The sequence below is a fragment of the Psychromicrobium lacuslunae genome, assembly GCF_000950575.1.
Classification (GTDB): Bacteria; Actinomycetota; Actinomycetes; order Actinomycetales; family Micrococcaceae; genus Renibacterium; species Renibacterium lacuslunae.
Genome location: NZ_CP011005.1, coordinates 1,949,362 through 2,062,975, shown reverse-complemented (window position 1 = coordinate 2,062,975; position 113,614 = coordinate 1,949,362). Strand labels below are relative to the sequence as shown.

General features: G+C 59.4%; 112 protein-coding genes, 1 pseudogene and 1 riboswitch (2 of these 114 running past the window's edge). Of the genes and pseudogenes, 80 read left to right on the top strand and 33 right to left on the bottom strand.

All coding sequences use genetic code 11. The annotated features are described in order from the left end of the window. Positions 1–466, bottom strand: partial view of an SDR family NAD(P)-dependent oxidoreductase gene (locus tag UM93_RS09650; RefSeq protein ID WP_045075245.1) — the 5' portion only. 338 nt of this gene lie to the left of the window's left edge; only the first 466 of its 804 coding nucleotides appear in the window; it begins with the start codon at positions 464–466; its stop codon lies beyond the left edge, outside the window. Between the two features lie 210 nt (positions 467–676). Here UM93_RS09650 and UM93_RS09645 point away from each other — a divergent pair, with 210 nt between their 5' ends. The 15 genes from UM93_RS09645 to UM93_RS09575 all read left to right on the top strand — a co-directional run bounded on the left by UM93_RS09645 (position 677) and on the right by UM93_RS09575 (position 12,137). Continuing rightward, positions 677–1,303, top strand: a complete 627-nt coding sequence (locus tag UM93_RS09645) for a TetR/AcrR family transcriptional regulator (protein WP_045075244.1) — start codon at positions 677–679, stop codon at positions 1,301–1,303. Positions 1,304–1,433: 130 nt separating this feature from the next. Continuing rightward, complete coding sequence (locus UM93_RS09640) at positions 1,434–2,945, top strand: molybdopterin-dependent oxidoreductase (RefSeq protein ID WP_045075243.1); 1,512 nt, start codon at positions 1,434–1,436, stop codon at positions 2,943–2,945. 336 nt (positions 2,946–3,281) lie between these two features. After that, positions 3,282–3,650, top strand: a complete 369-nt coding sequence (gene rplN, locus UM93_RS09635; protein ID WP_045075241.1) for a 50S ribosomal protein L14 — start codon at positions 3,282–3,284, stop codon at positions 3,648–3,650. Positions 3,651–3,653: 3 nt separating this feature from the next. Then, positions 3,654–4,022: a 50S ribosomal protein L24 gene (rplX, locus tag UM93_RS09630; RefSeq protein ID WP_045075240.1), complete on the top strand. Its 369-nt coding sequence runs from the start codon at positions 3,654–3,656 to the stop codon at positions 4,020–4,022. Further along, the gene (rplE, locus tag UM93_RS09625) at positions 4,019–4,627 is read left to right on the top strand and encodes a 50S ribosomal protein L5 (protein ID WP_052663724.1); all 609 of its coding nucleotides are present in this window, start codon (positions 4,019–4,021) and stop codon (positions 4,625–4,627) included. The genes rplX and rplE overlap by 4 nt, the downstream gene beginning before the upstream one ends. Positions 4,628–4,693: 66 nt before the next feature. Beyond that, a complete protein-coding gene (rpsH, locus tag UM93_RS09620) occupies positions 4,694–5,092 on the top strand; it encodes a 30S ribosomal protein S8 (protein ID WP_045075239.1) in 399 nt (132 codons plus the stop codon). A 20-nt stretch (positions 5,093–5,112) separates the two neighbouring features. Further along, entirely contained in the window at positions 5,113–5,649 is a 537-nt protein-coding gene (gene rplF / locus UM93_RS09615; RefSeq protein WP_045075237.1) for a 50S ribosomal protein L6, read from the top strand. Between the two features lie 2 nt (positions 5,650–5,651). Beyond that, positions 5,652–6,035 carry a 50S ribosomal protein L18 gene (gene rplR / locus UM93_RS09610; RefSeq protein ID WP_045075236.1) on the top strand — a complete coding sequence of 128 codons (384 nt, stop codon included), beginning with the start codon at positions 5,652–5,654 and terminating at the stop codon, positions 6,033–6,035. Then, on the top strand, positions 6,032–6,784 hold the full coding sequence (rpsE, locus tag UM93_RS09605; RefSeq protein ID WP_082057088.1) for a 30S ribosomal protein S5: 753 nt from the start codon (positions 6,032–6,034) through the stop codon (positions 6,782–6,784). The genes rplR and rpsE overlap by 4 nt, the downstream gene beginning before the upstream one ends. Beyond that, on the top strand, positions 6,784–6,996 hold the full coding sequence (gene rpmD / locus UM93_RS09600; protein WP_045075234.1) for a 50S ribosomal protein L30: 213 nt from the start codon (positions 6,784–6,786) through the stop codon (positions 6,994–6,996). The genes rpsE and rpmD overlap by 1 nt, the downstream gene beginning before the upstream one ends. A gap of 2 nt (positions 6,997–6,998) precedes the next feature. Then, on the top strand, positions 6,999–7,523 hold the full coding sequence (gene rplO, locus UM93_RS09595) for a 50S ribosomal protein L15 (RefSeq protein WP_082057087.1): 525 nt from the start codon (positions 6,999–7,001) through the stop codon (positions 7,521–7,523). A 154-nt stretch (positions 7,524–7,677) separates the two neighbouring features. Continuing rightward, positions 7,678–9,006 carry a preprotein translocase subunit SecY gene (gene secY / locus UM93_RS09590; protein ID WP_045075232.1) on the top strand — a complete coding sequence of 443 codons (1,329 nt, stop codon included), beginning with the start codon at positions 7,678–7,680 and terminating at the stop codon, positions 9,004–9,006. After that, the gene (locus UM93_RS09585) at positions 9,003–9,581 is read left to right on the top strand and encodes an adenylate kinase (protein ID WP_045075231.1); all 579 of its coding nucleotides are present in this window, start codon (positions 9,003–9,005) and stop codon (positions 9,579–9,581) included. The genes secY and UM93_RS09585 overlap by 4 nt, the downstream gene beginning before the upstream one ends. 228 nt (positions 9,582–9,809) lie before the next feature. Continuing rightward, entirely contained in the window at positions 9,810–10,994 is a 1,185-nt protein-coding gene (locus UM93_RS09580) for a TetR/AcrR family transcriptional regulator (RefSeq protein ID WP_052663723.1), read from the top strand. A 120-nt stretch (positions 10,995–11,114) separates the two neighbouring features. Further along, positions 11,115–12,137 carry a CaiB/BaiF CoA transferase family protein gene (locus UM93_RS09575; protein ID WP_052663722.1) on the top strand — a complete coding sequence of 341 codons (1,023 nt, stop codon included), beginning with the start codon at positions 11,115–11,117 and terminating at the stop codon, positions 12,135–12,137. Between the two features lie 9 nt (positions 12,138–12,146). Here the strand turns inward: UM93_RS09575 and UM93_RS09570 are convergent, their stop codons facing one another. Together UM93_RS09570 and UM93_RS09565 are read right to left on the bottom strand one after the other, a co-directional pair. Next, positions 12,147–13,421: an MFS transporter gene (locus UM93_RS09570; protein ID WP_082057085.1), complete on the bottom strand. Its 1,275-nt coding sequence runs from the start codon at positions 13,419–13,421 to the stop codon at positions 12,147–12,149. A gap of 10 nt (positions 13,422–13,431) precedes the next feature. Next, complete coding sequence (locus UM93_RS09565; protein WP_045075229.1) at positions 13,432–14,922, bottom strand: carboxylesterase/lipase family protein; 1,491 nt, start codon at positions 14,920–14,922, stop codon at positions 13,432–13,434. 69 nt (positions 14,923–14,991) lie between these two features. Between UM93_RS09565 and UM93_RS09560 the strand changes: the two genes are divergently transcribed. The 8 genes from UM93_RS09560 to map all read left to right on the top strand — a co-directional run bounded on the left by UM93_RS09560 (position 14,992) and on the right by map (position 23,216). Next, positions 14,992–16,575: a long-chain-fatty-acid--CoA ligase gene (locus UM93_RS09560; protein WP_199921738.1), complete on the top strand. Its 1,584-nt coding sequence runs from the start codon at positions 14,992–14,994 to the stop codon at positions 16,573–16,575. 128 nt (positions 16,576–16,703) lie between these two features. Beyond that, the gene (locus tag UM93_RS09555) at positions 16,704–17,912 is read left to right on the top strand and encodes a TetR/AcrR family transcriptional regulator (protein WP_045075227.1); all 1,209 of its coding nucleotides are present in this window, start codon (positions 16,704–16,706) and stop codon (positions 17,910–17,912) included. Positions 17,913–17,997: 85 nt separating this feature from the next. Next, positions 17,998–19,182: a lipid-transfer protein gene (locus tag UM93_RS09550; RefSeq protein ID WP_045075226.1), complete on the top strand. Its 1,185-nt coding sequence runs from the start codon at positions 17,998–18,000 to the stop codon at positions 19,180–19,182. A gap of 1 nt (position 19,183) precedes the next feature. Continuing rightward, on the top strand, positions 19,184–19,645 hold the full coding sequence (locus UM93_RS09545) for an FAS1-like dehydratase domain-containing protein (RefSeq protein ID WP_045075225.1): 462 nt from the start codon (positions 19,184–19,186) through the stop codon (positions 19,643–19,645). After that, complete coding sequence (locus tag UM93_RS09540) at positions 19,642–20,076, top strand: MaoC/PaaZ C-terminal domain-containing protein (protein WP_045075224.1); 435 nt, start codon at positions 19,642–19,644, stop codon at positions 20,074–20,076. Before UM93_RS09545 ends, UM93_RS09540 begins: the two co-directional genes overlap by 4 nt. Positions 20,077–20,150: 74 nt before the next feature. Continuing rightward, entirely contained in the window at positions 20,151–20,990 is an 840-nt protein-coding gene (locus tag UM93_RS09535; RefSeq protein WP_045075223.1) for an SDR family NAD(P)-dependent oxidoreductase, read from the top strand. A gap of 42 nt (positions 20,991–21,032) precedes the next feature. Continuing rightward, positions 21,033–22,283: an acyl-CoA dehydrogenase family protein gene (locus UM93_RS09530; RefSeq protein WP_082057083.1), complete on the top strand. Its 1,251-nt coding sequence runs from the start codon at positions 21,033–21,035 to the stop codon at positions 22,281–22,283. 108 nt (positions 22,284–22,391) lie between these two features. After that, positions 22,392–23,216: a type I methionyl aminopeptidase gene (gene map, locus UM93_RS09525; protein WP_422784954.1), complete on the top strand. Its 825-nt coding sequence runs from the start codon at positions 22,392–22,394 to the stop codon at positions 23,214–23,216. 97 nt (positions 23,217–23,313) lie between these two features. Here map and UM93_RS09520 read toward each other — a convergent pair whose 3' ends face one another. Genes UM93_RS09520 through UM93_RS09510 form a run of 3 tightly spaced genes read right to left on the bottom strand, consistent with a single transcriptional unit; the run spans position 23,314 to position 26,523 of the window. Continuing rightward, on the bottom strand, positions 23,314–24,669 hold the full coding sequence (locus tag UM93_RS09520; RefSeq protein ID WP_045075221.1) for an ABC transporter substrate-binding protein: 1,356 nt from the start codon (positions 24,667–24,669) through the stop codon (positions 23,314–23,316). A 37-nt stretch (positions 24,670–24,706) separates the two neighbouring features. Next, positions 24,707–25,594, bottom strand: a complete 888-nt coding sequence (locus UM93_RS09515; protein ID WP_045075219.1) for a carbohydrate ABC transporter permease — start codon at positions 25,592–25,594, stop codon at positions 24,707–24,709. Beyond that, a complete protein-coding gene (locus UM93_RS09510) occupies positions 25,591–26,523 on the bottom strand; it encodes a carbohydrate ABC transporter permease (RefSeq protein ID WP_199921737.1) in 933 nt (310 codons plus the stop codon). Before UM93_RS09510 ends, UM93_RS09515 begins: the two co-directional genes overlap by 4 nt. A gap of 258 nt (positions 26,524–26,781) precedes the next feature. On the opposite strand from UM93_RS09510, the gene UM93_RS09505 reads away from it, so the two are divergent. From UM93_RS09505 to glmM, 11 genes are all read left to right on the top strand, one after another. After that, positions 26,782–27,729, top strand: a complete 948-nt coding sequence (locus UM93_RS09505) for a P1 family peptidase (RefSeq protein WP_045075218.1) — start codon at positions 26,782–26,784, stop codon at positions 27,727–27,729. Between the two features lie 228 nt (positions 27,730–27,957). After that, positions 27,958–28,179, top strand: coding sequence for a translation initiation factor IF-1 (gene infA / locus UM93_RS09500; RefSeq protein WP_009358723.1), 222 nt, complete (start codon positions 27,958–27,960; stop codon positions 28,177–28,179). A gap of 43 nt (positions 28,180–28,222) precedes the next feature. Beyond that, a complete protein-coding gene (rpmJ, locus tag UM93_RS09495; RefSeq protein WP_011775570.1) occupies positions 28,223–28,336 on the top strand; it encodes a 50S ribosomal protein L36 in 114 nt (37 codons plus the stop codon). Positions 28,337–28,510: 174 nt separating this feature from the next. Then, on the top strand, positions 28,511–28,888 hold the full coding sequence (gene rpsM, locus UM93_RS09490) for a 30S ribosomal protein S13 (RefSeq protein WP_045075214.1): 378 nt from the start codon (positions 28,511–28,513) through the stop codon (positions 28,886–28,888). A 43-nt stretch (positions 28,889–28,931) separates the two neighbouring features. Further along, positions 28,932–29,333: a 30S ribosomal protein S11 gene (gene rpsK / locus UM93_RS09485; RefSeq protein WP_012245519.1), complete on the top strand. Its 402-nt coding sequence runs from the start codon at positions 28,932–28,934 to the stop codon at positions 29,331–29,333. Positions 29,334–29,478: 145 nt separating this feature from the next. Beyond that, entirely contained in the window at positions 29,479–30,486 is a 1,008-nt protein-coding gene (locus tag UM93_RS09480; protein ID WP_045075211.1) for a DNA-directed RNA polymerase subunit alpha, read from the top strand. A 74-nt stretch (positions 30,487–30,560) separates the two neighbouring features. After that, on the top strand, positions 30,561–31,280 hold the full coding sequence (rplQ, locus tag UM93_RS09475; protein ID WP_045075210.1) for a 50S ribosomal protein L17, sunset domain variant: 720 nt from the start codon (positions 30,561–30,563) through the stop codon (positions 31,278–31,280). Between the two features lie 34 nt (positions 31,281–31,314). After that, positions 31,315–32,220, top strand: a complete 906-nt coding sequence (truA, locus tag UM93_RS09470) for a tRNA pseudouridine(38-40) synthase TruA (protein ID WP_045075208.1) — start codon at positions 31,315–31,317, stop codon at positions 32,218–32,220. Positions 32,221–32,544: 324 nt separating this feature from the next. Continuing rightward, positions 32,545–32,988, top strand: a complete 444-nt coding sequence (rplM, locus tag UM93_RS09465) for a 50S ribosomal protein L13 (protein ID WP_045075207.1) — start codon at positions 32,545–32,547, stop codon at positions 32,986–32,988. Between the two features lie 37 nt (positions 32,989–33,025). After that, entirely contained in the window at positions 33,026–33,541 is a 516-nt protein-coding gene (gene rpsI / locus UM93_RS09460; RefSeq protein ID WP_045075205.1) for a 30S ribosomal protein S9, read from the top strand. 252 nt (positions 33,542–33,793) lie between these two features. Further along, positions 33,794–35,146 (top strand): phosphoglucosamine mutase, encoded by a 1,353-nt coding sequence (gene glmM / locus UM93_RS09455; protein ID WP_045075204.1) that lies wholly within the window; start codon positions 33,794–33,796, stop codon positions 35,144–35,146. A 49-nt stretch (positions 35,147–35,195) separates the two neighbouring features. Here the strand turns inward: glmM and mscL are convergent, their stop codons facing one another. From mscL to coaA, 3 genes are all read right to left on the bottom strand, one after another. Continuing rightward, complete coding sequence (gene mscL / locus UM93_RS09450; RefSeq protein WP_045075202.1) at positions 35,196–35,597, bottom strand: large conductance mechanosensitive channel protein MscL; 402 nt, start codon at positions 35,595–35,597, stop codon at positions 35,196–35,198. A 96-nt stretch (positions 35,598–35,693) separates the two neighbouring features. Beyond that, positions 35,694–36,518, bottom strand: a complete 825-nt coding sequence (locus tag UM93_RS09445) for a M15 family metallopeptidase (RefSeq protein WP_045075200.1) — start codon at positions 36,516–36,518, stop codon at positions 35,694–35,696. A 1-nt stretch (position 36,519) separates the two neighbouring features. After that, complete coding sequence (gene coaA, locus UM93_RS09440; RefSeq protein WP_045075199.1) at positions 36,520–37,482, bottom strand: type I pantothenate kinase; 963 nt, start codon at positions 37,480–37,482, stop codon at positions 36,520–36,522. A gap of 94 nt (positions 37,483–37,576) precedes the next feature. On the opposite strand from coaA, the gene glmS reads away from it, so the two are divergent. Both glmS and UM93_RS09430 read left to right on the top strand, forming a co-directional pair. After that, positions 37,577–39,460, top strand: coding sequence for a glutamine--fructose-6-phosphate transaminase (isomerizing) (glmS, locus tag UM93_RS09435; RefSeq protein ID WP_045075197.1), 1,884 nt, complete (start codon positions 37,577–37,579; stop codon positions 39,458–39,460). Next, complete coding sequence (locus UM93_RS09430; protein WP_045075195.1) at positions 39,460–40,041, top strand: isochorismatase family protein; 582 nt, start codon at positions 39,460–39,462, stop codon at positions 40,039–40,041. Before glmS ends, UM93_RS09430 begins: the two co-directional genes overlap by 1 nt. 120 nt (positions 40,042–40,161) lie before the next feature. Here UM93_RS09430 and UM93_RS09425 read toward each other — a convergent pair whose 3' ends face one another. Both UM93_RS09425 and UM93_RS17160 read right to left on the bottom strand, forming a co-directional pair. Then, the gene (locus tag UM93_RS09425) at positions 40,162–40,638 is read right to left on the bottom strand and encodes a hypothetical protein (protein WP_052663720.1); all 477 of its coding nucleotides are present in this window, start codon (positions 40,636–40,638) and stop codon (positions 40,162–40,164) included. A 37-nt stretch (positions 40,639–40,675) separates the two neighbouring features. Further along, a complete protein-coding gene (locus tag UM93_RS17160; RefSeq protein ID WP_052663719.1) occupies positions 40,676–42,178 on the bottom strand; it encodes a leucine-rich repeat domain-containing protein in 1,503 nt (500 codons plus the stop codon). Positions 42,179–42,463: 285 nt separating this feature from the next. On the opposite strand from UM93_RS17160, the gene UM93_RS09415 reads away from it, so the two are divergent. Genes UM93_RS09415 through UM93_RS09400 form a run of 4 tightly spaced genes read left to right on the top strand, consistent with a single transcriptional unit; the run spans position 42,464 to position 45,362 of the window. Continuing rightward, the gene (locus UM93_RS09415; RefSeq protein ID WP_045075194.1) at positions 42,464–42,811 is read left to right on the top strand and encodes a holo-ACP synthase; all 348 of its coding nucleotides are present in this window, start codon (positions 42,464–42,466) and stop codon (positions 42,809–42,811) included. 19 nt (positions 42,812–42,830) lie between these two features. Next, positions 42,831–44,273: an NAD(P)H-hydrate epimerase gene (locus tag UM93_RS09410; RefSeq protein WP_045075192.1), complete on the top strand. Its 1,443-nt coding sequence runs from the start codon at positions 42,831–42,833 to the stop codon at positions 44,271–44,273. Continuing rightward, positions 44,261–44,722, top strand: coding sequence for a DUF1801 domain-containing protein (locus UM93_RS09405; RefSeq protein WP_052663718.1), 462 nt, complete (start codon positions 44,261–44,263; stop codon positions 44,720–44,722). Before UM93_RS09410 ends, UM93_RS09405 begins: the two co-directional genes overlap by 13 nt. After that, positions 44,709–45,362, top strand: a complete 654-nt coding sequence (locus tag UM93_RS09400; protein WP_045075190.1) for an HAD family hydrolase — start codon at positions 44,709–44,711, stop codon at positions 45,360–45,362. Before UM93_RS09405 ends, UM93_RS09400 begins: the two co-directional genes overlap by 14 nt. An 11-nt stretch (positions 45,363–45,373) precedes the next feature. Here UM93_RS09400 and UM93_RS09395 read toward each other — a convergent pair whose 3' ends face one another. From UM93_RS09395 to gcvP, 6 genes are all read right to left on the bottom strand, one after another. Beyond that, the gene (locus tag UM93_RS09395; protein ID WP_045075189.1) at positions 45,374–46,417 is read right to left on the bottom strand and encodes an alpha/beta hydrolase; all 1,044 of its coding nucleotides are present in this window, start codon (positions 46,415–46,417) and stop codon (positions 45,374–45,376) included. Positions 46,418–46,613: 196 nt separating this feature from the next. Further along, positions 46,614–48,011: an L-serine ammonia-lyase gene (locus UM93_RS09390; RefSeq protein WP_045075187.1), complete on the bottom strand. Its 1,398-nt coding sequence runs from the start codon at positions 48,009–48,011 to the stop codon at positions 46,614–46,616. Positions 48,012–48,118: 107 nt separating this feature from the next. Next, positions 48,119–49,420: a serine hydroxymethyltransferase gene (glyA, locus tag UM93_RS09385; protein WP_045075186.1), complete on the bottom strand. Its 1,302-nt coding sequence runs from the start codon at positions 49,418–49,420 to the stop codon at positions 48,119–48,121. Continuing rightward, the gene (gcvH, locus tag UM93_RS09380; protein WP_045075184.1) at positions 49,417–49,800 is read right to left on the bottom strand and encodes a glycine cleavage system protein GcvH; all 384 of its coding nucleotides are present in this window, start codon (positions 49,798–49,800) and stop codon (positions 49,417–49,419) included. Before gcvH ends, glyA begins: the two co-directional genes overlap by 4 nt. Before the next feature lie 105 nt (positions 49,801–49,905). Beyond that, the gene (gene gcvT / locus UM93_RS09375) at positions 49,906–51,060 is read right to left on the bottom strand and encodes a glycine cleavage system aminomethyltransferase GcvT (RefSeq protein ID WP_045075182.1); all 1,155 of its coding nucleotides are present in this window, start codon (positions 51,058–51,060) and stop codon (positions 49,906–49,908) included. A 13-nt stretch (positions 51,061–51,073) separates the two neighbouring features. Beyond that, on the bottom strand, positions 51,074–54,052 hold the full coding sequence (gcvP, locus tag UM93_RS09370; protein WP_422784938.1) for an aminomethyl-transferring glycine dehydrogenase: 2,979 nt from the start codon (positions 54,050–54,052) through the stop codon (positions 51,074–51,076). Between the two features lie 144 nt (positions 54,053–54,196). Next, a riboswitch (glycine riboswitch) is annotated at positions 54,197–54,299 on the bottom strand. A gap of 366 nt (positions 54,300–54,665) precedes the next feature. Between gcvP and UM93_RS09365 the strand changes: the two genes are divergently transcribed. From UM93_RS09365 to UM93_RS09340, 6 genes are all read left to right on the top strand, one after another. Further along, positions 54,666–55,349: a hypothetical protein gene (locus UM93_RS09365; protein ID WP_045075181.1), complete on the top strand. Its 684-nt coding sequence runs from the start codon at positions 54,666–54,668 to the stop codon at positions 55,347–55,349. A 262-nt stretch (positions 55,350–55,611) separates the two neighbouring features. Beyond that, positions 55,612–55,941, top strand: a complete 330-nt coding sequence (locus UM93_RS09360) for a hypothetical protein (protein WP_045075179.1) — start codon at positions 55,612–55,614, stop codon at positions 55,939–55,941. A 211-nt stretch (positions 55,942–56,152) separates the two neighbouring features. Next, positions 56,153–58,321 carry a glycogen debranching protein GlgX gene (gene glgX, locus UM93_RS09355; RefSeq protein WP_045075177.1) on the top strand — a complete coding sequence of 723 codons (2,169 nt, stop codon included), beginning with the start codon at positions 56,153–56,155 and terminating at the stop codon, positions 58,319–58,321. A 155-nt stretch (positions 58,322–58,476) separates the two neighbouring features. Then, a complete protein-coding gene (locus UM93_RS09350) occupies positions 58,477–59,505 on the top strand; it encodes a LacI family DNA-binding transcriptional regulator (RefSeq protein WP_234399283.1) in 1,029 nt (342 codons plus the stop codon). A 46-nt stretch (positions 59,506–59,551) separates the two neighbouring features. Further along, positions 59,552–60,571 (top strand): aldo/keto reductase, encoded by a 1,020-nt coding sequence (locus tag UM93_RS09345; protein WP_045075175.1) that lies wholly within the window; start codon positions 59,552–59,554, stop codon positions 60,569–60,571. A gap of 30 nt (positions 60,572–60,601) precedes the next feature. Beyond that, the gene (locus UM93_RS09340; protein ID WP_045075173.1) at positions 60,602–61,684 is read left to right on the top strand and encodes an inositol-3-phosphate synthase; all 1,083 of its coding nucleotides are present in this window, start codon (positions 60,602–60,604) and stop codon (positions 61,682–61,684) included. Between the two features lie 56 nt (positions 61,685–61,740). Here the strand turns inward: UM93_RS09340 and UM93_RS09335 are convergent, their stop codons facing one another. Together UM93_RS09335 and UM93_RS09330 are read right to left on the bottom strand one after the other, a co-directional pair. Beyond that, positions 61,741–63,444: a formate--tetrahydrofolate ligase gene (locus tag UM93_RS09335; protein ID WP_045075171.1), complete on the bottom strand. Its 1,704-nt coding sequence runs from the start codon at positions 63,442–63,444 to the stop codon at positions 61,741–61,743. Positions 63,445–63,532: 88 nt separating this feature from the next. Then, positions 63,533–64,756, bottom strand: a complete 1,224-nt coding sequence (locus UM93_RS09330) for a glycosyltransferase (protein ID WP_045075169.1) — start codon at positions 64,754–64,756, stop codon at positions 63,533–63,535. Between UM93_RS09330 and UM93_RS18030 the strand changes: the two genes are divergently transcribed. The 4 genes from UM93_RS18030 (at position 64,751) to UM93_RS09315 (ending at position 68,107) form a co-directional block, all read left to right on the top strand. Beyond that, positions 64,751–64,876, top strand: coding sequence for a hypothetical protein (locus tag UM93_RS18030; RefSeq protein ID WP_267884317.1), 126 nt, complete (start codon positions 64,751–64,753; stop codon positions 64,874–64,876). The two genes, UM93_RS09330 and UM93_RS18030, sit on opposite strands and share 6 nt — an antisense overlap. A gap of 124 nt (positions 64,877–65,000) precedes the next feature. Next, a complete protein-coding gene (locus UM93_RS09325; RefSeq protein WP_045075168.1) occupies positions 65,001–65,867 on the top strand; it encodes a carbohydrate ABC transporter permease in 867 nt (288 codons plus the stop codon). After that, positions 65,854–66,744, top strand: coding sequence for a carbohydrate ABC transporter permease (locus tag UM93_RS09320; protein ID WP_082057080.1), 891 nt, complete (start codon positions 65,854–65,856; stop codon positions 66,742–66,744). Before UM93_RS09325 ends, UM93_RS09320 begins: the two co-directional genes overlap by 14 nt. Before the next feature lie 10 nt (positions 66,745–66,754). Further along, positions 66,755–68,107, top strand: a complete 1,353-nt coding sequence (locus tag UM93_RS09315) for an ABC transporter substrate-binding protein (RefSeq protein WP_052663716.1) — start codon at positions 66,755–66,757, stop codon at positions 68,105–68,107. A gap of 77 nt (positions 68,108–68,184) precedes the next feature. Here UM93_RS09315 and UM93_RS09310 read toward each other — a convergent pair whose 3' ends face one another. Beyond that, a complete protein-coding gene (locus UM93_RS09310) occupies positions 68,185–69,609 on the bottom strand; it encodes a family 4 glycosyl hydrolase (protein WP_045075167.1) in 1,425 nt (474 codons plus the stop codon). A gap of 167 nt (positions 69,610–69,776) precedes the next feature. Here UM93_RS09310 and UM93_RS09305 point away from each other — a divergent pair, with 167 nt between their 5' ends. Genes UM93_RS09305 through tsaE form a run of 3 tightly spaced genes read left to right on the top strand, consistent with a single transcriptional unit; the run spans position 69,777 to position 72,583 of the window. Next, a complete protein-coding gene (locus UM93_RS09305) occupies positions 69,777–70,874 on the top strand; it encodes a PfkB family carbohydrate kinase (RefSeq protein ID WP_045075166.1) in 1,098 nt (365 codons plus the stop codon). Positions 70,875–70,916: 42 nt separating this feature from the next. Next, positions 70,917–72,083, top strand: a complete 1,167-nt coding sequence (alr, locus tag UM93_RS09300) for an alanine racemase (RefSeq protein WP_045075165.1) — start codon at positions 70,917–70,919, stop codon at positions 72,081–72,083. Beyond that, the gene (tsaE, locus tag UM93_RS09295) at positions 72,080–72,583 is read left to right on the top strand and encodes a tRNA (adenosine(37)-N6)-threonylcarbamoyltransferase complex ATPase subunit type 1 TsaE (RefSeq protein ID WP_045075163.1); all 504 of its coding nucleotides are present in this window, start codon (positions 72,080–72,082) and stop codon (positions 72,581–72,583) included. The genes alr and tsaE overlap by 4 nt, the downstream gene beginning before the upstream one ends. A gap of 29 nt (positions 72,584–72,612) precedes the next feature. Here the strand turns inward: tsaE and UM93_RS09290 are convergent, their stop codons facing one another. Continuing rightward, complete coding sequence (locus UM93_RS09290) at positions 72,613–73,569, bottom strand: quinone oxidoreductase family protein (protein WP_045075162.1); 957 nt, start codon at positions 73,567–73,569, stop codon at positions 72,613–72,615. 88 nt (positions 73,570–73,657) lie between these two features. Between UM93_RS09290 and UM93_RS09285 the strand changes: the two genes are divergently transcribed. Genes UM93_RS09285 through tsaD form a run of 4 tightly spaced genes read left to right on the top strand, consistent with a single transcriptional unit; the run spans position 73,658 to position 76,589 of the window. After that, positions 73,658–74,359: a TetR/AcrR family transcriptional regulator C-terminal domain-containing protein gene (locus tag UM93_RS09285; protein WP_052663715.1), complete on the top strand. Its 702-nt coding sequence runs from the start codon at positions 73,658–73,660 to the stop codon at positions 74,357–74,359. 9 nt (positions 74,360–74,368) lie between these two features. Then, positions 74,369–75,037, top strand: coding sequence for a tRNA (adenosine(37)-N6)-threonylcarbamoyltransferase complex dimerization subunit type 1 TsaB (tsaB, locus tag UM93_RS09280; protein WP_045075160.1), 669 nt, complete (start codon positions 74,369–74,371; stop codon positions 75,035–75,037). Next, entirely contained in the window at positions 75,034–75,504 is a 471-nt protein-coding gene (rimI, locus tag UM93_RS09275) for a ribosomal protein S18-alanine N-acetyltransferase (RefSeq protein ID WP_045075159.1), read from the top strand. Before tsaB ends, rimI begins: the two co-directional genes overlap by 4 nt. Continuing rightward, positions 75,501–76,589: a tRNA (adenosine(37)-N6)-threonylcarbamoyltransferase complex transferase subunit TsaD gene (gene tsaD, locus UM93_RS09270; protein WP_045075157.1), complete on the top strand. Its 1,089-nt coding sequence runs from the start codon at positions 75,501–75,503 to the stop codon at positions 76,587–76,589. The genes rimI and tsaD overlap by 4 nt, the downstream gene beginning before the upstream one ends. A 12-nt stretch (positions 76,590–76,601) precedes the next feature. Here the strand turns inward: tsaD and UM93_RS09265 are convergent, their stop codons facing one another. Beyond that, entirely contained in the window at positions 76,602–77,753 is a 1,152-nt protein-coding gene (locus UM93_RS09265) for a glutamate--cysteine ligase (RefSeq protein WP_045075156.1), read from the bottom strand. Between the two features lie 134 nt (positions 77,754–77,887). Between UM93_RS09265 and UM93_RS09260 the strand changes: the two genes are divergently transcribed. From UM93_RS09260 to UM93_RS09250, 3 genes are all read left to right on the top strand, one after another. After that, positions 77,888–78,949 carry a GTP-binding protein gene (locus UM93_RS09260; protein WP_045075154.1) on the top strand — a complete coding sequence of 354 codons (1,062 nt, stop codon included), beginning with the start codon at positions 77,888–77,890 and terminating at the stop codon, positions 78,947–78,949. A 14-nt stretch (positions 78,950–78,963) separates the two neighbouring features. Beyond that, complete coding sequence (ykgO, locus tag UM93_RS09255; protein WP_045075153.1) at positions 78,964–79,086, top strand: type B 50S ribosomal protein L36; 123 nt, start codon at positions 78,964–78,966, stop codon at positions 79,084–79,086. Between the two features lie 95 nt (positions 79,087–79,181). Continuing rightward, a complete protein-coding gene (locus UM93_RS09250; RefSeq protein WP_234399282.1) occupies positions 79,182–79,994 on the top strand; it encodes a shikimate 5-dehydrogenase in 813 nt (270 codons plus the stop codon). A 31-nt stretch (positions 79,995–80,025) separates the two neighbouring features. Here the strand turns inward: UM93_RS09250 and UM93_RS09245 are convergent, their stop codons facing one another. Then, positions 80,026–81,258 carry a THUMP-like domain-containing protein gene (locus UM93_RS09245; RefSeq protein WP_045075152.1) on the bottom strand — a complete coding sequence of 411 codons (1,233 nt, stop codon included), beginning with the start codon at positions 81,256–81,258 and terminating at the stop codon, positions 80,026–80,028. Between the two features lie 265 nt (positions 81,259–81,523). Here UM93_RS09245 and groES point away from each other — a divergent pair, with 265 nt between their 5' ends. From groES to UM93_RS09230, 3 genes are all read left to right on the top strand, one after another. Then, a complete protein-coding gene (groES, locus tag UM93_RS09240; protein WP_045075150.1) occupies positions 81,524–81,820 on the top strand; it encodes a co-chaperone GroES in 297 nt (98 codons plus the stop codon). A 112-nt stretch (positions 81,821–81,932) separates the two neighbouring features. Beyond that, entirely contained in the window at positions 81,933–83,546 is a 1,614-nt protein-coding gene (groL, locus tag UM93_RS09235) for a chaperonin GroEL (protein WP_045075149.1), read from the top strand. Positions 83,547–83,708: 162 nt separating this feature from the next. Next, positions 83,709–85,817 (top strand): acyltransferase family protein, encoded by a 2,109-nt coding sequence (locus UM93_RS09230; RefSeq protein ID WP_234399281.1) that lies wholly within the window; start codon positions 83,709–83,711, stop codon positions 85,815–85,817. Between the two features lie 24 nt (positions 85,818–85,841). Here UM93_RS09230 and UM93_RS09225 read toward each other — a convergent pair whose 3' ends face one another. Beyond that, on the bottom strand, positions 85,842–86,891 hold the full coding sequence (locus UM93_RS09225) for a DUF389 domain-containing protein (protein WP_082057079.1): 1,050 nt from the start codon (positions 86,889–86,891) through the stop codon (positions 85,842–85,844). 323 nt (positions 86,892–87,214) lie between these two features. On the opposite strand from UM93_RS09225, the gene guaB reads away from it, so the two are divergent. The 4 genes from guaB (at position 87,215) to UM93_RS09205 (ending at position 92,385) form a co-directional block, all read left to right on the top strand. Next, the gene (gene guaB / locus UM93_RS09220; protein ID WP_045075148.1) at positions 87,215–88,732 is read left to right on the top strand and encodes an IMP dehydrogenase; all 1,518 of its coding nucleotides are present in this window, start codon (positions 87,215–87,217) and stop codon (positions 88,730–88,732) included. A gap of 111 nt (positions 88,733–88,843) precedes the next feature. Next, complete coding sequence (locus UM93_RS09215; RefSeq protein WP_045075147.1) at positions 88,844–89,971, top strand: GuaB3 family IMP dehydrogenase-related protein; 1,128 nt, start codon at positions 88,844–88,846, stop codon at positions 89,969–89,971. Between the two features lie 150 nt (positions 89,972–90,121). Continuing rightward, positions 90,122–91,888 (top strand): glycerol-3-phosphate dehydrogenase/oxidase, encoded by a 1,767-nt coding sequence (locus UM93_RS09210; RefSeq protein ID WP_045077173.1) that lies wholly within the window; start codon positions 90,122–90,124, stop codon positions 91,886–91,888. Beyond that, positions 91,888–92,385, top strand: coding sequence for a PTS sugar transporter subunit IIA (locus UM93_RS09205; protein WP_045075146.1), 498 nt, complete (start codon positions 91,888–91,890; stop codon positions 92,383–92,385). Before UM93_RS09210 ends, UM93_RS09205 begins: the two co-directional genes overlap by 1 nt. A gap of 74 nt (positions 92,386–92,459) precedes the next feature. Here UM93_RS09205 and UM93_RS09200 read toward each other — a convergent pair whose 3' ends face one another. Both UM93_RS09200 and UM93_RS09195 read right to left on the bottom strand, forming a co-directional pair. Continuing rightward, complete coding sequence (locus UM93_RS09200) at positions 92,460–92,864, bottom strand: VOC family protein (protein WP_157874126.1); 405 nt, start codon at positions 92,862–92,864, stop codon at positions 92,460–92,462. 70 nt (positions 92,865–92,934) lie between these two features. After that, entirely contained in the window at positions 92,935–93,495 is a 561-nt protein-coding gene (locus tag UM93_RS09195; protein WP_045075144.1) for a helix-turn-helix domain-containing protein, read from the bottom strand. Between the two features lie 73 nt (positions 93,496–93,568). Here UM93_RS09195 and UM93_RS09190 point away from each other — a divergent pair, with 73 nt between their 5' ends. Further along, a complete protein-coding gene (locus UM93_RS09190; RefSeq protein WP_045075143.1) occupies positions 93,569–94,294 on the top strand; it encodes an AzlC family ABC transporter permease in 726 nt (241 codons plus the stop codon). Then, entirely contained in the window at positions 94,291–94,608 is a 318-nt protein-coding gene (locus tag UM93_RS09185) for an AzlD domain-containing protein (RefSeq protein WP_045075141.1), read from the top strand. Before UM93_RS09190 ends, UM93_RS09185 begins: the two co-directional genes overlap by 4 nt. Before the next feature lie 56 nt (positions 94,609–94,664). On the opposite strand, the gene UM93_RS09180 is transcribed toward UM93_RS09185, so the two are convergent. Together UM93_RS09180 and UM93_RS09175 are read right to left on the bottom strand one after the other, a co-directional pair. Beyond that, the gene (locus tag UM93_RS09180) at positions 94,665–96,407 is read right to left on the bottom strand and encodes an ABC transporter ATP-binding protein (protein ID WP_045077169.1); all 1,743 of its coding nucleotides are present in this window, start codon (positions 96,405–96,407) and stop codon (positions 94,665–94,667) included. A 97-nt stretch (positions 96,408–96,504) separates the two neighbouring features. Then, positions 96,505–98,193, bottom strand: coding sequence for an ABC transporter transmembrane domain-containing protein (locus UM93_RS09175; protein ID WP_045075140.1), 1,689 nt, complete (start codon positions 98,191–98,193; stop codon positions 96,505–96,507). 112 nt (positions 98,194–98,305) lie between these two features. Here UM93_RS09175 and UM93_RS09170 point away from each other — a divergent pair, with 112 nt between their 5' ends. The 4 genes from UM93_RS09170 to UM93_RS09155 all read left to right on the top strand — a co-directional run bounded on the left by UM93_RS09170 (position 98,306) and on the right by UM93_RS09155 (position 105,899). Further along, positions 98,306–99,154, top strand: a complete 849-nt coding sequence (locus tag UM93_RS09170) for an SURF1 family protein (protein WP_045075138.1) — start codon at positions 98,306–98,308, stop codon at positions 99,152–99,154. Further along, entirely contained in the window at positions 99,151–99,627 is a 477-nt protein-coding gene (locus UM93_RS09165; RefSeq protein WP_045075136.1) for a DUF3817 domain-containing protein, read from the top strand. The genes UM93_RS09170 and UM93_RS09165 overlap by 4 nt, the downstream gene beginning before the upstream one ends. A 50-nt stretch (positions 99,628–99,677) precedes the next feature. Further along, positions 99,678–101,285 (top strand): glutamine-hydrolyzing GMP synthase, encoded by a 1,608-nt coding sequence (guaA, locus tag UM93_RS09160; RefSeq protein WP_045075135.1) that lies wholly within the window; start codon positions 99,678–99,680, stop codon positions 101,283–101,285. Positions 101,286–101,384: 99 nt separating this feature from the next. Beyond that, positions 101,385–105,899, top strand: coding sequence for a DUF4011 domain-containing protein (locus tag UM93_RS09155; RefSeq protein ID WP_234399280.1), 4,515 nt, complete (start codon positions 101,385–101,387; stop codon positions 105,897–105,899). Between the two features lie 58 nt (positions 105,900–105,957). Here the strand turns inward: UM93_RS09155 and cpaB are convergent, their stop codons facing one another. Then, entirely contained in the window at positions 105,958–106,644 is a 687-nt protein-coding gene (gene cpaB, locus UM93_RS09150; RefSeq protein WP_045075133.1) for a Flp pilus assembly protein CpaB, read from the bottom strand. Positions 106,645–106,733: 89 nt separating this feature from the next. Here cpaB and UM93_RS18065 point away from each other — a divergent pair, with 89 nt between their 5' ends. After that, positions 106,734–106,877 carry a hypothetical protein gene (locus tag UM93_RS18065; protein ID WP_324606756.1) on the top strand — a complete coding sequence of 48 codons (144 nt, stop codon included), beginning with the start codon at positions 106,734–106,736 and terminating at the stop codon, positions 106,875–106,877. A gap of 62 nt (positions 106,878–106,939) precedes the next feature. On the opposite strand, the pseudogene UM93_RS18060 reads toward UM93_RS18065, so the two are convergent. Further along, a pseudogene (locus UM93_RS18060) lies at positions 106,940–107,032 on the bottom strand (FmdB family zinc ribbon protein); the annotation flags it as partial. A gap of 54 nt (positions 107,033–107,086) precedes the next feature. Next, a complete protein-coding gene (locus UM93_RS09140) occupies positions 107,087–107,713 on the bottom strand; it encodes a 5-formyltetrahydrofolate cyclo-ligase (RefSeq protein WP_052663712.1) in 627 nt (208 codons plus the stop codon). Between the two features lie 42 nt (positions 107,714–107,755). Here UM93_RS09140 and galU point away from each other — a divergent pair, with 42 nt between their 5' ends. From galU to UM93_RS09115, 5 genes are all read left to right on the top strand, one after another. Further along, a complete protein-coding gene (galU, locus tag UM93_RS09135; RefSeq protein ID WP_045075131.1) occupies positions 107,756–108,658 on the top strand; it encodes a UTP--glucose-1-phosphate uridylyltransferase GalU in 903 nt (300 codons plus the stop codon). 3 nt (positions 108,659–108,661) lie between these two features. Then, positions 108,662–109,267 carry a GNAT family N-acetyltransferase gene (locus UM93_RS09130; RefSeq protein WP_045075130.1) on the top strand — a complete coding sequence of 202 codons (606 nt, stop codon included), beginning with the start codon at positions 108,662–108,664 and terminating at the stop codon, positions 109,265–109,267. 103 nt (positions 109,268–109,370) lie between these two features. Beyond that, a complete protein-coding gene (locus tag UM93_RS09125; protein WP_052663711.1) occupies positions 109,371–110,318 on the top strand; it encodes a hypothetical protein in 948 nt (315 codons plus the stop codon). Next, the gene (locus UM93_RS09120) at positions 110,319–111,080 is read left to right on the top strand and encodes an SDR family oxidoreductase (protein ID WP_045075128.1); all 762 of its coding nucleotides are present in this window, start codon (positions 110,319–110,321) and stop codon (positions 111,078–111,080) included. A 76-nt stretch (positions 111,081–111,156) separates the two neighbouring features. Further along, positions 111,157–111,909: a phosphotransferase gene (locus UM93_RS09115; protein ID WP_045075126.1), complete on the top strand. Its 753-nt coding sequence runs from the start codon at positions 111,157–111,159 to the stop codon at positions 111,907–111,909. Between the two features lie 81 nt (positions 111,910–111,990). On the opposite strand, the gene UM93_RS09110 is transcribed toward UM93_RS09115, so the two are convergent. Next, a complete protein-coding gene (locus tag UM93_RS09110) occupies positions 111,991–112,347 on the bottom strand; it encodes a winged helix-turn-helix transcriptional regulator (protein WP_045075125.1) in 357 nt (118 codons plus the stop codon). 82 nt (positions 112,348–112,429) lie between these two features. Here UM93_RS09110 and UM93_RS09105 point away from each other — a divergent pair, with 82 nt between their 5' ends. Next, on the top strand, positions 112,430–113,299 hold the full coding sequence (locus tag UM93_RS09105) for an NAD(P)-dependent oxidoreductase (protein ID WP_052663710.1): 870 nt from the start codon (positions 112,430–112,432) through the stop codon (positions 113,297–113,299). Positions 113,300–113,323: 24 nt separating this feature from the next. On the opposite strand, the gene UM93_RS09100 is transcribed toward UM93_RS09105, so the two are convergent. Continuing rightward, positions 113,324–113,614, bottom strand: partial view of an ArsR/SmtB family transcription factor gene (locus tag UM93_RS09100; protein ID WP_045075122.1) — the 3' portion only. The gene runs 51 nt beyond the window's last position; only the last 291 of its 342 coding nucleotides appear in the window; its start codon lies off the right edge, out of view; its stop codon occupies positions 113,324–113,326.

Here is a 113,614-nt window from a genome sequence, read left to right as displayed (position 1 = left end):
GAAACGCAATGGTGGCGGCCACCGAGGAAACATTTACCACCGATCCGCCGCCACCTGCAGGGCCGCCAGGCCGCATGGCGCGGAAGGCGTGCTTGACTCCCAAGGCAGTACCAAGGATGTTGACTTCAAGCATCAATCGGACGCTGTTCGGATTGAGATCGGCGACCAGTTCGGTAATTTCCAGGCCGGCGTTATTCACCAAGCCGTCCAGGCCGCCAAGCTTTTCAACCGTTTCAGCGATCGCTGACTCCCAATTTGCATCGTCAGTGACGTCGAGCCGCACAAAATCTGCGGTGGCCCCGGTGGCGCTAATTGCCGCTGCAGCAGCTCGACCAGCCTCTTCCTGTACATCAGCGATCACTACTGCGGCACCGGCAGCGGCTAATGCCGTTGCCATTCCTTGGCCCAGCCCTTGTGCGCCGCCGGTGACCAGCACCTTGCGCCCATGAAGATCAAAGACACTCATCCCTAGCACTCCTCTTTGAGTTGGTTGATACCCCCGGTGCTGTGAGCTGACTCACAGCACCGGTCTATCCTCAGCGTAATCGACTTTGGACAATCGTCAAGACTTTTTTTGACAACTGTCCAAATTTATTAGCGAGCCTCGTTTAGACTGTTAGCTGGTATGGCATTGATGGGGGTGTCAGCCGGTACTAAGAGCTGAAAAGGAAACATAATGAGGGTTTTGGAAGCCGAGAAGCTTGAGAGTAGGCGGGTCGATAAGTTCGAAGAACGTCGCGCCGAGCTCGCTGATGCTGCCCTGCAGACGCTTTCTGAACTGGGCTATGCTCGCACCAGCCTGCGGGAAATCGCGCAGAACTCGCAGTTCTCTCATGGCGTGCTGCATTATTACTTCACCGATAAGGTCGATCTGATCACTTACTGTGTGCGGCGCTATAAAGCTGCCTGCGTCACCCGCTATGACCAGATCGTGAGCGCTGCCCGCACTGCTGAAGACCTTCGGCACGGCTTTGCTGAAGGATTAGCGCTGACCCTCCGCGAGGACGGCACCATGCACCGCCTCTGGTACGACCTGCGTGGACAGAGTCTTTTTGAACCCGCCTTCCGCGAAGACGTTGCCGAGATTGATGGCAGCCTGGAAAAGATGATCTGGCGAATCGTGAGCCGCTATGCCGAACTCAGTGGCAGCCAGTGTGGTTTATCTCCAGCGGCCGCCTATGCGGTGTTTGACGGCCTTTTTCAGCATGCGCTACTCAAATTTTTCTCCGCCGATGCTAGCGCGGGCGAAGAACTGCAGATTGCTGTCAGGGCGCTGCTGCCCGACATCATGCGGCCCGCCTAGCCGCTCCAGCTCTAGCTGCTCCACTAAAGGGCATTGTTCCTCGACTGAACTGCGGTGGGTTTCTCTCGGAGCTTTTCCGCGGAAGCGGTCTGTCGCCCATCCATCTCACCGGTTGCGACGAACTAGAAATATGAAACACGGTGGATGGTTCAAGCGTGCACTCTCGGGGTTGGTTGCGGCTCTGCTGGCTCTTGGCATTGCTGAGTTGCTGGCGCTATTAATACCCGGGCTGAGTTCACCAGTGACGGTGGTTGGCGCGTTTGTGGTCGATATTGTGCCGCCCTGGGCTAAAGACTTCGCCATTGATACTTTCGGCACCAACGACAAATTGGCGCTGACAGTCGGCCTGGTTGGTGTTATTTTGCTGGTTGCGTTGCTAGCGGGACTGCTGGAGCGAGTCAAACTTCCCCTCGGCTCAGCGCTAATCGCAATTTTCGGTGTGGTTGGTGCGGTGGCGGCGGTGACCAGGGCTAATGCCTCGGGGTGGACGGTGCTGCCCAGCCTGCTCGGCGCGGCGGCAGGCATCCTGGTGCTGCGTCTGCTGATCAGGAAGCTGAGCGGAGCGAAGCTGCCGCTGGAATTGCTTGATCGACGAAGCTTCTTGCAACTTGCCGGGCTGGCCACGGTCCTTGGCCTCGCCGCTGGGGCTGTTGGCCGAACGGTCAAACAAGTCAGTTCCGCGGTGACCAATTTCGTCCTACCCACGCCGAAGACCAGGGAGAGCATTCCGGCTGGTGCTGATCTGAAGATCCCCGGCTTATCTCCTTTTGTCACACCGAATGCGGACTTCTACCGCATTGACACGGCCCTGCAAGTACCGCAGATCGATACCGCGAGCTGGCAGCTGCGGATTTTCGGTATGGTCGACCGCGAGGTGACTATGAGCTTTGCCGAATTGCTAGAGCAGCCGATGATCGAGAGGGTGCTATCACTGACCTGCGTCTCCAATCAGGTGGGCGGGAAACTGGCCGGCAATGCAGTTTGGATCGGTACCCCGATTAGGGACTTGCTGGCCCGAGCCGGGGTCTCCCAAGACGCCGATATGGTGCTCTCCAGTTCGCAAGACGGCTATACCGCAAGTACTCCTCTCGATGCGCTCACCGATCCCGGCCGGGACGCGCTCTTGGCTGTCGGCATGAATGGCACTCCACTGCCGCCGGAACATGGCTATCCGGTGCGAATGGTGGTGCCCGGTCTGTACGGCTACGTTTCGGCGACCAAATGGCTGGTCAGTCTCGAGGTCACCCGCTTTGATCGGAAGCAGGCTTATTGGACGCCACGTGGTTATGCGGAGAAGGCGCCGATAAAGCTCGCCTCCAGGATTGAAGTGCCGGGGCCTTTCGCGAAACTCGATAAGGGTTCCGTGGTGGTGGCCGGGACTGCTTGGGCTCAGCACACTGGGGTAGCGAGCGTCGAAGTGAAGATCGATGACGGCGCTTGGCAGAAGGCCGATCTCGGTGAGGTGCCCTCCAAAGACACCTGGCGGCAGTGGCGGTTCAACTGGCAGGCGCAAGAGTCCGGCAACCACTATATTTATGTCCGAGCCACCGACGCGCAAGGCCGAGTTCAAGAGTCAACGAATCATTATCCGCTGCCCGACGGCGCCACCGGTTTCCACAATATTGCGGTCAGCGTGAACTGAGCTCTTTAGAGCTGAAAGACGAAGCTCGCCTAGCCTCTGTCCACAAGCGGGCTGTCAGCAGTCAGAGGCTGAATCTACACCGCTAATTGTGCTAAGATATTGAGTTTGTGTGGTCTAACTCGTAGGCTGCGCAACCTCGTAAACTTTCGTGCCAGTGCATACTGCCGTTCAAAACTCTTCAGAGAGACCGGTTCAAATGTTCCTGGCACGGTGGTTTAGACCCGTACTGGCAAAATCCAGACGGGTTAAGAGACACCCCCGATCAACTGTTCCGCAAGGCTCATTCTGTAGGCATGATTTCAGTTTCGAGAACCGGCGAGACGACAGGAGTAACTAGTGATTCAGCAAGAGTCGCGACTCAAGGTTGCCGATAACACGGGTGCTAAGGAAATCCTTACCATTCGCGTGCTCGGTGGCTCTGGCCGTCGCTACGCAGGTATTGGCGACGTCATCGTCGCAACCGTCAAGGATGCAATTCCTGGCGGTAACGTCAAGAAGGGCGATGTGGTCAAGGCCGTTATCGTCCGGACCAAGAAGGAACGCCGTCGTGCCGATGGCTCCTACATCAAATTCGACGAGAACGCAGCGGTCATTTTGAAGGCCGATGGCGATCCTCGTGGCACCCGTATCTTTGGCCCGGTGGGCCGCGAACTTCGCGATAAGAAGTTCATGAAGATCATCTCGCTTGCACCGGAGGTGTTGTAATTCATGGCGAAGCTCAAGATCAAGAAGGGTGACCTGGTCCAGGTCATCACCGGCGCCAAGCAAGAGCGTGGTGGCGACCGCGGCAAGCAGGGCAAAGTTCTGCGCGTTTTCCCGGAAAGCAACCGCGTCCTCGTTGAGGGCATCAACCGCGTCACCAAGCACACCAAGGTTGGACAGTCGCAGCGCGGCACCAAGACCGGTGGCATTGAGACCGTTGAAGCCCCGATCCACATCTCCAATGTGGCCATCGTGGACCCGTCCACCAAGAAGCCGACTCGGGTTGGCTACCGCCTCGAGACCGTCACCCGTGATGGCCGCGAACGCGTCACCCGGATCCGTGTCGCGAAGAGCTCCGGAAAGGACCTGGCATGAGCACCGAAGTTAGCGCAGCGGAAAACGCACCGGCTTCAGCCAGTGACGCCGTGAAGATCACCCCTCGTCTGAAGACTCGCTATGCCGAGCAGATCAAGGACGGACTGCAGGAAGAGTTTAACTACGCGAACGTGAACCAGGTTCCGCGCCTGGTGAAGGTTGTTGTGAACATGGGTGTCGGCGAGGCTGCTCGCGACTCCAAGGTGATCGACGGCGCTGTTCGTGACCTGACTCTGATCACCGGCCAGAAGCCGATGGTTACCAAGGCTCGCAAGTCGATCGCGCAGTTCAAACTGCGTGAAGGCATGCCGATTGGCGCGCACGCAACCTTGCGCGGCGACCGGATGTGGGAATTCGTGGATCGTCTGGTCACCCTGGCGCTGCCCCGTATCCGTGACTTCCGCGGCCTCTCCGGCAAGCAGTTCGACGGCAATGGCAACTACACCTTCGGTCTGACCGAACAGGTCATGTTCCACGAGATCGACCAGGACGCCATCGACAAGGTGCGCGGTATGGACATCACCGTGGTCACCACCGCCAAGACTGACGACGAAGGCCGGGCGCTGCTCAAGGCGCTGGGTTTCCCGTTCAAATCTGAAGACTAATTACGACGTAGCAGGTCTCGCGTTCACTGGACGCGGGAAACCATACGAGAAAGGGCAAAAGCCCAAATGACAATGACAGATCCTGTCGCAGATATGCTTACGCGTCTGCGCAATGCAAACTCGGCTTACCACGATTCCGTGACCATGCCGTACAGCAAGCTCAAGGGCCACGTGGCTGACATTCTCAAGGCTGAGGGTTACATCTCGGCATGGAATGTTGAGGACGCCGAGGTTGGCAAGAAGCTGACCATCGACCTCAAGTTCGGACCGGACCGTCAGCGTTCAATCGCTGGTATCCGCCGGATTTCCAAGCCGGGTCTGCGCGTTTACGCGAAGTCCACTAACTTGCCGAAGGTTTTGGGCGGCCTGGGGATTGCGATTCTCTCGACCTCCTCGGGTCTGCTGACCGACCGTCAGGCTGAAAAGAAGGGCGTGGGTGGGGAAGTCCTCGCCTACGTCTGGTAGAAGAAAGGGAGTTAAGACTTATGTCACGTATTGGACGTCTCCCAATTTCGGTGCCCGCTGGCGTCGAGGTCAAGATTGACGGTGCCGAGGTCTCGGTCAAGGGTCCCAAGGGCTCGCTGACTCACATCGTGCCGAACCCGATCGCTGTTTCGCTTGAGGATGGCACCTTGTCGGTTACCCGTCCGAATGACGAGCGCGATTCGCGTGCGCTGCACGGCTTGACCCGGACCCTGATCTCCAACTTGATCACCGGTGTCACCGAAGGCTACGAGAAGAAGCTTGAAATCGTCGGCACCGGTTACCGTGTGCAGGCCAAGGGTTCGGACCTCGAGTTCGCCCTGGGCTACAGCCACCCAGTCGCCGTGAAAGCCCCCGAAGGCATCACCTTGACCGTTGAGGGCCCCACCAAGCTCTCGGTCTCAGGTATCAATAAGCAGCAGGTGGGCGAAGTTGCTGCCAACATTCGCAAGCTGCGTAAGCCAGACCCCTATAAGGGCAAGGGCATTCGCTATGCGGGCGAAGTTATCCGCCGCAAGGTCGGAAAGGCTGGTAAGTAATCATGGCGCTGACCATTAATAAGAAGCGCAACGGAAAGTCGAAGGCTGACGCGCGCAGCCGTCGTCACCTGCGTGTCCGTAAGCGGATCAAGGGCACTGAGGCTCGTCCTCGGCTGGTCGTGAACCGCTCATCCCGGCATATGTTCGTTCAGGTTGTCGATGACACCAAGGGCGTAACCGTTGCCTCCGCTTCCACCATGGAAGCTGACCTGCGTAGCTTCGACGGTGATAAGACCGCGAAGGCCAAGCGGGTTGGCGAATTGGTTGCGGAGCGAGCCAAGAAGGCTGGCATCGAGGCCGTAGTATTCGACCGCGGTGGCAATAAGTACCATGGCCGGGTCGCGGCTGTGGCCGACGGTGCACGTGAAGGTGGTCTGGCCCTGTGAGCGAGAATACTAACCAAGCAAACCCAGAAAGCACAGGAGCCACTGTGTCTGAAGAGACAACAACTGCAGCAACGGCTAGCGGGTCCAACGAGGACCGTCGTGGCGGTCGTGATGGTGGCCGTGGTGGACGTGATGGTGGCCGTGGCGGTCGCGATGGTGGCCGTGGCGGTCGCGATGGTGGCCGTGGTGGCCGCGATGGCGGACGCGACGCTGAGAAGAACCAGTACGTTGAAAAGCTGGTCACGATCAACCGTGTTGCCAAGGTCGTCAAGGGTGGTCGTCGCTTTAGCTTCACCGCTCTGATGGTTGTCGGTGACGGCAACGGTCTGGTCGGCGTTGGCTACGGTAAGGCTAAGGAAGTTCCGGCCGCGATCGCCAAGGGCGTTGAGGAAGCGAAGAAGTCCTTCTTCCGCGTTCCCCGCGTCGGCGGCACCATCCCTCACCGCGTACAGGGCGAGGCCGCTGCCGGCGTCGTGCTGTTGCGTCCGGCTACCCCGGGTACCGGCGTTATCGCTGGTGGTCCGGTGCGTGCTGTGCTGGAGTGCGCTGGTGTTCACGACGTGCTGTCCAAGTCGCTCGGTTCCTCCAACGCGATCAATATCGTGCACGCCACGGTAGCCGCCTTGCAGCAGCTCGAAGAGCCTGCCGCAGTAGCTGCTCGCCGTGGTCTGCCGATGGATGAGGTTGTTCCTGGCCCGCTGCTGCGGAATATCCAGGAGCACGCCCAAGCAACAAAGGCAGGTGCGTAATGACCACCCCGAAGAATGTCCAGGCCTCTGATAAGACCCTGGAGATCACTCAAGTTAAGTCCGCCATTGGCGGCAAGCAAAACCAGCGGGACACGCTGCGTTCGCTCGGGCTCAAGCGCATCGGTCACACCGTTGTGCGCAAAGCTGATGCAGTGACCGTAGGCATGATTAACACGGTTCCGCACCTGGTAAAGGTAGAGGAGGCGAAATAGAGATGGCTGAGGCTACTAAGTCGAAGGCTGCGAAGGCAGACACTGCTAAGGCATCCGCTGACAAAGCACAGGCTGCTGAGAAGCAGAACGCGCTCAAGGTGCACCACCTGCGTCCCGCCCCGGGAGCCAAGACCGCTAAGACCCGGGTGGGTCGTGGTGAAGGTTCTAAGGGTAAGACTGCAGGCCGTGGTACCAAGGGCACCAAGGCTCGTTACCAGGTGAAGGCAGGCTTTGCTGGCGGTCAGTTGCCGCTGCACATGCGTCTGCCGAAGCTGCGTGGCTTCAAGAACCCCTTCCGGGTGGAGTTCCAGGTAGTTAACCTGGACAAGCTCTCCGAGCTTTACCCGGATGGCGGTCAGGTCACCGTTGAGAATCTGGTCGAGAAGGGTGCAGTTCGCAAGAACCAGCCCGTCAAGGTGCTCGGTACCGGTGAACTGACCGTCAAGGTCGACGTCACCGCGAACGCTTTCTCCTCCAGCGCTGCCGAGAAGATCACGGCTGCCGGCGGTACCGTCACGGAACTCTGATCCGTTGACGATAAACGATTAGGCTCTTGGCGAGCGGGCGAATATTTTCCCCGTTCGCCAAGAGCTTTTCGTTTTCTCCCAGCTTTACCCATTAGACTCGGTTGTTGGGCCATCAGGGCCCAACACTTTTCGTTCCTACACATCAGGAGGACGCTTGCTTTCCGCAATTGGCCGCGCCTTTCGGACGCCTGACCTGCGACGCAAGTTGTTGTTCACGCTGGGCATCATCGCTATCTTCCGGCTCGGGGCATTCATTCCCTCGCCTGGCATTGATTATTCAGCAGTTCAGGCTTGTCTTAAAGGCGGGGGAGATACCAGCGGCGGTATCTACCAGCTCGTCAACCTGTTCAGCGGTGGCGCTCTGCTGCAGGTGTCGATCTTCGCACTCGGCATCATGCCCTACATCACCGCCAGCATTATTATTCAGCTGCTCCGGGTGGTCATTCCCCGTTTCCAGGAGCTCCATCTTGAAGGAGCTCAGGGACAGAGCAAGCTGACCCAGTACACGCGTTATCTGACCATTGCGCTCGGTCTGCTGAATGCCACCACGCTGGTGGCGCTGGCACGCTCCGGAAATCTGCTCGGCGGTTGTGGCCAGGACGGCACCCCGGGAGCGATTATTCCGGATAGCTCAATTGTGGCGACCGTGCTGATCATCATCACGCTGACCGCTGGCACAGGCCTGATCATGTGGCTGGGCGAACTGGTCACCGAAAAGGGTGTCGGCAACGGTATGTCCCTGTTGATCTTCACTTCGATCGTGGCTCGGTTCCCCACCTCCCTCGGCGAGATCTGGAAGACCAAAGGCCCGGGCACCTTCTTCATCGTGATCTTGCTGGGCATCGTCGTGGTGGCTTTGGTGGTCTTCGTTGAGCAGTCGCAGCGCCGGATCCCGGTGCAGTATGCCAAGCGGATGGTCGGCCGTCGCACCGTCGGCGGCACCAACACCTATATCCCGATCAAGGTGAATATGGCTGGCGTGGTGCCGGTCATCTTCGCCTCCTCCTTGCTCTACCTGCCGTCCTTGGTCTCGCAGTTCGTGATTGGTAATAATGCGGCCAACGCACCGGCCTGGGCGACCTGGATCAACGACAATCTGACCAAGGGCGATCACCCGATCTACATGGTGATGTACTTCCTGCTCATCGTCGGCTTCACCTACTTCTACGTCGCGATCACCTTCAATCCCGAAGAGGTCTCCGACAATATGAAGAAGTACGGCGGCTTCATTCCGGGCATCCGTGCCGGGAAGCCCACTGCCGATTACTTGCAGTATGTGCTCTCCCGGATCACCCTGCCCGGTGCGCTCTACCTCGGTCTGGTCGCCCTGATCCCGTTGATCGCGCTGGTGCTGATCAACGCGAATCAGAACTTCCCGTTCGGCGGTACCTCGCTACTGATTATGGTCGGCGTGGGTCTTGAAACGGTCAAGCAGATTGACGCGCAATTGCAGCAGCGGCACTACGAAGGGTTATTACGATGACGAGAATGCTCATTGTGGGCCCTCCTGGATCGGGCAAAGGTACTCAGGCGGAGCGAATCTCTGATCGCTTGGGCATTGTGGCGATTTCCACCGGGGATATCTTTCGGGCCAATGTGAAGGGTGAGACGCCACTCGGCCTGGAGGCCAAGAAGTACATCGACGCCGGCGACTACGTGCCGGATTCGGTGACCAATAAGATGGTTCGGGATCGGCTGCAGCAAGATGATGTGCAGCAGGGCTTCCTGCTCGATGGCTATCCTCGTACCTCAGCCCAGGTCGATGAGCTGGACGATATTCTGACCGCCGAAGGTGAGAAGCTCGATGTTGTTCTGCAGCTCACCGCCGACGATGAGGAACTAGTCAAGCGGCTGCTAGGCCGGGCAAAAGAGTCCGGACGCAGTGACGATGACGAAAAAGTGATTCGGCACCGGCTCAACCTTTATCACACCCAAACCGAAGTAGTGGTCACTCGCTATGCTGAGCAGGGCATCCTGGCTAGGGTGGATGGCATCGGAGCGATCGATGAGGTCACGGAACGGATTATGACTGCTATTGATGCTTTTGCCGCCAAATAAATTTTGACGATAGTAACGGCGGGTTTGGCCTCGGGGCCAGACCCGCCGTTACTGTTTAAAACGAACCTAGTTCACATTTGACCCAATCAGATCAAACCCGGGCTGCGGTCGAGGCATCGTTGCTCTGGCCTGATTAGGATGGAAAGCAGAGCGCCACAGCGGTTGTTCGCAGTATCGGTATTGGTATTTAGCTCAGATGTGTCCACGTTGTTACCCGGGGGAGTGACTATGCAGCAAGCTTCGCAGCCTGAGGCTGCTCGATCCCGGCCTAAAAACCGCAAGGCGCAGATCGTTAGCGCGGCGGCTACGCTCTTCTATCAACACGGTTACGCGGTGGTAGGGATGGGCGATATTGCCGCTGTCGTGGGTGTCGCCCCTTCAGCCCTCTATCGACACTTTCCCGGCAAGGACGCGCTGCTCAAGGCGGTGGTGGCGGAAAGCCTGGCGGCCATCATCCGGCCAATCGAGAGACTCAAGGAAATCAGCGACGGAGTTCCGGCCGAAGTCTGGGCCAGTCGTTTCGCCGAGGTGGCGATAGACTCCCGCCAAGCTGGCGTTTTGTGGCGTCGTGAATCACGTCGCTTAGCCCCGAGTGATATCGAGGTGCTGCAGGCTCAGGTCACCCTGATGCGAGTCGAGCTGGCAGCGAAAGTGCGAGCTTTCAGGCCGGAATCGGGGGGCTGGGCTGATCTGTTGGCTCGCGCCCAATTATCGGTCTTTGCCAGTATTTCCTTTCATCGTTCGAAACTGCCGCGAGATGAGTTTATTGCGCTGCTCAGCGAGTTGGTGTTGAGAGTATTACAGGTTGAGCTACCCGACGACTCTCATCTCAGCCCACTTATCGAGTTCGTCGAAGTTCAGCCGGAGCTGTCCACTCGAGAGAGGTTACTTTCAGTGGGGGCAGAACTCTTTGCCCAAAAAGGGTATGCAGCTGTCTCGGTCGCTGAACTTGCCGCGGCCGTCGGGATTGCCGGGGCTAGTGTCTACCACCATTTCGCCAGCAAGGAGGAGCTGCTATTCCTCTCCTTGGAGCGTGCTGGGGGTCAGCTACTGCATGGACAGAAAGAACTTCTGGCAGCTGCTTTGAGCCCAGCTGCAGCGCTTGAAGCGATGATGCAGAGATACCTCCAGTTAATCGTGCAGGAGCCACACCTGATTATGTTGCTCGGCAGCGAGCTGGATCAGCTAAGCGCGGAGCAGAAAGCTCGAATTTTGCTTGAGCAGCATGACTATGTGGAGCAGTGGGTGGCACTTTTACGGCAAGTGAGACCGGGGCTGGATTCCGAATCAGCTCGAATAAAGGTGCAAGCCTGCATCACGGTGATTAATGAGCGACTTGGCGGTCAGCGGGACGCCTTGCGCAGCGGCGAACTGGAAGCGATTAGCACAATTTGTCGGGCCGTTCTTTTCTAGCGTGAATGAGCAGCCCGCTCAGTTGTGCAACTGGCGGTTTGCCGAATCTTAGGCCGAGACACTTGAGATACAAGTGAATTGGGAATAGTTTGAGGCGTGTATTCCGGTGTGAGGACAAAGATGAACCAAGACGCTAAACCCCAGCCCTTACAGGGCCTTCGGGTCATTGAGATGGCTGCGATTGGCCCGGTACCGCATTTGGGTACTTTATTGAGTAACCTCGGCGCCGAGGTTACGGTGCTGAGCAAACCCGCGCCGGGTCGGTATGACTTTCTGCATAGTCATTATGCGCAAGGCAAGCGGCATATCGCGGTCGACTTGAAGTCCGCAGCTGGCGTCGAGAAGGTAGTCGATTTACTGCCCAGCGCTGAGGTGCTGATTGAAGGCCTGCGGCCCGGGGTGATGGAACGGCTGGGCCTAGGACCAGAGGTTTGTCTCGCAGCCAATCCTGCGTTGATCTACGCCCGTGTGACCGGCTACGGGCAGCACGGACCGCTCGCTACCAGAGCCGGACACGACATTAACTACATTGCACATTCCGGAGCGCTGCACGCCTTCCGCAGAGGGGCTGAGCAGCCGGTGCCGCCGCTGAACGTGGTCGGTGACTTTGCTGGTGGTTCAATGCATGGAGCAATCAGCATCTTGGCCGCCCTCTATGGTCTCAAGGCCGGTTTGCCGGTGGCCCAGGTGCTGGACATTGCGATGGTGGATGGTGCTGCCGCGCTACTGACCATGTCCGATAATTTCGCCACGGTACTTGGTCCGGAAGCACTCGATCCGTTAGCAAATGCGCCCTTCTATGCGGTCTATGAATGCGCCGAACCAGGTGAATACATTGCGGTCGGGGCGGTTGAACCGCAATTCTTCAATGAGCTGTTGCGGGCTACCGGCATTGAGTTCCCGGCGGCCAGTCAGAACGACCAATCTCGCTGGCCGGAGCTACAGCAGAAGTTAGCAGAAGTGTTCAGGAGCAAATCACGGAGCGCCTGGGCAGAAATCGGACGGACTACTGACTCCTGCATTTCGGCGGTTTTGTCCCTCGCTGAATCGACCAATGATGCACAGATGCAAAGCAGGCTCGATAAGCAACGGCGCTTCGGCCCGGTCGGCGGAGCCTTACACCCCACGCTCTATCACGAGTAGCGGCCGAGACTATCGCACCGACTTGATCGGCAAGATCGCCAGTGCGGCCAGCACTGCCATCAAACCGGCGAAAACATAGAGCCCGGCATATCCGCTCAGCCCGATGACCAGGCTAGCGGCCAACGGAGCCAGCACCTGCCCGCCAGCCTGGGCGATGTTGAGCACCCCTAAGTCTCGGCCAGCGTGCGCGGCGGAGGGTAAAACTTGAGTCATCAGGGCCTGATCCACTGCGAGATAGCAGCCGAAGCCAATGCCGGCTACACCAATCGAGATGAACGCAGAGCTCAGCGAGGGCCAGAGGATCTGTGGCAGCACGCTAAGCGCAATCAGGGCGGAGGCTCCAATCACCAACGGTTTGCGACGGCCGGTGCGATCCGAGATCAGGCCGGCGGGGATCAACGCCACCACGATTCCAAGGGTTGCCACTGCGGTGAGCATCGGGAAGACCGCATTAGCGCCACTGAGACCTAGTCCTAGATAGTCAGAGAGGATGTACAACTGGAAAGATAACAGCGACCAGAAACCTAGAACTAGGACCAAGCGCGCCAGGAATGCCCAGCCGAAGTCCGGGTGCTTCCTCGGATCGATGAGCAGGCCACGCAGCACATTCCGTAGCGGCGGCCGCGGTGCACCGGGCAAAGTCGGCGGCGCCTCCCGGACCGTGAGGGTGAGCGGGAGGGCGAGCAGCAGCAGTGCCGCCAGCAAAAGAAAACCCATCGAATCGGAAGAGACGAGTGGTGAAACCACTAGCACCCCGAGCACACCGCCGACGAAAGTGCCTAGCCCACCGACTGCCGAAAACAGCCCACGTTTTTCCAATGGAACCCGGTCGGGGACGACAGCCGTGAGTGGCCCGAGCACCATGCTGTAGCAAGCGCAGAGCAAGCCCATCAAAATGAGCAACAGGGGGAAGGAGTTGCTGAAGGCGAGCGCCAGAATGGACAATGCGAGACCGATGACCCCGGCTAGAACCCAGCCGAAGCGTCTGCCATAACGACCGTGGCTCCGATCAGAGAGTAGCCCCCAGAGCGGTTGAGCGATGAGAGCAACTACTGCCGTTACTGCACCGGTGGTGCCTAATAGCGCTACCTTATTCACCGGGTCGATGGCGGCGATCCGGTTGGGGATCAGCAGGTTACTGACTCCGCCATTGGCGATATTGACGATCAGCTGAATACCCAGGTACCCGAAGAGCAAGGAGCCGAGCGAGGCCTTCCAGCGGCCCATCCCGCTGCGATTTTTGACGCCATTTTTGACGTTTTTTCTAATGATGTGCCGGGTCATCGCCGTCCGATCATCGCTTGCCCTGCCAAGCCAGCCGGGCGGCAGCCGCCGGATCCGGAAGCACCTCGCTCTTATTGCCGAACATCATGGTGAGCCTGCGGTCCACCTGATAGCGGGGCCAGCCGGGATCACCGCTGGTGGCGAAATTCACCCAGGCTTGGTGCATCTGATCGGCGAGTTCTTGAGGTGCCTGTTGGAGCATTTGCTCACCGGCTTCCCCGACGGCGCGTGCGCTGGCGAAATCGTCCCGGACGAAGGGGACCTCAAGGGCATGATTCGCGCCCAGGCCTGCGGGCAGGCTTGGGTCCTGCCAGCAGAATTCATAGAAATAGGAAGCAGCGGTTCTGGCGTCCAGCAGGTTGATCAGCGGAATGCGGAAAGCCCAATCGGTCCACACCGCTTCAACCATCCGAAGCTTGCCATGGATCTCGCGTTGCTGCCGGTAGCTGCGACGGATAGCCCGGTCGGCACCGAGTTGACGCAGAATCGCCGCACCCGCCAGCCAATTCATTTTCTCTAACAGACCAAGTGATTTGAGGAAACCGGTGGTTTCGTTCGTGGTTGTACCCGCTAGCAGAGGTACCTCAGAACGGGTCGCGGCAGCTAGTGGCGTTTCCGGGAGGGACTCGGTACCGTGCACAGCTCGCCACGGACTTACCGTAAAGGACTGGCTGCCCCAGTTGCGGAAGTCCAGCCAGTCCATCGTCATTGGCCAGATCTCTGCCACGGTGCGCTCAACAGATACCCGTAGCAAACCGTCCCGAGTGGCGGGCACGCCAAGCCGTTCCGCTACTTTGTTGGTGACCTGAGCAGCACTGTCAATCGATGCCGTCACCGCAGGGGAGCCGCTCTGCGCGATTGCCCTTGCAAACAGGCCGCGGGCAGCCGGCATCGCGAGCAGATCGATCACTGACACTGCACCAGCGGACTGGCCGAACACCGTGACATTCGCAGGATCGCCGCCGAAGGCAGCAATGTTCTGCTGTACCCACTCCAGGGCCGCGACCTGATCGCGTAGCCCCAGGTTGTCGGTGCCTTCACCCAGGTAGAGGAAGCCGTCAATGCCAAGTCGATAGTTAATGCCGACGTGCACAATGCCATCCCGAGCGAAAGTCCGACCATCGTGAGCCGGCACGGAGCCAGCACCGGTCATAAAGCCACCGCCGTGAATCCACACCATCACCGGCAAGTTCACGCCGCCGACATCCGGCGTCCAGATGTCAAGGGAAAGGCAATCCTCACCTTGTTGGACCGGATTGAAATAGCTATTAAAAGGGTCCTCATCCGCCACTGGTTGCGGGGCTCCAACGCCTGAGTGGAAGGCATCTCGAATACCATCCCAGCTGTGCACAGGCTGCGGAAACCGGTAACGGTTTTCGCCAAAGGGTGCTGCTGCGAAGGGGATGCCACGGAAGCGAATGCTTTGACCATCAATCAGCCCGCGGACCTTGCCGCTAGCTGTATTCACCACTACCTGGGATCCTGACTGCTCGGATTTCACAGCTCCTCCTTGACGTTCGGGCGAAAAATTCTCACTCGGTTCTTGCGTCCTAAGTGAATCGAGAATAGCATGTTTTCTACTTATCTCAACGAAGCGATGGTGGTTAATGTGTATCTGACCCAGCTTTTACATCGACAGGCGCAGCAGCGCCCGGATTCCGTGATGACAATTAGTGCAGGAGTCGAGCGGACGGTGCGCGAGGTGGCTGATCGAGTCGCCCGGTTCGCGGGCGCACTTCAGTCATTGGGTGTTGTTGAGGGTGATCGAGTGGGGATGCTGGCGCTCAATTCAGATATCTACCATGAGTACCTATTGGCGGTACCTTGGGCTGGTGCGGTGGTAGCGCCGGTGAACACCCGGTGGAGCGCGAAAGAGATGATTTACTCACTTCAGGATGCGCAGATCAAGGTGCTCTTGGTTGATGACGCTTTTGCGGCTATGGTGCCCGAACTGCGCCAAGGCTACCCGGAGCTTTCAGCAATTATTTATTGTGGTGAGGCCGAGCCGCCGCCGGGGACGCCGCGCTACCAGGATTTACTTCAGCAGCACGAGCCGGTGCCGGATGCCCGGCGAGGGGACGAGCAGGTCTTTGGCATCTTCTATACCGGAGGCACCACCGGCGAGCCCAAAGGGGTGATGCTCAGCCACAATAACATCCTGGTTTCCGCGATGGGTTCGCTTGCCAGTACCGAGGCGGTGAGCGAAGCAGGTACCTCAATGGTAGTGGCGCCAATGTTCCACATGGCGGCTATTGCACACTGGACCATGAGCCTGCTGAAGAATTCAACCCTGCTCCTAGTGCCTGCCTTTGAGCCTGCCAAAGTGGTCAAGCTGATCGATGAACACCAGGTCACCGATGCGCTCTTAGTGCCCACTATGTTGCAACATCTGGTGGCGGCTGCTGTCGCCGCACAGAGCAAGTTGTCGAGTTTTACCCGCCTGCTCTATGGCGCCTCGCCGATGCCGCCAGTGTTGCTGGAACGGATCAGAGACACCTTTCCGGGACTTAAATTGACCCAGGCTTTTGGGATGACTGAGTTGTCGCCGGTGGCAACCCTGCTCGCCGATCAAGACCATGCCAAGGCGGAGGTAAAAAACTCCTGTGGCCGGGCTCCGGTGAATTGTGAGATCAGAGTGGTCGATTGGCAAGGACAGGATGCGGCGCCAGGGGAAATCGGGGAAGTGATCTGCCGGGGGAGCAATGTGATGCTCGGGTACTGGAACAAACCGGAAGTTACCGCCGATGCCATCAGGGATGGCTGGATGCATACCGGAGACCTCGGCTATCTGACCCAGGACGGCTACCTCTTCGTGGTGGACCGGCTCAAGGACATGATTATCTCCGGCGGTGAAAACATCTACTCAGTTGAAGTGGAGAACGCGCTCTCCCAGCATCCCGCGGTGGCAATGGTCGCAGTGATCGGCCTCCCCGATCAACAATGGGGGGAGAGGGTGCATGCGGCTGTGGTGTTGCGTGCCGGGGCAACAGTTTCAGCTGAGGAATTGATCGCCAGCTGCCGAAAACTCATCGCCGGTTACAAAATTCCCCGGAGCATCGACTTTTTGGCTGAATTACCCATCTCCGGGGCCGGGAAAATTCTCAAACGAGAAATCCGGGCGGGCCATCAGAGCGGCCGGGACGGCGAGAACTGAGGATCGCCGGTAGCTGTATCGGCTCCGCTAACACCGTCGCTGGAATCAATCGGTAGGCTGCAATATGCAGTATGCTCGCTGCTGAACGAGGAGTTCGCCCGTTTGCGGTGCGAAGCGGATAGGAGGCGATGGTGTCGGTTGAACGGGGAGCGGCAACGATGCCCTATGCACCCCCGCGGGGTACTCGGCCCGGTAATCGCAAAGAACTGATTCAGCGGGCGGGTGCCGAACTCTTTTACCAGTATGGCTTTGCTAACGTCTCGATGAGCCAGATCGCCCAAGCAGTTTCCATTGGTCCTTCAGCGCTCTACCGGCATTTTGCCGGCAAACAAGAGCTCCTGATTGCGGTAGTTGCTGCCTCGGTGCACCAGGTACGGGAAGCGCTCGCCGATGTCGATAGCGAAGCTGTCGATTCGGCTGAATGGTACGACGCGCTGGTGCGAATGTCCTTGGATACCCGGGCGGCTGGGGTGCTCTGGCAACGCGATGCGCGATATTTGCCGAGCGCCGAGCAAAATAAGCTGAGAACCGCAATTCGCGAGATTCGGCTTGGCATGCGTTCATCGATCGAGATGCACCACCCTGAGTCGCAGAGCTGGAGCAATCTCTTGACGAGTGTGGTGCTCTCCATCTGCCTCAGCCTTTCCTACCATCATGTGAGCTTGCCACGACCGCAGTTCGAAGCCTTGATGAAGGAGATGATCGTCGCGGCTTTGGATGCTGCTGGTGCTTTGCCGAGCGTAGCGGCGGCCCCGGTGACCGCTCGTGAACCACGAGTCGCTAAGAATACCGCGGAGAAACTGGTAGCGGCGGCGGCCGAACTGTTTGCGCAGAAGGGCTTTGCCCAAACCGGTCTGGAGGAAATCGCAAGCGCCGTCGGCATCTCCGAGCCGAGCATCTATCACCACTTTCCGAGCAAACTTGATTTGCTGTTTGAAGTGCTGCAACACGGTAATGATGCATTGCAGCACGGCAGGATGATTGCAATGGCTCAGCCGGGGTCTGCAGCCGAGTTACTGAACCGGCTGCTGACTTCGTATCTGGAGATGGTTTCCCGAGAACCAGCGCTGTTTACTTTGTTGGTCACCGAACTCGGGAATCTGGCTGAGCAGCAGCAAGCGGTCGCGGTGGCCCAACAGCGGACCTACCTCAATCAGTGGGTGGAGCTTCTATTGCTAACTCATCCACTGATGGCTCGCGAAGAGGCTAGAATCCGGGTGCACGCGGTCACTACCGTGCTCAATGACTTCTTCACCCGCAAGCGGCAGCAGCTACTCACTGAAGAGCGCGAGATGATGCTGGCGGTCTGTCAGCGCTTGTTGCAGATCGCGGCTTAATCACTTTCGATCAGATATCCGCATAGCCTTGACAGAATAAGTGAATTGAAAATAGGCTATTTTTCATTGGCCGAAGGAGGCAGAAATGAGTGAACGAGTATTCGTTACCGGCGTCGGAATGATTCCTTTTATGACGCCGAGCAAGACGGAGCCGTACGACGTAATGGGCTCCCAGGCAACCCAGGTTGCGCTCAAGGACGCTGGCCTGGACTATCACCTGATCGAGCAGGCGTACGTCGGCTACGTCTACGGGGATTCCACCAGTGGCCAGGCTGCGCTTTATCGGGTGGGTCAGAGCGGCATTCCGATCATTAATGTCAATAACAATTGCTCAACCGGTTCCACCGCGCTGTACCTTGCTCGGCAGGCCATCGCTAGCGGCGCCGCGGACTGTGTGCTGGCGCTGGGCTTTGAGCAAATGCAACGCGGCGCGCTGAGGGCCATCTGGGAGGATCGGCCAGCCGTATTAGGTACTTTCCTTGATAAGGCCGCTCGGGTACAAGGGCCCTCGGAGGCGCCGATGGCAGCCCAATTATTTGGTGGCGCCGGTGCCCAATACTTGCAGAAGTACGACGCTTCGCCGGAAGTGCTGGCCCGTATTGCGGTGAAATCCCGGAGCCACGCGGCCAATAACCCCTATTCGGTGTTCCGGGAGCCGCTCACCGTCGAGGAGGTGATGGCATCGCCTCAGATCTTCGGTCCGTTGACTCGGCTAATGTGTTGCCCGCCGACTTGCGGCGGCGCAGCAGCGATTCTGTGTAGCGAGGATTTTGCCCGCAAGCATGGGCTTGACACCTCGGTGGCGATTGCGGCACAGGCAATGACTACCGACTATTCCTCCACCTTCGACGGCGAGGACCTGATGTCTCTGGTTGGCTACCAGATGAGTAAAACCGCCGCTGAGCAGGTGTGCGGGCAGTCAGGGGTGGGGCCGGAAGATATTCCAGTGGTGGAACTTCATGATTGTTTCACTTCAAATGAGCTGCTTAGCTATGAAGCGCTGGGCCTGACGCCGGAGGGCACCGCCGAGAAGTTCGTGCTGAACGGTGACAACACGTACGGCGGTCAAGTGGTGGTTAATCCTTCCGGCGGTTTGATGTCTAAGGGGCACCCGCTGGGAGCCACCGGGCTGGCGCAGTGTACCGAGCTGGTCTGGCAATTGCGCGGCAGCGCGGGGGCCCGTCAGGTCGAGGGAGCGCGACACGCGCTGCAGCACAATATTGGTCTCGGTGGTGCCGCCGTGGTGACCTTGTACCAAAAGGTGGCCTGAGATGACTGTGCCAGCCGAGCTAATCGGTCGACAGCTTCCGGTGATCGAGACCACTGTCTCCGCCGAGCGCTTGCGCTTCTTTGCCGAAGCGATCGCCGAGCGAGATCCGATCTACCTGCACGCCGAAGCCGCAGCGGAGGCTGGACACTCCGGTCTGCCGCTGCCGCCTACCATCCTATTCGGGCTGGAGTTCGAAGGCCCGGCTGGGTTCGACTGGCTGACCGAGATGGGTGTCGATGTGCGGCGGGTGCTGCACGGTGAACAGGAATTTCACTATCACGCAATGGCCTACGCCGGTGAGGCACTGCGCTTAGTACCCACCATTGTCGATGTCTATAGCAAGAAGGGTGGCGCCTTGGATTTCTTGGTCAAGGAAACCAAGATCACCCGGATTAGTGACGGCTCGGCGGTGGCCACGGCGAAGTCGGTGATCGTGGTGAACAATCAGGAGGCGGTGAAATGAGCGTCAACGAAGGGTCTACCCCGGCTCAGCGGGATCCGTTTCAGGTCGGTACTGAGCTCACCGAACTCGTGCTCCCCACTATCTCACGGACCACGCTGGCGCTTTTTGCTGGCGCTTCAGGGGATCACAATCCAATTCACCTCGACATTGACGTGGCTAGATCAGCGGGACTGGAAGACGTTTTTGCCCAGGGCATGCTTTCGATGGCCTATCTTGGCCGGTTGCTGACCAGTTGGTTCCCACAACCACAGATTCGCTCTTTCAAGGTACGGTTCGCTGCTGTCACCCCGGTTTTGGCGCAGCCAATCGCGCAGGGCAGCGTCGTTGAGATCGTCGAGCAGGATGGCGAGCGTCGGGCTCTCCTCGAACTGTCGGTGCGTCTCCAGGACGGCACCGTAACGCTCGCCGGCAGCGCCGTCGTCGCGCTCTGAACCACCTTTTAATTACCGGCTCAGCTTAGTCAATTCAGCTAGCTAAGGCTGGCTCCAACAGCGAAGGAAACACCATGTCTCAGGAAGCAAAACTTGCCGGAAAAGTAGCCTTGATTTCGGGCTCTGGTCGTGGCATCGGCCGTGAAATAGCGCTCAAATTAGCTTCTGAAGGCGCCAAGATTGTGGTTAATGATCTTGACGCCGAGCCCGCGGAGCAGACGGTCGCTGACATTGCGGCGGCCGGTGGCGAAGCGGTGGCCTGCCACGGCAGCGTTAGCGAGCCGGACTTCGCTCAGCGCTTCGTTGAGACCGCGGTGGAGAAGTTCGGTGGCGTTGACATCATTGTCAATAACGCTGGATACACCTGGGACACCGTGATTCAGAAAATGACCGACGAGCAGTGGGACGCGATTCTTGACGTTCATTTGAAAGCTCCGTTCCGGATATTGCGAGCCGCGCAGCCAGTGATTTCAGCGGCAGTAAAGGCCGCGCAGGCGGTGGGCGAACCGGTACCCTGCCGCAAGGTGGTCAACATCTCCTCGGTGGCCGGACTCAGCGGCAATGCCGGTCAGGCCAACTACAGCGCCGCTAAGGCAGGCGTCACTGGGCTGACTAAGACGCTGGCCAAAGAGTGGGGACGCTACAACGTCACCGTCAACACGGTGGCCTTCGGCCTGATCAAGACCAGGCTGACTGAGAACAGCGCTGATAGCGAGGGCACCATCGAGGTGGCGGGGCGGGAAATCAAAGTCGGTATTAGCCAAGCGCTGCTCTCCGCCGCGGAACAGATGATTCCGCTGGGACGTCAGGGCACACCGCAGGATGCAGCAAACGCAGTCTACTTATTCTGCAGTCCAGAGTCTGATTACATCAGCGCACAAACCGTGGTCTGTGGCGGCGGTTTCAACGGCTAAGCCAGTTGCCGAATTTCTGCCAGCGAAAGGAACGAGTCCGAAATGATCAGCGAGGGTTCTTCGACCGAAGCGACACCCGATCAAACCCCAGTTAATCAAGCTGAAACTGGCCGAGCTAAGGCGCTGCCGACTGCCGACTTCTTCGATTGCGAGTCGCTGTTGAGCGTCGCTGAACGTCAGAAGTTGGGGGAATTGCGGGTTTTTTCTGCCACCGAGATTGAGCCCTTTGCCGGTCAGTGGTGGCAATCCGAGCAGGTCCCGCGGTCAGTGTTTCAACGGCTCTCCAGCCTGGGCTTTGGTGCCCCATTCAGCTCCGGCCAGTCCCGGCTGTTCTCGGGACTAGCGACTCTGGAACTATGTCGTGCCGACCTATCCACCGGAGCGATCTTCGGGATTCACCACGAACTCTTTACCGAGGGCATCCGGATTTTCGGCACCGCGGAGCAAAAGCATCGATTCCTGCGGCCGGCACAAGAGGGGGAGATACTGGGGGGCTTTGCGCTGACCGAACCAGAGCACGGTTCCGATGTGGCCGGTGGCCTGGCCACTACGGTTCGCCGCGACGGCGACGGTTGGTTGCTCAATGGCGCAAAACGATGGATTGGTAATGCCATCGATGGCGATTATGTCTTTCTCTGGGCCAGAGACGCCGATGACAAACAGATTCGTGGCTTTATCCTCGATCTGAACTTGCCCGGGGTGAGTCGGCAAAAGATCGAGAACAAGATCTCGATGCGGGGGATTAAGAATGCCAATATTACGCTTCAGGATGTGCGGCTCGCCGAGGCTGATCGGCTATCCACCATTGACTCCTTCGCCGACACGAATGTGCTGCTGCTGGGCACCCGGATGATGGCTGGCTGGATGGCTACGGGGGTGCAGTTTGCGGCCTATGATATTGCCCGCGAGTATGCTCTGAAACGCTTACAATTTGGCAAGCCACTGGCTAAGTTTCAGCTTATTCAGCAACAACTGGTGGAGATGTTAGGCAATATCACTGCTTCGCTTTCGATGACCGCACGGGCGGCGCGGATTCAGGATGCCCATGATCAAGGACTAGGCCCGTCGCTAAGAATGGAACAGGCAGCCTTGGTCAAGGCGTACACCAGCAAACGTTGTCTCGAGACTGTGGCGCTCGGCCGTTCCATCCTCGGCGGGAACGGCATTGTCACCGATTTCGGCATGGCCAAGATCTTTGCGGATGCGCAGCCGATTCTCACCTTTGAGGGTACCTACGAGGTGAACTCACTCATCGTTGGGCGGGCGATCACCGGGCATTCTGCCCTGCTCTGAACGATGGTCAAGGGGCGGCTGACAGCGCCTCGGTCAGCTGGCGCACTGGGCTATCCGGTAGTCTCAAGATGCATACTTAGCATTTTCTGAACGGGTGAAAACGTGGCCATCGGCAAGAATTCCAAGATCGAACTCAAGACGGCAGAGCAGTTCCGACTGATGAAAGAGGCCGGGCTGATTCTTTCGGCGGCTCTCGACACAGCGGTTGCCGCTGCCGCAGTGGGAGTGAGTACTGCCGAGATTGATCAGCTCTTCGCTGCTGAATTAGCTAAAGCAGGAGCAAAATCAAACTTCCTGGGTTATTACGGCTACCCGGCAACGATCTGCACCTCCGTCAACGAACAGATCGTGCACGGCATTCCGAATGATCGAAAGCTGGAAGATGGTGATCTGGTTTCCATCGATGGCGGTGCCATTATCGGCGGCTGGCATGCTGATTCGGCTCGCACCGTGATTGTGGGCAGCGCCGATCCAGCTGATGTGGAACTTTCCGCAGCCACCGAAGCCGCCATGTGGCGAGGTATAGCGGCGATGGCAAGCGCCTCAAGGGTGGGGGAGATCGGTGATGCCATCGATGACTTTGTCACCGAAAAATACGGTCAGAAGTTCGGCATCATCGAGGATTACACCGGACATGGAATTGGTTCGGCGATGCATATGGATCCTGACGTTTTGAACTATCGTTCCCGTCATCGGGGGCCGAAACTGCGAGCCGGGATGGCCTTGGCAATTGAGCCGTTGCTGGTGCGTGGTGGGATCGCCAATCGGACGCTTGAGGACGAATGGACAGTGGTCACCGAAGATGGGCAACGCGCGGCGCATTGGGAACATTCAGTTGCGGTGCATCCGGGAGGCATTTGGGTGCTGACCGCTCCCGATGGAGGTGCCGCTAAATTAGCTCCACTCGGTGTCAAACCGGCGCCGTTGCCCTAGGTTGCTTTGCTCTGGGCTATCGCGAACGGAAAGCAAGTGGCCCGCTACATCGACCTGGTCAATGCAGCGGGCCACTCTAGGCTTTAGAACTTAGGTTCTAGGACTTGAGCTTGGGCTTGACGTCCTTCTCATAGATACCCTGCAGGGTGGTCTTCAGCGCGCTCAAGGTCGCTTTGACGTCGGCCTTCTCGTTCATGATCTTCGCCGCGGCTTTTGCCATTTCCTGATCAGCGCCCGGCAAGAAGACCCGGGCGTAGTCCTGGCTCTTGGTCACCTTGAGCTGATCCAGAGCCACCTGGATCTGCGGAGTCTTCGCGAGCACCGCAGACATATCGGCCGAGGTGCGCGAAGGCATGTAACCGGTGGCCTCGGAGAACTGCGCGGTGTTCTGCGCATTGGTGTAGAAGCTCAGGAACTTCGCAGCGGCCAACTGGCGCTCCGGGGTGCTCTTCTTCGCAATGGCCAAGCCAGCGCCGCCGGTCGGGCAGACCGGCGAGGCCGAGGCCGGACCGCCGGGCAGGAAGCCGACGCCGATGTTCAGGCCCTTTTCCTTGGCAGCCTTCAAGGTGCCGACCAGATCGCCGGTGGAGGAAACCGTTGAGCTAACAGCTCCCGCGGTCATATCGCCGACGGCATCCTTGGAGGAAACCCCAGCCCAGCCGTTCTTCACGATGCTGTCCTGTACCCACTGCAGAGCCTTGACCGACTCATCGGAGTCAGTGGTGAAGTCCCACTCTTTTGACCAACTGCCGCCGAAGCCCCAAAGCACGTTCTGCAGCGTCCAGCCAGCGTAACCAGCCAGCGCCGGGTACTGATAAGCATGCAGGTAGCCCGCCTTGGAGGCATTGGCCTGCTGAATCTTGGGTGCCCACTCGGCAAATTCTTCCCAGGTCTTCGGCGCGCGATCCGGCAGCCCGGCAGCCTTGAAGTGATCCTTGTTGTAGTAGAACAACGGGGTCGAGCGGTTGTTCGGCACGGCCCAGTGCTTCTCGTCGTACTTGTAATCGTTGTAAAGCGTCGCGTTAAAGTCCTCGGTCTTATCGTTCACCGCTTTGAGCAGATCATCGACCGGGATGATTGAATCCGCAATGGCGAAGCGGAACCACCAGACATCCGAGGCCAGCACGATGTCCGGGGTGTCATTGCCGGTCTGCGCGGTTTGGAACTTCTGTGCGACCTCTTCGTAGTTCGAGCCGCCGGTCACCAAGTTCACCTTAATGCCGGGGTTAGCTTTCTGGAAGTCTTCGATCAGCTTCTGCTCGATAGGTTGTGAGGAGCCCGGGTGGCTGGAGAGGAAGCTGATTTCTGCCGCCGGAGTGACCTTGCTCCAGTCTGTGGCGGCAGCCGAGTTATTGGGTCCGCCACTGGTGTTCGGTCCGCCACAGGCCGCGAGGGCAGTAGCACCTAGTCCGAGGCCGCCAAGGGTCAGGAAGCCTTTGCGGTTGATATTCATCTTGTACCTTTCGATGGGTGGAGGTGAGTGCGGAAAACTAGCCGGTGACCGAGCCTTGAGTCAGGCCGGAAACGATATAGCGCTGGAGTGCAGCGAAAATAATCAAAATGGGCAGGATGACGATGACCGCGCCGGCCATCAACACCCCCCAAGCTTGCGAACTGGAATCTGAATTACTGAGCAGCGTCAACCCGACCGGCAGCGTCATCATCTCCGGTTTGGTGGTGATAATGAGCGGCCAAATGTATTCATTCCACTCGGTCACAATGGTCACCAGTGCGACGGTGGCGATTGAGGGAACCGAGATCGGCACCACGATTTTCCACAGCCGCCGCCAATGCCCGGCCCCGTCAATTTCGGCGGATTCCAGAATTGAGGTGGGCAGCGTCAGGAAATGCTGACGCAGCAGGAAGGTGCCAAAAGCAGTACCCAGACCGGGCAAAATAATGCCCCAATAAGTGTTCTGCCCGTTCAAACTGGAAATCAGGATGTAATTCGGCAATACCGCTACCTGCGGCGGAACCATCAGTGCGACCAGGATCAGGATGAAGATCAGCCGTTTGAAGGGGAAGCGCACGAAAACCAAGGCATAAGCGGTGAGCACCGCGAGGATGCACTTGATGAGCGAACCAATCGCGGTGACGATCACGCTGTTCAGAAAGAACTGTGCGAAGGGCACAGTGGTCGCTGCGGTGGCGTAGTTGTCAAAGTTCGGAGCCTGCGGCAGGATCTTCAAATCGGTGGTGATGATCTCACCGGGAGACTTGAACGAGGAAAGGATCATCCACAACAGCGGCAGAAAGACCACCAGGGTGGCAATCAACAGGGGCAGATAGCCGCCGACCAGGGTCTTGGCGAGGTTCTTCGCGGAGAAAGGTCCGTTTCGCTGGGCGATGATTTCGGTGCTGACAACAGATGAATTCATGCGTAATGCACCTTCCTTTCGACGAATCGCATCTGAACTGCGGTCATGATCAGTAGCAGAGCGAACAACACCACCGAGATGGCCGCCGAGTAACCGGCCCGGTTGTAAGCGCCGAAGGCCTGTAGATAGGTCTCGAACATCAGCGTGTTAGTGCCCTGCCCGGTCGGCGTCATGATCTTCAAAATATCGAAGGCCTGCAAGGAGGACAGCAAGGAGGTGATCAGCAGGAAGAAGGTGGTGGGGGAGAGCAATGGGAAGACAATGGAGAAGAATCTGCGGGTAGCTCCGGCCCCATCTAGTGAGGCCGCCTCCATCACGTCCTTAGGCATCGACTGTAAGCCAGCGAGATACACCACCGCACAGTATCCGAGGTTCTTCCAGATATAGACGATGATCACCATGGTGAGGGCAAGCTTGGGATCATTGATCCATTGCGGGCTGCTCTGGCCGAGGCCACGCAATACCCAGGAGAGGGCGCCGTAAACCGGGTCGAAGATAAAAAGCCAAACCAGGCCGACACCGACACCGGAGAGTACATAGGGGGCGAAGATTGCCGAGCGGGCGAAAGTGCGGCCTGGGAGCTTCTGGTTGAGCGCCAGTGCAATCAGAAGGCCGACCACCATCGAACCACCCACGGTGAAAATCGTGAAGATCGCCGTGGTGCCCAATACGTTGGCGGCATCCGACGAGGTGAAGAAAGTGACGTAGTTGTTCAGCCCGACTGCGGTGGCGAAGTCTGAGCCGAGTGTCCAGTCCAGCAGGGAATACTGGATATTGGCGATCAGCGGCCGATAGGTGAACAACACGATCAAGGCGATATTCGGCAATGCAAAGGCCAGGAAAATCCAGGCGTCACGCTTGGTGCGCGCTGTCCAATATCGTTGCTTGAGTTTTGTCGGCCCACCCGATGCGGAAGGTGGTTTGGTCATAGGTCGATCTCGCTTTGCTGTCATTGGCTGCACGACGCCCCCCGGCGTCGGCAGGATGATCCTCTGACTACTCCAGCACAGACGACGACGTTGTCTTGCCAAAATCGTACTGCCTGCGTCAATGTTCCTTCATCCTTCACCCCGTGTTTACCTCTAGGAAGGTAAAAACATTGGATTTTCAACGAACTTTTCTCCAGTTGCGGCACTGAGAGGCTATTTGCTAGAGACAGCGATACGAAAATAGTCGAGAATGGGGAAATGACGGAGAACGTGGGGGTCTCGGGTGGCCAGTTGACCGATGTGCCGGGAGTGCTGGTCGGCCAAGCGGAGCGGATTGGCGAGGGCTGGCTGACCGGCGTCAGTGTGGTAATACCACCGGCCGGCAGCATCGGCGCGGTTGATGTTCGAGGCGGCGGTCCAGGAACCCATGAAACGGATGCGCTCGATCCCACCACCTTGGTGCCTACTGTGGACGCGGTGGCGCTAACCGGTGGCAGTGCATATGGTCTGGCTGCAGCGCACGGCGTGATGCGCTGGTGCGAGGAACAAGGACGAGGTTTTGAAGTGCTAGGCGGGCGAGTGCCGATTGTGCCAGCTGCGGCAATTTTCGATCTGGGTCGTGGCGGTGATTTCTCCTTGCGTCCCGACTCTGAGTTGGGGTACCAAGCTGCGCAAGACGCCAATACTGGGCAGGTGCGTCGAGGAAATGTGGGTGCTGGAACCGGGGCAACACTAGGCCGGGGCATCTTTAAAGGCGGTGTTGGTACCGCTTCGGTGAGGATGCGAGGGCTTAACAGCGAGGTGGTGATTGGCGCCCTGGTGGTAGTCAATGCACTCGGGCATCCCTTGGGTGCCGACGAGACGCTACGTAATTTAGACAGCGTGCCTGGACTGAACACCACCTTGGCTGTGGTTGCCAGCAATGCTCGGCTGAGCCCAGCACAGGCGAAACGGACCTCGGTGGCCGCCCACGCGGGGATGGCAAGAGCACTAGCCCCGATCCACACCCTGCTGGACGGCGATACCATCTTCACGCTGGCCACCGGCGAGCTTGAGCTCAAGGGACAGGGGCCAGCCGATGTTATCCCGCTGGTTGAATTGCAGTCGCTGGCGGCGGTTGCCGTGCAGGCTGCGATTGAAGATGCTATCGCGGCGGCAGAAACCATCACCACGCCGGTGGCGACGTTTTCGCGCTGGCCGGTCTAGCAGAACGGTGTCTAGCGGCACACCGGACGCAGTCCCTGGAGGCTACTGTCCGGATTTAACTTATCGCTAGAAATGGCGTAAAGTTGTGTGTTGGTTGTTTGCGCTTTGGCGCGCCCATTCAAACTCATCAATAGTGTGTGGTCTGAGGTGCGCGTCGTTCAGAGCGTAACTGTCAAAAAATCATAGCCATTAGCAGCAGCGAGTGGCGAACAACAGTTAGCGGAGGATATGGCCAAAAAAGACGGGGTCATTGAGATCGAGGGCGTGGTGACTGAGGCGCTGCCCAATGCGATGTTTCGTGTTGAGCTGACCAATAAGCACATCGTACTCGCTCACATTTCTGGAAAGATGCGCCAGCACTACATTCGAATCCTCCCCGAGGATCGGGTTGTGGTGGAGCTGAGTCCTTACGACCTTACTCGCGGCCGCATCGTTTATCGCTACAAATAGCTCTTACGTTCAATTCAACACTGCTCAAACGCAAAGGAATGCCATGAAGGTCAAGCCGAGCGTCAAGCAGATCTGCGACAAATGCAAGGTGATCCGCCGTAATGGTCGGGTCATGGTGATCTGCGAGAACCCACGCCACAAGCAGCGCCAGGGCTAATTCTCTCCTTCCAGGAGAGCGTTCCCGGGAACTGTGCACGAAAGTAAATAGATAAAAGGCAGCACAAGCCGAACCACAAGTTCGGCCCACCCCCGGTCGGAGGCCGGGGCCACATGAAGAAACGTGTGGGTGTACTGCCTACGACCTCCGGATAAACCAAGGAGTACCGCCACTATGGCTCGTCTCGCTGGCGTTGATCTTCCCCGCGAAAAGCGGTTGGAAGTTGCGCTTACTTACATCTATGGCGTGGGCAAGACCCGTGCACACCAGACCCTGACCGAAACCGGGATCTCCCCGGATGTTCGGGTCAAGGACCTCTCCGATGCAGAGCTCGTTCAGCTCCGCGACTTCATCGAAGGCAACTTCAAGGTTGAAGGTGATCTTCGCCGTGAGGTAGCAGCCGACATTCGCCGCAAGGTCGAAATCGGTAGCTACCAGGGTATCCGTCACCGCCGCGGCCTGCCGGTCCACGGCCAGCGCACCAAGACCAACGCTCGTACCCGCAAGGGCCCGAAGCGCACCGTTGCCGGCAAGAAGAAGGCGGGCCGCTAATCCCGCGGGATAGCGTCCAGCTGATCAGAATTTAGGAGAAATAATGCCCCCGAAGACTCGTGGCGCGGTTCGCAAGCCGCGTAAGAAGGACAAGAAGAATATTGCGCTTGGCCAGGCGCACATCAAGAGCACCTTTAACAACACCATCGTGACCATCACGGACCCGGCCGGTGCTGTTATCGCTTGGGCTTCCTCAGGTGAGGTTGGCTTCAAGGGTTCGCGTAAGTCCACCCCGTTCGCCGCTCAGCTCGCCGCCGAGCAGGCTGCCAAGCGGGCTCAGGAACACGGCGTCCGCAAGGTCGACGTATTCGTCAAGGGCCCGGGCTCCGGTCGCGAGACCGCGATCCGTTCGTTGACCGCTGCCGGGCTTGAGGTCGGATCGATCCAAGACGTAACCCCGAGCGCTCACAACGGCTGCCGTCCGCCTAAGCGCCGCCGCGTCTAACGGTCACGTTAGATCGCCTCGATCGTACTAACGAGCTGAGGTTCGTCTCGTTTTTCGAGGCGAACCGACGCTAGTTAAAGACTTCAGACCGTTCTTTCCACTACCTGTCGCGTCATATAGCGGATGCGCATTGAAAGGAAACCAAGTGCTCATTGCACAGCGCCCAACCCTCTCCGAAGAAGTAGTCTCCGACAATCGCTCGCGGTTCATCATTGAACCTCTGGAGCCTGGCTTTGGTTACACCCTCGGAAACTCTCTCCGCCGTACCTTGCTCTCCTCGATCCCCGGTGCTGCGGTTACCAGCATCCGGATTGACGGCGTGCTGCACGAATTCACCACTGTTCCTGGTGTTAAGGAAGATGTCACCGAGATCATCTTGAACATCAAGAACCTCTCGGTTTCCTCTGAGCACGACGAGCCAGTGGTTGCCTACCTGCGCAAGCAGGGCCCCGGCGTCGTTACCGCAGCGGATATCGCACCGCCTGCTGGTGTCGAGTTCCACAACCCGGATCTGCACATCGCCACCCTGAACTCGAAGGGCAAGTTCGAACTCGAGCTGACCATCGAGCGTGGCCGTGGCTACGTTTCTGCCGCGCAGAACAAGTCCGGCGATGCCGAGATCGGCCGGATTCCGGTTGACTCGATTTACTCGCCGGTGCTCAAGGTGACCTTCCGCGTGGAAGCTACCCGTGTTGAGCAGCGCACCGACTTCGATCGTTTGATCGTCGATGTGGAGACCAAGCAGGCGATCGCTCCGCGTGACGCGGTTGCTTCGGCGGGCACCACCCTGGTGGAGCTCTTCGGCTTGGCTCGTGAACTCAATACCGCTGCAGAAGGCATCGAGATCGGCCCCTCGCCGACCGACGCTGCCCTGGCCGCGGATATGGCTTTGCCGATCGAGGACCTGGACCTCACCGTCCGCTCCTACAACTGCCTCAAGCGCGAGGGCATCCACACCGTCGGTGAACTGGTTGCTCGTTCCGAGGCTGATTTGATGGACATCCGGAACTTCGGTGCCAAGTCCATCGATGAAGTCAAGGCCAAGCTGGTGGAACTGGGTCTGTCCCTGAAGGATTCCCCTCCAGGATTTGACCTCGCCGCACGCGCCGCCGCGATCGACGAAGACGATACCTTCGGCGACGACGAGCTCTAAGACCCCACTATTTGCTTCCGGCGGGAACGCTCAGTCGTTGAGAGTCACCGCCATCCACTTGAGGAGAAAACATTATGCCTACCCCCACTAAGGGTCCGCGCCTGGGCGGTGGCCCGGCTCACGAGCGGTTGATGCTGGCCAACCTGGCTGCCTCGCTGTTCGAGCACAAGCGCATTACCACCACTGAGACCAAGGCTAAGCGGCTGCGCCCCTACGCAGAGCGCCTGATCACCTTCGCCAAGCGCGGTGACTTGGCTTCGCGCCGTCGTGTGCTGGGCGTGATCAGCAATAAGAGCATTGTGCACGAGCTCTTCACCGATATCGCCGAGGCTGTTGAGAAGCGCGAGGGTGGCTACACCCGGATCACCAAGATCGGCAACCGGAAGGGCGATAACGCTCCGATGGCTGTTATTGAATTGGTACTGGAGCCGGTCAGCCCGAAGCAGGCTGTCGTTGCCGAGGCGGAGACCGCGAAGGCTGCTAAGCCGGCCAAGCTGGTCGAGACCGAAGTTGCTGATGAGGCAGCTGCCGAGAGCAGCGAAGATGCGCCGAAGTACGCCGGTTCACACGCCGTGCTTGAGGACGCCAACGAAGCTCCTGAGGGCTTCGACATCAAGGGCAACGAAGATTCGATGAAGTACCACGTGCCTGGTTCGCGCTGGTATGACCAGACCGTCGCCGAGGTGTGGTTCGCCACTGCCGAGGACGCTAAGGCTGCAGGCTTCGTGCCCGCGGGTGGCGAAGACGCTCAGGAAGAAGCCGACGAGGCAGAGGGTCAGGAAGAGGCCAAGTAGCAGCTTCTGGCTGCCCCTTGGTTACACTTCAGCTATGTCTGTGAAGGAACCCACCGCTCCCGATTTCGGGGACGGTGGGTTTTTTCGTATTCGCTTGGAGTTGGCTTACGACGGAGCGCCGTTTAGCGGCTGGGCGGTGCAGCCGGGCCGGTTGACCGTGCAGGGTACTCTTGAGCAGGCTTTGGCGATGCTGCTGAGACGACCGGTGCGGACCACCGTGGCTGGCCGTACCGACGCCGGAGTGCACGCCCGAGGCCAGGTGGTGCATATTGATCTGGCCGAGTCGGAGTGGTTGGCGTTGGCCCGGCGCAGTAGGCAGAGCCCGGCGGAGGCCCTGTTGCGAAGGCTGCGTGGCACGCTGTCCCGCGTGCTCGCTGAGCACAGTGGCGCGATAGTGGTGCATTCCGCCGAATTAGCAGCTGAAGGTTTTGACGCTAGATTTTCGGCGCTCTGGCGACGTTACAGTTACCGAATTGCCGATCGGCCAGCTGACTGGGATCCAACCAGGCGTCAGCTAGTTTGGTGGCATAAAAACTCGCTCGATCTGGAATTGTTAAACCAAGCTGCATTGCCGCTGCTCGGCCTGCAGGATTTCCGGTCCTTTTGCAAACCCCGTGCTAATGACGCAAAGGCCACCACGGTGCGCCAGCTGCAGAAGTTCAGTTTTCTGCGTGGTTATGACGGTGTTATCACCGTGACCGTGCAAGCCGATGCCTTTTGCCACAATATGGTTCGCGCGCTGATCGGTTCGGCAGTTCAAGTAGGGGCTGCTGAGCAACCGATTGATTGGTTGGCCGAGCGACTTGCGCTGAAGTCACGGGACGCGAAATCACTTCTGGCGCCCGCTCATCCGCTCATCCTTGAGGAAGTCGCTTACCCTGAGGATAGCGAACTGCTAGGTCGTGCTGAGCTGACCAGGGCGCGGCGGGATCGGCTCTAACTTAGTGTTTAGCCACCTTCTCAGCTCTCAGGTGCTGCTGTCGTCACATCGCCGAGAGCACGGCTTGGCTGCTTAGCCAAGACCATTTTGAACTGTGGGCTAGACAAGGTAACATTGATAGTCGTTGTGCGTGTCCTCACTCGATTTCGTACATTCAGGCGCTGGTTCAGTTGCAGAATCGCTAGGCGTGGAATGTTCCGGGTACTTGGATTGCCGGTTTTATAGAGTCCTCACCTCTGTTCCGGTAGCGCATGAAGACGTGATTTAGCGTTGCTTTAAGAGTTCGCTGAATCCTCCCAAGAACACGAAACGAAGGCAAAAACTGTGCGTACGTACACCCCGAAGCCCGGCGACATTAACCGCCAGTGGCACGTCATTGACGCCACCGACGTTGTCCTGGGTCGTCTTGCCAGCCAGACCGCAACACTGCTGCGCGGAAAGCACAAGCCGACCTTTGCGCCCCATATGGATATGGGCGACTTCGTCATTATTATCAACGCCGAGAAGGTAGCCCTGACCGGTGCCAAGCTCGAGCAGAAGCGCGCTTACCGTCACTCCGGTTACCCGGGTGGCCTCTCCAGCGTGAACTATGCAGAGTTGTTGGAGAAGAACCCGGTGCGTGCCGTGGAGAAGGCAATCAAGGGCATGCTGCCCAAGACTTCCCTGGCCGCTACCCAGCTGTCCAAACTCAAGGTCTACCGTGGCGCTGAGCACCCGCATGCCGCTCAGCAGCCCAAGACGTTCGAAATCACCCAGGTCGCCCAGTAGTCCTGGCCACCAACCAACCTAAGTTTCAAGGAGAATCGTGGCTCAGAACACTGAAGAGCTGAACACCGAGGTCGCTGAGACCGAGGACGAAGTATTGACTAGCTACACCTCGGAGAGCGCCGGTGCCACCGACGCCGCTCCGAAGAAGGAACGCCCCGCGTTGACCGTTCCGGGCTCGGCCGTAGGCCGTCGCAAGGAAGCCATCGCTCGGGTTCGCGTTATCCCGGGTACCGGCAAGTGGACCGTCAACGGTCGCGAACTCGCCGACTACTTCCCGAACAAGCTGCACCAGCAGGAAGTCAACGAGCCCTTCAAGATCCTCGATCTGGATGGCGCTTACGATGTGATCGCTCGCATCCACGGTGGCGGCCCTTCAGGCCAGGCCGGTGCGCTGCGTTTGGGTGTTGCTCGCTCGCTCAACGAGATCGATGCAGAGAACAACCGCCCGGCGCTGAAGAAGGCAGGCTTCCTGACTCGTGACGCTCGCGTCATCGAGCGTAAGAAGGCAGGTCTCAAGAAGGCCCGCAAGGCCCCGCAGTACTCCAAGCGCTAATCCAAGCGCTAGGCTCAACAGCCTGATCAAAAGGCCACTCGCAGAGCGAGTGGCCTTTTGCGTGTCTGACCCGTTTCTAGTGCTCAGGCTGAAAAGCTTCCATGAGTTCGTGGGTTAGTCTCGGATTCGCCTGTAATTACCCACGAATCCGAGACTAACCCACGAACTCGGACTGGAACGACCGAGGAAGTGTGGGGCGGCGGCAGCGGGGCTTGGACGGCTCAGCGGAGTCTGGAGGGTAGAATCATTTCGATGTCTAGATTGTTTGGAACCGATGGTGTTCGCGGCTTGGCCAATGGCTTGCTCACCGCAGAGCTTGCTCTCTCGTTAGCACAGGCGGCCGCAGTCGTCTTGGGGCATGATCAGATGGCGGAGGGTAAGCGCCCACGCGCCGTGATAGCTCGCGATCCACGAGCTTCCGGTGAATTCATTGGTGCAGCGGTGGAAGCCGGTTTAGCGAGCGCCGGCGTTGATGTTTACGATGCCGGTGTCCTGCCGACCCCCGCAGCCGCCTACTTAATCGCCTCCTTGGACGCTGATTTCGGTGTAATGATCTCCGCCTCGCACAACCCAGCAGCGGATAACGGTATTAAGTTCTTCGCCCGTGGTGGTCAAAAACTGGCTGACGAGGTGGAAGACGCGATCGAGGCGGAGTTGAAGAAGGAACCGCACCGACCGGTCGGCGTCGGCGTTGGGCGTATTCAACGCTTCTCGGACGCCGAGGACCGCTATATCCTTCACCTGCTCACCACGCTGCCACATCGGCTGGATGGGCTCACCGTGGTGTTGGACTGCGCTCATGGCGCCGCCAGCGGCTGCTCCCCGCAGGTTTTCAAAGACGCAGGTGCCAAAGTCATCGTGATTGGTGCTGAGCCGGATGGCTTGAATATTAACGACGGTGTTGGATCCACTCATTTGGGGCCGCTCCAGGCGGCTGTGGTTGAACATCAGGCTGATCTAGGTATTGCCCACGATGGCGACGCGGATCGCTGCCTGGCGGTAGACCACGAGGGCAATGTGATCGATGGCGATCAGATCATGGCCATCCTGGCGCTCGCCCTCAAGGCCGACGGCAAGCTACACGATAACGTCCTGGTAGCCACCGTGATGAGCAACCTGGGCCTTAAGCTAGCGCTTCGTGAAGCTGGCATCAGTATCCGGGAGACAGCGGTCGGCGACCGTTATGTGCTTGAGGCGATGCGGGAGGGGAACTTCAATCTAGGCGGCGAGCAGTCTGGCCACGTGATCTTCTCGGACTACGCGACTACTGGCGACGGTGTTTTGACCGGCCTGCAGTTAGCCGCTCAGGTAGCCCGCACCGGCCGTACCTTGCAGCAGCTCGCCACCGCGATGACAAAGCTTCCGCAATTGATGATCAACGTCAAGGGTGTGGATAAGGCGCGTGCGCAGAGCGATGAAGGCGTCCGCGAAGCGGTTCGCTTGGCCGAACAGGAACTGGGGGAAACCGGCCGAGTGTTGCTACGGCCCTCCGGAACTGAAGCCTTAGTGCGGGTGATGGTAGAGGCCGCCGATATGGACACTGCCACCAGGATCTGCGAAGAACTGGCTGCAGTAGTAGAAAAGCGACTGGCACTCGTCGCCTGACGAAACGTCAGACTGAGTGCCAGTCGCTCAGCTGAAAGCTTGGTTCTAGCTAGTTGCGCGCCTTCAAAGCATCGCGGATCTCGGTCAGCAGCACCACCTGAGGATCCGGTGCATCTTCTTCAGCAGTGATGCCAAGCTTCGCATTACGACGAGCGATCATGTGATTCATCGGAACTACCACGACGAAGTAGATCGCCAGAGCGATAATGAGGAAGTTCAGTACCACCGTGATAAAGGTGCCGATTTCAATGAAGTTGCTCGGGTCGGCGCCGATTTGGAACTTGAGCACATCGTTGAAGCTGGGCTTCCCAACGATGCCAGCAATCAGCGGCATGATGATGTTGTTGACGAGTGAGGTAACAACGGTGCCGAAGGCCCCGCCGATGACGACGGCAACCGCCAAGTCGACGACGTTGCCCTTCATAATAAATTCTTTGAATCCCTTGATCATGGCACTTAACTTAGGCGGAAATTCGACCGTTTCCTTCTGCGACACGCGTTCGCTGAAACTTTAACCGGCTATTAACCGTTGAGACCCGGCAAAATGTCAGGAATAGCTGGGCGCGGCTGCCAGGCCGAAGTACTGCTCTAAGGTGTGCAAACCAGACTTCTTGACCGCCGTCGCCAACTCGGTGCCGACGAATCTGAGATGCCAGGGCTCGGCAAAATATCCGCTGATCGGGTGGAAGTTCAATTGATAACGCACCACGAAACCAAAACGGTGGCAGTTCTCGCTGGCCCACGTCGCGAGCGGCCGTTGCGCGAAGCAAGGCTGCAGATTACACCCACCGGCGTCGCCAATGTCCACCGCTAGGCCGGTTTGATGTTCTGAGTAGCCGGGGCGTGCCGAGGCGTGATCCGCGCCCGCCACGCCGACCGAGTTCGCGTAGCTCTGATAGGTCGCCACCTGGGTTTGATAAGAGCGAAACCCGCTGACCAAGGTCAATGGGGTACCCTGGCTGGCGGCGGCCGCGGCTAAGGCTTCGAGGCCACGTGCCGCAGCGGCCCGGAGTAGGCCGCTTTCGCCGCTGACCGCACTGGAGACTTGTGGACGGACCAGGTCCGCTGGTCGGTAGGTCTGCGGTTTAAGCGGACGATGTTTATTAACGATGACCCACAGTGAGCTGGGATCGTCAATCGAATGCGCCAGTGCACTGGGGGAATGCTGAGCTGGTCCAGGAACGGTGCCAGGACTCGTTATCGATGAGGTTGTTAGCAGACCTGAAGATTGCCCGGTAGAGGACGACGCAAGCGCTGACGGCGAGCCGGATCCGCTCGGCTCCGTTGCGGCTGATTCACAGCCGCCCACCCCGATCAGCATGAGGCCACCCAAGCCCAGAAAAACACGTCGCTTCACAGCCGGTGCAGGCATCCTAGGTCTTTCGCAGCAGCATGCGGCGGATCGAATGATCCGCGTCTTTTGTCAGTACCAGTCTGGCACGTCCACGGGTCGGCAGGACGTTTTCGTTCAGGTTGGGCTCGTTGATCCGTTGCCAGATGCCGCGCGCAGTGTCGACCGCTTCCGCGTCCGAAAGCGAAGCGTAACGCGGGAAGTATGATCCTGGCTGCGCGAAGGCTGATTGCCGCAGCGAGAGAAACCTGTCGATGTACCACTGTTCGATATAGGAGGTCTTGGCATCGACAAAAACCGAAAAATCGAAAAAGTCGCTGACCGCCAGACCCGCGCGACCATCCTGCTGCGGTCGAGCCGGGGCGAGCACATTGAGCCCCTCGACAATCAGTACATCGGGCCGGTGCACCACCACTTCTTTGCCCGGCACAATGTCGTAGGTGAGGTGCGAATACCAGGGGGCACGCACCTCCTCGGCTCCACCCTTAACTTCACTGACGAAACGCAGCAAGGCGCGCCGATCGTAGGACTCGGGGAACCCCTTGCGTTGCATTAAGCCCCGGCGCTCCAGCTCTGCATTGGGGTAGAGGAAGCCATCGGTGGTGACTAGCTCCACATTCGGGGTATCCGGCCAACGCCGCAGTAGTTCTCGCAGAATCCGTGCCGTGGTGGATTTTCCCACTGCAACGGAACCGGCCACACCGATGACAAAAGGGGTGCGCTGGGTTTTTTCGCCGAGGAAGGTTGTGGTCGCTGAATGCAGCTGACCGGCGGCAGCGACATAGAGATTCAGCAGCCGGGACAGCGGTAGGTAGACCTCCCGAACCTCATCCATATTGAGTGGATCGTCAAGACCACGCAGGCGCACAATGTCTTCTTGGTTGAGTGGTTGCTCCATCTCCGCGGCCAACCTCGACCAGCGCTGACGATCCAGCTCAACAAAAGGGGAGGCGCCGTCGCCTGATTCCGTGCGTTGCAAACTCACCTAAGCGATTCTGCCTCCTCCTGGGCGTGATGGCGAATTCTGCTGGCTGTGAAGGAGGACGGAACTTGCCGCTCGTCCCGGTAAGATTGAGGCCATGTGTGGAATTGTTGGCTACGTAAGCCGGGCGGATCAAACGCGAGATCATGGGGCCCTCGATGTTGTGCTGGAAGGTCTACGGAGGCTGGAATACCGCGGATATGACTCCGCCGGTGTAGCAGTGCTCTCCAACGGGGGAGTTGTTTCGGCCAAGAAAGCCGGGAAGCTGAGCAATTTGCTGGCGGAGCTAGAAGAACACCCGCTTCCGGCGGCGCAGACCGGTATCGGGCACACTCGGTGGGCTACCCACGGTGGTCCCACCGACGTCAATGCGCACCCTCATCTGGCTGATGAAGGCAAGCTGGCATTGATTCACAACGGCATCATTGAAAACTTCTCCGAGTTGAAGACCAAGCTGCTTGAGCAGGGTGTTAGCTTCCTCTCTTCAACCGATACTGAGGTGGCGGCAGCGCTGCTCGGTGAGGAATACCGGGCAGCTAGCGATCTGCCGCAGGCCGATCGGCTCACCGTTGCCATGCAGCGTGCTTGCCAGCAGCTAGAGGGTGCCTTCACACTGCTCGCAGTGCACGCCGAGCAGCCCGACGTGGTGGTGGCCGCGCGTCGTAATTCGCCTTTGGTGGTTGGCTTGGGCGAAGGGGAGAACTTCCTCGGCTCTGACGTTTCCGGATTCATCGACTACACCCGACGTGCGGTGGAACTCGGTCAGGACCAAATTGTCACGATCACCCCGGAAACCGTGGTGATCACCGACTTCTTCGGTGCCCCCGCGCAAGGCAAAGAGTACGAGGTCAACTGGGACGCGGCAGCCGCCGAGAAAGACGGCTACCCCTCGTTCATGGAGAAGGAAATCCACGAGCAGCCGCGTGCCGTCTCGGAAACCCTGCTGGGCCGCACCGATGCCGCCGGCAAGTTGATTCTCGACGAGTTGCGGATCGACCCGGAGCAGCTCAAACAAGTCAATAAGATCATTGTGCTGGCCTGTGGTACCAGCGCCTACGCCGGGCAGGTCGCCAAGTATGCTATTGAGCATTGGTGCCGGATCCCCACCGAGGTGGAGCTCTCGCATGAGTTCCGCTATCGCGATCCGATTGTGGATGGCAATACTCTGATCATCTCGATTTCGCAGTCCGGCGAGACCATGGATACCTTGATGGCGGTGCGTTACGCTCGCGAACAGGGTGCCAAGACGCTGGCAATCTGCAATACCAATGGTTCGACCATTCCGCGTGAGTCAGATGCGGTGCTTTACACTCACGCCGGTCCGGAGATTGCGGTCGCCTCGACCAAGGCGTTCTTGGCCCAGATCACCGCCGCTTACCTGCTCGGCCTGTACTTGGCCCAATTGCGCGGCAATAAGTTCCAGGGTGAGATCAAGGATCTGCTGGCTGACTTGCACAAGACGCCGGAGAAAATCCAGACCGTGCTGGACAACGAAGCTCAGATCAGGGACTTGGCCGTAGCCATGAAGGATGCCAAGTCGGTGCTCTTCCTGGGCCGACACGTCGGCTTCCCGGTGGCGATGGAAGGCGCGCTCAAGCTCAAGGAACTGGCTTATATTCATGCCGAGGGCTTTGCTGCCGGTGAGTTGAAGCACGGTCCGATTGCGCTGATCGAGGACGGTCAGCCGGTTTTCGTGGTGGTGCCTTCGCCGAACGGTCGTGATTCACTGCATGCCAAGGTGGTCTCCAATATTCAGGAGATCCGGGCTCGCGGTGCGAAGACCATCGTGATCGCTGAAGAGGGCGATGAAGCCGTGCGCGAATTCGCCGAGCACGTGTTCTACATTCCGGCCACGCCGACCCTCTTGGCGCCGCTGCTGACCACTGTTCCTTTGCAGATCTTCGCCTGCGCGCTGGCTAGTGCTAAGGGCTACGACGTCGACCAGCCGCGGAACTTGGCCAAGTCTGTGACGGTGGAGTAATGACACAGGCTCTCCTCGTTATTGACGCTCAGGAAGAGCTGGTCAACGGCGGCTACGCCGGTGAACTATTCAACCGCGATGCCGTGTTGGGCAATATCAAACTCGCGCTGCAGAAGGCGGCCGACGCCGGTGCGCAGGTGATCTTTGTGCGAGACAAGGATGTCGCTGGGGGAAGCGGAGCTGGTTTCGAGGTGTCCTCGGAGCTGGTGCAGCCCGCCGGAGCGGTCACCATCGACAAGTCAAATAACAATGCGTTCACCAGAACACCGCTTGGTCCGTTCCTGGAGCAGCGCGGTATTGAGCACGTGGTGGTTTGCGGCTTCCAGAGCGAGTACTGCATTGATACCGCGGTGCGCGCTGCGGTGTCCCGTGATCTCAATGTCACCTTGCTTGAAGACGCTCACTCCACGGTTGACTCCTCGGTGCTGAGTGCCGAACAGATTATCGCCCATGAGAACGAAACGCTCTACGCCCACGGTGACCTGGAGCATTTCTGCGTCACCCGCTCGGTGAATGAGGATATCTTCACTCCCAACCACGCCGAGACACTGGCAGGCTGGGAAGCCGAAGAGGCCAGCTAGATCTTAAATGGTGATCCCGGTGCAGCACTTTTCAGTGCCGCACCGGGATCTTTTATATCGGGATCCTTTTTATCTAGAGCGAGTTGCCCGCCGGTGACGGAATTCCTCCCCGTGACGGAATTAGGTCAAGGTTGCGTTTTTCTTTTGTTGGACCATCGACTCGAGTCCTTCGTAGAAAAACGGGATGTTGTCTTCCTGACCATTCTTCGCCCGATCCAGCACTTTGCCCATCGCCATAAAACCGAGTTGAAACTCCGGTTCACCAATCACTAGTACCCAGGGGTTCACGCCCTCAAAAGGCTTGTAGGTGCCGCCGTACTCGCCGCGAGCAACCTCCATCAGGTAAGAGGAGATGCCCTCCCAGAGGTGTGGCGGCAGTTCTGCTCCGCTGCGCTGAACTTGGTCGAGAACGTCGTCGATGATCCTCAGCGAGGGCTGGCTCAGATCTAACTGACCAGCCGCGATACCAATGGACTCTTCGGCAAAGGCGACAAATTGGGCAGCTCGTAAAGCGTGCAGCTCTTCGGCAGTGTCGACCGTCTGAGCGGCCGGTTGCAGCTCCGCCGAAGCTTTTTTCTTGCGACTAAATAACCCCATAGGTTTTCGGCCTCATCTAATAGTTCGGTACAAAACCTTAGGCAGCCTTGTTTCGTGAAGCAATGCGGCAGGTTGCCACAATAGCTGCTCCGCCGATCAACAGGAAGCAAGCCAGACTCAGCGGAAACTCCGAATTACTGCCAGTGTTGGCCAGAGGCATCGAAGCTTCGCCTTGAGTTTGTTCGGACTGGCTGGATTGTCCGGGCTGGCCCGAGGCTGCCGACACCAGAATTTGTTGGGGATTATTGACGTTGATAGGTAGAGCCGTTCCTTTAGCAGTAGCGGTCGGCACCACTGTTCCGGCGATCGCTTTGTTTACTACCGTGACTGAGAGTTTGGCGGTGGTTCTAATTCCGTCGTTGTTGTAAACCCAGTAGTGAATGGCGACCGTGCCTTGCTTAAAGGTTTTGCTGGGGGTGAAGGAAATCTTCCCCTTCACTACTTTGAAAGTGCCTTGCGGGAGGATCAGCGTTGCCTCATTCTTGTCCTTACTGCCCACCAGACTCAGGCTTTCGCTAATGATTGCTGTTTCGTTGCTGCCACCATCGTTGGCCAGTACGTCGATCGTGGTGCTTTGCCCCGGTTTGATCTGCACGGCATCGTCACGCAATGGAGTGGGAACCGCAACGGAAAGCTGCTCGAATTTGCCAGCGAAGCTGAAACCTGGAACCTTGACATCCCATTCGACCATCTTGGGGCCAGAAGTGCCGAAGCGCCAGGAACTGAAGTCGCTGCTGTAGCTGGTTCCTTCCTGAGCGATCGGGTGAACTGGAGCGCCGTTGAGATCGCGTAACGGATTGAGCTGCGGCTTCCTTACTTCGACACCTGGAAGATCAATGCGCTCCCAACTGACTGAGACATTGCGTCCTGGCAACACTAGCGGTTTGAGCGCCGAAACATCGGTGATGGTGTTCCAATCTAGGTTGAGGCTGGAAAGTGCGGGCAGTGGGGTGAAAGTCGGCAGTACGCTGATTTTGTTGGTGTTCAAATCGGCTTTCACTAAACCGTTCAGCTTCGTCAGTGCGGAAATATCCGAGAGCTGATTTTCGCTGAGGTCTAAGCTGCTCAACTTGGTGAGCCCAGCAATACCGCTAATATCGGTCAGATTATTCTTTCGGAGTTGAAGATCCGTCAGATTGCTGAGGTTCTTTAGCGCTGAAAGATCGGTGATCAGATTCTGCGGAAGTGATAACTTCTGTAGTGAGGTGAGGTTGGCAATCGGTGTCAGATCGCTCAGTCCGGGTTTCTGCGGAGCATCATAAGACTTCTGTACCGAGAAATCCTGAAGATTGGTGAAATTCTCTAGGCCGCTCAGACTCTGCATCTGGCTGGAATAGCATTCCAACCGGGTAATTTTGAGAGCCTGATCGGTGGTGATTGTCGCACTTGGCAGCTGTCCCAACTCGACATTGACGCAGAGCCTCAAATCTGCGTCGGCGATATTGATAGTCTCTGCAGCTCCGGCAGGCTGGGCGGCGAGCAGAGTCGCTGACAGTGCAACTAAGGCTGCCGATGTCGCGATAGACAATCTCTTCTTCATGAACTTCTTTCGTCTGTCTCACTAGGTGGGTGGCGACGATGCGGTGTTCGCTGACCTAGGTCGGTCCAGCCGAACTGGTAGATAAGCCCTAGAGCTATTTAAACCGAACGCCCCGTATCTTGATTGCACTAACCATATTTTCATGGTCCTGCCGCCTACCGATGCTGGTGGACCGGAAGTTTTGTTGGAAGTGATTGGAAGTTTTTCACGGGGTCCTTTCCTCACAACGGCGGCCAATATTCTCCCGGCGCGAAGCTAGCCGGACGCCGCCGCTAGACTGAGGGCATGATCATCGGGATTGGCATTGACGTGGTGGACATCGAACGGTTCGGTCGGCAGTTGGAGCGCACTCCTGGACTGCTGGATAGACTGTTCGTGCCAGCTGAGCGCGGCTTGAACACCCGTTCACTCGCGGCGAGGTTTGCCGCTAAGGAAGCGGTCGCCAAAGCACTAGGGGCACCCGCTGGAATGAACTGGCAGGATTGCTGGATTGGCCTCGACGAAAGCGGTCCGACTGTACAGGTGAAGGGCACAGTTGCCGCGGTCGCCGAGGCTCGTGGGGTCAAACGGTGGCATCTCTCGATGAGCCACGACGGCGGGATCTCAACGGCGTTTGTGATCGGCGAGGGCTAGCCATGACGGGAGCCATGCCATGATCACCGGCTACACCGGAACCGCTGTTCGGGACGCCGAGCAGCCGCTGCTCGAGGCTGGGCGGGGGCCGGAGCTAATGGCTAAGGCAGCTTATGGTTTAGCCAACGCAGTAGCTTGGCGGCTTCGTGAGTCGGGCGGCACCTATGGTAGTTCGATCGTGCTCCTCATCGGCCCGGGAAACAACGGCGGTGATGCGCTTTACGCTGCTACTCTCCTGCTCAATCGTGGGGTGCGGGCGACTGCGGTACTTGTTGCGGACCGTGCTCATCAAGAGGCGCTTACCAGCTTTCGCCTCGCTGGCGGGAGAATTCTGAAGCTTGACGGTCGGCATGAGGAGTGTCTGGCCGTGGCGCTCAGCGCTGATTTAGTGATCGACGGCATCCTGGGCATCGGAGCGCGCGGAGGCCTCCGAGGCGAGCTGGCAGGTTTCGTTGAGAGACTTGCTGAACACGCCCCGGCGGTTATTGCCTGCGACCTGCCTAGCGGACTCGATGCGGATAGCGGTGCTGTCTCGGGGCCGCTGTTGGCTGCCCTAGAAACGGTAACTTTCGGCGCCATTAAAACCGGGCTGCTATTACCTCCCGGTGAAGAATTTTGCGGTGAACTGAGCCAGATCGATCTTGGTCTTGAACTAGGCGATGCTGAACTTCGCCGACTTGATGAACACGACATCGTCGACCATTGGCCATGGCCGCACCGGGTCGATCATAAATACTCCCGCGGTGTGTTGGGCGTGGTTGCTGGTTCAAATGCTTATCCGGGAGCTGCCCACCTGGCCTTGCGCGGGGCGCTCTCGGCGGGGACCGGCATGATTCGTTATCTTGGCCCGGCTGATCCACCCCCGGAGGTCGTCAGAGGTGCTTCGACGGTGGCCGCCAATCGGGTGCAGGCCTGGCTAGTCGGCCCCGGAGTGGTTGAGGACGAGGCGCAACAGCGGCGCTGCCTGGACGCTCTGCGATCCGGTTTGCCGGTAGTCGCCGATGCCGGTGCGCTCAGCTTGCTGCCCAGAGAACTTGGCCCGAACATAGTCCTCACGCCGCACGCCGGTGAACTCGCTACTTTACTGAGCGGCCTAGGAGACCGTACTGAACGCACTGATGTTGAACGGCAACCCCTGCGACATGCCAAGCGCGCCGTTGAACTGACCGGGGCAACTGTGCTGCTCAAGGGGGCTACCACGATTGTGGTGGGCCCGGATGGCCAGGTTTACAGCCAGTCAGAGGGCACGCCATGGCTGGCTACCGCGGGGAGCGGAGACACCCTGGCGGGGATTATCGGCACGCTGCTTGCCTCCGGCGTTGAGCCGGCGCTGGCAGCCGCGATGGCTGCCAGCGTGCATGGCCGGGCCGGAGTGCTGGCTTCGCAAGGCGGACCTATCGCCGCTAGTGATATTGCCACTGCGGTGCCAAGAGTGTTAGGCGAGCTTTCATGCTTAGCGTAGATGCGCACAGCGTTGAAGAATATTTTGACTTTGACCTGCGGCGTACGAAGGAGCTGCGTACCATCGATGGCTGGATCCGAACCGCGGCTCCTACTCTGGAACGCTGGTTCGTGCCCGGTTCGCCTCCAGAAAAGCCCGGTATGACGATGCGAATGATTGGTTATGGTCGTTTTAGCTACACGGTGAAATCATCGTCACAACCTATCGACTGGCCAGTGATCGGATTGACGCTTCAAAAGAACACCATGAGCCTCTATCTCGCCGCCCAACGGAACGGGAAACCGCTCGCCATGAGCTTCGCAAGCAGACTGGGCAAGGTTTCCGTTGGATCGAGCGGGGCGATAAGTTTTACTCGTGCTGCCGACTTCGAGGAAAATGCCTTCCGCGAATTGTTGATTGCGGTCAGCGAGCCAACCACAGAGCTAAGGTACGGTCGTGCCGGGAACTGATCGTCGAGTATTCGTATTCGACCTCGATGGAGTGGTGCGGAATTTTGATTCTCTGGAAATTGACGCGCAGATCGAGCAAGAACTTGGGCTGCCGAGCGGTACCTTGTGGCATCTCACGATGGAATCTGCAGAACTGAAGCAGGCCGTCACCGGTGGCTTGACTCGACTCGAATGGGAGGATCTGATCGAGGCCGAGTTATGCGTAAGAACCCGCACCGGAGCTGATGTGGCACGCAGCTTTCAGCGCTGGCGAGACAATGTCGGCAAGCTGGATTCCGCGACGGTCGATATCATCGAGAGTCTGCGAGCCAAGGGCCTGCCGGTATTTCTTTTCACCAACGGGACGGATCGAGTTCCCGCTGAGTTGGCCGCACTCGGCGTAGCGGAACTTTTTCATGGCGTGTTGAATAGCTTTAACTACGGTGTTCGTAAACCTCAGGCCGGAGCCTACCAATGCGCACACCGGGAGATTGAAGCTACGCTTGACCGGCGCGTCGCGCCCGGATCAGTGTTTTTTACTGATGATAAAGAAGCAAACGTGCTGGCTGCGCGAGACTTCGGTTGGCAGGCCGAGGTATTTTCTGGATTTGGCGTTGTTGGTGGTTCCTGCCAGGGCGACAAGAACCACCAACAACAATGACGAGCTGAGGCTTAGCCTGCTCGCCGCAGCGAGCTGACAATAGAGCCAACCTCGGCCACTACCGCGCTTGGGCCGCTAAAGATATTGCCGCCGTGTCCGCCGGGGAAAGAATGGAACCAGTGCTGGATACCGCGCTGGTTGAGCGCTGCACTGAACTCCTGATGTCCACGGTGCACAAACCCCTCTTGGACATCGTTCGCGTCAGTTCCGGAGAAGAACACCAAACGCTTACCTCGATAGCGCTCGAGATTCTCCACGGCGTTGTCAGCGGTGACTAAGTCTTCTCGGGCGGGCAGGCCGTAGAGGCCAGCGGGGTTTCCGATATCAGCAGCAGCGCTGATTTGTGCCCACTGCAGCACGGCACCGAATTCACGACGCAGGCTTGCCGGACCGGAGAAGCTGGTCACCGAAGAGAAGTGTCCGTAGTACTTCGCTGCGTATTTGAGAGCGCCGAAGCCGCCCATCGAGAAACCGCCAACCGCGCGGGCCGAAAATTCCGGGATGGTGCGGAAAGTGGCATCAACCCACGGGATCAGGGAGTTCATGTGGAAGAATTCCCAGTTCCGAGGTTTGTTAATCCACGGATCAACCGGGTTGGAGTACCACCCAGTGTTGCCACCGTCGGGCATGACCACAATGATGTCCCGGCCAGCTGTGGCGGGGACCATGTGACCCCCTTGGTGCCAGAAACGGAAATCCTGGCCGCCGCTGGGTATGCCCGGGAACTGCGGTCCTTGACCGCCGTGCAGCATGTAGAGCACCGGGTAACGCTTCCCGCCATTCGGGTTGTAGCCCTCGGGGAAGAGGATATTCACTCGCGGATTGAAGTTGATGTGAGCCGTCTTCAGCTCGAACCACCACAGCCGCGGCACCGCAGTGCCCTGATTGACGACCTCTACCTTGTCGATATCAGCAATTCGTGGGGTGCTAATCGGCACCGCAGGAGCTGTAGCTGCCTGGGCTCCGGTTGCCAGCGCGGTCGCTCCAGCGACGCTGAGCAGTGAGGCTCCGGCGACGCCGCCGAGCATGGCACGACGTGAGACATTCTGGGACATGGATGATCCTTTCTCGCGTGTTTGGGTTCCCCCTTGACCCTCTCAGTCTTCGAGAAACCGATTACATTTCCATCCTGACGGGATTTTGCGGTCGCTTACAAGCCTTGAGCGAGGATTGTCAGGGAATTGCCAGGCAGCGTTAACTCAGCCCTTGCAGGGGGCTTAACGGAGAATGATCAACCGCAGTTGCAGCTCTTTAGCACTCCACCACGTTGACGGCGAGGCCGCCCATCGCGGTTTCCTTGTACTTATTACTCATGTCTTTGCCGGTCTCACGCATCGTCACAATGACCTCATCGAGCGAGACTCGGTGCTCGCCATCGCCCCAGAGCGCCATTTTGGTGGCATTGATCGCCTTCGCGGCGGCAATGGCGTTTCGCTCGATGCAGGGCACCTGAACGAGTCCGCCAATCGGATCGCAGGTCAGCCCGAGATTGTGTTCCATCGCGATTTCGGCGGCGTTCTCCACCTGGGCGGGGGAGCCGCCCATTACCTCGGCTAAGCCAGCGGCTGCCATTGACGACGCCGAACCGACCTCACCCTGGCAGCCGACCTCAGCGCCGGAAATCGAGGCCTGTTCCTTGTACAGCACTCCGACAGCACCAGCCGCGAGCAAAAACCGGACCACGACGTCGTCTTTGTCTTCCTGGCTGGCGTTTTCCATCCCGGGGGCATAGTTGAGCGCGTAATAGAGCACAGCCGGGATGATGCCGGCGGCACCGTTGGTCGGCGCGGTAACTACTCGGCCACCGGAGGCGTTCTCTTCGTTGACTGCCAAGGCGATCAGATTCACCCATTCTTGCCAGTATTTGGGATCACGATCTTTGTCTTCTTTGAGCAAGCGGTCACGCCAGTCTGGTGCGCGACGCCGTACCTTGAGGCCGCCGGGCAACAAGCCTTCGCGACCGAGGCTGGATTCAACGCAGTCCTCCATCACCGACCAAATATGCTTCAGACCGTCCCGCACCTCTTGTTCGGTTTGCGAATCCAGCTCATTGGTCATCATTACTTCGGAGATCCGCAGCCCTCGATTGGTGCAATGCTGAAGCAGCTCAGCAGCGGTGCGGAACGGCAGCGGCAGCTCATCGTGGGTCTCTTCGAGTTCCTGCAGGGCGGCTTGCTCCTCACCTTCGCGGACGATGAAGCCGCCGCCCACCGAGAAGAATGTCGCTTCGTGCAACGGGTTGCCAGCGGCGTCGGAGACCGCGAACTTCATCCCGTTAGTGTGCCGATCCAGGATGGTCAACGGGTGCAGGACCATATCCTCAACCGTGTAATTGAGCGTCTTTTCTCCGGCCAACCGAATCTCGCCGGTTTCCGCCATTGAGGCGAGTCTTTCCTCAACCTCGGCGGGCAGGATCAAATCAGGGTAGTGGCCCTCTAAGCCGAGCAGCACCGCCGTCATCGTGCCGTGGCCGCGGCCGGTGGCGGCGAGCGAACCATAAAGGTCCACCCGAATGCCAGCGACCTGGTCAAGGCAGCCCTTGACTCGCAATTCCTCGACGAAAACTGCCGCAGCACGCATAGGACCGACCGTATGCGAACTCGACGGTCCGATGCCGACCTTGAAGAGGTCGAAAACACCTATAGCCACAGTTTGATCCTAGTCCTGTTCTGATCTATCGAGTCTTTATCCGTAACCTCGACCTCGTGGTGATAAATGCCACGTCAGTGGGCCACCACGAAGCCGAGGGGAGACGTTTAGCTCAGCGGAGCGACGTCCGGGTAGAGCGGGTGCGCCTCGGCCAGAGCCTGCACCCGAGCCGCTAACGGCGAGAGGTCAGTATCGGCGTCGGCAATCAGCGCTTCGGCAATGATGTTCGCAATTTCGGTGAAGGCTGCGGTTTCGAAACCGCGCGAAGCCAACGCCGGGGTGCCGATCCGCAGCCCCGAGGTCACCATCGGCGGCCGCGGGTCAAAGGGCACCGCATTGCGATTCACCGTGACATCGATCTGCGCCAGACGATCCTCGGCCTGCTGACCGTCCAGCTCGGAGTCGCGAAGATCTACCAGCACCAGGTGCACATCGGTGCCGCCGGTCACCACCGAGATGCCCTTAGCCTTGACATCATCCTGCACTAGCCGCTCGGCCAGAATGCTGGCACCTTCCAGCACGCGCTGCTGACGTTCCTTGAACTCCTCGGAAGCGGCAATCTTGAAAGCAACCGCCTTACCCGCGATCACGTGTTCCAGCGGCCCGCCCTGCTGGCCCGGGAAGACAGCGGAGTTTAGCTTTTTGGCAATATCAGCGTCGTTGCTCAGAATGATGCCGCCACGGGGCCCAGCCAGCGTCTTGTGCGTGGTGGAGGTGGTGACGTGGGCGTGCGGCACCGGCGAGGGGTGCAAGCCAGCAGCCACCAAGCCGGCGAAATGAGCCATATCCACCATCAGATAAGCACCGACCGAATCGGCGATCCGACGGAACTCGGCGAAGTCCAGCTGACGAGCGTAGGCGGACCAGCCGGCCACGATCATCTTGGGCTGGTGTTCCTGAGCCAGCCGCTCAACCTCAGCCATATCGATCAGGTGATCTTCTTCACGAACCTGGTAGGGCACCACGTTGTAAAGCTTGCCGGAGAAGTTAATCCGCATCCCATGGGTTAGGTGACCACCATGCGCCAAGTTGAGGCCCATGATGGTGTCACCGGGGGTGAGCAGTGCGTGCATCACCGAAGCATTGGCCTGAGCGCCGGAGTGCGGCTGCACATTGGCGTACTCGGCACCGAAAAGAGCCTTGACCCGGTCAATCGCCAGCTGCTCGACCACGTCAACGTGCTCGCAGCCACCGTAGTAGCGGCGTCCCGGGTAACCTTCGGCGTACTTATTCGTCAGCACCGAGCCCTGCGCCTGCATGACCGCGACCGAGGTGTGATTCTCGGAGGCGATCATCTCTAGTCCCTGCCGCTGCCGGGAAAGCTCGTCGTCGAGCTTGGCCGCGATCTCCGGATCGAGCTGCGCTAGTGTGCCGTTCAGGTGCTTCAGAGTTTCGGCCGCGGTGCTCACAGCTCGGCTCCGTTCTTTTCGGCGTATTCGGCGGCGCTGAGCAGCGGACCTTCTTCGCTAACCTTGACCTTAAAGAGCCAGCCAGCACCATAGGGGTCCTGGTTGACGACGGCGGGATCGCCGACGGCGTCATTATTGATCTCGGTGATTTCGCCACTGACCGGGGCGTACAGGTCCGAGACGGACTTAGTGGATTCAATCTCGCCGCAGCTTTCACCCGAGGTGATGGTGCTGCCAACTTCTGGTAGATCCAAGTACACGATGTCGCCGAGGGCTTCCGCGGCGACCGCGCTAACGCCAACGGTCACCGGGCCGTCGCCGTCAGCGGCAACCCATTCGTGCTCAGCGGAGTAACGCAGTTCAGGAACAACTTTGGTCATCTCAGAATTCTTTCCGTGAAGGTTTGATGGGCTGAGCCGCGATTCGCCGCTCAGCGAGTTTAGCTGGTTTCGAGCAAGTTCCTCGCTCGAAACCAGCTGTTCGAGTTATTTATTAGCGGGGCGTTTGTAGAACGGTAGCGCGACCACGGTGAACGGCTCGGCCTTACCGCGCAAATCCACCTGCAGTTCGGTGCCGGGTTCGGCGTGCTCGGCGCTGACATAGGCCAGTGCCACCGGGTAACCGAGCGTCGGGCTGGGCTGCCCCGAGGTCACCTCGCCGATAGTCTCGCCATTAAGTAGCACCGGGTAGTGTCCGCGAGCGGCGCGACGTCCCTGGCCCTGCAAGCCGACCAGGACACGCTTGCCACTCAAAGATTCCGCTCGCTCGGCTTTGATCTTCGCCAGCGCTTCCTTGCCGACAAAGTCGCCTTCCTTGGCGGTTTTCGCCGGCGGCAGGGAGACTACCGGGCCCAAACCGGCTTCGAAGGGGTTACCTTCCAAGCCGAGTTCATTGCCGTACAGCGGCATTGCGGCCTCGAGTCGGAGCGAGTCCCGGCTGGCCAGGCCGCACGGGGTGACCGTCTCGTCGGCAGTCAGCAGGGCATTCCAGAGCAGCGCGGCCTCGGAGTTGTCAATGTACAACTCGAAGCCGTCCTCGCCGGTGTAGCCGGTGCGAGCCAGCAGGATAGGGAGCCCAGCAACGGTGACCTCGGTGGCCGCGTAGTACTTGAGTTCGCGGACCGCTTCGGCCTGCTCGGCTGGGACCTGGCTGAGCAGAATTCGCTCGGACTCCGGACCCTGCAGGGCGATCAGCGACGTCTGCGCGGAGACGTTGTCCAGTTCGACGTCGAAGCCTTCGGAGCGTGTCACGAACTCGGCATAGACCGCATCGGCGTTGCCAGCATTCGGCACCACCAGATAGGCGTCCTCGCCGTCAACCAACGCCGGGCGGCGGTAACTGATCAGATCGTCAATGATGCCGCCCTCGGGGGTGCAGATCAATGAGTACTTTGCCTTGCCGACAGCGATTGCCGAGAGGTTGCCGACCAGTGCGTAGTCAAGGAAAGCGGCGGCTTGCGCACCGCGGACCCAGATTTCGCCCATATGGGAGAGGTCAAAGAGGCCAGCGCCTTGGCGCACCGCGTGGTGCTCGGCCAGCTCGCTCTGATACTTCAAAGGCATATCCCAGCCACCGAAATCGGTGAAGCTGGCGCCGAGCTTAGCGTGCTCGGCGTGCAGGGCTGTTTCTTTAAGTGTCAACTGTCAAGACCTTTCAGAAGCTGTTCTCGCGGGCACTGGTGCCCTTGAAGGAAGCGGATTCGTCGATGCTGGCAGCACCATTGAGTGCGTTGCTGACCGGGGCGTTGTGCTCTAGTTCGCTCGCTTCAAACGCTTCCGGCGGTGGGCAGGAGCAGATTAGATTGCGGTCGCCGTTGGCGCCGTCGATCCGGCCAACCGGGGGGAAGTACTTATCGACCCGGAGCGTCGGCAGCGGGAAAGCGGCCTGCTCGCGGCTGTACTTGCGATCCCAAGCGTCGTTCACCACGGCGTTGGCGGTGTGCGGGGAAAGCCGTAGGGCAGAGTCCTCGACGGCTAGTTTACCGTCGGCGATTTCATCGATTTCACCGCGGATTGAGATCATCGCTGCAATGAAGCGGTTGATTTCGCCCAAGTCCTCGGACTCGGTCGGCTCGACCATCAAGGTTCCGGCCACCGGGAAAGCTAGCGTCGGAGCGTGGAACCCGTAGTCGATCAGGCGCTTGGCGACGTCTTCGGCGGTAACCCCGGTCTTCGCGGTCAATTCGCGGAGGTCTAGGATGCACTCGTGCGCCACCAGTCCACCGTTACCGGTGTAGAGCACCGGGAAGTAGTCATTCAGGCTGGCTGCCACATAGTTAGCGGCCAGTAGAGCGCTGCGGGTGGCTTCGGTCAGGCCGTCGCCGCCCATCAGCTTCACATAAGCCCAAGAGATCGGCAGTACCCCGGCGGAGCCGTACTTAGACGCCGAAATCGGCACCCCAGCGCCCTGATGATCGGCCGCGTTCGCATTGCCGGGCATGAACGGGGCCAAGTGCGCCTTAGCCGCGACCGGGCCGACGCCGGGACCACCACCGCCGTGCGGGATGCAGAAGGTCTTGTGCAGGTTCAGGTGCGAGACGTCGCCACCGAACTGACCGGGCTGTGCCAAGCCAACGAGCGCATTGAGGTTGGCCCCGTCGATGTAGACCTGACCGCCGGCAGCGTGGATGGCATCGCAGACCTGACGCACATCGGCGTCGAACACGCCGTGCGTGGAGGGATAGGTGATCATGATTGCGGCGAGTTGCTCGGCATTGGCGTCGATCTTGGCCTGCAGATCATCATGATCAATGGTGCCGTCAGCGGCGGTAGCGACCACTACCACTTTCATCCCGGCCAGCACAGCCGAGGCCGCATTGGTGCCGTGCGCCGAGGCCGGGATCAGACAGACATTGCGCTGCTGATCGCCCCGCGAGAGATGGTAGCCGCGGATCGCCAGCAGCCCGGCGAGCTCGCCCTGCGAGCCGGCATTTGGCTGGATGGAAACCTGGTCGTAGCCGGTGATGGTGGCTAGTTCGGTTTCCAGGTCTTCAATCAGCTCACGCCAACCAGCTGTCTGCGAGTCCGGAGCGAAGGGGTGGATGCCCGCGAATTCCGGCCAGGAAATGGCTTCCATCTCCACCGTGGCGTTCAGCTTCATGGTGCAAGAGCCCAGTGGGATCATGGTGCGATCAAGCGCCAAGTCCCGGTCGGAGAGCTTGCGCAGGTAGCGCAGCATCTGGGTTTCCGAGCGGTGGCTGTGGAAGATCGGGTGCGTTAGGTACTCGGAGCTGCGCAGCAAGCCCTCGCTGATTTGAAGGTCTCCGGCGATGAGGCCGGCCCCGAAGACACCGGCGACGGCTTCGACGGTTGCACCTGTGCTGGTCTCATCGAAGGAGATACCGAGGGTGTCAGCATCGACGGGACGGAAATTTAGGCCCTTAGCTTCGGCTGCGGCAAGGAACTCAGCTGCGCGGCCCGGCACCTTCACGGTAATGGTGTCGAAGAAATTCTCATTCGGCACCTCCACGCCAGCGGCGCGTAACGATGCTGCCAGCGTTGCGGCGTGACGATGGGTGCGCTGGGCGATCCACTTCAAGCCCTCGGGGCCGTGGTAGACCGCGTACATGCTGGCCACGATGGCCAAGAGTGCCTGCGCGGTACAGATATTCGAGGTGGCCTTCTCGCGGCGGATGTGCTGCTCGCGAGTCTGCAAAGCCAAGCGGTAGGCAGGGGTGCCGGCGTCATCCTTGGAAACACCGACCAGGCGGCCGGGCAGCGAACGCTCCAGGCCCTTACGCACCGCCATATAAGCGGCGTGCGGGCCGCCAAAGAACAGCGGCACGCCAAAACGCTGAGCCGAGCCAACCGCGATATCAGCGCCTTGCTCACCCGGCGGCACAATCAAGGTCAGGGCCAGCAGATCAGCGGCCACCGTGATCAGGGCACCACGTTCCTTGGCCTCGGTGATCAGCGAGGCGTGATCGTGCACGGTGCCGGAGACGCCAGGCTGCTGTAGTACGACGCCGCAGATATCGCCTTCCGGCAGCCCCTGGCTGGCCAGGTCAATCACCACGACCTCGAAGCCGAGGGCTTCGGCGCGGCCCTGCACTACCGAGATGGTTTGCGGCAGCACATCGGCGTCGAGCACGATGACGCCGGATTCCAACTTCTTGTTCGAACGACGCATCAGCAGCACAGCTTCGGCGACGGCGGTTGCTTCATCCAGTAGCGAGGCATTGGCGATCGGCAGTGCGGTGAGATCCTCGACCATGGTTTGGAAGTTCAGCAGTGCCTCGAGGCGGCCCTGCGAGATCTCCGGCTGGTAAGGGGTGTACGCGGTGTACCAGGCGGGATCTTCAAGGATATTGCGGCGGATCACCGGGGGAGTCACGGTGTCGTAGTAGCCCTGGCCGATGAGCTGCACGGCGGTCTTATTTTTGGCGGCTAGCTCACGCAGCTTGGCCAACACCTCGACCTCGCTCAGCGCTGGTTGCAGAGTCAGCGGGTTCTGCTGCCGAATGCTCTCCGGCACGGCGGTGTCCACCAGTGCATCGACCGAGTCATGGCCGACGGTCTTGAGCATCTGCGCAATATCTGCGGCGCGGCGAGCACCAATGTGTCGGTCGGCGAAGAGGGTTTCGGTGGTTTCGGTCTCCACTGCGGGGGCTGAGGCAATAGTGTCTTGACTCACGGAACTCCAATCTGAGGGCAGCAGGCTGCCGGGTTGAGTTCCTCCCCGCTCTGTAATGGGACCTGAGAGATTCCGCGAAGCTGTCTTCGCTTGCACCGTCGGTGAGTTCTACCCGGTTGGGGTCGAACTACTTTCCAGAGTTGCCTCGTCGCGGCGGTACAGGGGCCTGAGAGATTCCCGGGGAGGGTTTGCTCCTACGGCGCCCACTGCCCGGTTGGTGGCAGAAGGTCTCTCCCGCCGCGGATCGCTGGCATTTCAATTGTTCGTGACCATTCTCACACAGTGCGCAGGCTAGGCCAAAACTATCCATTGAGTGCGGGTGCGGTATGTATGGAACGCTGATGCCTGGAGTGTGTTGGTTTCAGGTGGATACAAGCAATGCGACGCACGGTTTGCGCCGAACTTTATGCAATAGACACTGTGGTGCTCATTCGTTAGGAGCGGTGTGTTGTGACGCTGAGATCTTACTTATTTGCTAACTCGCTCTGATTTGGAATTCCTGATAGTCGGCTCCTCCGAAGCAACCCGCTCGTTGGACTCCGCCACCTCATCTCAATGAATCACTGATTCCTCGTTGAGCAATTTTGTCGGTGAGTGAGGATACGATCCTGATATGAATGAATCAAGTCAATTTTTCTTAGAAAAAATTCCTTGGAGTGAGATTCTCCGACTCTTAGATCGAAAGTGGATTAGACGTTTTTTGAGTCCTCTTGGGATGTATGCGGCATATATTATAGTTATAATAACTTTGCTCGTTGTGCATGCTGTCGGTGCTCTAAGATTTTTAATGATCGTTCCGTTGCTTGTCATGGTCCTAAGTTTTCTCGCTGGATGTGGGCTCATCGCGATGAGCCCAGCTCCGAGGCCTTGGTCTGAAAGAAATCTGCTCCTGTCACGCGCCTCAGCTCTCTTGAAGTTCTTCAAAGGTGCAGTGATGCTGTGCGTTGGTTTCTTTGTTTCGCAAATGATTCTAGAAAAATATAATTCAATATTGCGCTCAGGAGACAATTTTTCCGAATTATTTTCGTACATCTGGTTCCAGATTCTTTCCCCATCTATTGTTTTTGGGTCGTTGTTTGTCAGTCTTTGGCTTTGGTCAAGTATCATCTACCGTTCCAAATGGAAGAAGGAGGAGTGGCGTGACGCGAATAGGAAGTTATTGCGAATCATTCGGCTTGACGGGTCGCTCTTGGCAGGAGATTGGCTGCGGGGGATGACGCATCCTATGTGGTCCTTTTTTGCTTTTTATATGACGCCAGTTTTTCCTTCGCTCCTCACGATTCCCGGGATGTTCTAGGCCGTCTACTTTCGTCGGCCGCCAAGCCAGGTAGATCTCGTCCAGGTTGGCAAATGCGCCCCGCAGGTTCGTGTTGAGCGTTATGTTCTGGAACGTTGCGGGCCGGTTGGCAGAGATGTCTTTGGTGTTCGTGCTGTTGTCGCCGCTTCTTCCGTGGCTGCCGTAACAGAGCATCTTTTCGGCGCTAGCCCTTGTGAAAGAGATACCGTATTGACAATACTGATTTAGTTCAATTTTCAAATAAATAAGGAGTGGCGTTAGCGTGGAAATCGACTCGACAGATTTGCCGATCGTGTGGGCGGTTGGGGTCCATCTTTTGTTCATCGTGCTGGCCGTGATTTTCACCCTCTTCCGCAAGTATTCGCTGGCTGGTGGCCTGGCCTGGCTGGTCACCGTCGGTTCACTGCTGCTGGGGCTGTTCTGGTTCTTGATCCTGGGCGGTGGTCGGAAAAACACGCACGCCAATGAATCAGTTCAGATGGCGCTCGATCCGGCTGGGGGGCTCTACATCACCCTGTATATCGTGATCACGCTGATCATAGGCGCGCTGATTGCCTGGTTCTGTAAGCGCCGTCGAGCAGTGCGGGTCTAATTTCGAGCTGACACATCTCCGATATCCCTCACCCACCGAATGCCGGTGTTCACCGGGCTAAGCCGTCCCTCCCCACGGAATCCCGGGATTCCGTGGGGAGGGGTAAGAGTTAGCCGAGGAACGAGCTGAGCCGGGGTCGGATTCGCCTCCGGCTGGCTCCGCGATACTCTTATCCGCAGGAAGAAATCTTCACGCAGATGGGGAGCGCAGCATGGAAATTTGGCCGGGAGCAGCGTACCCCTTAGGGGCGAGTTTTGATGGCAATGGTACTAACTTTGCCATTTTCAGTGAAGTGGCGGAGGCAGTACAGCTTTGTCTGATTGAGGACGGCGCTGAGGGACCGATCGAAACGAGGATCCCGCTCACCGAGGTCGACGGTTATGTCTGGCACTGCTATTTACCGCAGGTGCAGCCCGGCCAAAAATACGGTTACCGAGTTGAAGGGCCCTACGATCCGGCGCGGGGACTACGCTGCAATCCAAACAAGCTGCTGCTCGATCCTTATGCCAAGGCTGTGGCGGGCCAACTCGACTGGGACAATGCGCTGTTCTCCTACGATCACGCCGATCCCACTAAGCGCAATGATGATGATTCACTCCCTCATATGATGCTCGGCGTCGTGGTCAACCCCTTTTTCGACTGGGACGGTGACCGAGCACCCCGCACCCCTTACCACCGCTCCTTCATCTACGAGGCCCACGTCAAAGGCCTCACTCAGCTGCATCCCGAGGTGCCCGAGGAGCAAAAAGGCAGCTACGCCGGCGTCGCCCACCCGGCGGTGATCGCTCACTTGAAGAAGCTCGGGGTGACCGCGATTGAGCTGATGCCGGTGCATCAATTCGTGCAGGATAGTGTGCTGCTGGACAAGGGGCTCAGCAACTACTGGGGGTACAACACGATTGGTTTTTTCGCCCCGCATAACAGCTACAGCTCCACCGGCGACCAAGGCCAGCAAGTTCAGGACTTCAAGGCGATGGTGCGTGCCCTACATCGCGCCGGTATTGAGGTGATCCTCGACGTCGTCTACAACCACACCGCTGAGGGGAACCAACTAGGCCCCACGCTGAGCTTCCGAGGTATTGATAACGCCGCCTATTACCGCTTAGTGGACGACGATCAGCAGTACTACATGGACTACACCGGCACCGGGAATTCACTCAATGTGCGCAATCCGCATTCCTTGCAGTTGCTGATGGATTCGTTGCGCTACTGGGTGACCGAAATGCACGTCGATGGCTTCCGCTTCGATCTGGCGTCCACCCTGGCCCGCGAGTTTTACGACGTCGATAAGCTCTCCACCTTTTTCGAGCTCATCCAGCAGGACCCGGTAGTCTCACAGGTCAAGCTGATCGCCGAGCCTTGGGACGTTGGCCCTGGCGGCTACCAGGTGGGGAACTTTCCGCCGCAATGGACCGAATGGAATGGCAAGTATCGAGACACGGTGCGCGATTTCTGGCGGGGTGAACCCTCGACGCTTGGCGAGTTCGCCTCACGGCTCAGCGGCTCCTCTGACCTCTACGAGCACTCAGGCCGTCGCCCGGTCGCCTCAATTAACTTCGTCACCGCCCATGATGGTTTCACCCTGCTGGACCTGGTTTCCTACAACGAGAAGCACAACGAGGCCAACGGTGAGAACAACAACGACGGGGAGTCTCACAACCGCTCCTGGAATTGCGGAGTCGAGGGGCCAAGCCAAGATGAGCAGGTGCTTGCACTGCGTGCCCAGCAGCAACGCAATTTCATCGCCACCATGCTGCTCTCGCAGGGTGTGCCGATGCTGCTGCACGGTGATGAACTAGGCCGCAGCCAGCAAGGTAACAACAATGCCTACTGTCAGGACTCTGAACTGACCTGGCTGCACTGGAACGAGGCCGACCAGCCACTGATCGAGTTCACCGCGGCGCTCAGCAAGCTGCGTCGCGAGCACCCGACTTTCCGGCGCTCGCGGTTCTTCGACGGCCGGCCTGCGCGCCGTGGCATCGGAGAGCGGCTGCCGGACTTGGTCTGGCTGGACACCGATGGCAGTTCTATGACTGAAGAGGACTGGGGGAACGGCTTCGGCCGCAGTATCGGTGTCTTCCTGAACGGGGATGCCATTTCGGGGGTTGACGAGCGCGGACGCGGCATTTCGGATGCGCATTTCCTGCTTTACTTCAACGCGCAGCAGGATCAGGTCGAATTCACTTTGCCACCCGCAGAATACGCCGAGCGCTGGGATCTGCTGATCGATACCGCCGCCCAACAACTGGCGAGTGATGTGCTGACGGCGGGCTCGCGATTCAACGCCCAGCCGAGGTCCTTGCTGGTGCTCCGTGCCCACGATAAATTCGCGAGCGATCCAGATCATTCGGTTGCGGCCTCGCTAGCTTCGCAGGGATAGCTGCTAGGTATCGATTACTTCCGCGGTCATTCAGGGTCTGAAGTGCAATAACACTGCTAGGATAGCTAAGTAAATCTGGCCAGCTTTTTGACCTCCTGGAATCGCTCAGAGTGTCCTCAGAACCCCCTATTAAAGCAAAACCCACCCGACGTGACGTGGCGGAATTAGCGGGCGTTAGCACCGCCGTGGTGAGCTATGTTGTCAATAACGGTCCCAAGCGGGTCGCGCCGGAGACCGCTGATAAAGTGCGGCGCGCTATCGACACTCTGGGGTACCGGCCGAACGCGGTGGCCCGATCACTAAAAATCGGCAGCATTCAAACTCTCGGCCTGGTAGTGCCGGACCTTAGCAACCCCTATTTTGCCGCGGTAACCCGGGCGGTGGAACGGGCGGCTTTGGCCAAGGGCTTTGCCCTGCTGACCACGAGTTCGGACCTTGACGTTGATATTGAGACGGCTCATTTGCGGGTATTGGAAGCCCGTGGCGTAGATGGCGTACTGGTATCAAGTTGCGTCCAAGGTGCTTCATTATTGCAACAGGCTTTGCCCGGTCTGCCGATGGTGTTTTTAGACCGTTCTAGTGCGCCGGGAATAGCAACCGTTGGCGTCGACTCCTTTCAAGGGGCCTATCAGGCGGTGACGCACTTAATCGAACATGGCCATCGGAGAGTCGGACTGATCGTCGGAGAGGACGAGTTTGTCACCGGAGACGGAGACCGAATTTCCGGCTGGAAATCAGCATTGAGCGCGGCAGGCCTGCCCGAAGGGCCGGTCGAGTTTGGTGACTTTAGCCTGACTGGAGGTTATCTGGCGGGTCGTCGGATGTTGGCTCGCGCGGATTCGCCGGAAGCGGTCTTCATTACCTCAGATCAGCAGGCGATGGGTTTCTTAAGAGCCGCTGGGGAAGCCGATAAGCACGTTCCTCGCGATATTGCCTTAGTGGCCTTCGACGGCATTCCGGAGTCTGCCTTCAGCTTTCCATCGCTGACCACGATGGCGCAGCCGGTCAACGCGATGGCCGAGGCCGCCGTTGAGCTATTGATTTCCGGTGCCGGGCAGGGCGGTGAACGAACGAAGCTGAGCTTTAACGCGGAGCTGACCATCCGGGAATCCTGTGGTTGCCCGAGGCGGATGAGCCTCTCAGACGACGAAAGTCTTTCGACGCCAAGCGGCCTCTCCAGCTGATTCCTCGCTGGCATCTGGTGCCCGGCAACCGTGACATGATGGAGCCATGAGCTACCGCGCCGCCGAATCCCGATACGCCGAATTGCCCTACCGCCGCCTTGGTCGTAGCGGACTGAAATTGCCAGCTGTTTCGCTGGGCCTCTGGCATAACTTCGGTGATGACAAACCTTTTGAAAATCAGCGGGCGGTGCTGCGTCGAGCCTTCGATCTCGGCGTCACGCACTTTGATTTGGCGAATAACTACGGCCCGCCTGCGGGCAGCGCCGAGAGTAACTTTGGGCGCCACCTGCGCGAGGACTTCCGGCCGTATCGCGATGAGCTTATTATTTCAAGCAAAGCCGGTCACCTGATGTGGGACGGACCCTATGGGGAGTGGGGTTCGCGTAAGTACCTGCTGGCAAGTCTGGACCAGTCGCTGCGGCGAATGGGACTTGACTACGTCGATATCTTCTACAGCCACCGTCCGGACCCGGAGACCCCGCTAGAAGAGACTATGTCGGCGCTGGATCAGGCGGTGCGTTCTGGTAAGGCGCTCTATGTTGGTGTCTCTAACTACAGCGCCTCGCAAACCTTGGAAGCTGCCAAGATCCTGCGCGAGTTGGGTACTCCGATGGTGATCAACCAGCCCAATTACAACATCTTCGACCGTTGGATCGAACGCCCCGATAACAGCGGTTCTTCGCTGCTTGAGGTGCTTTCCGAACAGGGCATCGGTTCAATCGCTTACTCCCCGCTCGCTCAAGGTGTGCTCACCGATCGCTACCTCAAGGGTGTGCCGGCGGATTCCCGGGCCGCTACCGGACATTTCCTCAAAGAGAGCTCACTGACCGAGGAAAAGATGGCAGCGGTGCGGGCGCTGAACGAAATTGCCGCCGCGCGTGGCCAGTCATTGGCGGAAATGTCGGTGGCCTGGGTATTGCGTGAGCAAGCAGCTGGCTCGGTGACCTCGGCGCTGGTGGGTGCCTCGAGCGTTTCGCAACTCGAAGCCAACCTGGCCGGTGCGGCCAAGCTTGAGTTCGAGGACGCCGAGATCGCCGCCATTGATGACGCCAGCGCCGGCGTCTAAGTACTCATTTCACCGTTCCTAAGGAGAGCTGTGCCTACTCATCCAGGCAGTCCCATTCGTGTTGCCATTGTCGGCGTCGGCAATTGCGCTTCCTCGCTAGTGCAAGGCGTTCATTATTACCGGCAGGCCGACCCGGCGGACACCGTGCCAGGCCTGATGCATGTGCGCTTCGGCGAGTATCACGTCAGCGATGTGCACTTTGTCGCAGCTTTCGATGTGGACGCGAAAAAGGTTGGCTTGGATCTTTCCGAGGCCATCCTGGCGAGCGAGAACAACACCATTAAGCTCACCGAGGTGCCACACAGCGGAGTGCAGGTGCAACGCGGGCCAACCTTAGATGGGCTGGGCAAGTACTACCGGGAAACCATCGAAGAATCCACCCAGAACCCGGTCGATGTCGCGGCTGCGTTGCGTGCCGCAGAGGTCGACGTGGTGGTTTGTTATCTGCCGGTGGGTTCCGAAGCAGCCGCTAAGCACTATGCCCAAGCCGCTATTGACGCGGGTTGTGCTTTCGTCAATGCGCTTCCAGTTTTTATTGCTGGCACCAAGGAGTGGGCCGATAAGTTCACCGAAGCCGGGCTGCCCATCGTCGGCGACGATATCAAGAGCCAGCTAGGAGCCACCATTACCCACCGGGTGATGGCAAAGCTCTTCGAAGATCGTGGTGTCATCCTGGATCGCACCTATCAGCTCAATGTCGGCGGCAATATGGACTTCAAGAACATGCTGGAACGTGACCGGCTGGAATCTAAGAAGATCTCCAAAACTCAGGCGGTAACGTCCAACACCTCAGCCGCGCTCAGCGAGCGGGACGTGCACATTGGGCCCTCTGACTATGTCGCCTGGCTGGATGATCGGAAGTGGGCCTTCGTCCGTCTCGAAGGACGTAATTTCGGTGATGCTCCGGTATCGCTGGAATACAAATTGGAGGTGTGGGATTCGCCCAACTCGGCAGGGGTGATCATCGACGCCGTCCGCGCGGCCAAGATCGGCCTGGATCGTGGCCTCGGCGGGCCGCTTCTGGCGCCCAGCGCCTACTTCATGAAGTCGCCACCCGAACAGCAAGCTGACGACCTGGCCCGGCAAGCGGTCGAAGACTTCATTAACGGTTAGGCACAGCTGGGCCCGGCATCGGATGGTGCCGGGCCCAGCTGCGTCTAAAACGGAGCTTAGCTCAGGCCTACCGCGCGGCCTTGGGCGTCGACGTTCATCGCCAGCGCCGCGGGTATCTTCGGTAAGCCGGGCATTGTCATCACCGCTCCGGTGAGTGCCACCACGAAGCCCGCGCCAGTCTTAGGCACCAGATCCCGGACGTGCAGGGTGAAACCGGAGGGCGCGCCCAGCAGCGTCGCGTCGTCGGAGAAGGAGTACTGGGTCTTAGCAATGCAGACCGGCAAAGAGTTCCAGCCGTTGGCCTCGATTTCAGCGAGCCGTTTCAATGCCGCTGGCGCGAACTCCACCTGGCTGGCCCGGTAGATCTGCCCGGCGATCAGTTCGATCTTTTCTTTCACCGGTAAGTCCAGCGGATAAAGGTGGTCAAACTGGTTCGGCGTTGCCAATGCTTTAAGTACTTTGGCTGCCAGTTCATCGCCGCCGTCGCCGCCACCGCCGCGTCCCCAAACGTCGGCGACTGCGACCGCCACTTGCTGCGACTCACACCAGGAGACCAGCCAATCGAGCTCCTCAGCGGAGTCTGCTGAGAAGCGGTTAATCGAGATCACCGGGTCTAAGCCGAACTGCCGGACATTGGCGATATGCCGTTCCAAATTGGCGACGCCCTTTTGCAGCGCGGCCAGATTCGGAGTGCTTAGCTCGGACTTGGCCAGCCCGCCATGCATTTTCAGGGCCCGCACGGTGGCCACTAAAACTACCGCGTCCGGGGCGATATCGGCGGCGCGGGAGGTGATGTCGAGGTACTTTTCGGCGCCGAGATCGGCACCGAAACCGGCTTCGGTGACCACCACATCGGCAAGCCTGCGGGCTAGTGAGGTGGCAATCACCGAGTTACAGCCGTGCGCTATATTCGCAAAAGGGCCGCCGTGTACCAGCGCTGGGGTGCCTGCTATGGTTTGCACCAAATTGGGTTTCAGCGCTTCCTTGAGTAGTAGCGTGAGCGCACCTTCAACGCCGAGTTCCGCCACCGTCAGCGGCTTTCGCTGGTAGTCGTAGCCGAAGGTGATCCGGCCAATCCGTTCCTTGAGTTCTTCAAGGTTTTTGGAGAGGCAGAAAACCGCCATGATCTCGGAAGCAACGGTGATGTCGAAACCGTCCTGGCGGGGCACGCCCTGGGTTGGCCCGCCCAGCCCAATCACCACTTCGCGCAGTGCCCGGTCATTCATGTCCAGCACTCGCTTGAAGGTGATCCGTCGAGGGTCGATGTTGAGCGCGTTACCTTGATAAATGTGGTTGTCGATCAGCGCGCAGAGGGCGTTATTAGCCGTGGTGATGGCGTGAAAATCGCCGGTGAAGTGCAGGTTGATCTCTTCCATTGGCAATACCTGAGAATAGCCGCCGCCGGTGGCCCCGCCCTTCATGCCGAGAGTGGGGCCTAGTGAGGGCTCTCGCAAGGCGATCATGGCGCGTCGCCCCGAGCCGTCCTGGCTGAATGCCCTGCTGAGCGAATCGGCAAGACCCACTGTCAAGGTGCTTTTACCTTCGCCTGCCGGAGTAGGCGAAACCGCTGAAACCAGGACGACCTGGCCACGTCGTCCGGTATCGGGAATTTGCTCGACATTGAGCTTCGCCTTGAACTTTCCGTACGGCTCGAAGGCCGCCGCCGGTACACCGGCTGCTTCAGCAATATCGGCGATGGGTTGTAGCGTTGCCTGCTGAGCGATTTCTAAGTCAGAGAGTACTTGAACGGTTGACGTCATTGTCTACAGATCCTCCAGGTGTTCGCGAGGTCGTCGCGGAACGAATCGATGAGCTGATGGCGGCACATGGTGTGGCCCGATTGCCAACTTACCCCAGGTTCTGAGGTTTATCCTCAGTTGCTCCGGGTAAAGAGCGATAAATCTCAATCGTCCGTTCGGCGGTGTGCTGCCAGGAATGCCGGCCAGCATGCTGCACCCCGGCTCGGCCCATCGCGGCTCGTCCCGCGGCACCCAGCAGATGTATCTTTTCCAAGGCCGCAGCCCAGTCGGATTCGCTCAACCCATTCACCAAATAGCCGGTCTCGCCATCGATTACCGCTTGACTCAGACCGCCGACGTTGGTGGCCAAGACCGGGGTGCCGCAAGCCTGCGCTTCCAGCGCCACCAGACCAAATGACTCTGAGGACGAGGGCATCGCCACCACATCGGCAGCGGCGAACTGCTGGGCCAGGCTTGACGGCGGGAGTGGCTCGAGGAAGCGAACCTGTTCGCCCACGCCGAGTTCCTTGGCTAGGGCCGGCAAATCGTAGTGCTGCTTGCCGCTCTGGGAGCCAATAACTGTCAGCTGGAAGCGCAACTCAGGACGAGTGCTGCGAAGCTGGGCAAGAGCTCCCAGCAGCAAGTGTGGTCCCTTCAGACGCTGCAATCGCCCGGCGAAAACAATCTGCAGGGCGGAGTCCTCGGCGGCGTTGATTTTACTGACTGGCGGACGGAAGGTCTCTAGATCGACGCCCGGCGGCACCACCGCTATTTGATCCTGACAACCACCGTAGAGCTGAGCGAGTTGCGCTGCCTCGGCCGCGGTATTCGCGATCAGGCGATCCGCGGCTGCGACAATACGTTCTTCGCCGAGCGCGCGTCGGGTTGGCTCAGCCGATTGGCCGGCGGCCCGGTGCTGGTTTTTCACCTTGGCCATAGTGTGCATTGAATGCACTAGCGGTAACTGCCATTGCTGAGCCAGCGTCAGCCCGACCAGTCCGGAAAGCCAGTAATGCGAATGTATTAGCTCGGTCTGCCGGCCGCTCAAGGATTCGGCCGTGCTCAGCAGACCACTGATGGTCGGTAATAATCGCGGGAGTTCTTCCTTGCTGAGAGCTTGCCCAGGGTGATTTGTCAGTCCCAAATGTCGGACGCTGACCCGCGGGGCGAGTTCGGTATCCTGGCCGCTAGCCGCCGTCACAATCTCAACGCTATGCCCCAAAGCGGCAAGGTGAAGGGAGAGCTGGCGAACATAGACATTCATCCCGCCAGCGTCACCTGAGCCGGGCTGTGCGAGCGGAGAGGTATGCAGGCACAGCATCATGATGTGCATAGCTTCTCCTCTGCAGCGGCCCGGTTAATGCCTCGTCGGGAAGAACGCCACGAAGCTCTACCGAACTATTATTCCCGGGCTGGCCGGGTGGTGGAAATTGCCGAAATCTCCGCTCACTGATTGCCTCAGATGACAAACCGCTGGCAGATACGAGCGTCACTGCGAGTTTGGGACTAGTTTAGGAATAGTTTTCTGCGAGTTCGGCCAGAGCGGCCGGTTTGATCGAACACTGGGGAGGATCTGAATGGCGCGTCGTGAGGCCGGCATTGGTTATGCCCTGCTCGCCCCCAGCCTGTTTGGCATCCTTGCCTTCCTGTTGCTGCCCATTTTGGTGGTGATCTGGCTCTCCATGCAGCGCTGGGATTTACTGAACCCGGCGGTCTTCGTGGGGCTGGATAATTTTCGAGATGTTTTCAGTGACCCGACCTTCGGGCATTCCTTGCTGGTGACGGTGTTTTTCGTTGTGCTGGTCATTCCCTTACAAACCGTCTTAGGACTTTTTGCCGCCTCACTGCTCAGTCGTGGTTTACCGGGCTCCGCCTTTTTCCGGGTGATCTATGTGATCCCCTGGATTTGCGCGCCGCTTGCCCTTGGTGTGGTGTGGAAATGGATTTTTGCACCGACCGATGGCGCGCTGAACGCCGTCCTAGGACAGGACATCCAGTGGCTGAGCGATCCGGTACTGGCGTTGCCCGCAGTGGCCGCGGTGAGCATCTGGTCGCAGGTTGGTTACGTCACGCTGTTCTTCATGGCGGGGTTGGCTGCCATTCCGCAGGAGATGATTGATGCCGCGAAGGTTGACGGGGCCAATGCTACGCAGATCTTCTTCTCGGTTAAACTGCCGTTGCTGCGACCGACGATGTTCTTCGTGCTGGTGACCGGAATCATCTCAAGTTTCCAAGCCTTCGACAGCATTTACGCCCTGACACCGAGGGGCGGGCCGCAGGGCAGTACCGATGTGATCGCCACTAGAATCTATGCCACCGCTTTCCAGAGCTTTGATCTGGGCCACGCTGCGGTGATGGCTTTGGTGCTGTTTGTCATCTTGATCGTGGTGACCTTGGGGCAGCAACTGTATTTCAGGAGGCGAATCACCTATGACCTCTCCTAAACTCGACGCTCCTGCTCAGACCCCGGTGCCCCGTCGTCCTAGTAGGTCACTCCCGCGAAAAATCTTGCGTGGCAGCTGGATCTACCTGCTTTTGCTGCTCGGCTTCATAGTCACAGTGGCGCCCTTCCTGCTTTCGCTGATGACGGCTTTCAAGACGCCCAATCAATTCGCTGGTGAACCAGCGCTGACACCACCGAACCCTTGGTCGCTGGAGAACTTCGCTTCACTTTTTAGCGGGGACCGAAACTTTATTGCCCCGGTGGTGGTGACCGCGCAGATCGTTATCGTCATCGTTATTGGCCAGCTGCTCTTCTCGGTGCTTGCTGCCTATGCTTTCGCCAGGGTGGAGTTCCGCTTCCGCGATGCGCTGTTCTGGGTCTATTTGGCGACCCTGATGGTGCCCCAAGTGGTCACCGTCATCCCGCTCTACACGATGTTCTCCCAGTTGGGCTTGCGAAATACGTTCTGGGGCCTGGTGCTGCCCTTCGTCTTCGGCTCTCCTTATGCGATTTTCTTGCTCCGCGAGTACTTCAGGGCGATTCCGGAAGACCTGATCAGCGCGGCCCGCTTGGATGGTGCTGGCACTATTCGGATTCTCTTTTCCATCGTGATCCCGCTGAGCAAACCTATTCTGGCCACGCTGACCATCATCACGGTCGTGAGCCACTGGAACAATTTCCTCTGGCCTTTGATTATCACCAGCGGGAAGACCTGGCAGACCGTCACGGTGGCCACCGCCGGATTGCAAACTCAGTACAACGGCAACTGGACCTTGGTGATGGCAGCGACCACCATTGCGATGGCGCCGCTGCTGATCCTGTTCGCGATTTTCCAAAAGAGCATTATTTCCTCAATAGCAATCACCGGATTCAAATAGGAGTTAGTCAATGAAGGGCTCGAAACTAATTACCCGGGCGTCGGTGCTGCGCGGCGTCACGCTCGCTGCGATCGCTGGCCTAACGCTGGGGACGGCGGCATGCTCCCCGGCTGCGGACAATAACTCCAATTCCTCGGGGGATAAGGTCACGGTGACCGTCCGGCTGTGGGATGAACAGGTGCAGAAGGCTTACGAAGCGTCCTTCAAGGAGTTTGAATCGAAGAATCCGAACATCACCGTCAAAACGGTTTTGGAGCCCTACGCGACCTATTTCGATAAGCTTCGCACCGACGTTTCGGCAGGCAATGCGGACGATATTTTCTGGGTGTCCTCCTCTTACTTCCAGCCCTACGCCGACAACGGCTCCTTGTTACCGATCGGCTCGGATTTCGACTCGGAGAAGTCAGGGTGGGTGCAGGCTGCGATCGACCAATACACCCGTAAGGATCAGCTCTGGGGCGTTCCCCAGCTCACCGACGGTGGCATCGGGCTCTATTACAACAAAAACCTGGTCAGCAAGGCCGGGGTCTCGCTGGAAAATCTGCAATGGAACCCGAGCGACCCGTCGAAGGACACCTTCCTCAAAGCGGTGCAGAAGCTGACGCTGGATTCGGCTGGTCGGAGCGCCGACGATCCAGCCTTCGACGCCAAGAAAATCGTGCAGTACGGCTACAACGCGAGCCAGGATCTGCAAGCGATCTACTACAACTTCATCGGGCAGAACGGCGGCGCTTTCCAGGACGGCGAAAACTTTGTCTTCGATTCAGCACAGAGCGCCCAGGCCTTCCAATACATCGTCGATTTGATCAACAAGTACCACGTCTCGCCCGGGGCAGCGAATAGCAACGACAACGGCGACTTTATGCGAGACCAGTTCATCCAGGGCAAAATTGCGCTCTTCCAATCAGGTACTTACAACCTGAAGAATGTCTCCGACGGGGCTAAATTTCCTTGGGCTATTGCCGCGATGCCCAGCGGCCCGGCAGGAGCTGTTTCGGTGGTGAACAACATCATCGCTGCCGGGAATGCGAAAACCAGTCATAAGGACGCCACCACCAAGGTGCTGCAATGGCTGGGGTCCGCAGATGGTGCGAAGTTCACCGGTGCCGAAGGGGCGGCTGTCCCCGCTGTAAAGGACGCACAGCAGGCCTATGACAGCTTCTGGAAGGCGAAGAACATCGATGTCAGCCAGTTTGCTAAGGCTGCACAGGGCAAGACAATCAGCGCGCCGACCGGCGTCAATTACGGGGCCGCTTTCAACGCCTGGAAACCGATCTTCAACGAGATCTTCCTGGGCCGCACCCCGGTCGAATCAGGCCTGAAGCAAGCGCAGGAAGCGGCCAATAAGGCAATGAAAGGGTAGCGAGACTCTTCCTTGGCGGGGTGGGTTGCGGGGCTGGTGATGGTGCCCGACGACGTTGACCGAGGGCCTGGACAGGCTTAGCGCCAGAGCTTTCCGAGGGCTGGGAAGGCGGCTTCGTAGTCGCGTAGCAGGGTAGCGGCGAGTTGCTCGTCGCCAACTAGCGGATGCAAGGCAAAAGCCAGTTCGGCTTGGCTGCGGTCTCCCTCAACCACCGCCCGAACCACGGCGGTTTCGACCGCTTTGAGTTGCGCCATCAGGCCCAACTGATGAAGATTTGGCTGGCTGTGCACCGGCAACGGTCGCGCCCCGGTGGCGTCGATACTGCTAGGCACTTCGATCACCGCATCGTTGGGGAGTGCAGTGATGGTACCGGCGTTGGACAGATTGAGAATCAGTTCGGTACGTTTTCCGGTCAGCAGTGCTGCCATTGCGGAAAGAGCCACCTCTTCGTAGCCGCCGCCGAGCAGATCTGCTTCATCGCGCTGTCCGGTCGCTGCCGAGTTGGAGTTGGCTGTCGATCCGATGCCAGTCGCGGCCTCGGATCCGGCTTCGAGGCCTGCCACGGGCCCGGCGTCAGTCGACCCGACCCGGGATTCGGCGAGATAACCCTCTTCGCGTGCCCTGCGGGCGGCTTCCCAGCGGTCAAAAGCTTCCGGCCCAGTCAGCTCGGGGTAGAGCTGTTGCTGGGCGGCCGCGATGGATTCGCCCCGGGTTTGTGCTGAGGCTTGAATCGCTCGGATGGCCTCAGTGCGGCGGTAATAGTAGAACAAATATTCGTTGGGCAGCGAGCCGAGCGAACGCAAGAATTCAGCTCCGAAGAGCCGGCCTTCCTCGAAGCTAGCGAGCCGCTCCGGCGCGGCAAGCAGCGCCGGCAAATGATCGACGTGGTCGTGCTTCAGGCCACGTAGCCAACCCAAGTGATTCAGACCGAGGTAATCCACCCCGCTCAGATTCCCGGACTGGAGCGGGAATCCGGAGGCCAGGGCAGACCGGCGGATCAGTCCGATTGGCGAATCACAGATCCCAATCACCCGGTGACCGAGGACCGGGCTGAGCGCTTGGGTGACCATGCCCGCGGGGTTGGTGAAGTTAATCAGCCAGGCCTGGGGAGCCAAATCGCGGAGACTGCGAGCCAGGCTCAGCATGTAGGGAATTGAACGCAGGGCATAGCTGATCCCGCCCGCACCGGTGGTTTCTTGGCCGAGCAGTCCGTGTTTCAGCGCCACTCGCTCGTCCAGCACCCGGCCTTCGGTGCCGCCGACTCTGGTGGCGGCAAAGACCACGTCGACGTCTGGCAGGGCTGCGGCTAAGGAGTCAGCCAGGGTGATCGGCGGGCCGGGGAAAGGCATCGCATCGAGTACAGCTCTTATCGCGGTGAGCCGTGAGGCATCGGTGTCATAGAGCACCACGGAATCAATTAGACCGGCCTGCGGCCCAATGCTGAGCGCCCGATACACCAGCGGAACCCGGAAGCCGCCGCCACCCACAATCAGCAATCGCATATCCTCATTCTCTCCTAATAGCGCCACTGGGAAAGTGGGTACAAAAATGAGTGTGCAGATAAACAGCTTTTGAGTGGGTTTTAAGATGTAGATCTGCACACTCGGCGGCCTGAGGTGGGGCAATGACGGGCCACGAGGACGGTTGAAGAGGGAGGTAAACTTCCTTGATGGAGCAGCATGGTAATCGGAAAAGATTCGATCCGCTCGCGGGCAAACGCGGTGCGGACTCCCCATCGGTAGATTTGATTCTCACCGGTTCGGTGTATTTTGACATTATCTTCACCGGACTCGCGGATCTGCCGCAAAAAGGTACCGAAGTTTTCAGCGAGGGGATGGGCTCCTGCCCGGGTGGGGTGGCCAACCAGGCAATCGCCGCCAGTCGACTCGGCCTGAACACCAGTTTGACGGCGGCCTTCGGCGACGACGGCTACGGCGATGCCAACTGGACCATTCTGAGCGATCAGGAGCACGTTGATCTGAGCCATTCACGCCGCTTTGACGGCTGGCATTCCCCGGTCACTGTCTCGCTCTCGGTGCATAAGGATCGTTCAATGGTTAGCCACTGCCACCCCTCACCGCTGACCGCAACCGAACTTTTCGGCGCAAAACCGCCGAAAGCCTTAGCCGCAGTGGTGCCGGTCGAAGCCGAGTTGGAGCCCTGGGCGCTCACCGCACAAAAACAGGGAACCAAACTCTTCGGCGACGTCGGCTGGGACCCGAGCGGGCTCTGGCCTGAGGAAACTCTGAAGAGTCTCGAACATTTCTACGCCTTTATGCCCAACGCCGCGGAAGCGATGGCGTTCACCCGGACCGACGATCCGTGGGGCGCGCTTTACTCGCTGGCCGACCGGGTGCCGGTGGCCGTGGTGACAGTGGGTGAGCAGGGCGCGATGGCGGTCGACTCCGAAACGGGAGAGGAAGAGTGGGTTCCCGCGCTCCCCGTCAACGCTTGGGACCCCACCGGGGCTGGTGACTGCTTTGGTGCCGCCTTTGTGATGGCGACCGTAGCGGGGTGGCGATTGGCTGACCGGCTGAGCTTTGCCAACCTTTGTGCTTCGCTGTCGGTGCAGCAAGTGGGCGGCTCCTTAGCAGCGCCTGGCTGGGGTGATATCGCTGACTGGTGGCACAAGATGAATGGCGTGCGAGAAGGCGTGCACAAACAATGGCTGCGGCGTTACGCCTATCTTGAGGAACTGGTTCGGGACGTGCCCGATGAGGCCGTTCGAAGGGCCACCGCGACAATCGCACACCACTCCGACGCCTAGCTGCAGCAAGGTCAGCGTCGCACCGTGAAATAGAATCGAATCATGACTTCCGAACGCCAAGCTCAGGTTGACCTCGAAGCCATTCGGCACAATGTGCGGCGAATTTCGGAGATCGTCTCTCCCGCCCAGCTGATGGCTGTGGTGAAGGCCGATGGCTATGGTCACGGTATGGTCCCGGTTGCCAAGGCTGCCGTAGAGGCGGGTGCCAGCTGGATTGGGGTGGCCCGGGTCTCCGAGGCGCTGACCTTGCGTAGCGCGGGAGTAGAAGTGCCTTTGCTGGCCTGGCTGCACACGCCGCATACTGACTTTGCCGCCGCAGTAGAAGCCGGTATTGACCTTGGCGTCTCCGGCTGGGAGCTCGATCACATTGTCGCCGCTGCCCGAGAATGTCAGCGACCCGCTCGGGTGCATTTGAAAATCGACACCGGCCTGGGGCGCAATGGCAGCCCGGTGGAATTATGGGACTCACTCGTCGGTGAAGCCCTGGAATATCAAGACGAAGGATTGCTTAGAGTGGTCGGGCTGTTTTCACACCTAGCGGTGGCAGACGAGCCGCAACGGGATGAAACCGATCTGCAACTGGAACGATTCCGGGAGGCAGTGGCGCTCGCCGAGGATGCCGGGGTCGACGCCGAAGTTCGGCACCTGGCGAACACACCGGCAATTTTCTCCCGTCCAGACACTCACTTTGATTTGGTGCGCGCCGGGGTGGGGATTTATGGTCTCTCGCCGTTCCAGGGGCAGACTTCCGAAGAACTAGGGTTGCGACCGGCGATGACCCTGAAGACTTTTGTGGCGCACTGCAAGCGGGTGCCTGCCGGTCAAGGCGTCTCCTATGGCTTGAACTATCGGACCCCGCAGCCGAGCACTTTGGCCTTGATTCCGCTCGGTTATGGCGATGGGGTGCCCCGAGTCGCCACCGGAGGTCCAGTGCGGATTGCCGATCAGGTGTATTCGGTGGTGGGTCGGATCGCGATGGACCAGATGGTGGTGGACTTGGGCGCTCAATTGCCAACCGGAGAGACCCTCTTGGGTGAGGAAGCGGTGCTTTTCGGGGCAGCCGAGAACGGGGATCCCTCGGTTGACCTATGGGCGGCAGCGGCCGGCACCATTAACTATGAAGTGGTGACTCGAATCGCGCCGAGCGTGCAGCGAGTGTACTTGAACGAGACGCCGCCCGAGCAGTCTTCTCAGCAGGGCGCCGAATGAGAGTTTCGCTTGCCGACCTCGCCGCCACCAATGACTTTGCCGCGCGGCTGGCAGGGCTGCTGAGAGCCGGGGATCTTCTGATTCTGTCCGGCGAGCTGGGAGCCGGGAAAACTACCTTCACCCAGGCTTTAGGTGCCGCGCTCGGGGTGCGGCCCGGCATCATCTCGCCAACCTTTGTGCTGGTCAGGATCCACCCGTCTCTGGTCGGCGGGCCCGATCTGGTGCACGTGGACGCTTATCGGTTGGGTTCAGCCGCGGAGATCGACGATATTGACCTGGAGAACACTCTTGACTCGTCGATCACCGTGGTTGAGTGGGGCGAGGAACGGGTGGAGCACCTCAGCGATTCCTACCTACTGATCCGGTTGGAACGGCCCAGTGAAGCTCCCGGAGCTGAAGGGGAGGACGAGGACTCTGAACCTCGGGTCCTTGAACTGACGGCGGTGGGCCCGCGCTGGGCAAGGACTGAGCTAGATAGTCTTGGCAGCGGCTCGGAGTAGCCGTTACTTTGACGGCACGCGGCGAGAGCTTAGCTCTGGGGCAGCACAACTAGCCGTTCCGGGGAATCCCACTCCTGAGAAATTGAGGACAGCGGTATTTGTTTGACGTCGATATTGATGACGCCGTTGGTCGCCAATTCCAGTAGCTTGGGTAACTCCCTGAGCAGTGCGGCGGGGTCAATGCTGCCGGCTCCACTGCCCGAGATCTGTATGTTCGAACTGCGCAACAATGCCGCATCTAAGGAGATGTTTCGGCCTGCCAAGGCGCCAATCTGACAGTACCGCACCAGGCCAGCTTGCCGAGGGAGGCTGCTGCGTCTCAAGGATTCTAAGACTGTTTCGGCGACCGGGCCCCAGACATAGTCCAACACCAGATTGATGCCGTCGCCAGCGGCATCCCGCAGTGCGGCGATGGTTTGATCTCGATCCTGGCTAAGATCAACCACCACGTCGGCGCCCAACTCGGGTAATTGCTCCAGTACTGCCGCATTCCGACCAGCGGCGATCACCCGACCGGCGCCGCGGGCCTTTGCTAATTGCACCGCCAATCGGCCTGAAGTGCCGGTGGCACCAACTACCAATATCGTTTCACCTGGTTCAAGACCGCCAGCGCCCGAGATTGGCATCCACGAAGACATTGCCGGGTTCAGAATGCCGGCTGCGGTGGCTGAGTCTAGGGCCTCAGGAACCGGGATCGAGAAGCCCTGCGGAACAATGGTGTACTCGGCCAAAGTGCCGTAAGGATCGGGAGCGCCACCAACATAGGCTCGGCTTCCATCGGCGAGCCTCGCAACGCCGTCAACGCCGGGAATTATGGGCAACTCGTCGCCGGAACCATAATGATTCCCGCTGGCCAAGGAGCGGACAATTTGATGAACGCCGGCTGCGAGCATGGTGACTAGCTGATAGCCCTCCCGTTCGCCCGGATCGTCGAAGTCGGCGTAGCGGGGTGGCTGACCATATTCGGTGACTACTGCTGCTTTCATTATTCAACCTCCAATTGAACATTGTTCAAACTTGTTCTGATAGTCTTATTGAACAATGTTCAAATGTCAACATTAAGTCGTGGGGTAGATGGCCAAACCTAGTTTGAGTAGCGAACGCATTGTCGCCGAAGCCTTTGCGATTCTCGCGGAGTCCGGGCTGGACGGGATTACCGCGCGGGCGTTGGCGCAGCGACTCCAGGTCCAGGCCGGGGCGCTCTATTACCACGTACCCGACATGGGTTCGTTGGCCGATCTGATGGCAACCGAAATTATGCGTGAATTGCTGACGCAGCCAATTGCTGTAGTCGTCGATGAAGGCGCTAGCCAGGTCGCGGCGGGAGATGCGGAGTCTTCTGGTGGCGAAGGTACTGCCCCAGGAGGTCTCGGTTGGCGGCAGCTACTGTGGGCGATGGCTCAGCAGACCCGTAGCCGACTGCTCGCCTTCCGCGATGGCGCCAAGCTGGTGTCCGGCACCCGGCTCACCGACGATTCCTTGTTGGCAGGGCAGGAAGAACCTTTGCGAATACTGAAGGCTGCCGGCTTTAGCTTGCAGCATGCGATCTGGTCAATGCAGACCGTCTATAACTTCGTGATCGGATTCGTCATCGAGGAGCAGCACCGAGATGACTACGCCGAGGCATATAGTGTGCAACGTAGAGGTGAGCGGATCAGCACAGAAAGCACGCCGCTTACTGGCGAGGCCAACGAGTATTTTCTCGGTGAACGGCAGCAGCAGTTCGATTTTGCCATTAACTGCCTGCTGATCGGCTTCGCCAGCAAAATCAACTAGGCTTAGACGGTGCTTTTGCTTGCCATCGACACCTCGGCGATTGCCAGCGCCGCGCTGATCCAAGACGGCGTGCTGCTGGACAGTTTTGCGACCGAAGATACCCGCAGCCATGCCGAAGTGCTCGCCTCGGGGATTGAGAAGCTGCTCTCCGCTCTTCCTCCTGGCGGTAAGCCCGAAGCGATTGCGGTCGGAGTTGGGCCTGGCCCCTTCACTGGCTTGCGTTCCGGCATTGCCACTGCGCGCACGCTGGCTTATGTCTGGCAGATTCCGTTACACGGGGTGATCAGTCTGGACGCCCTGGCTTGGGATGTGCTGCTCAGCTTTGAGCGAGCTGAGCGCGCCGTCTCGCCGTTTATCATCGCCACCGATGCGCGCCGCAAGGAAGTTTACTGGGCCCGTTACGCCGCTGACGGCGAACTGCTGGAGGGCCCCCAGGTGGGTCCGGTGACGGAGCTGCCCGCCGAGCTGCCGGTCTTTGGCTATGGGGCGGGTCTTTATGCCGAGATGCTCGGCGAGCGAGCGGTGCCAGAATTCCAAGAGGCTCAGCCGACAGCCGCTGCCCTGGGCTTGTTCGCCGCGGCGGCACTTGCCAAAGGAGAAGCTTTGCTCGAGAGCACACCGTTATACCTGCGCGAGTCCGATGCGCAGGTACCCGGGCCGCGAAAGCGAGCACTATGAACCAGCTTTCAGCCACTATCCGTCGAATGACGGCGGAAGATATCGATGCGGTCAGCGCGCTGGAGGATGAGCTTTTCCCGGAGGACGCCTGGCCCCGTCAAGCCTTCGTTGACGAACTCGCTCAGCCCAGCCGCTACTACTTAGTGGTCGAACTGGACGAGGAGTTAATTGGCTACGCGGGGCTAATGTGCGTGCCGCCCACTGCTGATGTACAGACCATCGGGGTGCGTTCTGACCGTGAAGGCCAGGGGATCGGCAGCGAATTGTTAACCGCTTTGATCGATGAGGCTAAACGAGGCGGCGCGATTGACCTGCTACTGGAGGTCCGCCAGGACAACCCACGTGCACAGCAGCTGTACCGACGTTTCGGCTTCCAGCACATCCACACTCGGCCGCGCTATTACCGGGGCGGCGTTGATGCGCTGGTTATGCAGCTTTCGCTGCTCTCTCAGGAGGACGCGCAGTGAACGAACCACTCATTTTGGGCATTGAGTCCTCCTGCGATGAAACCGGTGTTGGCATTGTGCGTGGCACTACTTTGCTGGCGAATACAGTGTCCTCGTCAATGCAGGAGCACGTGCGGTTTGGCGGCGTGATCCCTGAAATTGCTTCTAGGGCGCATCTGGAAACCATTGTTCCGACCCTGAACGAAGCACTCGAAACCGCGGAGGTGAGCCTTGAGGAGATCGAGGCGATCGCGGTGACCGCCGGCCCTGGGCTAGCCGGGGCGTTGATGGTCGGGGTGTGTGCCGCGAAGGCGCTCTCAATTGCGACCGGCAAGCCGCTTTATGCGATCAACCATCTGGTGGCGCATGTCGGGGTGGCGTTGTTGGATTCCAGTCTGGGCATCTCAGCGGGGGAACAGCTCCCGGAACGCCTAGGGGCGTTGCTGGTCTCGGGTGGGCATACCGAGATATTGCGGGTGCGTAGCCTGACGGACAATGTCGAGCTGCTCGGTGCCACCATTGATGACGCGGCCGGCGAAGCTTTCGACAAAATCGCCAGGATTCTCGGGCTGAACTATCCGGGCGGTCCCGCGATTGATCGGCTGGCCAAAACAGGTGACCGTGCGGCAGTGAAATTCCCCCGAGCGCTTACCGCACCGAAGTACCTGGGAAGCGCCGAAGCGCCCGGCCCACACCGGTATGATTTCTCGTTTTCCGGTTTGAAGACAGCCGTTGTGCGCAAAGTAGAGCAGCTGGAGGCAGCGGGGGAACCGGTGCCGACCGCGGATATCGCTGCTTCCTTCCAGGAAGCGGTGCTCGACGTGATTACCGCAAAGGCCGTGTTGGCTTGCCAAGAGCAAGGGCTGGACACCCTGCTGCTGGGCGGCGGGGTGGCCGCTAATTCGCGGCTTCGGGAGCTGCTGGCCGAACGAACCGAGCGCGCCGGAATCAAGCTTCTAGTGCCAGCCATTTCGCTCTGTACGGACAACGGTGCCATGGTGGCTGCGTTGGGGTCCCAATTGGTAGCCGCCGGCGCTGCCCCCAGCGGGATTGATTTCGCGCCGGACTCTTCGCTGCCGGTCAGCACCATCCTGCTCGGACAGTAAAGCTGTGCCTGACTAGTCCTGATAACCGCTTCGCAGCAAGCTGACTAAATCATCCACCACGGGCCTCAACTCACCCTGATGCGCGGCCGCAACCTGCCGCTGACGCTGGTAGCCGGCGCCGCGTCGAATAATGCGTTCTACATCGGCCAGCTCGCTAGCGCAGTCCAATCGTTTGGCCACCGGTTCTAGTTTGTTCAGCAACTCGATTAGATCGTCGGTGACCAGCCGCTCATTCGACTGGGCATCAAGGATGATAATGGCGTCCAAGCCGTAGCGCGCGGCTCGCCATTTATTCTCCTGGACATGCCATGGCGGCATAGTCGGGATTGAGCCGCCGTTATCGAGGGTATCGGAGAAGGATTGCACTAAGCATTGGGTGAGTGCCGCAATGGCGCCGACCTCCTCCAGGGTGGCAAGTCCATCGCAGACCCGCATTTCGATGGTGCCAAGGGCCGGCACCGGGCGAATATCCCAGCGGATCTCCGAGAGCTGGTCGATCACCCCGGTGGTCATCATGTCTTCGACGTAGTGCTCATAGCCGCGCCAGTCATCGAACTGGAAGGGCAGCCCGGCGGTGGGCAGCTGCTGGAACAGCAATGCACGTTGGGAGGCATAGCCGGTATCCTCGCCGTTCCAGAATGGTGAGGAGGCGGAGAGCGCTTGAAAATGTGGAAAATAATTCACTAGGCCGTCAAGGACCGGCAGTGCCTTGAACTTGGAATCCAAACCAACATGCACGTGCACACCGTAAATCACCATTTGCGAGCCCCACCACTGGGTGCGATCGATCAGCTTGGCGTAACGTTCTTTGTCGGTCACCGGTTGGGAGCGGGATTGGCTGAAAGGATGGGTGCCGGAACACATTAACTCCACACCGAAGCGTTCACCAGCCTCGCGCACCGTGCTCAGTGAGCGATTGAGGTCCTCTTTGGCTTCGGCCACGCTGCCGCAGACTCCGGTGACCAACTCGAGCGTGTTCAACAGCAATTCGCGCTTAATGTGCGGGTGCTCTTCATCAGCCTGCAGTTCGGGATGCTCTTGATTGATCACCCCGAGTAGCGCATCGGCCTGAGGGGTCAGCTCGCCGCTCGCGGCATCGATCAGGGCGAGTTCCCATTCAACTCCTAATGTCGACTGGGCGGATTCGCCGAAGTGGATATCCATGGTTCGCCCCCTTCAGACGTGCGTTACTGAGTAGTACAGGAACGTCTAAGTCTAAGACAGCTATCACTTTGTGACGTGCACGGTTACGGCCATTAATTTGTATATGAGAATCATTCTCATATAACTTAGAGGATATGCATCTTTCCTTGCTGGCTTCGCTCGATCCCCAATGCCGACAATTCGCCGCTGAACTGCTTTCCGGCACGCACCTAGATTCGGTTGTGGTGGTCCATGACCTGATTCAGGAAGCTACTGTGCTACGCCGGATTTATCGGGGTGGGAAGCTCACCGAGCGGTCGAGCAGCGAGCTGGAACACGGCTGCCTTTCGTGCACGGTCCGACTTGATGTGGTGCCCACCGTGCGTCGATTGATTCACGAAGGGGTGCCACACGCCGTACTGGCGTTGCCACCCGGGGTGGAGCCGGACCTGGTGATGGAGGCTCTTTATGCTCAACTTGATGAGGAATTCAGCATTGATAACGCGGTTCTGGCGCTCGATCCGGCCGAGCTGGAAGACCAGCTCTGGGACCGCCGTGAACTTTCCGAGCTAGGCATCACCGGGTCGCCCAGGGACCAACGTACCTCCGGGGAGTTCATGGTGGCGGCACTCGCTCAGGCGGACACCGTGCTGACCTCGTCATCGCTTAGCCGATCGCTGAGTCAATTCGCGGATCCGAATCAGCCGGTCGGGCTGGAACTGCTCAGCGAACTTGCCCCGCACGCCACCCTCGCCAGTTCTGCCGATGAATTACGACCCGGTTGTTTCGATGCCCATGAGGTAATGCGTAGGCAGTCGCCGGGGGAGGTGCGGGTGGCAAGCAGACGGGGCGGTGGAGCCTTCCGCACTGTGCGGGTCGAGCTGCAACGTCCACTGCATCCGGACCGTTTCCGGCTCGCCTTACCAACCCTGGCGGCCGGCAGCTGTTGGCTCAGGGGTCGGATCTGGATGGCCTCGGCGCCCGCTCAACGAATCGCCATGCAAGGCATCGGGCCGCGGCTTTGGCTAGAGAGCACCGGCGATTGGCTGGCCGGCGGTGAGCAGCCCGCCAGCGTGCTAGCGCTCACCGGCAGAGCGGCTGAAATCGTCGAATCCGAGGTGCAAGGACTGCTCGAAAAAGCGCAACTCAGCCCGGCTGAGAGTCGCCGAAAAGCGGAATATTTCAACGACCCGTTTGGTTTGAACGTCAGTAACTGAAGGAGCAAAAAATCATGAAAGTTAGAAACTCATTGCGAGCCCTGAAGAAGCTTCCCGGCGCACAGATCGTGCGGCGGCGCGGGCGGACCTTCGTGATCAATAAGAATAATCCGAGGATGAAGGCGCGCCAGGGCTAAGCCCAGGGGTTGTTCGGCGCTGAGCTCAGCTGAGTGCTGCCAACGGATTGCTGCGAGTTAGAAACATTGCTTCACTCATGCGGCACAATGACTAGGTGCCCATTCTGAACAAAGACATGACGCTGTGCATCTCGCTGGCGGCCCGGCCGAGCAATATCGGCACCCGTTTTCATAATTACCTGTACGAAGAGCTCAACCTCAACTACGTCTATAAAGCCTTCGCGCCGGTAGACCTAGCCGATGCGGTACGCGGAATCCGTGGTCTGGGGATCCGTGGCGCGGCTGTTTCGATGCCCTATAAGGAACAAGTCATCGCTTTAGTGGATCGGCTCGACGCCTCGGCAGCGGCGATCGACTCGGTCAACACCATTGTCAATGACAGTGGCGTGCTGACCGCCTACAACACCGACTATCTGGCTATTGAACGCCTACTCCGGGAACACCGGATAGCGGCCACAAGTACCGTGCTGCTGCAGGGCTCCGGGGGGATGGCAAAGGCCGTCGCCGCAGCCCTGCGGGATGCGGGCTTCCGCGCGGTGACCATCGTCGCCAGGAACGAATCAACCGGTCGCCCGCTCGCCGAGCTTTATGGCTTTGACTGGACTGCCGAGGCGGGCGAACGCACCGCCCAGCTGCTGATCAATGTCACACCGCTGGGCATGCAGGGCGCGGAGGAGGAGGTCCTAGCCTTCACTGCGCAAACCATTGACGCCGCCGAGACTGTTTTCGACGTCGTTGCCCTCCCGGCCGAAACGCCACTGATCAAGGCGGGCAGAGCCGCCGGGAAAAAGATCATTTCTGGCGCCGAGGTAATTGCCATTCAGGCCGAGGAGCAGTTTGTTTTGTATACCGGGGTACGACCGAGCGTTGAGCAGGTCCGGGCGGCCTCGGAGTTCTCCAGAGCCTAAGGCCTAACGCGCTTCGCTGAGCCGCAAGGTCTCATTCTGGCCGGTTCAACTGTTGGATCGGTTCAACCACTGCGGCAACCCGGTCGTTGCCCAATCGGGTCAACACCAGAGTTGCCGATCTCTTAGCCTTTTTGGATCCTCCGGCCAGCAACTGCTTGCGGAGCTCCTCGGGAGTGACGGCGGTGCCGCGTTTCTTGATCTCCAGGCTGCCAATATTGTTTTCCCGCACCCAGGAACGCAGTGTCTTGACGTTGTACGGCAAGACTTCAAGCACCCGGTAGGCCCGAGCAAAAGGAGTAGCGATCAGTTCCGCCGAGCAGAGGTAGGCGATCTGCGGGTCAATCAAATGCACGCCAAGATGCCTGGCTAGATCAGCCACCAGTCCGGCGCGAATGACCGCGCTATCTGGTTCGTAGAGATAACCCTCCAACGGGCCCAGCGGCGCATCCTGTTCTGCGGGCAGATAGTCGAGCGGACTGGTCAGCTCGGAAGCACCTCCATCGCCGAGCAATAGCGCCGCTCGACGAATCCCGGGCCGGGCTAGCTGGTTGAACCAGAGGGTAGCCTCAACCAACTCACCGCCGACCGAGACCCACTGCGCCTCACAGCCCGCCGGAATTGACTCGTGGGGGATGCCCGGGCCCATTTTTACGCCCACCGGCAGGTCGCGATCGGCGAGCTGCTCGACGAAGGAGAGCGGCGGCGAGAATGCCTCAGGGTCAAAGATTCGAGTGCTGCCAGAGCTTGAGGTGGTTCGCCGTGCCGGGTCAAGCCAGACGGCCTCGGCATCGTCGAGGTCCACCGTGCTGGCCTCGGCTTGGATTACCCGCGCATTCGGGAAGGGCATCAGATTGATGGTGGCGCAGGCTGCCGTGATCTCGTCCTGCTCCACTGCGGTCACCGCGAGGTCTAAGGTGCTAAATGCGAGCGAGTCAGCTCCCAAGCCACAGCCCAGATCGGCGATCTTGGCAATTCCGGCTTCGGCGAATCGCTGGGCGTGCAAAACCGCAACCTGCAAGCGGGTGGCTTGTTCTAAGCCTTGCTGAGTGAAGAGCATTTGCTGTGCGAATTCCCCGAATTTTGCGCTCGCTTTGGTACGCAACCGGGCCTGCGTGAGCACCGCAGAGGTGAGTTCGGCTGAGTGCCCGGCCTTGCGCATTTTCTCCGCCAGTGCGAGTGAATTCTTCTCCTGGTAAGGACCTACGGTGGCCAATAAGTCCCAGCCTTCAGGGGTGAGCAAAGGGGCAATCAAATCATCAGCCATAATTCACAAGCTTATCGCCCGAGGTTTCGTCGACCGCGCGCCGAGAGTTCGCTCTGAGCGCTAAAGATGACAGAAATTAGCACTCACCTTGACCGAGTGCTAATCCGCTCATAGAGTCGTTATTAGCACTCTCACTAGGAGGGTGCTAAGCCATCACGGCACCCACAGTTGCACACACCGGCACCGCGACGACGGTAGGCGCAACGCCACGTGGGGCTGCCGTGGCCTAAAAAACCGCTGAGTTTACTGAGAAGGAGAGGTCCGAGTGTCGGTCTCTATTAAGCCTCTTGAGGATCGTATTGTTGTCCGCCAGCTGGAAGCCGAGCAGACCACTGCTTCGGGTCTAGTGATCCCGGATTCCGCTAAAGAAAAGCCCCAGGAAGGCGAAGTTGTCGCCGTTGGCCCAGGCCGCGTTGATGACAATGGCAACCGGGTGCCGATCGATGTCGCCGTGGGCGACGTCGTGATCTACTCCAAGTACGGTGGAACCGAGGTCAAGACCGGTGGCGACGAGCTGCTGGTGCTCTCGGCCCGTGACGTTCTGGCCATCGTCGTTAAGTAACAATTCCATTCTCGGAAACCGCGCGTTGAGGTGCGGTCTCCGGCGGAATGGACCTCTTCAGACGCCCCGGTCCGCCAGGTCCGGGGCCTCTGTCAGATAAGGACAATGACTCATGGCAAAACAGATTGCATTCAATGACGCCGCCCGGCGTTCCCTGGAGGCTGGCGTTGACCGCCTAGCCAACGCGGTCAAGGTCACCCTTGGCCCGCGCGGACGGAACGTTGTGCTGGCGAAGCAGTGGGGTGCCCCCACTATTACCAATGACGGCGTCACCATCGCTCGCGAAGTTGAGCTGGATGACCCCTACGAGAACCTGGGTGCGCAGCTTGCCAAAGAAGTTGCCACCAAGACAAATGATGTTGCTGGCGACGGCACCACCACGGCAACCGTTCTTGCCCAGGCTCTGGTCAAGGAGGGTCTGCGGAACGTAGCGGCTGGTGCCGCTCCGGGCGCGCTCAAGCACGGCATCGAGGTCTCGGTTGAGGCCATCGCCGACCGGTTGCTGGAGAACGCTCGCGAGGTTTCCGGTGGCCAGGTGGCCAGCGTCGCCGCGATTTCAGCGCAGAGCGCCGAGATCGGCGAGTTGCTGGCCGAGGCTTTCGATAAGGTCGGCAAGGATGGTGTAATCACCATCGAGGAGTCCTCCTCAATGCAGACCGAATTGGTACTCACCGAGGGCATGCAGTTCGATAAGGGCTACTTGTCGCCGCATTTCGTCACCGATCACGAGCGCCAGGAAGCTGTGCTGGAAGATGCGTTGATCCTGATCAACCAGGGCAAGATCTCCTCGGTTCAGGAATTCCTGCCGCTGCTGGAGAAGGTGCTCAAGGCCTCGAAGCCGCTCTTCATCATTGCTGAGGACGTCGACGGCGAAGCGCTTTCGACGCTGATCGTGAACAAGCTGCGCGGCACCATTAACGTGGTGGCCGTCAAGGCTCCCGGTTTCGGCGACCGCCGTAAGGCGATGTTGCAAGACATCGCTATCCTCACTGGCGGCCAGATCGTTTCTCCGGAAATTGGCCTCGCGCTTGATCAGGTGGGTCTTGAGGTGCTCGGTACCGCTCGTCGGATTACCGTCACCAAGGACAACACCACGATCGTCGACGGTGCTGGCACCGAGCAGGACGTTGCTGATCGGATCGCGCAGCTGCGCGCCGAACTGGCTCGCACTGACTCGGACTGGGACAAGGAAAAGCTGCAGGAGCGACTGGCGAAATTGGCCGGTGGCATCGGCGTGATCAAGGTTGGCGCAGCCACCGAGGTCGAGCTAAAAGAGAAGAAACACCGCATCGAAGATGCTGTTTCCTCCACCCGTGCAGCTCTCGAAGAAGGCATCGTCGCCGGTGGCGGCTCCGCCCTGGTGCAGGCCGCCAAGGCTCTCGATGAGAGCCCCGAAGTAAAGGCTCTTGAAGGCGACGCGGCGACCTCGATCAACTTGGTTCGCCGCGCGGTGGCACAGCCGCTGCGCTGGATCGCCGAGAACGCCGGGCACGATGGCTACGTGGTGATCGACAAGGTTGCTCAGCTTCCCGATGGACACGGCTTCAATGCCGCCAGCGGTGAGTACGGCGATCTGATCGAGCAGGGTGTTATCGACCCGGTCAAGGTGACCCGTTCGGCGCTGCGCAATGCAGCCTCGATCGCGGCTCTGGTGCTCACCACCGAAGCCTTGGTTGCTGAGAAGCCCGAAGAGGATGAAGATTCTCACGAAGGCCACCAGCACTAAGCTCTAAACCGTTATCGAGTGTGCAGATCTACACGTTTTATGCCCGTCATAAGCTGTAGATCTGCACACTCGAGGCGTTTAAGTCGAAAGCCGTACAGCGAAATCTTAGGTTAAGAACTGGTAACGTTTTAGGGGTTCTGACGCCAGCCGAGGAGTTTTTCCGTGAAGGACCGGCCCCGTGCCACCCCAAACCGGACGTCGATGCTGCCTCGGCAAGGGCCTGAGTCGTCGATTGCGAGAGGCAATCAGGACGGTGCTAGCAGCCCACCGAAGCGCGCTTTCCGACCGGAAGTTGAAGGCTTACGCTTCCTAGCGGTCTTCTTAGTGGTGATTTACCACGTCTGGCTGGGACGCGTCTCCGGCGGTGTCGATATTTTCCTGCTGATCTCGGCGTTCCTGATGACCGGCCAATTCGTCCGCCGGATCGAACGAGATGAGCCGATCCGGCTCGGCAAACACTGGTTGCATTTGCTGAAGCGGCTATTGCCGGTTGCGGTGTTGGTGATAGCAGTGACCGTGCTGCTGAGTTGGTGGTTGCTGCCTGGGAACCGGTGGCCATCGATTATTTCCGACGCTTGGGCCTCACTGTTCTATTTTGAAAACTGGGCGGCCGCTTTCAACTCGGTCGACTACTACGCCGCGCACAATGTGGCCAGCCCTTTCCAACACTTCTGGTCATTGTCCATGCAAGCTCAGGTCTTCCTACTGTGGCCGATCATTTTCGCGGCATTAGCGCTGCTGAGGCGCAAGCTGGGCTGGAATCTGAAGACCATGATGTGGATTGTTTTCGGTGGTATTTTCGTCGCCTCGCTGGCTTTCTCCATCATCTTCACGCAGAGTAATCAGAGCTTCGCTTACTTTGATTTGCGCACCCGTCTCTGGGAGTTCGCGCTCGGGTCCTTACTCGCCCTAGCGTTACCGCACCTGAAGATGTCCCGAGCAGTCAGAGTCCTGATCGGCTGGCTTGGCCTGCTACTAATTATTAGTTGCGGTCTGGTCTTGCAGGTAGATCAGCAGTTCCCCGGTTATTTGGCGCTGTGGCCGACGCTGGCTGCGGCAATGGTGATCGCGGCGGGCAGTAGCGCCTCTAAGTTTGGTGCTGACCGAATACTGAGCGCACCCTTCATGCGTTTTATGGGTGGTAATTCTTACGCGCTGTATCTATGGCACTGGCCGATCCTGGTGATCTTCCTGAGCTGGCAAAATCGCGACTCGGTTGATTGGCTGACCGGGGCTGCGATCATTCTGCTAGCTGCGCTGTTGGCGATCCTGTCAACTAAGTTCGTCGAACGGCCGGTGCGTCGTTTTGTCTGGGTCGAGGCGGCCTGGCACCGGCCTATCCTGCTGGTTTCAGCCTGCGTCTTCCTCGCTATCGTGCCGCTTCTAGGCTGGCAAGGCGCGATGAAAGCTCAGGTGATAGAGGCTTCGAAAAACTCTTCGGCGGACAACCCGGGGGCCGCCGCGCTGGTTCCAGGTTTCGAACCGGGTGGTAACCCGGAGGCGCCAACTCAACCTGCGGCGTCGAAAATCTCCGAACAGTTCGCAGTGCTTGACTCCAGCTGCGCGGGCAAATGGCTCAGCGAGGTCAAAGAGATCAACGCCGTTTGCCGCTCACACTCGGTGACCGATAGCCCGGCGAAGTCAATAGTGGTGATCGGCGATTCACATTCCGAGCAATGGATGCCGGCGCTCCAGTATGCAGCCGATCAAAATAACTGGCAGATGATTTCCATCATTAAAGCGGCCTGTCCTTATAGCACCAGCCAGCCGACGGCCAGTGACGATTGTAATGCGTTCAATGCCGAAGCCACCGACTATTTGCTGCAACGCTCTCCCGACGCTGTGCTGATGGTGGGAACGGCGGCGAAACCGTCCTCTCCTGAGGAAGTCCTGCAGCCGGGTTTTACCGAGGCTACTACCGAACTCATTGCCAACGGCATCAGTGTGGTGGCGATGCGGGATAACCCGAGATTCGCTTTCAATATGGCGGAGTGTGTGATTTCCAAAGGCAGCCAAGCCGATGATTGTAATCCTCAACGTGGTGATTTATTGGCTGAGCTGAGCCCCTTCGAATCGCTTGAGGCTAAGCCGCCGGGGCTTATTACTCTCGATATGAGTGACTATATCTGCGCGCAGAACAGCTGCCCTGGGGTCATTGGCAATATCTTCGTTTACATCGACGATAACCACCTCACCAAGGATTATTCGGCCTCAATGGGACCGGTGTTTGCCCAAAGGCTGCTGAAAGCCAGTGGTTGGGCCAGTTCTTAGCGGTTGGTACTTAGCGATCGGTCGCTAGTGATTGCTGCCCCGCTGGCCGGTGTTGTTCGCTTTTTCATTTGCCTGTAATTTGGCCGATGCCGAAGCGTTCCGGAGGTAGGGATTATGGCGCTGGCGCTTGCTCTCGGCGAGGCTGAGCGGCTGCGGTTTGCGGGCTCTGATGAATCGATAAATGATGAGCACGGCGACCGCTGAGACCACGATGCCGAGCAGGTTGAGCAGTAATTGAAGCGCTGAGGCCCCGGCCTTAGCGGGTTCACCAAGCACCAGGGCGACCGCGACGAAACCAGCCGCGGGCACCGTTGTCACTGAGATAAACACCCCGACCAGCACCGCTGACTTGCGTCCGATCAGTGACAGCATGCCGGCGGCCCCGGCCAGCACCGCGACAATGAAGGAATAAGGTCCGGGGTGATAGATGAACTCGGTGGCTGGGTCGCCGTGCGAGAGCAGATCGGCAGGCACTAAGCCGAGCGGCACCGAAACCCAGGTGGCTAAGGCGCAGACAGCCATCGCCACCGGGAAACCAACTAGCAGGGCCAGGGCGGCGCGACGAGCCAGGCCCCAGCGCCGATCTACCAGAGCGAGCGCCAGCCCGGCCAGCGGGCCGAACTCCGGGCCGACCACCATGGCTCCAACGATGGCGATAGTGGAATTGGTGACAATGCCAATGCCGGCGAGTTGAGTGGCGATCACCAAAAATGCGAGGAAACTCCAGGAGAGCTTGGCATCCTCGTTGGTGCTGGCGGCGACTTCGTCCCAGATCACCGCATCCGCGCCTTCACCGGGCGCCGCTTCCTCAGCCGCTTTAGCTCGCTCGGAGAGCACCAGATCGGGTGCGCTAACGGTGATCGAACCATCTTGCCCGAGCTCTAAAGCGTTGAGATTCTCGATTAGTTCACCGGCTGCTTCGCGAACCACCTGAATCGTCACCACATCACCCGGGGGTAGCATCGAAGCTGCTTTGAAAACAGCGACCTCGGCAGTTCCGAGCTGCGTCTGCGCCAATTCAATAACGGTGTCGGTGAGCTCAGCCGGGCTAACCACGCGAACCTGCAATGTCATGGCATCACCTTACCCACCTCAGCCGCACATCCCAGCTCAGTCCAAGCGGCCAGTTCGCCCTGCGTCCTTCCCGGCTATCCCATCGAATAACGCAGAAGTTACCCGGGTTTAGTAATGCAGCGAACATCCTTAACTCTGATAACGCTCAGCGGGACCACCGGGAAGACGAGTACGGGGATGGGCGGGGATCAGCGGAATAGAGCAGGCCCCGCCGTCGTTTAGACTGGTACTAAGCACAGGCCGGGCCCGTAATCACGCGCCGGTCATCGGTTGCAGGCAAATATCCCTTACCCGTAATAGGCCGATACCAGCATTAGGTGATCATGACTCACAATGAACTTCCGAACGACCCGTTCTCCCTGATTGGGCTGACCTACGACGACGTGCTGCTGCTCCCCGGGCACACCGACGTCATCCCTTCCGAAGCAGATACTTCTTCCCGGCTTTCCAAGCGCATTTCGGTGCAGACTCCTTTGCTGTCGGCGGCGATGGACACCGTCACCGAGTCCCGAATGGCTATTGCGATGGCCCGGCAGGGCGGCTTGGGCGTGGTGCACCGCAACCTCTCGATCGATGATCAGGCCGAGCAGGTCGATCGGGTGAAGCGCAGCGAATCCGGAATGATCACCAACCCCGTCACTATTGGCCCGGAAGCCACTCTGCAAGAACTAGACGAGCTATGCGCCCGCTACCGGGTGTCCGGGTTGCCGGTGGTGGATGAGACCGAGCATCTGCTCGGCATTGTCACCAACCGTGATACCCGCTTCGTCTTAGAGTCTGATTTCCCGAAGCGCAGAGTGCACGAGGTGATGACTAAAATGCCGCTGGTGACCGGCAAGGTCGGCATTAGCCGAGAGGACGCCTCCGAGCTGCTGGCGAAGAACAAGATCGAGAAGCTGCCACTGGTGGACGAGGCCGGTCGGTTGCGCGGTCTGATCACCGTCAAAGACTTCACCAAGGCCGAGCAGTACCCGCTCGCCACTAAGGACGATGAGGGCCGGCTCAGGGTCGGAGCGGCTATTGGCTTCTTCGGGGACGGTTGGGAGCGTGCGATGCGCCTGGTCGATGCCGGTGTGGATGCGTTGTTCGTGGACACCGCCAACGGGCACTCGCAGGGTGTTTTGGAAATGATTTCACGGCTCAAAGCCGATCCGGTAGCTGCACACGTCGATATCATCGGCGGCCAGGCGGCCACCAGAGAGGGTGCTCAGGCGCTGATCGATGCGGGAGCGGACGGCATCAAGGTTGGCGTTGGCCCGGGCTCGATCTGCACCACCCGGGTGGTGGCAGGCGTTGGCGTCCCGCAGGTCACCGCGATCTACGAGTCCGCCAAGGCAGCCGGCCCAGCTGGCGTTCCGCTGATCGCCGACGGCGGTCTTCAGTACTCGGGCGATATCGGCAAGGCGCTGGTTGCCGGGGCCGATACCGTGATGCTCGGTTCGTTGCTGGCCGGCACCGAAGAGGCTCCGGGCGAGCTGATTTTTGTCAACGGCAAGCAATTCAAGTCCTACCGGGGGATGGGTTCGCTCGGTGCGATGCAAACTCGTGGCAAAAACACTTCCTATTCGAAGGACCGCTACTTTCAAGCAGATGTTTCGGGCGACGATAAGTTGATTCCCGAGGGCATCGAAGGGCGGGTGGCTTACCGTGGGCCACTGTCCTCGGTGGCTTACCAGCTTTCCGGCGGCCTGCGTCAGACCATGTTTTACACCGGCGCACGCACGATTCCCGAGCTCAAAGCCAAGGGCAAGTTCGTTCGGATCACTGCGGCGGGGCTGAAGGAATCCCACCCGCACGATATTCAGATGACCGTCGAAGCACCGAACTATGGAACGCGCTAAAAGACACCTTGGCTCTCGTCTCACTCGGTGCGCCTGCTGCCAGCAGATAATGTGCAGCGCAGTGTTAGCGGGCGCGAACGCGCCGAGCAAAGGACCAGCTAAGCTGGACGGGTGACTTACGAGATTGAGATTGGCCGTGGTAAACGAGGACGCCGAGCGTACTCCCTCGATGAGATAGCTATCGTGCCCTCCAGAAGGACCCGTGACCCAGAGGCGGTCTCGATCTCCTGGCAGATTGACGCTTACCAGTTCGACACCCCGGTGCTCGGCGCACCGATGGATTCGGTTACTTCTCCGGCCACCGCGATCGCGCTCGGTCAGCTTGGCGGCCTCGGCGTACTCGATCTCGAGGGTCTGTGGACTCGCTACGAGGATCCGGAGGCGGTGCTCAAGGAGATCGCCGAGCTGAGTGGCACCGCAGAGAGCCCTGCCGCGACCCGCCGCCTGCAGGAGCTCTATCAGGCCCCGGTGCAGGCCGAGCTGATTACCTCCAGGCTTGCCGAAATCCGAGCCGCCGGGGTGACAGTCGCCGGTGCGCTGACACCGCAGCGCACTCAGGAGTTCTATAAGACGGTACTCGCTGCTGGCGTCGATATCTTCGTGATACGCGGCACCACTGTCTCCGCCGAGCATGTCTCCAAGGATCGCGAACCGCTTAACCTCAAGCAGTTCATTTACGAACTCGATGTCCCGGTGATTGTGGGCGGCGCCGCCGGTTATACCCCGGCTCTGCATCTGATGCGTACCGGAGCAGCCGGTGTGCTGGTCGGCTTCGGTGGCGGTGCTAGTTCGACCACTAGGCGTGCGCTAGGCATCCACTCGCCGATGGCGAGCGCGATTTCCGATGTGGCTACCGCGCGCCGGGATTACATGGACGAATCCGGCGGGCGCTATGTGCATGTGATTGCCGATGGCGGGATGGGCACCAGTGGCGACATCATTAAGGCCATCGCGATGGGCGCTGACGCGGTAATGCTCGGCACCGCCCTGGCGCGCGCCGAAGAAGCACCCGGCAAGGGCTGGCACTGGGGTGCTGAGTCGCATCATTCGGAACTGCCTCGCGGTGATCGGGTTGAAGTGGAAACAGTCGGACCGCTGCAAGAGGTGCTTTTTGGTCCGGCACATCATGCGAACGGGACCTCAAACCTAATGGGTGCGCTGCGTCGCTCGATGGCCACTACGGGGTATTCAGATCTGAAAGAGTTCCAGCGCGTTGAGGTGGTTGTTTCACCGTACTGAGCGGGCTCCATATCGCTCTAGCGAGCGAGGAACTATTGTTGAATCATCGGCAATCTTGAGGAGGCTTCCGTGCCAACACCACGAACCCGAAACGTAGCAGCAAAACCCGCAGCTGGGTCCGCTAGCTCGGCAGCAGCAGAGCACGCTGAAGTGGCAGGTCAGCTGAGCCCGGAATTCCGGGTGAAATCCCTTGAAGCCTTAGCCGCCACCACCCAGCCAGGCGAAGAACTTGACGTTTTGATCGTCGGGGGCGGTGTGGTTGGGGCCGGTTCGGCCCTCGACGCAGTCACTCGCGGACTTAAGGTCGGCATTGTTGAAATGAATGACTGGGCCTCGGGCACCTCGAGCCGTTCCTCGAAGCTCATCCATGGCGGTCTGCGTTACCTGGAGATGCTCGATTTCGCGCTGGTTCAGGAGGCACTGCAAGAGCGCGGCTTACTGATTCAGCGGATCGCCCCGCATCTGGTGCGGCCGGTGCCGTTCCTCTACCCACTGACCAAGCGCTTCGTGGAACGTCCCTACGTTGGCGCTGGTATTATGCTTTACGACACCCTTGGCCTGACCAGCGGGAACTCGCGTGGTGTGCCCTTCCATAAACACCTGAGCAAACGGGGCACCCTGCGTGCAGCGCCTAGCCTCAAAGACGATGCGATGATCGGTTCGATCCGCTACTACGACGCTCAGGTTGACGATGCCCGGCTGGTCACCGACGTGGTGCGTACCGCTGTCTCCTATGGCGCCTATGCGGCTAACGGAGTGAAGGTGGTGAACTTCCTGCGCGAAGGCGAGCGGGTGGTTGGCGCCAGGGTACGCAACCAGCTGGATGGCAGCGAATTCGATATCCGGGCCAAACAAGTGGTGAATGCCACCGGGGTCTGGACCGACGAAACTCAGGCGATGGTGACCGATCGTGGCCAACTGAAGGTACGCGCCTCGAAGGGCATTCACTTAGTGGTGCCGCGAGACCGCTTCCAATCGACGGTCGGGCTGATCCTGCGGACCGAGAAGTCGGTGCTCTTTGTGATTCCCTGGGGCAGGCACTGGATTATTGGCACCACCGACACCGACTGGAAACTCGATAAGGCGCATCCTGCGGCCTCCGCAGCTGATATCGACTACGTACTTGAACATGTGAATAAGGTCTTGAAGCGGCCGCTCACCCGCGAAGATGTGGAAGGCGTTTACGCCGGTTTACGTCCTTTGCTGGCGGGGGAGAATGACTCGACCGCAAAGCTCTCCCGTGAGCACGTGGTGGCCCATCCGGTGCCCGGCTTGGTTGTGGTGGCCGGTGGGAAGTACACCACTTATCGGGTGATGGCCAAGGACGCCGTGGACGAGGCGACCAGGGCGCTCGACGAGCGGGTGCCGGAGAGTTGCACCGAGACCATCCCGCTGCTCGGCGCGGTCGGCTACAAGGCCGCCTGGAACCGTCGTAACCGCACCGCTGAGGAGAGCGGAGTGCATGTGGCCCGGATGGAGCACCTGCTGGGCCGCTATGGTTCGATGACCTCAGAATTACTGAAACTGGTCGCCGCTGATCCTTCCCTGGCCGAGCCCTTGCCCGGTGCTGACGACTACCTGCGGGCTGAAGTCGTCTATGCGGTCAGCCACGAAGGTGCGCTGCACGTCAACGATGTTTTGACCCGGCGCACCCGGATTTCAATCGAATCCTGGGACCGTGGTGTGGCAGCAGCCCCTGTGGTGGGCGAGCTAATGGCCCCGTTGCTGGGCTGGAACAAGGCAAAGCAGGATAACGAGGTCAAGCATTACCTGGCCAGGGTGGAAGCCGAGCGGCTCAGCCAGGAACAGCCGGACGATGCTTCCGCCGACGCGGTCCGGCTCACCGTTGAAGACATCTCTGACGGCGCTGACGGCGCTGCCAGTTCTGCCAGTTCTGCCGGCTCGACGGGGCGCTAATGGTTGAGTATGACGACGAATGGCAGCGCTACGACGCCCAGCTGACTACCCCGGAACTGGTGATTCTGGAGATGCAAGCTGATTCTCGGGAGGACGCTTCGGCTCAGCTTGCCGCTCGGATGCAAGAGGCCGGTCGGGTCTCTGATTTGGATGCTTTTCTGGAGCAGGTGTATTCGCGTGAGCATCAATTGGCCACTGGGCTGCCCGGCGGCATTGGGCTGCCTCATGCGCGTAGCGAGTTCGTCCAGCAGACCACGGTGGCGGTCGGTATCACCAAATACGGGCATGCTCTGGATTTTGGCGCGAGCGATGGCCCGGCCAATGTAGTTTTGTTGGTCGCGACGCCGGCCGCTTCGTTTTCGCAGCACCTCTCGGTTTTGGCGGTACTGGCTCGTGCGCTTTCCAAAGAGAACTTTAGGGAATCGCTGCGCCGGGCACATGACCCGGAAGTCATCGCCGAACTGATTAACTCGACGCCGGTTTTCTCCGAACACTAAAAGGGGAGTCCACCGGCAGGAGCCGCACGGCCGGGGGCGGCCAGCCTCTGGCGGTGTCCAGCGCAGGCTGTTGCTCAGAGAAAAAGGCAGAACGGATGGCCGTCTGGGTCAAGCAGCACTCTGACGTCCGGCTGTGGTTGTACTGCTGCCAGTTCGGCACCTGCCTGAACTGCCCAGTCGGCGGCTTCGTCGAGATCGTCAACCCAAATGTCGAGGTGCTGAGAGGCGAGCTGCGCGCCCTCGACGGCCGGCCAAACCGGGCGCTGAAAGGCCCGCTCGTATTCAATATTGATAGTCGGCCCGGTCTCGCCATCCGCTGGCCTGAGCTGGGCCCAGCCAGCTGCCGCCGGCTCACCGGCTCGGGCTGGCTCCAGCACCGCAATCGGCCAACCGAGCAGCTTTGCGTAAAACTGGGCGAGCTCTCGCGGCTGAGAGCTGCCGATGGTCACCGAGGTCAGTTGCAATCGAGGTCTCTGCATGGTGCACTCCTAATAGTCCAGTCAGCTCAGGTCAGCTCAGTTTTGCTTAGCTGCAAGGCGCAGCGTAAAACTAGGGTTGTTCTGAGACTAGGACCGCTCGAGTGTCTGGTTCAAGAGCGCTGAAGATATGCGGTAGATCGCCGGGATAACTGAGGTAGTCGCCCGGCAAGAGCTCCACCGGGTTTTCTGCCAATCCGATCAGAGCCCGACCGGTGCTCAGCACCACATGCTCCATCACCCCTGGATTATGCGGCTCAGAATGACGATCGCTTCCGGGTTGCATGACGAGCTGATAAATGTCCCGTCGAACCCGTGGTGGACTCGAAGACAGCAAGGTGGCAATATAGTCGACCTTCTCCGAACCCACCACCGGACCTTGGCCAGCCCGGATGAGCCGAATCGAAGGCTTCGCCGAGTCGACGAGGTCCGCGAAGGTGACATCGAGGGCAACACTGAGAGCCCACAGCGTCTCAACACTCGGGTTGCCCTGCGCGGCTTCCAACTGGGATAGGGTCGACTTCGAAATTTTCGCCCGGCGGGCGAGCTCGGTAAGCGAGATGCCCACCCGCTGCCGTTCGCGCTGTAAGTTATTCGCAATCGTCAGCAAAAGTGCGGCGCTCGGAGATTCCACAACAGCTCCCGTTCGAAATAGTGGACGCTTGTTCTATTTGACGAACAGCCTCATTTAATCCACTATATTAGACATGCGTTCGATAAAGCGAACCTGGCGGTTGATCCGCCGGGGCTATCAAGAGCATCGTCGGCTAGTGCGAGACATCGCCCTGGTCTGCCTAGCAGACGGTTTGGTCGGCGCTTCCTTCGGCGCGATTGCGGTGAGTTCGGGACTGCCCTTCTGGTTGCCGATGCTGCTTTCGGTGCTGGTCTTCGCTGGCGCCTCGCAGTTCATTTTCATTGCCTTAGTGGCCTCAGGCGGAAATCCCTTTGCCGCGGTTTTAGCGGGAGTGCTGGTCAATCTGCGACATGTACCCTTGGGATTCGCGGTGGCCGACGTGCTGGGCCAGAAGATGACGCATAAACTCTGGGGCGCTTTTCTGATGGTCGATGAGACAGTAGCGTTCAGCATCGCGCAGAAAACCTTGACCGAGCGCCGGGTGGCCTATTGGACCTGTGGGATCGGGCTTTTCCTGTGCTGGAATCTGGGTACGCTGCTGGGGTCTTATGCTGGCGGGTTCATCACTGATACAGCGGTTTTTGGCCTCGATGCTGCCTTCCCCGCGGTACTCCTAGCCTTGCTGCTGCCTTCACTCAAGGACGCCGCGCTGCTGCGGGCTGCACTGCTCGGCGGTCTCATTGCGGTACTGAGCGCACCGTTACTACCCGCCGGCGTACCGGTGCTACTCGGCCTGCTCGGCATGCTCGCCGCCTGGCCCCAGAAAGCTCAGACCGAAGGCAAGGAGGCAGTGCAATGAGCCTGGTGTTATTAGCGGCTACCGCGGTGCTAGCGATCGCTACCTTTGCTTTTCGTTTTGGTGGTGTGGCACTGCGCCAGCGAATCAAGCTCTCCGCTCGAGTTGAGCGCCTGATGACGGTTGCCGTGGTGGCGCTGTTCGGCGGCCTAGTGCTCACCAGTGCCTTCATCGAGGGGCACGGCTTTGCTGGCTTTGCCCGCCCTGCCGGAGTGCTAGTGGCGGGTGTGCTGGCCTGGCGGAAGGCGCCCTTCGTTTTAGTGGTGTTGGCCGCTGCCCTGACCGCCGCAGCTTTGAGACTGCTGGGCGTGCCCTGAACCGCAGCCCTTCAGCGCTCGCCCTGGACGGCCCCTCCTCAGGGCCATCCAGCCGGTTACTCAGTCCGCCAGGAGTTCCACAGCGCGGCGTAGGAGCCGTCCAAAGCCAGTAGCTCATCGTGTGAACCCAGTTCGGTGATCCGACCTGCCTCCACTACCGCGACACGATCCGCGTCATGTGCGGTATGTAGCCGGTGTGCAATGGCTACCACGGTGCGCCCAGTGAGCACTGCGTTGAGCGAGCGTTCCAGGTCACGGGCTGCCTGCGGGTCGATCAGCGAGGTGGCCTCATCCAATACCAGGGTATGTGGGTCGGCAAGCACTAGGCGGGCCAAGGCGATTTCCTGGGCCTGTGCAGGGGTGAGTGCAAAAGCGCCGGAGCCAACTTCGGTCTCCAGCCCTTCCGGCAAAGCGCGGGCCCAGTCGAGCGCCCCAACGTCGGCCAAAGCTGCTTCGATCTCGGCGAGGCTGGCGGTTGCCCGGCCGAGCCGCACATTGTCAGTCACCGAGCCGACGAAAACGTGGTGTTCCTGGGTGACCAGTACGACTTCGGTGCGCAGCTGATCCAGCGGACGATCCACCAGCGGCACCCCGCCGACCGTCACGCTGCCGTGGCTGGGCGGATGAATACCGGCAATCAACCGGCCCAGCGTTGACTTACCAGCTCCGGATGGACCCACCACGGCCAATCGTTCACCCCGGCGTAGCACCAGATCGACGCCATGCAGCACATTGTGCCCGGGGCGGTAAGCATAGTGCGCGGCGGAGACCACAATATCGTCGTTCTCCGGCACGGCCTCGGTGGTCTGGCGATCCGGCGGCACTTCCTTAATGCCGGTAATTCGGGCCAACGAGGCGGCGCCGACCTGCAACTCATCGAGCCACATGATGAGCGTGTTCACTGGTTCGACCATTTGCACCGCATAGAGCGCCACAGCGGCAACCACACCGGCAGTGACAATGCCCTGAGCGGCCAGCCAGCCGCCCCAGAGCAGCACCACAGCAACCGGCAACCAGAAGGCGAATTCGGTGATCGGAAACAACCAGCTGCGCAGCCAGAGCGTGTAGCGCTCGGCGCCGAAGGCACCGCTCAACCCGCCGTCGATTTTCTTTCGCCGCTGCTCACCGAGACTCAGCGCATCAACCGTCTGCGCGCCCTCGATGCTTTCCGAAATCGCACCATTGATCACCGAGTAGGCTTCGCGCTCCTTGGCGTAACCATCAGCGGACCTCTTCAAATACCAGCGCGTGATGGGGATCAGCAGCGGCAGTCCGGCGAGTAGTGAGATTGCGGTGATCGGTGAAATCACTACCGCCGCCACCACGGTGAGCAAAAGGGTGACCGCGCCAACCAGGATTTGCGGCACTGCAAAGCGCACCGCAAAGGAGACCGCTTCCACATCATTGGTGGTGCGCGAAACTAAGTCCCCGGTGCCGGCCTTCTCCACCGTGGAAAGCGGCAACGAGGTCACCTGATCCATGAATTCCTCGCGCAACTGCGCGAAGACTTTCTCGCCCTGGATCATACTGGCGGTCACCGCGAAACGCTGAAGCACGGCTTGTAGCAACACGAAGATCAGTAAAAGAAACCCGATCAGCAGGACGTGTTCCATCGTGCTGCCCGCGCTAATTTCGTCGATCAGAATTCGCAGCAAAGCCGGGCCAGCCAGGCCCGCGATGGCTGCCAACACGAACAGGCTGACCATTTTGATGAGCGCGCCGCGATGCTGTTTGAGTAGCCGGGTGGCCTCCGCGCGAACCTGTTTCTGATTGGAGATCGGCAGTTTGGCCTCGCCCAGGCTGGCCGAATCCTGTCGTGGCGCAGCCTCAACATTGACGCGGTCGACGTCGTCAATCGAATCGAGTTGTGCGGTCGGGCTGGGACTTGAGAGATCCTCATTCACCGCGAATCACCACCGCTCTGTAATCGGGCAACTGTAATAGCTCGCGGTGACTGCCGCGGGCAGAGATCTTTCCGTCGATCATGAAGAGCACCTCATCTACCGCGCCCAGCAGCAGCGGACTTGCGGTCACCAGAAGCGTGGTCTTGCCCGCCCGCACTGCTGGCAGTTTGGCGGCAATCCGGGCCTCGGTATGGGCGTCCACCGCGCTGGTCGGTTCGACCAAGAGCAGAGTTTCAGCATCGCTGAGCAGAGCCCTGCACAACGCCAACCGTTGCCGTTGACCGCCGGAAAAGCCTCGTCCGCGCTCGGTTACGTGGTGATCGAGACCTTCCTCCAGGCCGTCCAGGATGTCCAGCGAGCTGGCATCTTCCAGGATCTGCAGAATGCGCTGGTCCGAATTCCTGGCTTCCGGGTCGAGCAGCTCGCGCAGCGGCCCGGAAAACAGTTGCGGATCGGCTTCGCTCAGCACGATCCGGGAGCGCAAATCCGGAATGCCGATCGTCCGGGTATCTAGATCCCCCCAGAACACCGGGTTCGCCTCAAGCAAAGCATCGTCAAAACGGCCGAGCCGTTCCGCCAATTCAGCCGAGCTGGCGGGAACCGAACTGACCACCGCAGTCAGCCTTCCTGGCTGAATCACCGCGCCGCTGGCGGTGTCCCGTAAAACGGCTGGCTGCCTCGGCGCCGGCGTCTGGCCTGCGTCCTGATAGGCCGGGGGAGTGCTGAGCACCGCAATGGTTTTGCGGGCCCCTACATAGCCTCGGATTGCTGCGGAGACCGTCTCGGAGAGGATTCGTACTGGGGTGACCAGGAAAACCGAGAAACCGTAGAGCGAGATGAGCTGACCGGTGCTGATTTCGCCGCGCAGCGCCATCGCGGCACCTAACCAGGTGAAGAGCACACTAAAGCCGCCGGTGACCAGCAGCTGGGTGCCCTCCAGATTAGCCACCGAGCGGGCGACCTTATTGCCGCTGAAACGGGTCTGCTGGGAACGTTCCCGGTAGCGGGAGACAAAGATGTGTTCCCCGCCAATGCCACGCAAGACACGCAAGCCAGCGACCGTGTCGGCACCCACCGCCGTCATTTTTCCAGCCATTTCGCGCTGCTCACGTTGCCGGGCTTGCAGCGGCCGAATAATGAAAAGCAGCAGGGCGCAGCAAACCGGCACGCCGAGCAGCACGGTCACGCCGAGCCCCCAGGAGATCTGCCAGATCAGGATGGAGACGAGAGCGTAGGACAGCACCGCGCCGGAGAGTCGGGCCGTCAGATCATAGATCTGACCGATCCGGGTGGCGTCGGAGGCTGCGGTATTGACCAGTTCCCCGGTGGAAATTGCCTTCGGCAGTGCCGCCCCGGTGCGCGAGATTTTGTGACCGATCAATTGCACCGAACGAAAGGAAGCCTGCAGCCAGTTGGAAACGGCGATCCGATGGCGCAATACCGCAAAGATGGCCTGCACCGCACCGAGGAAAACCATCCCGATGGCGCTCAGCAACAATAATGACCAATTTTGTGCGTTGACGCCGAAATCAATGGCCCAGCCGAGCAGCAAAGGCATCAGGGCTTGAGCCAGCAGCCAGAGCGAGCCGAACAGCACGCCAGCGGCAAGGCTGGGTAGCTGTTGCAGGCCGAGCCAGATCAAATAACGGCTCGGCGAACGCACCTCAGTCGGTTTCGCCATTGGATAGGGGTAACTACGCACAAAGATCCAGCCTAGTCTTCCGGAGCGAGAATAGGGAGGGGCGGCGGCCGCTCAGTTCGGTTTTCTACAGGCATACGAAGTACCTTTAAGTGTGCTCAAAACCGCCCTCAAGCCTCGATGGATAGCCGCGCTGCTGCTGGCCTTGATCGTTTCGACGGTTTTTGTGCTGCTGAGCCAATGGCAATTCTCCCGCTCCACGCAGAATTCTGAGCCGGTCGAGGTCGCCACTGAAGAGCTCAAACCGCTCGAGTCAATCCTGAAACCTGGCAAGCAAATGACCAGCGATCAAAGTGATCACTTGGTCAGTATGAGCGGCCACTTCGATCCTTCCAAGCAGGTGTTGGTGAAGAACCGGCTGCAGAACGGGACGAACGGCTACTGGGTGGTGACCGCTTTCGTGGTCGACGGCGCACCGAAGCTCAAGGGCGTTGCTGGCTCGCCGACCATCATCCCGGTGGCCAGAGGCTGGCTTGCCGATCCGGGGCAGCTCAGTGCGCCGCCTTCGGGTGCTTTGAAGCTGACCGGTCGGCTATTGCCACCTGAAGCCCCGACCCTGGAGAAAGGCCTGCCGAGCGGCCAGGTCGCCGCGCTGGCGACCGCCGAGCTGATCAATATCTGGCAAGTCAATAGCTACTCCGGTTTCGTGGTCTCGTTCACCGAAACCGGCGCGCAAGGCGATGTCGGCGCGCACGCGGTGGCTGGCGACCTCAAAGGCATTTCGGTGGGGCCGCAGCCGGTTGAGCAACCGGTGAATTGGTTGAACATCTTCTATGCGGTGGAGTGGGTGGTCTTCGCGGGCTTCGCCATTTTCATGTGGTGGCGGCTGGTTGCCGATGATTATCGGCGCGAAAACGAGCCCGAGTTCGATGAGCAAGGCGATGAAGAATACAACGAAGAGTCAGCAGAGTCAGCAGATGATTCAGAAGAGGTAAAACAGTGAGTTCAACGGGTGCAGCTAAACGGCGTTTTGGCGGAACCGTCGCCCAAATCCGTGCGGCGCTAGCTTTCTACAAGGTCTTCGCCTACACCACCGGTGTGCTTTTGCTGCTGTTGGTCATCGAGTTGGTGATCCGCTACGGATTCCAATCGGTGCTGATGGCCGGCGGTAACGACGCGAGCACCGGTGCGGCACATGGTTTCGGCTTTGCTGCGGTGGCGGCAGACGGGTCCTTTTCGGTGACCGGAGGCTTTAACCTCTCGACCGCAGTGCTGATCGTGCACGGCTGGATGTACGTGATCTACCTGATCGCCGATTTCCGGCTCTGGTCGCTGATGCGTTGGCCATTCAGCAAATTCATCTTGATCGCGCTCGGCGGTGTGGTGCCCTTCCTCTCCTTCTTCGTGGAGCGCAAGATTCATGCCCAGACGTTGGCCGAGATCGAGGCCAATCCGCAGGCCTCAAAACGCTACTAGAGGCTAGAAAGCCGCACTAAAACCCCGAAGATCTTAGGTAGGATTAAGCTGTGACTACGACTCCGGCGACCGCATCGCCCGCAGAGCCCCAAACCGCACATCGACCGGTTCTTGTCGTTGATTACGGCGCGCAGTACGCCCAGCTGATCGCTCGCCGGGTGCGCGAAGCCAATGTCTATTCGGAAATTGTGCCGCACACCCTGAGCACCGAGGCGCTTTTGGCGAAAAACCCGGCCGCAATCATTCTTTCCGGTGGCCCATCAAGCGTTTATGCCGAGGGTGCCCCCTCGGTGGGTGCAGACCTCTTTGAAGCTGGCGTGCCGGTGTTCGGTATTTGCTACGGTTTCCAAGCGATGGCCCGCGCGCTAGGTGGAACCGTGGCGCAGACCGGTTTACGTGAATACGGCGCAACCGATGCCACCAGTACTGGGGCTAGCCGTTCCATTCTGGCGGAATTGCCGGAGCAACAAAACGTCTGGATGAGTCACGGCGATTCGGTGCAGCAAGCTCCGGCTGGCTTTGAGGTGCTCGCCAGCACCGCGGGTGCGCCGGTGGCAGCTTTCGCCAACCCAGCAAAGGCTCTTTACGGCGTGCAGTGGCACCCCGAAGTCAAGCATTCGGCCTTCGGTCAGAAGGTGCTGGAAAATTTCCTCTTCAACGAAGCAAAGCTTGAACCGAACTGGACTACCGGCAATGTGATTGAGGAACAGGTCGCCCGGATCCGTCAGCAAGTCGGCAGCGGCAAGGTCATTTGCGGGCTTTCCGGTGGGGTGGATTCAGCCGTCGCCGCCGCGCTCGTGCAGCGCGCCGTGGGGGACCAGCTGACCTGCGTTTTCGTCGACCACGGTCTACTCCGTGAAGGTGAGGCGGAGCAGGTGGAACGCGACTTTGTTGCGGCCACCGGCGTCAAACTTCATGTCGCTAAGGAAGCCGACCGTTTCCTGGAGGCGCTCGCCGGGGTTTCCGATCCGGAGACCAAGCGCAAGATCATTGGCCGTGAATTCATTAGGGCCTTCGAAACCGCCGAAAAGACCTTGATTGAGCAGGCCGGTAGTGAAGGGGAGCAGATTAAGTTTCTGGTGCAGGGCACGCTCTACCCCGACGTAGTGGAATCTGGCGGCGGCGAAGGTGCCGCCAATATTAAGAGCCACCACAATGTTGGCGGCCTGCCGGAAGACCTGCAGTTCGAGCTGGTCGAGCCGCTGCGCACCCTGTTCAAGGACGAGGTGCGGGCAGTCGGTGCGCAACTAGGCTTGCCACAAGAAATCGTCGGTCGGCAGCCTTTCCCGGGACCCGGACTGGGCATCAGAATTATTGGTGAAGTGAACGCGGAGCGGCTTGAGCTCCTGCGCAAGGCCGATGCCATTGCCCGGGCCGAGCTGACCGCGGCGGGACTTGACAGCGAAGTCTGGCAGATGCCGGTAGTGCTGCTTGCCGATGTGCGTAGCGTCGGAGTGCAGGGCGACGGCCGGACCTATGGCCACCCGATTGTGCTGCGTCCGGTCTCCAGCGAAGACGCGATGACCGCAGACTGGTCAAGGCTGCCCTATGAACTACTGGCCCGGATCTCCAACCGGATCACCAATGAGGTGGACGGCATCAACCGAGTGGTACTGGACGTGACCAGCAAACCGCCGGGAACTATCGAGTGGGAGTAATCCCTGTGCTCGGCGCGGCCGAAATCATAGCTAATGATTTTCGGCTCCTTCCGTGTGGCTTAACGGGTATCGTGAACTAAGCGGGATAGCCTCGAAAACATGCCGGTATGGTCGAGATTACAGCGTTCTACCAAAGGGGACTCCTCGGAGGTTGAGACTTCGCGCGCCGAGACCACGCCGACAACTGACTCCTCATCGCAGCTCGCCGAGGGCTCGTCGGGCAAGGCTGCTCGCAAATCCGGGAAGTCAGAGAGCGCTAAGAACAAGGCAGAAAAGAAGGCCAAGGTGTCCGAGAAAGTGAGTCAGCCGGAGAGTGCGGAGCGATTGAACGCTTGGCTCGACGAGCTGCAGCCCTCGGCGGAAAGCAATACTCTGCTGTCCTTCAACGCCGCCGCGCGTGGCTCAGTGGACCTCACCCACGCGCATCCATCCGGTTTGGCTCAGTTATTGGCGGGTCGGAAAACCCGGTTGTCAACGCTGATCAGGGACTCTGCTCAGCTTAGTTCAGCTATGCAATCAACCAGCTTGCTGCGCGCTAAGATCCAGGAACTCAGCGCTGACCGCGGTATTGAGGTCGGCTTTTTGGCCGCCGGTATTGTCAGCTGGGGCACCTCAGCAAGCGGAAAGCATCATAAGATCAGCGCCCCGGTGATGCTGAGTTCGATTCTGCTCAGCGGCCGCGCCGGTCAAGACGACTATGAATTGCAGCTCACCGGTCAGGCCAAGCTCAACCCCGCGCTGGTCCGGGTGTTGCAGCGGCAGTATGGAATCGCTTTCGACCCGCAAGCAGTCGCCAGGCTTGCCTACAGCACCGCACGTTTCGACCCGGCCCCGGTGCTTGAACACCTGCGGGTGCTGACCGCGACAATTCCCGGCGTCGAGGTGGCGCATCAGCTGCTGGTGGCCAGCTTTGCTGATCTCGGTGAAAATCTTGCTGATCCGGTACTGCGCGCTGGTGAGGGGCTGGTGCCGGAAATCCTGGCCGCAGTCAACGGTGAAACCGTCAGCAACCCACAGCCAATCGATCCCGCGCGCTTTGAGCCGCTTGATCAGCGGGCGCCGAGCGAGGAATTCCTGATCCTCGACGCCGATGCCGAGCAACAACTGGTGCTTGACGCGATCCGGGCGGGGGAGTCTTTGGTGGTTGCCGCACCGCCGGGTAGCGGCCAAACTCAGACCGCGATGAACGCCATCGCAACCCTCGTGCATGACGGTAAGAACGTGCTGGTGGTGGGTGAACGCAGCTCAACGCTGAGTGAATTAGCGCAGCGGTTCGCCAGCTTGTCGCTCGACAGCATGATATTGCGCTTGGACGATCAGACCGGTCCGCAGCAGCTCAAATCGCAGTTGGTGCGCTCGATCATGCGCAATGAGAAGTCGACTGAACCCCGACTGGACACTCTGCATCAGACCCTCAGCACGCACCGTCACCAACTCCTTGACCATGTGGCGTCCTTGCACAATGTTCGGCAGCGCTGGGGATGCTCACCGTATCAGGCCATGCAGTCACTGGCCGAGCTGACCTCGATTCAGCCCGCTCCGGCGACCACGGTACGGCTCAAACGGAGCGTGCTTGATGCGATCAAAGATCGTTCCGAGCTGAGCGGCAGATTGCGCAGAGCAGCTGAGCTTGGCAGTTTCAGCAAATCATCGACCCAAAGCCCTTGGTACGGGGCACGGCTGGTCACTCGCAAGGAGACCGAGGAAGCGCATGCCCTGGCGACCTCGTTGTTCGAGTCAGTGCCGGCCTTTGCGCAGAAAATGCATGAGGTGGCTGACTACGCTCAGATCAGCCACGGCAGCAGCTTTGCCCAGTGGGGGGAGCAGCTGGAGCTTCTGGTGGCAGTCCGGGAGAGCCTGGATAAATTCATGCCGGATATCTTTGACCGACCGGTCACCGATCTGATCTCGGCCACCGCAACGACCGCTTGGCGACGGGATAGAAATCTCGATATGCCCTCGATGCAGCGTTCAAGGCTGCGGCGAGTGGCAAAGGAATACATTCGGCCGGGCGTTCACATCGACGACCTGCATGCTTCGCTTCTGCTGGTGCAGGAGCAACGCGAGCGATGGGCTGATTTCTCGGTCAGCCAGCGGCACCCCGCCGTGCCTTCGGGATTGGCGGAGTTGCGGAAGCGCTTCCACCAGCTCAGCAGTGAATTGCTTAAACTGGGAGCCGCGCTTGAGCGCACCGCCCAAGGTGGTGCACTGGAAACGGTGGATCACCGCGAACTGCTTGACCGCCTCGGTGCTTTGGCGGATGACCGGCAGACCCTGGAGAACTTGCCGGAGCGTACCCTGCTCGAAGAGAATATGCGGGAACACGGCCTGGGCGAACTGCTTGACGATTTGGCTGCTCGCGAAGTGCTGCCGGCGCAGACCCGCTCCGAACTTGAACTAGCCTGGTGGCAATCAGCGCTTGAAGCGATGATCAGCGGCGACGATTACCTGGCGATGTCCGACGGTGAGAACTTGCGAAAGCTAGAAGCCGAGTACCGATTGGCCGATCAGGCCCATGTGGTCTCTGGCTCGGCAAGATTGCGCTGGCAATTGGCCGCCAAGTGGCGCGAGGCGGTGGCAAAGTCGAGTCGGTCTAGCGAGTTCTTGCGAAACATGCTCAAAGACGGCCGGGTCAGCCTGGACCAGCTCAGCAGCAACGCGGTGGAACTGCTCGACCTGCTGGTTCCGGTGTGGTCGATTAGTCCGCACCTAGTGCCGACTGTGTTGCCGGAACAGATGCGCTTCGACGCCGTGGTGCTGCTGGACGCGGAGTCGATTGCTTTGCCGACTGCCTTGCCTGCCTTGGCGAGAGCTAAGCAAGTGATTGCCTTCGGCGATGATCAGCTACCCGAACCGGTAGATTTCAGTGTCGCGGTGGAGAGCGCTGCTGAGGAAGTCGCCGGAACGACCAAACGGTCTGAGGCTACCCGAATCGGCAGCTTTGCTGCGCTAGCAAAGATCCGGGCCAAGCTCACCTTGAAGCGTAGCTACCGCAGCATTGATGAGGAACTTAGCAGGCAGCTCAGCGAGGACTTCTATGCGGGCGAGCTCAGCTTCCTTCCCGATGGTAAGGCAGTCACCGGACTGGATCGAGCCGTGCAGGTCGAATACTTGGCTGATGGCACCGGCTTGCCGGGGAGCGACAGTTCGGGAGTGGAATCGGTCGCTGCTGAGGTCAATCGTGTAGTTGATCTGGTGTTTGAGAGTGCCAGGACTCATCCTCGCTCTTCACTCGCGGTGATTACCGCAAGCGCAAAACATGCTGCCAGGGTTGCTGAGGCGATCCGGATTGCTTTAGCAAACCATCCTGAACTTCGAGAGTTCTTCAGCGCTGGCGACGAGCCGTTCCGGGTGGCGCAGCTCGACCGGGCCGCCGGGCTGAGCCGGGACCGGGTAATTTTCTCACTCGGCTTTGGACGGACCCCGCACGGCCGGGCACTTCACCACTTCGGTCCGCTTTCGGAACAGGGCGGCCGAGGAAAGTTTGCCTTGGCGATGACCCGGGCTCGGGAGCAGCTTATTGTGCTGAGCTGCTTCAAGCCCGAAGATCTCGACACCGCAAAGCTGAATCATGGGGCGCTGGACTTCTATCAGCTGCTGGAACGTGAGCTCGGTGGTAAAGCCAGTAAGCGGAGCACGCTTTCCCATGCTGCGGTTGCCGGGCAGAGCTTGGAAGAGGATCCGCTGGTTGCCGATCTCGCCGATCGTTTGCGGGCCCGGGACGCCAGGGTTTGGTACAACTACGACGGCGTGATCGACATTGTCGCCGCGGCTGATCCGCTACGTTACCTGGGCCTGCCCGATGACGAGATTCCCACCCCGGTGGCGGTTGAGTCCGACGGTTCGGCGAGTTACCGGCGAATGAGCGTTCGGGAACGCAGTAGATTGCGTCCGCAGCTTTTGGAACGACGGGGCTGGCGATACATGCCGCTGTGGACCATTGAGGTATTCACCGATCCTTCGAGCTGCGCGGACCGGATCGGCGGCTATCTCGGTTTGGAGCCTTCCTTGGCCACCGGGGATTTCCCTTCCTTGCTGAGCTCAACCGGCGTTGCCGGGGAAGCAGCAGTGAAACCCACTCCGGTAAATGCTGGCCCGGTAAACGCCGCTTCAGCGCAGGCCCGCTCGCCCAAACCGGTTGAGTCAAGCCTGGCCGGGGCGAGCCCGACTGAGGTAAACCCACTCAAGCAAGACCCTGCCGAGCATGACAATGCGCAGCAAGACCCTGCCAAGCAAGCCTCGGACGGACTGGACTCGACAGGGCTGGATTCGGCAGGGCTGGACTCGACGGGGCTGGACTCGAATGGGAACGACTTTGCTGGGTCGAGCTCTCCAGAAACGAACTCCGCTGAGCGGAACTGGGAAAGCAACGGCGAGCAGAACAAGGCAGCGGGCGGGGGCCCATCCTCAGCCACTTCCTCGGCGGGAAGCTCATCCGCGAGCCAGCCCACCTCCAACACTACGAGTGGTCGTGCTTCAGGTGCGAAACCGGTAGCTGGTGCTCCGTTGATTCCGCAACGTGCCGCAGAAGACGATCCGCGTAGTTGGGGTGATCGGGACGGCTCGGATCACGATGAGTGGCTTCGCGAGCAAAAGCCACCGCATTGGGGCTAAATTTCGCTGAGGCTAAGTTTCACTGGGACTAATCGCAGTGGATCTGAATGGCGCTGAGCTAGCCAGCTGTCAATACCAGGGACAGCTTGCCTCGGCTAGCGGCTCCTGACAACAAGGTGCTTTGCGCAGCGCTCGCGGTAACCAGCACTAAGCCCTTGGCTGTGTCCGAGGCATTCGCCGAGCCGACAAGTAAACCTCCGGTTGTGTCCTGTTGCTGGCTGGGTAACCAAAGCACCGGAATTCCGCGGGCCAGCAGCTTGCCAGGTTGATAGTTCCCTAGGGCATCGGGACTGCTCAGCAGCACATTCACCAATTGGCCGGGGCGCAGCCAGCTGATAGTTTGCGGGTCGGCAATGTGCAGTGGCACCGCAACACTGCCGGGAGGGGATCCAGTAAGCAAGCCAGGACCGAGAATCGAGGTGTCGCTGAGCACCTGGCCACTGCGCACGGCGCCGGTCAGTAGCTGGCCGGTGGCTTGAGCGGGGTCGGTCAGCGCCGCCTGAGGTATTGCCGCGGGTGGCAACATTCGTAGCTGAAGATCTTCGGCCCTAAGTTTGCCGCCGGCCGGCAAATCTCGGGCTGCCACGATCACTCGAGCAGTGAACTGGTTCGTTGGGGTGAGCTGATTGACAGCAGTCGCCGCTGCCGCGCAGAGCAGCAGCGCCGCACACAGCCGTCGTCGTCGTTTGAGCAGCCGGACGAGCTGTTTGAGGATCCGAAGGCCGCGGCTTTGAAACCAGTTCATCTACCGAGATTAGGTCGATATTCGAGCGGAATCGATTGAGATGGCGCGCTGAACTGGGGATGTGAGGAAACGCCTAGTTATTCCTCAGTGTGGAGGAGATCTCGGCTCAGGACTTGCTGGCCGATGCCTTGGAGTCGCTGCTGGATGCGCTTGTTTTTGTGGTGCTGGCTGAGGTGTTAGTCGGGGCTGCCGGGCTGGAAGCGGAGCTACCCGAGCGGGAATCGGTGCTGTAGAAACCAGAGCCCTTGAATGAGACCCCGACCGAATTGAACTTTTTACGCAGCTGACCGCCGCACTCAGGGCAGACAGTGAGTGAATTATCACTAAAGGACTGCTGAATATCGAAATTGTGCCCACAGTCTTTGCAGGCATATGCATAAGTTGGCAACGTTAAATCCTCCGAGCGCCCTAACGAGGCCAGCTATCGGCCCGACTGCTGATTCTAACACTCAAGCCGCTGGAAGAATTCCTCAGTGAGTGCGTAATCCACCGGTTGATCCAGCTCGTCCGCCGCTATTTCGCCCGCTTGGAGCAGCTCAGCGGAATACACCACCGCAGCGCGCACCGCTCTCGGGCTGTTCGGTGCCCAGGAATTCTCAAGCTGGGCCAGCGCAGCAAGGAAGCGATCATAGTAACCGCCGCCTTGCCCGAGCCGGACACCGCAGCCATCCACCGCGAGCGCCGGGATTAGCAAAACCCCCACGGTGGCCATAATGTCAATGCCGAGCCGCTCACCCACCGGCTCGAGCACCCAGGAGAATGTGCTGCGCTGCAAGGCGATATCTGGCTGCCAACGGCACCAGCTGAGCTGATAGTCAGCCTCGCAGATCGGCAAGTAGATCTCTCGCCCTTGTCTGTGTAGCTCGGTCATTAATGAAGTGATGTCCGGCTCCGAGCCGATCGGCATATAAGCGGCAATGGCCTGGCCCGCTGGCGATAGCTTGAGCTGCGTCACTAGGTCCAGCCCGGTGCGCAAAAAACCGGCTGCAGTTGTTTCATCCTGTGGGTCAAGGAGCGAGCGGGCTTCGCGCAGGGCCTGGCGTTGTGCTGCTTTTTTCTCCGCTAACACGCTAACTCCTCTATTTTCAGCTTCGTCAAGTAGCCTATGACAATGACAAACGCGCAAAGAATCCGCAAGGCCGTTATCCCGGCCGCAGGCTTGGGGACCAGATTTTTGCCTGCTACTAAGGCTATGCCGAAGGAAATGCTGCCGGTAGTAGATAAGCCGGCCATTCAATATGTCGTCCAAGAAGCCGTTGATGCCGGCTTGGAAGATGTTTTGATGATCACTGGACGTAATAAACGCGCCCTAGAAGATCATTTTGATCGGGTGCCTAATATTGAACGCTTGCTTGAACAGAAGGGTGATGAGGAGCGCCTGGAGGCCGTGCAGCACGCCACCGACCTGGGCGAGATCCACTATGTTCGCCAGGGCGACCCCAAGGGGCTTGGTCACGCGGTGCTGCGTGCCAAGACTCACGTGGGCAATGAAGCCTTCGCGGTGCTGCTGGGCGACGATTTGATCGATGAGCGCGATGAACTGCTCAGCACTATGCTGCGGGTGCAGGAGCAAACCGGTGGTTCGGTGGTGGCGCTGATTGAGGTCGAGCCTTCGAAGATTAGCGCCTATGGCGTGGTGGAGATGGACCCGATTGACGGTGAAGACTTCGTTCGCGTGCATCGTTTGGTGGAGAAACCACCGGCGGATGAAGCACCGTCGAATCTGGCAGTGATTGGTCGCTATGTGCTGCATCCCCGAGTCTTCGAGGTGCTGGAGAACACCGCGCCTGGACGTGGCAATGAAATTCAGCTCACCGATGCGCTTCAGACTCTGGCCACCGCCGAAGGCGAAGGCTCCGGGGTTTATGGTGTGGTTTTCACCGGCCGTCGCTATGACACCGGAGATAAGCTGAGCTACCTCAAGGCCATTGTCACGCTGGGCTGTGAGAACGATGAGTTGGGTCCGGACCTACGGGGCTGGCTCAAGGAGTATGTCGCAGAGCAGGGCGACTAAGAGGTGTGGGGGGTCGCGAGTTGGCCGGTGACACTGGAATACGGTTCGGTGATCTTGCGACCCCTGAAAAACAGCGATAAAGCGAGTTGGCAGCAGACCCGGGCTCGCAATCGCGACTGGTTGCAGCCTTGGGATGCTACTAACCCGCAGCCTGAGAATGGCCTGCCGAGCTTCCGGCAGATGGTGCGCGCGCTGAACGAGCAGGCCCGGGTCGGTGCTGCGCTACCGTTCGCCATCACAGAGCGTGATGACGATGGCGTGGCTCGGCTGGCCGGTCAGCTCACGGTCAGCGGCATCACCTGGGGATCGGCGATGATGGCGACTGCGGGTTACTGGGTTGATCAGGCCCGGGCTGGCCGCGGCATTGTGCCGACAGCTCTGGCGATGGCGACCGACCATTGCTTTCAGACCCTCGGTCTGCATCGAATGGAAATCAATATCCGTCCAGAGAATGCACCCAGCTTGCGGGTCGCGGAAAAACTTGGTTTCCGCGATGAAGGTCTGCGGAAACGTTTTTTGCATATCAATGGCGAATGGGCGGATCATCGGTCCTTTGCGTTGACCGCTGAGGAAGTCCCCGGCGGGCTGCTTTCCCGACTGGGGCACTGAAGGAGTATCGACTCCCCGGTTTTTGCCCGGTTCCCAGAGAATCCGGCCGACACACCGCCGCTAATGCCGGGGCGGCAAGCGCCGAGATTTTAAAGTTAGAACTGTGAACGCACCGCTCAATACTTCAGTGATCTTGGCGATCGCTGTTGTGCTGTGGCTGATTTGGGTTGGCCCCTATGTACTGCGTTTGAGAAAAGTGCGGATTGCCGCTGCGGCTGAGGATTTCTCCGAGAATCTTGCTGCGAACTCCTCGGCGGTCCGGTTGATGGAATCTACCAAAGCTCAGCCCAGGGAGGCTGCCATGACGGCGCGCACCACCTCAGCTACCACGGAACAGACTTCCCAGCCGAAGCCGAAGGCTGCCCAAGCAGCGGCCCCCGCTCGGCTGAAGCTCCGTTATGACCGAGTGGCACTCGCTGGGGTCGGCGTGGTTGCGCTGCTGACGGCTCTAGTGACGGTGCTGCTCAAGGCTTTCAACCTGGGCTCGATCTGGCTGCCGGTGATTGCTGCATTGGTCTTCGTGGCCAGTGTGGTTGGACTGCGCTTCCTGGCGATCAATGACCGGAAAAAGCGCGTCGAGAAGGCTTTCCGTGCCGCGATGGGCAATCAGCCGATTGTGGCGACTAAGCCGGTTCCGGCTGCGACTCCGGTCAAGGAAGTTGCCAAGGAAACCAAACTCTTCGATGCCCAACCGCCAGTCGAGGAACCGCAGCAACTCGCCAAGAAGCTGAGCCCAGCCCAGCTACGCGAGGCTGCCTTGGCTGTTTCGCAGGGCGCAGAGGTCAAAGCCGACGGCACCTGGGAGCCGGTGGCGGTGCCGAAGCCCGCTTATGTTGAAGCTGCTAAAGCCGAACGGCCCAGCCCGGCACCCCTAGATCTGCCGGAAGCTCCCAAGGCAGCCGCGAAGACTTCGATCAAGCAGAGCGAAGCCGGTGTGAAACCGGCCGAACCCGCCGCTAGGAGCGGTGAAGCAGTTAGCGCAGCTAAACCCGAACGAGCGGGCGCGGCGCTGAATAATCTCGACGATGTGCTGCAGCGCCGCCGGGCCTAAATGCTGATCGCGATTGCCGGCGGGACCGGCACCGCGGGGCGTGCCGTGGCGGCTGAGGCCCTGCGGCGCGGCCACCAGGTCAGGGTCATCTCCCGGCATGCACCGGCTGGTTCCGCGGCCTTGGCCTCGGGAACAAGCCATGCGGTCGCCGACGCCAGTACGGGTGAAGGCTTAGCGGCCGCCGTGACTGGCGTTGATGCGCTGATCGATACCATGGACGCCAAGTTCGGCAAGGCTTTAGCCGGCTTGCCCGCTGCCTCGGAGCGGTTGCGCGAGGCCGCTCACGACGCCGGCGTGTCCCGGACCGTGTTGCTCTCCATTCTGAACTGTGAACAATCAGACTACGGTTACTACCGCGCGCAAGCTGCCCGGGCGACAATGTACCAGCGTCCGGCTTGGCCGGGATCGGTGGTATTTGCCAGTCAGTTCCACAATCTCATCGGATCGATTTTTGGCGCGCTGCCGGGAGCGATCCCGGTGTTTTCCGGGGTGTCCTTTCAACCTATTTCGGTGGAATCGGTGGCTTCGGCTCTTGTCGATGCTGCTGAATCAGGCTCTTCGGTGACCCGAATCGCCGGGCCAGGGCAGTTCACCATGGCTGAGTTGGCTGCCCAGTGGAAAGTGGCTGGGCATCGGGGCGTGCGGCTTTCCTTGCCGCTGCCCGGTGCCTTCGGGGCTTTCCTGCGCGCTGGGAAGAACCTCGACGCTTCGTCCGCCGTGCCGGGGCAGAGTTTCGCCGAGTGGGCACAGGCCTCGGCCTGAGGTTCCTTTCGTTCGAGTGTATTGATCATGACGATGTCGATAACTGCTAGGCCAATTACTTAAGGGAGCGACCGTAATGGCAGAAGAGCTGGAGTTGGCTGGCGGTAATGCTGCCGATTTTGTGCTCCGGGTCGGCCAAACTATTCGGAAGCCCTGGGCTGCCTCGACAGAATCTGTTCAACAGTTTCTGACTGCTTTACGTCTCGCCGGGGTAGAGGTACCACGACCTCTTGGTCGGGATGAGCAGGGCCGTCAAGTGATTGAATTTGTCGATGGTACGTTAGCAATGGACAGTGGGCAGCTGAACTCTACGGAACTTAGAAAAGTCGGTGAGATGATCCGCATCATCCACGACAATAGTCCGAAGCCGACACCCGCCGATCTGGCGCAATGGAAGGTGCTGATCCCCGCGCCGAAACCAGATCTGATCTGCCACAATGACTTAGCGCCCTGGAACCTCATTCTGGGGGAGCGGATGGTTTTTATTGACTGGGACGGGTCAGGGCCCAGTTCCCGACTATGGGATCTAGCTTATGCGGCGCAGTCATTCTCTGGACTATGGGCCGGAACTAATCCCGAGGAAGCGAGAACTCAACTTCGGGCCTTCGTAGATGGATATCGCGCGGATGAACAGCAGAGGCGTGCTCTGCCCGAGACAATGGTTCACCGAGTGCAGGCGATGTACGAATTATTGAAGCGGGCAAATTGCGCCGGAGAACAGCCCTGGGCGGCAATGTTTGATCAGGGGCATGGGGCGCATTGGAAGGCGACCGCGGAGTACGTGGCCGAACACCTCGAGATTTGGCGAGAAGCGCTCATTGAGGACTGACACTCAGGCATTCTGTGGTCGATGAGGATCTCGAAGAGGGCGGGAGCTAACCGAGGTCGCAGCGGCCGAGTCTCCGTTTCCTCAAGCTGTGGTCTGGTTCTTTGCCCGGATGATCGTGGAGATGTTCGCCTCGCCCCAATCACCGAGCGGCAGCAAAGCCTGGTTTAAAGATTGGCCGAGCGGAGTGAGCGAGTACTCGACCCGTGGTGGCACTTCGCGGTAGACCTCCCGGTGGACGATGCCGTCACTCTCCAGCTCTCGCAATTGCTGAGTCAACATCTTCTCGGTCACGCCGCGAACTTCCCGTCGCAACTCGCCGAACCGTCGCGACTGCTCATGCAGGGCCCAGAGGATCAATGGTTTCCATTTTCCACCGACGACAGCGACGGCGGCATCGAGGCCGCAGCTGAACTGACCATTCTTGGAAATGTTCGACATGCCCTAATGCTAACCTTTTAGTAGGTACCTCACAATAAAGTGGGTACTTGTTATGTTCGCAGTAATGTCTGAGGCTAGAACCATGACTAATACCGTTACTGTGATTGGGCTTGGACCGATGGGACAAGCTATCGCCCGGGTTTTGTTATTGGCTGGCCGTGAGGTGACTGTCTGGAACCGTACTGTCGAGAAGGCAATCCATCTCGAGGAGCTCGGCGCGCGCATCGCCGCCACACCTAGGGAAGCTATTCGACAAAGCGAAATCGTGCTGATTTCAGTTCGCGGCAATGATCTCGTCCGACGGATCCTTACCGACGCCGAGGTGGCCGGCACAGCAGCGATCCTGCTGAACCTCAGTTCGGACACCCCCGCCTCGGCACGCCAACTTGCTGCCTGGGTTGCTGATCAGGGGATTCGCTACCTGGGCGGAACCATGCTGACTCCCTCTGCCTTGGTCGGGCAGTCCGGTTCGACGGCTGTACTAGGCGGAGACCGAGCTGTCTACGAAAAAGCCCGCTCTATCCTTGAAATCGTCGCTCCTGAACTTAGCTACTTTGGCGACGACCCCGGCGCTGTTGCTGCCCTCGATCTTGCCCTCCTCGATGCCTTCTGGACCACTGTCGCGGGCTGGAGTCACGCGGTCGCGCTTGGCCGGGCTGAAGGTTTGAACGCGAATTCTTTGGTAGAGCGACTTACCTCAATAGTGCATTTGGCCGCGCAAGTAGGAACTGGAATCTCGCACGATGCCGAGGCTGGTAAGTATCCGGGGGAGGTGTCAACTATCGCCTCGGCGCACACCACATTGAGGCATCTACTTCAGGCCAGTGCGGATCGGGCGCTCGATACCGGGGTTCCCGGTGCAATCGAAGGCCTATTGCGGCGCGCCGTCGACCAGTCCCGGGGCGAGGATGGGCCGTCCAGACTTGTCTCAATGATCGAGCAGGGTGGCTAATCGCTAGCGAATGCGCTGGCTATTCTAGGGTTCTTCGCTGCCAGAAGGTTCTACGCTTGGCACCGCATTGGCAAGGACTGCGTCGAGTAAGTGGGGGAAATATTCATCGACCTCGTCGCGGCGCAACCGAGCGGTTTGTTTTTGGCCCTCATGATGACGACGGATCAAACCGGCTTCCCGCAAGATCCGGAAATGGTGTGAGGCATTGGTTTTGCTGGTGCCCACGCCCTGGTAGATCGCATTGCACTCGCTCTCACCATGGTTGGCCAGGAAACTGACAATGCTCAGTCGCAGCGGGTCGCTCAACGCTGCCAG

What these genes read in the sequence shown, in the direction of transcription:
- UM93_RS09645 (WP_045075244.1), top strand. Translation starts at nt 677, where the DNA reads ATGAGGGTTTTGGAAGCCGAGAAGCTTGAGAGTAGGCGGGTCGATAAG.
- UM93_RS09640 (WP_045075243.1), top strand. Translation starts at nt 1,434, where the DNA reads ATGAAACACGGTGGATGGTTCAAGCGTGCACTCTCGGGGTTGGTTGCG.
- rplX (WP_045075240.1), top strand. Translation starts at nt 3,654, where the DNA reads ATGGCGAAGCTCAAGATCAAGAAGGGTGACCTGGTCCAGGTCATCACC.
- rplE (WP_052663724.1), top strand. Translation starts at nt 4,019, where the DNA reads ATGAGCACCGAAGTTAGCGCAGCGGAAAACGCACCGGCTTCAGCCAGT.
- rpsH (WP_045075239.1), top strand. Translation starts at nt 4,694, where the DNA reads ATGACAATGACAGATCCTGTCGCAGATATGCTTACGCGTCTGCGCAAT.
- rplF (WP_045075237.1), top strand. Translation starts at nt 5,113, where the DNA reads ATGTCACGTATTGGACGTCTCCCAATTTCGGTGCCCGCTGGCGTCGAG.
- rplR (WP_045075236.1), top strand. Translation starts at nt 5,652, where the DNA reads ATGGCGCTGACCATTAATAAGAAGCGCAACGGAAAGTCGAAGGCTGAC.
- rpmD (WP_045075234.1), top strand. Translation starts at nt 6,784, where the DNA reads ATGACCACCCCGAAGAATGTCCAGGCCTCTGATAAGACCCTGGAGATC.
- rplO (WP_082057087.1), top strand. Translation starts at nt 6,999, where the DNA reads ATGGCTGAGGCTACTAAGTCGAAGGCTGCGAAGGCAGACACTGCTAAG.
- UM93_RS09585 (WP_045075231.1), top strand. Translation starts at nt 9,003, where the DNA reads ATGACGAGAATGCTCATTGTGGGCCCTCCTGGATCGGGCAAAGGTACT.
- UM93_RS09580 (WP_052663723.1), top strand. Translation starts at nt 9,810, where the DNA reads ATGCAGCAAGCTTCGCAGCCTGAGGCTGCTCGATCCCGGCCTAAAAAC.
- UM93_RS09575 (WP_052663722.1), top strand. Translation starts at nt 11,115, where the DNA reads ATGAACCAAGACGCTAAACCCCAGCCCTTACAGGGCCTTCGGGTCATT.
- UM93_RS09570 (WP_082057085.1), bottom strand. Translation starts at nt 13,421, where the DNA reads ATGACCCGGCACATCATTAGAAAAAACGTCAAAAATGGCGTCAAAAAT.
- UM93_RS09560 (WP_199921738.1), top strand. Translation starts at nt 14,992, where the DNA reads ATGTTTTCTACTTATCTCAACGAAGCGATGGTGGTTAATGTGTATCTG.
- UM93_RS09555 (WP_045075227.1), top strand. Translation starts at nt 16,704, where the DNA reads ATGGTGTCGGTTGAACGGGGAGCGGCAACGATGCCCTATGCACCCCCG.
- UM93_RS09550 (WP_045075226.1), top strand. Translation starts at nt 17,998, where the DNA reads ATGAGTGAACGAGTATTCGTTACCGGCGTCGGAATGATTCCTTTTATG.
- UM93_RS09545 (WP_045075225.1), top strand. Translation starts at nt 19,184, where the DNA reads ATGACTGTGCCAGCCGAGCTAATCGGTCGACAGCTTCCGGTGATCGAG.
- UM93_RS09540 (WP_045075224.1), top strand. Translation starts at nt 19,642, where the DNA reads ATGAGCGTCAACGAAGGGTCTACCCCGGCTCAGCGGGATCCGTTTCAG.
- UM93_RS09535 (WP_045075223.1), top strand. Translation starts at nt 20,151, where the DNA reads ATGTCTCAGGAAGCAAAACTTGCCGGAAAAGTAGCCTTGATTTCGGGC.
- UM93_RS09530 (WP_082057083.1), top strand. Translation starts at nt 21,033, where the DNA reads ATGATCAGCGAGGGTTCTTCGACCGAAGCGACACCCGATCAAACCCCA.
- UM93_RS09520 (WP_045075221.1), bottom strand. Translation starts at nt 24,669, where the DNA reads ATGAATATCAACCGCAAAGGCTTCCTGACCCTTGGCGGCCTCGGACTA.
- UM93_RS09515 (WP_045075219.1), bottom strand. Translation starts at nt 25,594, where the DNA reads ATGAATTCATCTGTTGTCAGCACCGAAATCATCGCCCAGCGAAACGGA.
- UM93_RS09510 (WP_199921737.1), bottom strand. Translation starts at nt 26,523, where the DNA reads ATGACCAAACCACCTTCCGCATCGGGTGGGCCGACAAAACTCAAGCAA.
- UM93_RS09505 (WP_045075218.1), top strand. Translation starts at nt 26,782, where the DNA reads ATGACGGAGAACGTGGGGGTCTCGGGTGGCCAGTTGACCGATGTGCCG.
- infA (WP_009358723.1), top strand. Translation starts at nt 27,958, where the DNA reads ATGGCCAAAAAAGACGGGGTCATTGAGATCGAGGGCGTGGTGACTGAG.
- rpmJ (WP_011775570.1), top strand. Translation starts at nt 28,223, where the DNA reads ATGAAGGTCAAGCCGAGCGTCAAGCAGATCTGCGACAAATGCAAGGTG.
- rpsM (WP_045075214.1), top strand. Translation starts at nt 28,511, where the DNA reads ATGGCTCGTCTCGCTGGCGTTGATCTTCCCCGCGAAAAGCGGTTGGAA.
- rpsK (WP_012245519.1), top strand. Translation starts at nt 28,932, where the DNA reads ATGCCCCCGAAGACTCGTGGCGCGGTTCGCAAGCCGCGTAAGAAGGAC.
- rplQ (WP_045075210.1), top strand. Translation starts at nt 30,561, where the DNA reads ATGCCTACCCCCACTAAGGGTCCGCGCCTGGGCGGTGGCCCGGCTCAC.
- truA (WP_045075208.1), top strand. Translation starts at nt 31,315, where the DNA reads ATGTCTGTGAAGGAACCCACCGCTCCCGATTTCGGGGACGGTGGGTTT.
- glmM (WP_045075204.1), top strand. Translation starts at nt 33,794, where the DNA reads ATGTCTAGATTGTTTGGAACCGATGGTGTTCGCGGCTTGGCCAATGGC.
- mscL (WP_045075202.1), bottom strand. Translation starts at nt 35,597, where the DNA reads ATGATCAAGGGATTCAAAGAATTTATTATGAAGGGCAACGTCGTCGAC.
- UM93_RS09445 (WP_045075200.1), bottom strand. Translation starts at nt 36,518, where the DNA reads ATGCCTGCACCGGCTGTGAAGCGACGTGTTTTTCTGGGCTTGGGTGGC.
- glmS (WP_045075197.1), top strand. Translation starts at nt 37,577, where the DNA reads ATGTGTGGAATTGTTGGCTACGTAAGCCGGGCGGATCAAACGCGAGAT.
- UM93_RS09430 (WP_045075195.1), top strand. Translation starts at nt 39,460, where the DNA reads ATGACACAGGCTCTCCTCGTTATTGACGCTCAGGAAGAGCTGGTCAAC.
- UM93_RS09425 (WP_052663720.1), bottom strand. Translation starts at nt 40,638, where the DNA reads ATGGGGTTATTTAGTCGCAAGAAAAAAGCTTCGGCGGAGCTGCAACCG.
- UM93_RS17160 (WP_052663719.1), bottom strand. Translation starts at nt 42,178, where the DNA reads ATGAAGAAGAGATTGTCTATCGCGACATCGGCAGCCTTAGTTGCACTG.
- UM93_RS09415 (WP_045075194.1), top strand. Translation starts at nt 42,464, where the DNA reads ATGATCATCGGGATTGGCATTGACGTGGTGGACATCGAACGGTTCGGT.
- UM93_RS09410 (WP_045075192.1), top strand. Translation starts at nt 42,831, where the DNA reads ATGATCACCGGCTACACCGGAACCGCTGTTCGGGACGCCGAGCAGCCG.
- UM93_RS09405 (WP_052663718.1), top strand. Translation starts at nt 44,261, where the DNA reads ATGCTTAGCGTAGATGCGCACAGCGTTGAAGAATATTTTGACTTTGAC.
- UM93_RS09395 (WP_045075189.1), bottom strand. Translation starts at nt 46,417, where the DNA reads ATGTCCCAGAATGTCTCACGTCGTGCCATGCTCGGCGGCGTCGCCGGA.
- gcvH (WP_045075184.1), bottom strand. Translation starts at nt 49,800, where the DNA reads ATGACCAAAGTTGTTCCTGAACTGCGTTACTCCGCTGAGCACGAATGG.
- UM93_RS09365 (WP_045075181.1), top strand. Translation starts at nt 54,666, where the DNA reads ATGAATGAATCAAGTCAATTTTTCTTAGAAAAAATTCCTTGGAGTGAG.
- glgX (WP_045075177.1), top strand. Translation starts at nt 56,153, where the DNA reads ATGGAAATTTGGCCGGGAGCAGCGTACCCCTTAGGGGCGAGTTTTGAT.
- UM93_RS09345 (WP_045075175.1), top strand. Translation starts at nt 59,552, where the DNA reads ATGAGCTACCGCGCCGCCGAATCCCGATACGCCGAATTGCCCTACCGC.
- UM93_RS09335 (WP_045075171.1), bottom strand. Translation starts at nt 63,444, where the DNA reads ATGACGTCAACCGTTCAAGTACTCTCTGACTTAGAAATCGCTCAGCAG.
- UM93_RS09330 (WP_045075169.1), bottom strand. Translation starts at nt 64,756, where the DNA reads ATGCACATCATGATGCTGTGCCTGCATACCTCTCCGCTCGCACAGCCC.
- UM93_RS09325 (WP_045075168.1), top strand. Translation starts at nt 65,001, where the DNA reads ATGGCGCGTCGTGAGGCCGGCATTGGTTATGCCCTGCTCGCCCCCAGC.
- UM93_RS09320 (WP_082057080.1), top strand. Translation starts at nt 65,854, where the DNA reads ATGACCTCTCCTAAACTCGACGCTCCTGCTCAGACCCCGGTGCCCCGT.
- UM93_RS09315 (WP_052663716.1), top strand. Translation starts at nt 66,755, where the DNA reads ATGAAGGGCTCGAAACTAATTACCCGGGCGTCGGTGCTGCGCGGCGTC.
- UM93_RS09310 (WP_045075167.1), bottom strand. Translation starts at nt 69,609, where the DNA reads ATGCGATTGCTGATTGTGGGTGGCGGCGGCTTCCGGGTTCCGCTGGTG.
- UM93_RS09305 (WP_045075166.1), top strand. Translation starts at nt 69,777, where the DNA reads ATGGAGCAGCATGGTAATCGGAAAAGATTCGATCCGCTCGCGGGCAAA.
- alr (WP_045075165.1), top strand. Translation starts at nt 70,917, where the DNA reads ATGACTTCCGAACGCCAAGCTCAGGTTGACCTCGAAGCCATTCGGCAC.
- tsaE (WP_045075163.1), top strand. Translation starts at nt 72,080, where the DNA reads ATGAGAGTTTCGCTTGCCGACCTCGCCGCCACCAATGACTTTGCCGCG.
- UM93_RS09290 (WP_045075162.1), bottom strand. Translation starts at nt 73,569, where the DNA reads ATGAAAGCAGCAGTAGTCACCGAATATGGTCAGCCACCCCGCTACGCC.
- UM93_RS09285 (WP_052663715.1), top strand. Translation starts at nt 73,658, where the DNA reads ATGGCCAAACCTAGTTTGAGTAGCGAACGCATTGTCGCCGAAGCCTTT.
- rimI (WP_045075159.1), top strand. Translation starts at nt 75,034, where the DNA reads ATGAACCAGCTTTCAGCCACTATCCGTCGAATGACGGCGGAAGATATC.
- UM93_RS09265 (WP_045075156.1), bottom strand. Translation starts at nt 77,753, where the DNA reads ATGGATATCCACTTCGGCGAATCCGCCCAGTCGACATTAGGAGTTGAA.
- UM93_RS09260 (WP_045075154.1), top strand. Translation starts at nt 77,888, where the DNA reads ATGCATCTTTCCTTGCTGGCTTCGCTCGATCCCCAATGCCGACAATTC.
- ykgO (WP_045075153.1), top strand. Translation starts at nt 78,964, where the DNA reads ATGAAAGTTAGAAACTCATTGCGAGCCCTGAAGAAGCTTCCCGGCGCA.
- UM93_RS09245 (WP_045075152.1), bottom strand. Translation starts at nt 81,258, where the DNA reads ATGGCTGATGATTTGATTGCCCCTTTGCTCACCCCTGAAGGCTGGGAC.
- groL (WP_045075149.1), top strand. Translation starts at nt 81,933, where the DNA reads ATGGCAAAACAGATTGCATTCAATGACGCCGCCCGGCGTTCCCTGGAG.
- UM93_RS09225 (WP_082057079.1), bottom strand. Translation starts at nt 86,891, where the DNA reads ATGACATTGCAGGTTCGCGTGGTTAGCCCGGCTGAGCTCACCGACACC.
- guaB (WP_045075148.1), top strand. Translation starts at nt 87,215, where the DNA reads ATGACTCACAATGAACTTCCGAACGACCCGTTCTCCCTGATTGGGCTG.
- UM93_RS09205 (WP_045075146.1), top strand. Translation starts at nt 91,888, where the DNA reads ATGGTTGAGTATGACGACGAATGGCAGCGCTACGACGCCCAGCTGACT.
- UM93_RS09200 (WP_157874126.1), bottom strand. Translation starts at nt 92,864, where the DNA reads ATGCAGAGACCTCGATTGCAACTGACCTCGGTGACCATCGGCAGCTCT.
- UM93_RS09190 (WP_045075143.1), top strand. Translation starts at nt 93,569, where the DNA reads ATGCGTTCGATAAAGCGAACCTGGCGGTTGATCCGCCGGGGCTATCAA.
- UM93_RS09185 (WP_045075141.1), top strand. Translation starts at nt 94,291, where the DNA reads ATGAGCCTGGTGTTATTAGCGGCTACCGCGGTGCTAGCGATCGCTACC.
- UM93_RS09175 (WP_045075140.1), bottom strand. Translation starts at nt 98,193, where the DNA reads ATGGCGAAACCGACTGAGGTGCGTTCGCCGAGCCGTTATTTGATCTGG.
- UM93_RS09155 (WP_234399280.1), top strand. Translation starts at nt 101,385, where the DNA reads ATGCCGGTATGGTCGAGATTACAGCGTTCTACCAAAGGGGACTCCTCG.
- cpaB (WP_045075133.1), bottom strand. Translation starts at nt 106,644, where the DNA reads ATGAACTGGTTTCAAAGCCGCGGCCTTCGGATCCTCAAACAGCTCGTC.
- galU (WP_045075131.1), top strand. Translation starts at nt 107,756, where the DNA reads ATGACAAACGCGCAAAGAATCCGCAAGGCCGTTATCCCGGCCGCAGGC.
- UM93_RS09120 (WP_045075128.1), top strand. Translation starts at nt 110,319, where the DNA reads ATGCTGATCGCGATTGCCGGCGGGACCGGCACCGCGGGGCGTGCCGTG.
- UM93_RS09115 (WP_045075126.1), top strand. Translation starts at nt 111,157, where the DNA reads ATGGCAGAAGAGCTGGAGTTGGCTGGCGGTAATGCTGCCGATTTTGTG.
- UM93_RS09110 (WP_045075125.1), bottom strand. Translation starts at nt 112,347, where the DNA reads ATGTCGAACATTTCCAAGAATGGTCAGTTCAGCTGCGGCCTCGATGCC.
- UM93_RS09105 (WP_052663710.1), top strand. Translation starts at nt 112,430, where the DNA reads ATGACTAATACCGTTACTGTGATTGGGCTTGGACCGATGGGACAAGCT.